The organism is Enterococcus sp. DIV1067f (genome assembly GCF_050543505.1).
GTDB classification, from domain to species: domain Bacteria; phylum Bacillota; class Bacilli; order Lactobacillales; family Enterococcaceae; genus Enterococcus_D; species Enterococcus_D entomosocium.
In genome coordinates this window covers 3,505,686-3,595,000 of the sequence record NZ_CP172940.1, presented here as the reverse complement: position 1 = coordinate 3,595,000, position 89,315 = coordinate 3,505,686, and the positions used below count along the sequence as shown (strand labels likewise).

General features: G+C 44.2%; 75 protein-coding genes, 5 tRNA genes and 1 riboswitch (2 of these 81 cut by a window edge). Of the genes, 66 read left to right on the top strand and 14 right to left on the bottom strand.

What is annotated here, in order from left to right:
- The 18 genes from IGJ42_RS16660 to IGJ42_RS16575 all read left to right on the top strand — a co-directional run.
- Positions 1-66: transfer RNA gene (locus IGJ42_RS16660), tRNA-Thr, on the top strand (it extends 7 nt beyond the left edge of the window).
- A gap of 10 nt (positions 67-76) precedes the next feature.
- Positions 77-148 (top strand) — tRNA-Gly (locus IGJ42_RS16655).
- An 18-nt stretch (positions 149-166) separates the two neighbouring features.
- A tRNA-Leu gene (locus IGJ42_RS16650) sits at positions 167-252 on the top strand.
- An 11-nt stretch (positions 253-263) separates the two neighbouring features.
- A tRNA-Arg gene (locus IGJ42_RS16645) sits at positions 264-337 on the top strand.
- Between the two features lie 30 nt (positions 338-367).
- A tRNA-Pro gene (locus IGJ42_RS16640) sits at positions 368-441 on the top strand.
- Between the two features lie 102 nt (positions 442-543).
- Positions 544-1,428 carry a ribosome small subunit-dependent GTPase A gene (rsgA, locus tag IGJ42_RS16635; protein ID WP_005232946.1) on the top strand — a complete coding sequence of 295 codons (885 nt, stop codon included), beginning with the start codon at positions 544-546 and terminating at the stop codon, positions 1,426-1,428.
- A 9-nt stretch (positions 1,429-1,437) separates the two neighbouring features.
- Entirely contained in the window at positions 1,438-2,091 is a 654-nt protein-coding gene (rpe, locus tag IGJ42_RS16630; protein WP_005232947.1) for a ribulose-phosphate 3-epimerase, read from the top strand.
- The gene (locus IGJ42_RS16625; RefSeq protein ID WP_430615832.1) at positions 2,092-2,724 is read left to right on the top strand and encodes a thiamine diphosphokinase; all 633 of its coding nucleotides are present in this window, start codon (positions 2,092-2,094) and stop codon (positions 2,722-2,724) included.
- A gap of 142 nt (positions 2,725-2,866) precedes the next feature.
- Positions 2,867-3,724 carry a rod shape-determining protein MreC gene (gene mreC / locus IGJ42_RS16620; protein ID WP_005232949.1) on the top strand — a complete coding sequence of 286 codons (858 nt, stop codon included), beginning with the start codon at positions 2,867-2,869 and terminating at the stop codon, positions 3,722-3,724.
- Between the two features lie 2 nt (positions 3,725-3,726).
- Positions 3,727-4,236, top strand: coding sequence for a rod shape-determining protein MreD (mreD, locus tag IGJ42_RS16615; protein WP_005232950.1), 510 nt, complete (start codon positions 3,727-3,729; stop codon positions 4,234-4,236).
- A 185-nt stretch (positions 4,237-4,421) separates the two neighbouring features.
- Positions 4,422-5,753: an NlpC/P60 family protein gene (locus IGJ42_RS16610; protein WP_430615830.1), complete on the top strand. Its 1,332-nt coding sequence runs from the start codon at positions 4,422-4,424 to the stop codon at positions 5,751-5,753.
- Between the two features lie 69 nt (positions 5,754-5,822).
- Entirely contained in the window at positions 5,823-7,571 is a 1,749-nt protein-coding gene (locus IGJ42_RS16605; protein WP_061053510.1) for a PTS sugar transporter, read from the top strand.
- Positions 7,552-9,582, top strand: coding sequence for a BglG family transcription antiterminator (locus IGJ42_RS16600; protein WP_061053509.1), 2,031 nt, complete (start codon positions 7,552-7,554; stop codon positions 9,580-9,582). Before IGJ42_RS16605 ends, IGJ42_RS16600 begins: the two co-directional genes overlap by 20 nt.
- Before the next feature lie 12 nt (positions 9,583-9,594).
- Positions 9,595-10,029, top strand: coding sequence for a PTS sugar transporter subunit IIA (locus IGJ42_RS16595; RefSeq protein ID WP_016612038.1), 435 nt, complete (start codon positions 9,595-9,597; stop codon positions 10,027-10,029).
- A gap of 315 nt (positions 10,030-10,344) precedes the next feature.
- On the top strand, positions 10,345-12,117 hold the full coding sequence (locus IGJ42_RS16590; protein ID WP_061053508.1) for a PTS mannitol transporter subunit IICBA: 1,773 nt from the start codon (positions 10,345-10,347) through the stop codon (positions 12,115-12,117).
- A 15-nt stretch (positions 12,118-12,132) separates the two neighbouring features.
- A complete protein-coding gene (locus IGJ42_RS16585; RefSeq protein WP_005230254.1) occupies positions 12,133-12,570 on the top strand; it encodes a PTS sugar transporter subunit IIA in 438 nt (145 codons plus the stop codon).
- Between the two features lie 22 nt (positions 12,571-12,592).
- Positions 12,593-13,741, top strand: coding sequence for a mannitol-1-phosphate 5-dehydrogenase (locus tag IGJ42_RS16580; RefSeq protein WP_008381686.1), 1,149 nt, complete (start codon positions 12,593-12,595; stop codon positions 13,739-13,741).
- A 175-nt stretch (positions 13,742-13,916) separates the two neighbouring features.
- Positions 13,917-14,216 (top strand): hypothetical protein, encoded by a 300-nt coding sequence (locus IGJ42_RS16575; RefSeq protein WP_005232957.1) that lies wholly within the window; start codon positions 13,917-13,919, stop codon positions 14,214-14,216.
- A gap of 135 nt (positions 14,217-14,351) precedes the next feature.
- Here the strand turns inward: IGJ42_RS16575 and IGJ42_RS16570 are convergent, their stop codons facing one another.
- On the bottom strand, positions 14,352-14,864 hold the full coding sequence (locus tag IGJ42_RS16570; RefSeq protein ID WP_008381689.1) for a type 1 glutamine amidotransferase domain-containing protein: 513 nt from the start codon (positions 14,862-14,864) through the stop codon (positions 14,352-14,354).
- A gap of 124 nt (positions 14,865-14,988) precedes the next feature.
- On the opposite strand from IGJ42_RS16570, the gene IGJ42_RS16565 reads away from it, so the two are divergent.
- The 3 genes from IGJ42_RS16565 to IGJ42_RS16555 all read left to right on the top strand — a co-directional run bounded on the left by IGJ42_RS16565 (position 14,989) and on the right by IGJ42_RS16555 (position 16,920).
- Entirely contained in the window at positions 14,989-15,540 is a 552-nt protein-coding gene (locus IGJ42_RS16565; protein ID WP_061053507.1) for a hypothetical protein, read from the top strand.
- 181 nt (positions 15,541-15,721) lie between these two features.
- Positions 15,722-16,156, top strand: coding sequence for a hypothetical protein (locus IGJ42_RS16560; protein ID WP_061053506.1), 435 nt, complete (start codon positions 15,722-15,724; stop codon positions 16,154-16,156).
- An 8-nt stretch (positions 16,157-16,164) separates the two neighbouring features.
- Positions 16,165-16,920, top strand: a complete 756-nt coding sequence (locus IGJ42_RS16555) for a DUF6681 family protein (protein ID WP_061053505.1) — start codon at positions 16,165-16,167, stop codon at positions 16,918-16,920.
- A 56-nt stretch (positions 16,921-16,976) separates the two neighbouring features.
- Here IGJ42_RS16555 and IGJ42_RS16550 read toward each other — a convergent pair whose 3' ends face one another.
- Positions 16,977-17,384 (bottom strand): Hsp20/alpha crystallin family protein, encoded by a 408-nt coding sequence (locus IGJ42_RS16550; RefSeq protein WP_034871953.1) that lies wholly within the window; start codon positions 17,382-17,384, stop codon positions 16,977-16,979.
- Between the two features lie 174 nt (positions 17,385-17,558).
- On the opposite strand from IGJ42_RS16550, the gene ispE reads away from it, so the two are divergent.
- Positions 17,559-18,410, top strand: coding sequence for a 4-(cytidine 5'-diphospho)-2-C-methyl-D-erythritol kinase (ispE, locus tag IGJ42_RS16545; protein WP_034878197.1), 852 nt, complete (start codon positions 17,559-17,561; stop codon positions 18,408-18,410).
- Between the two features lie 179 nt (positions 18,411-18,589).
- Here the strand turns inward: ispE and IGJ42_RS16540 are convergent, their stop codons facing one another.
- Positions 18,590-18,769 (bottom strand): hypothetical protein, encoded by a 180-nt coding sequence (locus IGJ42_RS16540; protein WP_005232965.1) that lies wholly within the window; start codon positions 18,767-18,769, stop codon positions 18,590-18,592.
- Between the two features lie 306 nt (positions 18,770-19,075).
- On the opposite strand from IGJ42_RS16540, the gene IGJ42_RS16535 reads away from it, so the two are divergent.
- The 7 genes from IGJ42_RS16535 to thiT all read left to right on the top strand — a co-directional run bounded on the left by IGJ42_RS16535 (position 19,076) and on the right by thiT (position 26,045).
- Positions 19,076-20,023, top strand: a complete 948-nt coding sequence (locus IGJ42_RS16535; RefSeq protein ID WP_034878800.1) for a metal ABC transporter substrate-binding protein — start codon at positions 19,076-19,078, stop codon at positions 20,021-20,023.
- A gap of 12 nt (positions 20,024-20,035) precedes the next feature.
- Positions 20,036-20,716, top strand: coding sequence for a metal ABC transporter ATP-binding protein (locus tag IGJ42_RS16530; protein ID WP_005232967.1), 681 nt, complete (start codon positions 20,036-20,038; stop codon positions 20,714-20,716).
- Entirely contained in the window at positions 20,689-21,519 is an 831-nt protein-coding gene (locus IGJ42_RS16525; RefSeq protein WP_061053504.1) for a metal ABC transporter permease, read from the top strand. Before IGJ42_RS16530 ends, IGJ42_RS16525 begins: the two co-directional genes overlap by 28 nt.
- Positions 21,520-21,670: 151 nt before the next feature.
- A complete protein-coding gene (gene purR, locus IGJ42_RS16520; RefSeq protein WP_008381701.1) occupies positions 21,671-22,495 on the top strand; it encodes a pur operon repressor in 825 nt (274 codons plus the stop codon).
- A gap of 177 nt (positions 22,496-22,672) precedes the next feature.
- Entirely contained in the window at positions 22,673-24,046 is a 1,374-nt protein-coding gene (gene glmU, locus IGJ42_RS16515; protein WP_034871957.1) for a bifunctional UDP-N-acetylglucosamine diphosphorylase/glucosamine-1-phosphate N-acetyltransferase GlmU, read from the top strand.
- A 116-nt stretch (positions 24,047-24,162) separates the two neighbouring features.
- Positions 24,163-25,137, top strand: a complete 975-nt coding sequence (locus IGJ42_RS16510) for a ribose-phosphate diphosphokinase (protein WP_008381705.1) — start codon at positions 24,163-24,165, stop codon at positions 25,135-25,137.
- A gap of 181 nt (positions 25,138-25,318) precedes the next feature.
- Positions 25,319-25,420, top strand: a riboswitch (TPP riboswitch).
- Positions 25,421-25,472: 52 nt separating this feature from the next.
- Entirely contained in the window at positions 25,473-26,045 is a 573-nt protein-coding gene (gene thiT, locus IGJ42_RS16505) for an energy-coupled thiamine transporter ThiT (protein ID WP_008381706.1), read from the top strand.
- A gap of 54 nt (positions 26,046-26,099) precedes the next feature.
- On the opposite strand, the gene IGJ42_RS16500 is transcribed toward thiT, so the two are convergent.
- Positions 26,100-26,888 (bottom strand): hypothetical protein, encoded by a 789-nt coding sequence (locus IGJ42_RS16500; RefSeq protein WP_005232973.1) that lies wholly within the window; start codon positions 26,886-26,888, stop codon positions 26,100-26,102.
- 231 nt (positions 26,889-27,119) lie between these two features.
- Between IGJ42_RS16500 and IGJ42_RS16495 the strand changes: the two genes are divergently transcribed.
- The 18 genes from IGJ42_RS16495 (at position 27,120) to gor (ending at position 47,185) form a co-directional block, all read left to right on the top strand.
- The gene (locus IGJ42_RS16495) at positions 27,120-27,836 is read left to right on the top strand and encodes a class A sortase (protein ID WP_005232974.1); all 717 of its coding nucleotides are present in this window, start codon (positions 27,120-27,122) and stop codon (positions 27,834-27,836) included.
- Between the two features lie 75 nt (positions 27,837-27,911).
- Positions 27,912-29,576: a patatin-like phospholipase family protein gene (locus IGJ42_RS16490; RefSeq protein WP_016612052.1), complete on the top strand. Its 1,665-nt coding sequence runs from the start codon at positions 27,912-27,914 to the stop codon at positions 29,574-29,576.
- Positions 29,569-29,784 carry a YdbC family protein gene (locus IGJ42_RS16485; RefSeq protein ID WP_005230288.1) on the top strand — a complete coding sequence of 72 codons (216 nt, stop codon included), beginning with the start codon at positions 29,569-29,571 and terminating at the stop codon, positions 29,782-29,784. Before IGJ42_RS16490 ends, IGJ42_RS16485 begins: the two co-directional genes overlap by 8 nt.
- A gap of 27 nt (positions 29,785-29,811) precedes the next feature.
- Entirely contained in the window at positions 29,812-30,696 is an 885-nt protein-coding gene (locus IGJ42_RS16480; RefSeq protein WP_061053501.1) for a YicC/YloC family endoribonuclease, read from the top strand.
- Between the two features lie 13 nt (positions 30,697-30,709).
- Complete coding sequence (locus tag IGJ42_RS16475) at positions 30,710-30,991, top strand: hypothetical protein (RefSeq protein ID WP_005230307.1); 282 nt, start codon at positions 30,710-30,712, stop codon at positions 30,989-30,991.
- A 124-nt stretch (positions 30,992-31,115) separates the two neighbouring features.
- On the top strand, positions 31,116-31,730 hold the full coding sequence (gene gmk / locus IGJ42_RS16470; protein WP_005230308.1) for a guanylate kinase: 615 nt from the start codon (positions 31,116-31,118) through the stop codon (positions 31,728-31,730).
- A 5-nt stretch (positions 31,731-31,735) separates the two neighbouring features.
- A complete protein-coding gene (rpoZ, locus tag IGJ42_RS16465) occupies positions 31,736-32,041 on the top strand; it encodes a DNA-directed RNA polymerase subunit omega (protein ID WP_005232977.1) in 306 nt (101 codons plus the stop codon).
- Positions 32,042-32,169: 128 nt separating this feature from the next.
- Complete coding sequence (gene priA / locus IGJ42_RS16460) at positions 32,170-34,572, top strand: primosomal protein N' (RefSeq protein ID WP_420658136.1); 2,403 nt, start codon at positions 32,170-32,172, stop codon at positions 34,570-34,572.
- A gap of 10 nt (positions 34,573-34,582) precedes the next feature.
- Positions 34,583-35,074, top strand: coding sequence for a peptide deformylase (gene def / locus IGJ42_RS16455; protein ID WP_005230314.1), 492 nt, complete (start codon positions 34,583-34,585; stop codon positions 35,072-35,074).
- Positions 35,067-36,020 (top strand): methionyl-tRNA formyltransferase, encoded by a 954-nt coding sequence (gene fmt / locus IGJ42_RS16450; RefSeq protein ID WP_096741976.1) that lies wholly within the window; start codon positions 35,067-35,069, stop codon positions 36,018-36,020. The genes def and fmt overlap by 8 nt, the downstream gene beginning before the upstream one ends.
- Entirely contained in the window at positions 36,010-37,368 is a 1,359-nt protein-coding gene (rsmB, locus tag IGJ42_RS16445; RefSeq protein WP_086332808.1) for a 16S rRNA (cytosine(967)-C(5))-methyltransferase RsmB, read from the top strand. The genes fmt and rsmB overlap by 11 nt, the downstream gene beginning before the upstream one ends.
- Positions 37,369-37,382: 14 nt before the next feature.
- The gene (locus IGJ42_RS16440; protein ID WP_005230317.1) at positions 37,383-38,123 is read left to right on the top strand and encodes a Stp1/IreP family PP2C-type Ser/Thr phosphatase; all 741 of its coding nucleotides are present in this window, start codon (positions 37,383-37,385) and stop codon (positions 38,121-38,123) included.
- Entirely contained in the window at positions 38,120-40,123 is a 2,004-nt protein-coding gene (gene pknB / locus IGJ42_RS16435) for a Stk1 family PASTA domain-containing Ser/Thr kinase (RefSeq protein WP_005232981.1), read from the top strand. The genes IGJ42_RS16440 and pknB overlap by 4 nt, the downstream gene beginning before the upstream one ends.
- A gap of 223 nt (positions 40,124-40,346) precedes the next feature.
- Positions 40,347-40,814, top strand: a complete 468-nt coding sequence (locus IGJ42_RS16430; protein WP_061053496.1) for a CtsR family transcriptional regulator — start codon at positions 40,347-40,349, stop codon at positions 40,812-40,814.
- A 5-nt stretch (positions 40,815-40,819) separates the two neighbouring features.
- The gene (locus IGJ42_RS16425) at positions 40,820-43,300 is read left to right on the top strand and encodes an ATP-dependent Clp protease ATP-binding subunit (RefSeq protein WP_008381720.1); all 2,481 of its coding nucleotides are present in this window, start codon (positions 40,820-40,822) and stop codon (positions 43,298-43,300) included.
- 269 nt (positions 43,301-43,569) lie between these two features.
- A complete protein-coding gene (locus IGJ42_RS16420) occupies positions 43,570-44,490 on the top strand; it encodes a peptidase U32 family protein (protein ID WP_430615829.1) in 921 nt (306 codons plus the stop codon).
- Between the two features lie 13 nt (positions 44,491-44,503).
- Positions 44,504-45,745, top strand: coding sequence for a peptidase U32 family protein (locus IGJ42_RS16415; RefSeq protein ID WP_008381725.1), 1,242 nt, complete (start codon positions 44,504-44,506; stop codon positions 45,743-45,745).
- Between the two features lie 93 nt (positions 45,746-45,838).
- Positions 45,839-47,185, top strand: coding sequence for a glutathione-disulfide reductase (gene gor, locus IGJ42_RS16410; RefSeq protein WP_061053495.1), 1,347 nt, complete (start codon positions 45,839-45,841; stop codon positions 47,183-47,185).
- Positions 47,186-47,348: 163 nt separating this feature from the next.
- Here gor and IGJ42_RS16405 read toward each other — a convergent pair whose 3' ends face one another.
- The 4 genes from IGJ42_RS16405 to IGJ42_RS16390 all read right to left on the bottom strand — a co-directional run bounded on the left by IGJ42_RS16405 (position 47,349) and on the right by IGJ42_RS16390 (position 51,472).
- Complete coding sequence (locus IGJ42_RS16405) at positions 47,349-48,335, bottom strand: polyprenyl synthetase family protein (protein WP_430615827.1); 987 nt, start codon at positions 48,333-48,335, stop codon at positions 47,349-47,351.
- A gap of 11 nt (positions 48,336-48,346) precedes the next feature.
- The gene (locus IGJ42_RS16400; protein ID WP_005232987.1) at positions 48,347-48,907 is read right to left on the bottom strand and encodes a Gx transporter family protein; all 561 of its coding nucleotides are present in this window, start codon (positions 48,905-48,907) and stop codon (positions 48,347-48,349) included.
- 10 nt (positions 48,908-48,917) lie between these two features.
- On the bottom strand, positions 48,918-49,325 hold the full coding sequence (locus IGJ42_RS16395) for a NusG domain II-containing protein (RefSeq protein WP_010748871.1): 408 nt from the start codon (positions 49,323-49,325) through the stop codon (positions 48,918-48,920).
- A gap of 206 nt (positions 49,326-49,531) precedes the next feature.
- Positions 49,532-51,472 (bottom strand): NAD(P)/FAD-dependent oxidoreductase, encoded by a 1,941-nt coding sequence (locus IGJ42_RS16390; RefSeq protein WP_005230327.1) that lies wholly within the window; start codon positions 51,470-51,472, stop codon positions 49,532-49,534.
- A 270-nt stretch (positions 51,473-51,742) separates the two neighbouring features.
- On the opposite strand from IGJ42_RS16390, the gene pplA reads away from it, so the two are divergent.
- The 3 genes from pplA (at position 51,743) to menA (ending at position 54,985) form a co-directional block, all read left to right on the top strand.
- Entirely contained in the window at positions 51,743-52,681 is a 939-nt protein-coding gene (pplA, locus tag IGJ42_RS16385; protein WP_061053492.1) for an extracellular electron transfer flavoprotein PplA, read from the top strand.
- Between the two features lie 261 nt (positions 52,682-52,942).
- Positions 52,943-54,019, top strand: coding sequence for an FAD:protein FMN transferase (locus IGJ42_RS16380; RefSeq protein ID WP_086332804.1), 1,077 nt, complete (start codon positions 52,943-52,945; stop codon positions 54,017-54,019).
- A gap of 12 nt (positions 54,020-54,031) precedes the next feature.
- On the top strand, positions 54,032-54,985 hold the full coding sequence (menA, locus tag IGJ42_RS16375) for a 1,4-dihydroxy-2-naphthoate polyprenyltransferase (RefSeq protein WP_429946921.1): 954 nt from the start codon (positions 54,032-54,034) through the stop codon (positions 54,983-54,985).
- A 276-nt stretch (positions 54,986-55,261) separates the two neighbouring features.
- Here the strand turns inward: menA and IGJ42_RS16370 are convergent, their stop codons facing one another.
- The gene (locus IGJ42_RS16370) at positions 55,262-56,224 is read right to left on the bottom strand and encodes a biotin--[acetyl-CoA-carboxylase] ligase (RefSeq protein ID WP_008381744.1); all 963 of its coding nucleotides are present in this window, start codon (positions 56,222-56,224) and stop codon (positions 55,262-55,264) included.
- A 433-nt stretch (positions 56,225-56,657) separates the two neighbouring features.
- On the opposite strand from IGJ42_RS16370, the gene rpoB reads away from it, so the two are divergent.
- The 8 genes from rpoB (at position 56,658) to IGJ42_RS16330 (ending at position 69,474) form a co-directional block, all read left to right on the top strand.
- Positions 56,658-60,275, top strand: a complete 3,618-nt coding sequence (gene rpoB / locus IGJ42_RS16365) for a DNA-directed RNA polymerase subunit beta (RefSeq protein WP_008381746.1) — start codon at positions 56,658-56,660, stop codon at positions 60,273-60,275.
- A gap of 87 nt (positions 60,276-60,362) precedes the next feature.
- Entirely contained in the window at positions 60,363-64,013 is a 3,651-nt protein-coding gene (gene rpoC / locus IGJ42_RS16360) for a DNA-directed RNA polymerase subunit beta' (RefSeq protein ID WP_034871965.1), read from the top strand.
- Between the two features lie 244 nt (positions 64,014-64,257).
- Positions 64,258-65,724, top strand: a complete 1,467-nt coding sequence (locus tag IGJ42_RS16355) for a BglG family transcription antiterminator (RefSeq protein WP_086332802.1) — start codon at positions 64,258-64,260, stop codon at positions 65,722-65,724.
- Positions 65,725-65,726: 2 nt separating this feature from the next.
- The gene (locus tag IGJ42_RS16350) at positions 65,727-66,224 is read left to right on the top strand and encodes a PTS sugar transporter subunit IIA (protein WP_086332801.1); all 498 of its coding nucleotides are present in this window, start codon (positions 65,727-65,729) and stop codon (positions 66,222-66,224) included.
- Between the two features lie 16 nt (positions 66,225-66,240).
- Complete coding sequence (locus IGJ42_RS16345; protein WP_005230357.1) at positions 66,241-66,555, top strand: PTS fructose transporter subunit IIB; 315 nt, start codon at positions 66,241-66,243, stop codon at positions 66,553-66,555.
- Positions 66,556-66,601: 46 nt separating this feature from the next.
- Positions 66,602-67,681 (top strand): PTS fructose transporter subunit IIC, encoded by a 1,080-nt coding sequence (locus tag IGJ42_RS16340; protein ID WP_430615826.1) that lies wholly within the window; start codon positions 66,602-66,604, stop codon positions 67,679-67,681.
- A gap of 17 nt (positions 67,682-67,698) precedes the next feature.
- Positions 67,699-68,553 (top strand): class II fructose-bisphosphate aldolase, encoded by an 855-nt coding sequence (locus IGJ42_RS16335; RefSeq protein WP_101699559.1) that lies wholly within the window; start codon positions 67,699-67,701, stop codon positions 68,551-68,553.
- A 21-nt stretch (positions 68,554-68,574) separates the two neighbouring features.
- On the top strand, positions 68,575-69,474 hold the full coding sequence (locus IGJ42_RS16330) for a ketose-bisphosphate aldolase (RefSeq protein ID WP_034871971.1): 900 nt from the start codon (positions 68,575-68,577) through the stop codon (positions 69,472-69,474).
- Between the two features lie 65 nt (positions 69,475-69,539).
- Here IGJ42_RS16330 and IGJ42_RS16325 read toward each other — a convergent pair whose 3' ends face one another.
- Positions 69,540-70,955 carry a helix-turn-helix domain-containing protein gene (locus IGJ42_RS16325; protein ID WP_373193371.1) on the bottom strand — a complete coding sequence of 472 codons (1,416 nt, stop codon included), beginning with the start codon at positions 70,953-70,955 and terminating at the stop codon, positions 69,540-69,542.
- Between the two features lie 295 nt (positions 70,956-71,250).
- Here IGJ42_RS16325 and IGJ42_RS16320 point away from each other — a divergent pair, with 295 nt between their 5' ends.
- Positions 71,251-77,109 carry a Spy0128 family protein gene (locus tag IGJ42_RS16320; RefSeq protein ID WP_430615824.1) on the top strand — a complete coding sequence of 1,953 codons (5,859 nt, stop codon included), beginning with the start codon at positions 71,251-71,253 and terminating at the stop codon, positions 77,107-77,109.
- 81 nt (positions 77,110-77,190) lie between these two features.
- On the opposite strand, the gene IGJ42_RS16315 is transcribed toward IGJ42_RS16320, so the two are convergent.
- Positions 77,191-77,862 carry a prepilin peptidase gene (locus IGJ42_RS16315; protein WP_430615822.1) on the bottom strand — a complete coding sequence of 224 codons (672 nt, stop codon included), beginning with the start codon at positions 77,860-77,862 and terminating at the stop codon, positions 77,191-77,193.
- A gap of 125 nt (positions 77,863-77,987) precedes the next feature.
- Here IGJ42_RS16315 and IGJ42_RS16310 point away from each other — a divergent pair, with 125 nt between their 5' ends.
- Positions 77,988-78,476, top strand: coding sequence for a Dps family protein (locus tag IGJ42_RS16310; RefSeq protein ID WP_005230382.1), 489 nt, complete (start codon positions 77,988-77,990; stop codon positions 78,474-78,476).
- Between the two features lie 41 nt (positions 78,477-78,517).
- Here IGJ42_RS16310 and argH read toward each other — a convergent pair whose 3' ends face one another.
- Both argH and IGJ42_RS16300 read right to left on the bottom strand, forming a co-directional pair.
- Positions 78,518-79,897 carry an argininosuccinate lyase gene (gene argH / locus IGJ42_RS16305; RefSeq protein ID WP_430615820.1) on the bottom strand — a complete coding sequence of 460 codons (1,380 nt, stop codon included), beginning with the start codon at positions 79,895-79,897 and terminating at the stop codon, positions 78,518-78,520.
- A gap of 54 nt (positions 79,898-79,951) precedes the next feature.
- On the bottom strand, positions 79,952-81,166 hold the full coding sequence (locus tag IGJ42_RS16300) for an argininosuccinate synthase (protein WP_005233014.1): 1,215 nt from the start codon (positions 81,164-81,166) through the stop codon (positions 79,952-79,954).
- A gap of 406 nt (positions 81,167-81,572) precedes the next feature.
- Between IGJ42_RS16300 and rplM the strand changes: the two genes are divergently transcribed.
- The 4 genes from rplM to IGJ42_RS16280 all read left to right on the top strand — a co-directional run bounded on the left by rplM (position 81,573) and on the right by IGJ42_RS16280 (position 84,302).
- Complete coding sequence (rplM, locus tag IGJ42_RS16295; RefSeq protein ID WP_318651954.1) at positions 81,573-82,019, top strand: 50S ribosomal protein L13; 447 nt, start codon at positions 81,573-81,575, stop codon at positions 82,017-82,019.
- A gap of 15 nt (positions 82,020-82,034) precedes the next feature.
- Complete coding sequence (rpsI, locus tag IGJ42_RS16290; protein WP_003128901.1) at positions 82,035-82,427, top strand: 30S ribosomal protein S9; 393 nt, start codon at positions 82,035-82,037, stop codon at positions 82,425-82,427.
- A gap of 361 nt (positions 82,428-82,788) precedes the next feature.
- A complete protein-coding gene (locus IGJ42_RS16285) occupies positions 82,789-83,028 on the top strand; it encodes a helix-turn-helix domain-containing protein (RefSeq protein WP_220426924.1) in 240 nt (79 codons plus the stop codon).
- Between the two features lie 29 nt (positions 83,029-83,057).
- Positions 83,058-84,302 (top strand): MvaI/BcnI family restriction endonuclease, encoded by a 1,245-nt coding sequence (locus IGJ42_RS16280; protein WP_430615819.1) that lies wholly within the window; start codon positions 83,058-83,060, stop codon positions 84,300-84,302.
- A gap of 36 nt (positions 84,303-84,338) precedes the next feature.
- On the opposite strand, the gene IGJ42_RS16275 is transcribed toward IGJ42_RS16280, so the two are convergent.
- Positions 84,339-85,892, bottom strand: coding sequence for a DNA cytosine methyltransferase (locus tag IGJ42_RS16275; protein WP_220426926.1), 1,554 nt, complete (start codon positions 85,890-85,892; stop codon positions 84,339-84,341).
- A gap of 192 nt (positions 85,893-86,084) precedes the next feature.
- Between IGJ42_RS16275 and IGJ42_RS16270 the strand changes: the two genes are divergently transcribed.
- Both IGJ42_RS16270 and IGJ42_RS16265 read left to right on the top strand, forming a co-directional pair.
- Entirely contained in the window at positions 86,085-86,837 is a 753-nt protein-coding gene (locus IGJ42_RS16270; protein ID WP_220426927.1) for a DUF3427 domain-containing protein, read from the top strand.
- 1,099 nt (positions 86,838-87,936) lie between these two features.
- Positions 87,937-89,315 carry the 5' portion of an alpha-glucuronidase gene (locus IGJ42_RS16265; RefSeq protein WP_430615818.1) on the top strand. It continues 580 nt past the right edge of the window, so 1,379 of the gene's 1,959 nt are visible here — the first part of the coding sequence; the start codon lies at positions 87,937-87,939; the stop codon falls past the right edge of the window.

Below are 89,315 nucleotides of genomic sequence, written 5' to 3'. Positions count from 1 at the left end.
TAGCTCAGTTGGTAGAGCATCTGATTTGTAATCAGAGGGTCGAGGGTTCAAGTCCTTTAGCCGGCATCAGGAATACGCGGAAATAGCTCAGTGGTAGAGCACCACCTTGCCAAGGTGGGGGTCGCGGGTTCGAACCCCGTTTTCCGCTTTGCCTTAGCAATTTTCAGCCGGGGTGGCGGAACTGGCAGACGCACAGGACTTAAAATCCTGCGGTGAGTGATCACCGTACCGGTTCGATTCCGGTCCTCGGCATTTCATAATATGCGCCCATAGCTCAATTGGATAGAGTGTTTGACTACGGATCAAAAGGTTAGGGGTTCGACTCCTCTTGGGCGCGTAGTCTTTTTATTTGTTTCATTTTTATTATCGGGAAGTAGCTCAGCTTGGTAGAGCACTTGGTTTGGGACCAAGGGGTCGCAGGTTCGAATCCTGTCTTCCCGATTTTTTGATGCCTGAAGCATTCGCTTCAGGCTTTTTTGTGTTTTCAGCCAGTGAGAAGTCCTGAAAATATGATACAATAGTAAAAAACGAGGAGGAAATTGTTTGAAGGGACAAATCATCAAAGCGCTAAGCGGATTTTATTATGTGGCATCAGAAGATGAAATCTTTCAAACCCGCGCTCGAGGAAATTTTCGAAATCGAAAAATCACTCCTTTGGTTGGGGATGAAGTGATTTTTGAAAGCAGCAATCAAACAGACGGCTATCTTTTAGAGATCTTGCCGCGGAAAAATGAGCTGGTTCGACCGCCAGTCGCAAATGTGGATCAAGGAGTGGTCGTGACAAGTCTAGTTGAGCCGAATTTCTCCTATAATCTATTGGATCGCTTTTTAGTGACCTTAGAGTATGAGGGGATCGAACCGATCATCTTTTTGACAAAAGCGGATCTTGTGAAAGATCTTGCCGCAATGAAAGCAATTGAGGAGACCTATCAAGCAATTGGCTACCACGTGATCACGTCAAAAGCAGAAGGCGAAGATCTATTGGAACTTCAACGGTACTTCCCTGAGCGGATCACCGTTTTTATGGGGCAATCTGGTGCTGGAAAGTCTACGCTATTGAATCGAATCGTCCCGGAATTAGCATTGGAAACAGGAGTGATCTCAGAATCTCTCGGACGGGGGAAACATACGACCCGTCATGTGGAGCTCTTGCCGATTTGTGATGGATTGGTTGCCGATACACCAGGATTTAGTTCGATCGATTTTCTGGAAATCGAAGCAGTAGAGTTACCAAAGCTCTTCCCTGATTTTTTAGCAGTAGCTTCCAACTGCCGCTTTAGGGAGTGTATGCACCTCAATGAACCTGATTGTGCAGTTAAACAGGGAGTTGCAGCAAATGAGATTGCTGAAACTCGTTACAAAAACTACGTGCAATTTTTAGAAGAGATTGAAAACCGACGTCCGGTTTATAAAAAGAAGAAAAAGTGAGGGAAAAGCATGATGAAACTAGCACCATCTATTTTAAGTGCCGATTTTGCAAATCTTCAAAGAGACATTGAGCTGGTAGAGCGCCATGGCGCAGATTACATTCACGTAGACGTGATGGACGGTCATTTCGTTCCTAATATTACCTTAGGCCCAAACATCGTTAAAGCGATTCGCCCAGTTACCAAGCTGCCGTTGGATGTTCATCTAATGATCACCGAGCCAGAAAAGTATATCCATGCCTTCGCGGAAGCTGGAGCAGATATCATTGGTATCCACGCGGAAGCAACGCCTCATATCCATCGTGCGATCCAAATGATTGTGGCAGAAAATGTCAAAGCAGAAATCGTCATCAACCCAGGTACACCAGTTTCAGCCATTGAACATGTTTTATCTATGTGTGATCAAGTGTTAGTTATGACGGTCAATCCAGGGTTTGGTGGGCAATCCTTTATTGAAGAATCACTGGAAAAAATTGCGGCGTTGGCTGCTTTAAAAGAAGAAAAAGGCTACCATTATGATATCGAAGTAGATGGCGGGATCGTTCCTGAGACAGCCAAACGCTGCCTGGAAGCAGGCGCAAATGTCTTTGTAGCAGGAAGCTATATTTACGATGCCGATGAACCTGCGGCGCAAATCAGAGCATTGAAAGAAGCTTTGCAATAAATGAAGATTTTGTTAGCGGCAGGTGGAAGTCCTGAAAATTGGCCACAGTTGATGGCGTATGATAAATACATTGGAATTGATCGTGGGGCCCTGTTTTTGCTTCAGCACCAACGGCCAGTCGATCTGGCAATCGGTGATTTCGACTCCCTGACCGCAGCAGAACTGCAAGCGGTCAAACAACAAGTTAAGACAGTGATCCAAGCCCCTGCTGAAAAAGATGATACAGATACTCAATTGGCATTGGTTGAGACGTTGCGTCTTTATTCAGAAGCGCAAATCGACGTGATTGGTGCAACGGGGGGACGCCTTGACCATCTTTTAGCCAATCTGTGGTTAGTTTTAGAAGATCGGTTTCGTCCATTTGCCCCAAATCTGCGTTTTTTAGATCGTCAAAATGTCGTTCAGTTCTTTTTACCAGGCACCTATCAATTGGAAAAAGAACCCGGGATGCAGTATTTGGCGTATTGCTGTTTGACGCCGGTAACAGATTTGACGTTAACAGGTAGCAAGTATTTATTAGAAAACGTCCAAGTACCGTACCCAACTTCTTATGCTAGCAATGAATTTCTGACACATACAGCAGGTTTTTCCTTTAGCAGCGGGATGATAGCAGTCATTCAAAGTTGTGATTAAGAGACGGAACGTCTCTTTTTTTTGTTGAAAATTTCAGAAACTTAATTACAAAAAAAACATTAAGACGGACAACTTAGCTTTTGTTTGCAGGGTATTAATGGTAAAATTGGAACTACAGTTTGGAATTATTTGAGGTGTCTTTGTGAAAAAGTTTAATCCTAATAAAAATATTATCATCACATTGATTATTGTGATTTTAGTTGTCACCGTATTAAGCGTGACGATCGCCCGCCGAGCAGCGGGAAACTCCACCAATGCCGTGCAATCTACGGTCAATGACTCCGTTGGCTTTATCGATAAAATGATTACCGCTCCTTTTCGTTGGATCGAAAATGGTGCCAATTCAGTCAAAAATTTGTTTGTGACCTATGAAGAAAATGAACGTTTAAAAGAGAAATTGGACAGTTTTGAGGAACTGGAACAAGCGAAGGACAATGCGCAAAGAGAAATCGATGCCTTGAAAGAAGAGCTAGAGCTGAATGCAACCTTGACGAATTATGAACGGATCTCCGCCAATGTCATCAATCGGTCACCTGATACTTGGCAAGATATGCTGATCGTGGACCGCGGCTCAAGAGATGGTGTTGAGGTCAACATGGCAGTTATGTCGCAAAAAGGCTTGATTGGTCGTGTCATTGAGGTCAATGCAGCTTCTTCTAAAATTGAACTTTTGACTTCTGAAAACCAGAATTCCAACCACTATCCGGTTCGGATCAGCGGCGAAGATGGGTCAAACTTTGGGATCCTAAGTAGTTACGATCAAAAAGAACGTTCCTTAGTCATTACCCAATTGACGGGGGACAATGAGCTGAAGGAAGGCGATGTCGTGCAGACCTCTGGATTAGGAGGAAACTCGCCCGCCGACTTAGCGATCGGAACAGTGATCCGTACCACCAAAGATGAGTTTGGTCTTGATACCCAAGTATTTGTAAAACCGTATGCCCAAATGTATGATATTCAAGCAGTAACGATTATCAAACGCTTGGCAGGTGAGGAATAGCCATGAAAAAGCATGACTACATCAAATACCTGGCAGCGGGCGTCTTCTTTTTGATGATGTTGGCAGATGGACAACTGACGCGTTTTTTGGAAAAATGGACCCAAGACAATTATATCGCCAGTGCGCATCTTTTATTGATCGCTCTTTTATGTGGCGCGAAGTATTTGCCGAAAAACTTTTTGATTACCACGGCGCTGGTGATCGGCTGTCTCTATGACGTGTATTATGTCGGTGTGATCGGCATCTACACGGTGGCGTTTCCCTTGATCGTATGGATCATGTATATTTTGAAAAATACGCTTTATCAAAATGTATTTACCATGTTTTTCGGAATGATCATCTTTGTTACAAGCTTAGAAGTTGTGACATTGGGGGTTCAATTGCTGTTTAAGATCGCATCAGTTAGCACGTCATTCTTTGTTTCCCGCTTTCTAGCACCAACGCTTTTATTGAACATCCTTTTGTTTATCCTTTTAGTCATTCCATTCATGAAGCTATTCAAAGACGAATAGCTTCATTTTTTTTGCGTTTGACTGTATAAAAATAACAGCGATTGAAATGTTTTTGTAATATTCCTTTTATCTCTCTGACATACGGCTGTGTTACAATCACACTATCGTGAAGGACTTTAGGTATTCTTAAGCATTTATACATAAAAAAACCATATTAGGGGAAGCAACAGCCGGAGGAATGAAGAGTGAAAAAGCGAATTTTATCTTTATTGTTAGTAAGTTCAATTGTTCTTACTTCTGCAGCAGCACCGACACTTGTCTTTGCATCAGATTTTGACAATAAAATTGAAGAAAAAAATCAAGAGATCTCTGACTTGCAAAACCAGCAAGCGAGCATCCAGTCACAAGTAGCAGCACTTGAAAGCGACGTGACTGCAATCAATGAAAAAGCCCAAACTTTGTTGCAACAACAAGGGGATTTGCGTGCGGATTCTGAAAAGTTGAAGCAAGAAATTGCCGATTTGAAAGTCAGAATCGAAAAGCGTGAAGAAGCGATCCAAAAACAAGCTCGTGATGTTCAAGTCAATGGACAAAGCACGAACTTTATTGATGCAGTATTAGAAGCTGACTCTTTAACAGATGCTATTGGCCGTGTGCAAGCAATGACGACGATCGTCAATGCTAACAAAGATCTTGTAGATCAACAAAAGGCAGACCAAGAAGCAGTTGAAGCGAAAAAAGCGGAAAACGACGATAAATTGGCAGAGATCGCAGCGAACCAATTTGAATTAGAAACACAATTAGGGGATCTACAAGCCAAACAAGCTGATTTGAATGTTTTGCAAGCGGAATTGGCTGTTCAACAAGCATCTAAAGAAGATGAAAAAGCTGATTTAGAAAAACAAAAAGAAGAATACGAAGCAGAACAAGCTCGCATCGCTGCAGAAGAAGCGGCGGCAGCAGCAGCTCGTGAACAAGCAGCACAAGAAGCAGCGGCTCAAGAAGCGACAGCAAGCGAATCTTCAACGTCGAATTCAACGACATCAAGCGCCACAACAAATTCTAGTACGACGACTGATACTACGCAAGGCAGTTCATCACAAGGCAGCGGTTCAGCAAATACGACCCCATCGACACCTGCCAATAATAACAATAGCAATAACAACCAAGGATCAAATAATAGCAGCAACGGTTCAAGCAGTACTCCTGCACCCGCACAAACGGTCAATGGTTCAGCAATCGTAGCAGAAGCAATGAAATACATTGGTACCCCTTATGTTTGGGGTGGTACGACACCAGACGGCTTTGACTGTTCTGGCTTTACACAATATGTATTTGCTAAAGTTGGGATCTCATTACCACGGGTAACTTACGCACAAGAATTTTCCGGTACGGTAATTTCGATCAACGAAGCAAAAGCCGGTGACTTGTTATTCTGGGGTAGCCGCGGAAGCACACACCACGTGGCGATCGCTATGGGTAACGGACAATACGTTCATGCACCAACACCTGGTCAAAATGTTTCTGTCAGCAGTTACTCTTATTACTCACCAGATTTCGCGGTGCGCGTAAACTAAATCAATTGAAGCTATTTCAAAAGCTGGCGTTTTACGTCAGCTTTTTTTGATTTCTGTTTTAAAAAACGTATGCTTTTTTTGTTTTCAGTCTTGCCAGAACATCTTATAATAGAGAAGAGAAAGGAAGCGGATAAAATGAACAAGACCTCGTCTTCCAGAGAAAAAATGATAACGGTTAAGTTTTATACGAATTATCTTTCTCGCATGATGATGCCGAATTTAAGTATTTTTATTGCGTGGATGCTGATTTCATTCCTGTTGCCTTTTTTCTCAGTCGATCAACAAGTGATCCAGCAAATGGAACAAGGGGTCTTGACTGTGTTGCTGCCCCTCATGATTGCTTATACAGGTGGGCAAATGTTGGCGCCTGAACGCGGTGGGGTCGTAGGAGCAGTGGCGGTCTTAGGGGCTATTCTCGCAACCGATATTCCCCAGGTCTTTGGGGCGATGCTGCTGGGACCGCTAGCGGGCTGGCTATTGTACTGCAGTGATTCGATCGTGAGCAAAGTCAAAAGTGGCTATGAGATGCTGGTGCGCAATTTTATTGCAGGTGCGTTTGGCGGACTCCTTTTTTTAGGCAGTTACTTTCTATTGGCGCCGCTTTTTAATTGGTTCAGTCTCGGCAGCTATCAGCTCGTTGATTATTTCGTTCGGCAAAACGTCGTGCCCTTTATTCATATCATTGTAGAACCATTGAAGGTTTTGTTTTTTAATAATATTGTCAACCATGGACTATTTACGCCGCTAGGAATCGAAGCCGCGGCAGTTAACGGTCAGTCGGTTTTATTTTTGATCGAGGCCAACCCCGGTCCGGGATTAGGGGTCTTAGCGGCGTATCTTTTCTTTGGTTCAAAGCGAAACCGAACGAATGCCGCAGCATCCATTTTTGTGCAGGCTATTGGTGGGATTCATGAAGTCTATTTCCCGTTTGTTCTGCTCGATCCTTGGGTGTTGCTCGGTCCGATCGTTGGTGGTTTCAGCGGTACACTGATCTTCCAATTTTTAGGAGTAGGCTTGAGAGCACCGGCGTCCCCGGGCTCGATTTTGGCGATTTTACTCAATACACCGGCTTCTATGATCCTTGGTGTCTTAACTGGGATTGTCGTCAGTACGGTCGTATCGTTTGCGATCGCTAGTGTGCTATTAAAACGGAAGACCAATACAGAAAATGAGGAGCGTAAGATGCCGAAAATGAAGAAAGTCACGGAGATCGTCGTGGCCTGTGACGCAGGGATGGGGTCCAGTGCGATTGGTGCCAGCATACTAAAAAAACAGTTGCAAGAAGCCCAGCTAACGTTTCCTGTCCGCTATCAGTCGATTTATCGTGTGACGGATGATCCCAAGCTGTTAGTGATCACCCAACGGGAATTAGCAGCTATTGCCCAAAAGCAGACACCACACGCACAGCATTATGTGCTAGATAATTTTTTGGCGGCAGATGAGTATGCTCCGCTGATCCAAGAATTACAAAGAAGAGAACAGGATCCGCAACAATCGTTACAAATCGAAGCAGCAAATTCGCTAGGGTTTTCAACGATCATCTTTTTGTATACTGGAAAAAAACGCGGTTCACAAACGATGGCAGTGGAGATACTAAGAAAAATGGCCCGCCAACAAGCGCTGTCTTTGACCATCAAAAAAATGGCATATGAAGGACAAGCTCTTGATCCTACGGCAGTCTATATCCTCCCGAAAGAACTTGCAAAAAAGTGCCCGATCCCAGATGTTTCTTTACTGGTGGTGGATGATTTATTGACGACAGATGCGTATCGTCAGTTACTGACAGAAGGAGTCGACTATGTTTTTGACCAATCGTGAAACACTTTTATTAACGGAATTGATGAATAGTACCGGTCCGGTTTCTTTAGATCGCATGATGCAAGTCTTAAAAGTCAGTAAACGAACGGTGTACCGTGAACTGGCTAATCTAGAAAAATCCTTAGAAACAGTAGATGCTACCTTAGAGAAGGTCGGTCGTGGTCATTTCCAAATTTTTGCATCAGAAACGAGCATTCGCCAATTACAAGAAGCCATTATGGCAGATACCGATCAAGAATTCGCGGCTAGTGAGCGGCAACACCGTATTTTGTTGCAACTGACTACCGCCACGAAGCCTGTATCCAGTCATTTTTTCTTGGAGCGTTACCAAATCAGCAATACGACGTTTTTTTCAGACATCAAACAGCTTGAAGAGAGTCTCGCACGGCTGCCGTTAAGGATCGTGCGCAATCAAGGGTATGAGATCGAAGGCTCCGAAAAGTATCGGCGGTTGCTCACAGCCAATACACTAGTGATGGAGATCAATGAATACCAATTTTTCCATTTACTGGAAACCGATGATGAAGCCCCGTTTATTTTTCAATTTCTGTCCCGCGACCATCTATTGCTAGCCCAGCGGTTGATTCGGGAAACCATCGAACCCCAATTCAAGGAACTTAGTGACCGCAAATTAGCCTTTATCGTCTTGATGCTGGCGCTAGCCATGGATCGGGTAGCTTTGGGCTATACGGTGGAAGAAGAGACGTACCCGAGTCAGATCAACAAAGACTTGCTGAAGGTGGCGAAAAAGATTTTTGCTCAGATCGCCGAAAAGACCAAACTGCTTTATTCCATCAACGAAATCGTCTTTTTTGCCGTGTTACTAGGTGATTTTGCCAATTCCTTTGACCGTGATTTTTTTGATGACAATTTTGATACCGACTTGGCTTATCGTGTAAAACGCTTGATCGAATTGGTCAGTGAGCAAACGGAAGTGGCGTTTTATGAAGACACGAACTTGTATAAAATGCTGCTGACCCATATCTCAGGAGTAATGACGCGGGCTATTTTAGAAGAAGATCATTTGAACAACCCTATCCTAGAAAAAATCATGAACCAGTATGTCGAGATTGCCAGCGGGATTCGCAATCATCTGCCGCAAGTCTTTCCGCAGCAGCAGTTCTCGGAAGAAGAAATTGCCTATATGGTCCTGCATTTTGCCAATTCGTTGGAAAAAAATCCGAAAGTGTTAGAAGTCAATATTGCAGGGATCTCTCCTAGCGGATTAGCCTCCATCAGTTTGTTAGAGATGCAGCTGCGGAAACATTTTCCCTTTATCAATCAAATCACCTTCTTTCGAGTGGGGGATGTCAAACGGGAAAATATCGAGGAGACCTATGACTTGGTGATCTCGACTTCATTGCTGCCAGGGTATCAAGGAGAGTACAAACTCGTTTCACCGATCCTGCTAGAAGAAGACATTCAAGAGTTGAAGAAGGCCTTCCAAGCCATTAGTCAGAAAAAACGTTCCGCCAAAAAAGCGCCCTCTGCTTTGGTCAAAGAGGAATCCTATGAAGCGGTCTTGGCTTTTATCGAAGCTATTAACCAGCTATTGGCGCTGTTTCAAGTGCAGGCGATTGATAACCCAGCGGACTTGGAAGAAACGTTGCAGCTGGTGCTGACGTCTTTTGATGCACATGTTGTTTTAGATCGTGAGAAAGTTGTTGATCGTCTCTTAAGGCGCTACTTCCAAGCGCCAGTGGGCATTCCTGACACCCACTTTGCCTTGTTTCACGCGGCGAGTTCGGCGATCCTGCAACCTGTTTTTCGTATTTTCGATTTGAAACAGCCGCTGCCACTTCTAGCGATGGATAAAAAAGAAATCGCTGTTACCCGTTTATTAGTCATGCTGGCGCCCTATCCTATCAATGAAACAAGCTCTCAGATGTTAGGGAAGATCAGTGGTTCGATCATTATGAATGATCTAAATACGGAGATTTTTAATTCCGGCAATGATTCGATTATTTATCAGTTACTCTCTTCGCTCTTGATTGAAGAAGTAAAACAATAGGAGGGATCAGCGATGTATATTCCACAGGAGCGGATTTTGTTGGATCAACACTTTACCGATGCCACAGAGGCTCTGACAAAAATTGGCGAGTACTTAGTCAACCAGGAGATCGTCTCTTTACCTTATGTCAAAAGCCTTTTGCGGCGCCATCAAAAAACAGGTGTTTACATCGGTAACTTTGTTGCATTGCCCCATGGGGAAGAAGAAGCCCAGCAATGGATCAAGGAAGAAGGGCTCTTTTTGATCCAAGTGCCGGATGGCGTCGACTTTGGCACGAAGGAGCAACCCAAAATCGCTACGATCCTTTTCGTAGTCGTCTTAAAAGAGCAGCAATTAGCTGTTTTGCAAGAAATCGCCTTTTTTTGTTCCGATATGCAAAATGTTCGGGCGCTTAGTGATGCCGAATCGGTTGAAGAGATCCAACAGATTTTGCTTGCAGAAGAATAAGCGGTCAGCAGCAGACTGGCTTGTAACAAGAGAAGCGAACGAAATGAGTGAATGAGCTGCCTCCGTGTGCTCGCTCTTTCTACCTTGTGTAGAAGGAGCGGGTACACGTTTTTTTTTGTGTTTTGGCAAAAACCAGATAGAAATGCTCCACGTGAAACATAACAAAAATAAGCGAGTGCAGGGGCTACTCGCCTTTTTTTGTTCTATCCGTTTGGCTACAAGTTTTGGCACAGTTTTTTGTGCCAAAGTACGACTTTCGACCGTTTTGGGAAGCGCCTACAATAAGGGTGTAAGCAGACGAGAGGAGAGAAAAAAATGGAACAGACACAAAAAGCAGCCAAATCATCAGTAAAAGCAAAAGTTCAAAAATTAGGCAGTACGTTGTCGAGTATGGTGATGCCAAATATCGGCGCATTGATTGCATGGGGTGTATTAACGGCATTATTTATTCCAGATGGGTATCTACCAAATGAAGCCTTTGCAACGATGGTCGGTCCAATGCTAACGTATTTGATCCCAATCTTGATCGGGTATACCGGCGGGAAAGTGATTGCTGGCGACCGCGGGGCCGTGGTTGGGGCGATCGCGACGATGGGGGTCATCGTCGGAACAGATATCCCAATGCTATTGGGTGCGATGATCATGGGTCCTTTAGGCGGTTGGGTCATCAAGAAATTTGACGAGATCTTCCAAGACAAAGTTCGCGCTGGCTTTGAAATGTTGGTCAACAACTTTTCATCAGGTTTGATTGGCTTTGCCTTAGCATTACTGGGCTTTGTAGCAATCGGGCCAGTTGTTAACACCTTGACACAAGCAATGGCAGCAGGGGTAGAAGTGATCGTCAATGCCCACTTGATTCCATTAGCCAATATTTTTATTGAACCAGCAAAAATCTTATTCTTAAACAATGCCATCAACCATGGAATTTTGACACCACTAGGTACTGAGCAAGTCAGCGAATTTGGGAAATCAATTCTTTACTTATTAGAAGCCAATCCTGGACCTGGTTTAGGAGTCTTGCTAGCCTTCACTTTCTTCGGAAAAGGAGCAGCGAAATCTTCGGCACCTGGAGCGATCATCATTCACTTTATCGGTGGGATCCATGAGATCTACTTCCCATACGTCATGATGAAACCATTGATGTTCTTAGCAGTGATTGCCGGCGGTGTATCAGGAAGCTTTACCTTCCAATTGTTAGGTGCAGGCTTACGGGCACCTGCTTCCCCAGGTTCGATCATTGCGATCTTAGCAATGACGCCATTCAACTCGGTGATGAGTGTTGTTTCTGTCTTAGCCGGAATTGCCGTAGGAGCAGGCGTATCCTTTATCGTCGCTGCCGCAATCTTGAAAGCGGATGCGAAGGACACGGTGGATAATTTTGAAGAAAAAGTACAACAAACGCAAGCAGCAAAACTCAGCGCCAAAGGTTTGGCGGCTCAACCAATGACTGGCATCAATCGCATCATCTTCGCATGTGATGCAGGCATGGGCTCCAGTGCTATGGGGGCATCGATCTTACGTAAAAAAGTCAAAGAAGCGGGTCTTCCACAAAATGTTTCGAATTCCGCCATCAACAATTTGACGGACGATGCCAATACATTGATCGTCACTCAAGAAGAATTGCAAGAGCGTGCCAAACAAAAAGCGCCAAATGCGACCTTCGTCGCGGTTGAGAATTTCCTGAACTCTCCACGGTACGATGAAATCGTAGCCACATTGTCAGGGACTAAGACAGCGGGGGAGTCAGCAAAAACGTCTGAAGCAGGCAACCAGGCAGATGTTCCTTCCGCCAATGACCTTAAGCAAGTCAGTGAAATCATTTTGGCCCACGATGACCGCAAAGGTTCGGCAACGATGGCTCAGAAAGTCTTCCAAGATCTTTTAGCCAAAGAAGCTCTGACGATGCCAATCAGAAAAAGCCATATCAATGATCTCCGTGCCAACGCCTCTTCATTGGTGATCACGAAAGAAGCCTTAACGCCGCAAGCGCAAACCTCAGCGCCAGAAGCGATCCATCTATCCGTTAATAATCTGATGGGAACGACGAACTATCAACGGATCGTGGCATCGATCAAAGCAGCGAATTAAGAAAGGATGAGCCGAATGCAAGTATTAGAAAAAGACATGATTGAATTGAACAAACAATTTGCGACCAAAGAAGAAGCCATTCGTTACTGCGGCGAAAAACTGCTGGCGGCAGGCTGTGTGGAAAAAGAATACGTCGAAGCCATGCTTGAGCGTGACGAGATGCTCTCAGTCTATATGGGGAACTTTATTGCGATTCCTCACGGTACGGATGAAGCCAAAAAATACGTCAAAAAATCAGGTATCTGTATCGTGCAAGTGCCTGATGGCGTGAATTTCGGTACAGCGGACGAAGAAAAAATCGTCACCGTCCTTTTTGGTATCGCGGGCAAAGGGGAAGATCATCTGCAATTGGTCCAACAAATCGCCCTCTTTTGCAGTGATATCGATAACGTCGTCGAATTGGCGGATGCTTTGGATAAAGAAGAAATCGCCCAAAGTTTGACCGTAGCATAAGGATTTAAGGAGGAGACAAGACATGAAGGCAGTTCACTTTGGTGCAGGTAATATTGGTCGCGGCTTTATCGGCGAGATATTGGCTGCCAACAACTTTGAAATCACATTTATTGATGTCAATGAAACGATCATTGACGCCTTGAAAGCAAGACAAGGGTATACCATCGAATTAGCCGATGAGACCCAAGAACAGATCCACATCGAGCATGTGACAGGATTGAACAATGCCAAAGAACCAGAAGCGGTGATCCAAGCGATCGCCGAGGCAGACATCCTTACGACCGCCATTGGTCCCAACATTTTGCCGCATATCGCTGAGCTGATCGCCAAAGGCTTAGAAGCACGTCAGCAACACCCAGACAAGCCAGCCATTGATGTGATCGCCTGTGAGAATATGATCGGCGGATCGACCTTTTTAAAAAGCGAAGTGCAAAAATACATTGCGGATTGGTCAGCGTTGGAAGCGACGGTTGGTTTTCCAGATGCAGCGGTGGATCGCATCGTACCGCTGCAGCACCATGAAGATCCCTTATTCGTTCAAGTAGAACCCTTCTGCGAATGGGTGATCCAAGAGTCAGGGATGAAATCCTCGATCCATCTGCAAGGGGTCCATTATGTGGCGGATCTGGAACCGTATATTGAACGGAAATTATTCAGTGTCAATACGGGTCATGCCACGGTAGCGTACACAGGCGCCCTCCAAGGCTATCAGACGATCGATGAAGCGATGCAGGATCATTTAGTGGTGATCCAATTAAAATCCGTTCTCGAAGAAACTGGCCGCCTTTTAATTGAGAAATGGGCCTTTGATCCTGAAGAACATGAACGGTATATCGAAAAAATCATCCAACGCTTTAAAAACAAGCACATTTCCGATGCCATCACTCGGGTGGCACGGACACCTGTTCGCAAATTAGGGACCGAAGAACGCTTTATCCGACCAGTCCTTGAGTTAGAAAAACGCAACATGCAGCCAGATCATCTCTATGAAACGATCGGCATGATCTTCAATTACAAAGACCCTGAAGATGAGCAAAGCCAACAGTTACAAGCACTTTTGGATGAAAAATCACTACCGGAAGTCATTGCAGAAATCACTGGCTTGCGTGATGAAGACATGATTGAAACGATCCGACAAAACATTGAAAAATATGCGTATGTTGCCGCATAAAAACGAGTAAAACACAGAACAAGCAGATAAATTGCCGCATCCGTAAAAGTTAGCCCAACAAGCGAGCTTTTGCGGATAGGTCAATTTCTTTCAACGCTTGTTCTGTGTTTTTTTGCTCACCGATTGACCTTTGCTGCCAACTTGACGATAATAAGAAAAGAAATGAGGGAGAGCAATGGAACGATGGTTTGAAGAAGCCCAGCTTCAAGTAATTGAGTTGCCGATCGAATGGCAGGAAAACCGCCCCGTCTATCGGGCTTTTATCCGTGAATTGCCGACGATCCAAGGGGAAGGAACATCGCGGCAAGCTGTTTACCGGCAGTTGGCAGAAGCCTACGCGGCTTACCTTGCCCAACTTCGAGAGGTCAATGAGGCGCAGGAAGAAATGACGTCTTCCTTATTATCGACGGAAGAATTATTGCGCTACTATGATGGCGAGACCTTCGATGGTTTTGAGTTGCCCTCTGACGAGTAACAGGAAAAAAGCCATTCACTGAAAACTGAAAAGCTACGCAAAAAAAAACCGCTCAGCTGCAGCTCGATCGATACGAAGGATCGAACGCTGCAACTGGCGGCTTTTTTTCTCTAAGAAACCAAGTCTTATTCGTGGTTAGTTCAATGCCTCGGTAATGGCTTGATTGAAGGCATCTAAGTCATCTGGGTTTCGGCTGGTGATCAACCGATAGGTTTCGTCGATCACGACGGGCTCATCTTTGACGGTGGCACCTGCGTAGGCTAAATCTGGTCGCACAGAATCATAAGCCGTCAAGGTCAAATCTTTCGTCAGTCCTGTTTGGATAAACAGTTGTGGGCCGTGGCAAATGGCAAAGACGGGACGATCAGATGTCAAAAAGTCTTTCGTCAATGACACATAGCGCTCATCGGTCCGTAATTGGTCAGGGGAGAAACCGCCTGGGATCAACAAAGCATCAAAACTGGCGGGATCGATCGTATCGATGGCCGCATCAACGGGAAACGTTCCACCTTGTTTGCCTTTTACGGTCTCGGCGCCTTCATTACTAATAACGACTACTTCATGTCCGGCCGCTTCCAGTGCTTCTTTTGGTGACGTCAATTCAACATCTTCAACTAGATCAGTGACAATAACAGCAACTTTACTCATTCGATCTCCTCCTTATTACTTGATGAACAATTTGTTCACCTGCTATTATTTATGCTAACGAAGATTTTCGCTGTTGACAAATCATCTGTTTGTCTGCAGCTTGAAAAAGAAAGAAGGCAACGCCATGGCAACGATCCAACTATTTATCTCTGATACCCCCCTTTGCTTTGAAAAAGCGGAATTCACTTTTATGGAAGAAACATTTGTCATCGAGAAACAGCAACTATTTGAAAAAGTCGATGCGGTGATGCATCAAGAGGTATCCTCGTCCTTGGTTTCATTGGTAGAAAAAGCCCTTTTGACGCTAGAAGCGATCGGGGAAGAAGAGGATTATTTCGACCTGCTTTATTTGACCTATGAGAATACCCGGCGTTCCCTCAGCGGACAGCAATTACTCGCACAGCCTTTTCCAGCTGTAGAGGCAGCCTTGCAGCCGGTCTTTGATGAGTTGGCAGAACCGATCGTAGAAAAGTTTTATGAAGAGCTGACCAATCAATTAGAAGAAATCACCGATGATGAGCTGTTTAGTTCCTACTATCTGGATGATGAGCAAGCGGTGATTCAAATCGATGCCCCGATCCAACATGAAGAAGTAATCGCATTGCCCGCCCTTTTACGGGATTACCATGGCACGTTGCACCTGACCTTTGAAAAGTTTTATGAATACCTTGTGTAGCGGCGGCAACTGTCGTCGTTATTTTTTGTGAAAACAGTTACATGTTTAGTTTTTTTTAAATCCTGCGACAGAAGCCTCGGGAATCTTGACCCTTTTGTCAGAAACGATTATAAAGGTAAGAAGAGGCTGAAGGAACCGAGACTGCCGATGGGCAGAATCGGGTAAGAAAAGGATGAGAATCATGCGAAAAGTCCCGCCTATTTTAAAACCAATTGCACTTTTAACGATATCAACGATCATTGCCACTGCCACCGGCGTGGTGAATTCAGGCAGTTACCGCCAACCAAGTCGTGCGACGGAAACGACAGAAACGACCGAACAAGCACCAAGTGAAAGCACACCGTCTTCGATAACGGAAGACAGTCAAAATCAAACACCTGCTAGCACGGACTCACAACCGACGAACGATGACCAGCAGAACACACCGTCATCCAGCAGTGAAGTAGTAACACCAGAAACGACCCCGTCTTCTTCGGTGCCGACAGAAACGACACCATCAAGCGATGAGAGTGTTTCACCGGCGACACCGGAAAACAATCAAGAAACGCCTTCTTCAAGTGAAGAAACCACGCCAGATCCACAAGGGATCATGGATGAGAATCAAGGAAATGAGTAGGTGAGAAAATGACGCTTATTTTAGATTTAATCAACGGCATCCACAAATTTTTGGGCTATCTTGACATCAGTCCCAAATACTTGAATCGCGCCTATACCATCCTCAGTATCATTCCAACGGCGTATATTTTGCGGATCATCTATGGAATGTTTGCGAACCAAAACTATTTTCAAGCGATCCTTTATACGATCGGCTTTTTGGTCTTAGTCTATTTCTGGGTACTGAATATCTTCTATTATTTCTTGAATAAAAACATGAAGTTCGATGTTACTCAGACCTTTGTCAAAGTCTTACCGGACGAAGTCTTCAATATTGAAGGGGAAACTATCAGCACCACCGACATTGATCGTTTGACGACTGAAAAAGCGGTGATCGATTTTGAAGAAGACTATCAGCTGGTATTGGCGAATCATTTGCAGACCTTGATCGCTCAAGAAGAATTGGCGATCAAACCTTCATCCAGCGGCTTTACGATCCCGAAAAATACCTTGTACCCTTACTATTTTGTCAAACAGCAAGGGAAAAACGAGTACGTATTGCAGATCGGGACCAGCTACACGGAGATGACGAAAGTCGGCACGATTCAATGGACCGGCAAGCAACCTTTAGAGCCAGTGGGCTTATTTATCACTGGCGGTGATTTTGTCAAAAATGATGTCAAATACCATGAACCCTACAGTTTGAAATTGTACGTCAAAAAAGAGGTCTCCGAAGAAGAACCACAGACCTCAAGACAGGCATATCGACGACAAGCACGCAAATAAGAAAAGGCAGTTCCCCCAGAGCGTTCTCTGAAGGGACTGCCTTTTTGGTATCTCGGTTATTCGATCGGAATGTTTTTTGCAGGTGCGTCTTTGTAGCTAGCTTTCGGTAAAGTCAGGGTCAAAACGCCGTCTTCAAACACTGCTTTGATGGACTCGTCATCAATGTCTGTGATGGTGAAGGTCCGTTGATAGGCACTGCTGGAGCGTTCTTTGCGCAAATAATGTCCGAAATCATCCTCGGTTTCAGTGGTTTCTGTTTGAGCAGCTGAAATCGTCAGCGTGTTGTTGACGTAACTGACGCGGATGTTTTCTTTCTTGATGCCGGGTAAATCTGCTTGAACGAGATACTTGTCTTCGTACTCTTTAATGTCCGTGTTCATTTGCCGTTCTTGCCAAAAACTGTTCATTAATTTGCCTAATAGTTCTTCGCCGCCTGCTAAATCTCTTGGAATCAAATTTGCCATGTGGTTCCCCCGCTTTCTTTTATCTATTGAGTTGGTACCTCTATTTTACGAGGAACCAAGCCAAAGGGCAACCAAAATGGCAACAATCATAAAAACAAGAGAAATCACTCAACTATCTTATAAGAATCTGCTATGATAGAACTAAATAACTATCAGATGATTGGATGAATGAAGATGGAGATTATTGAAAAAGCGCCAGCTAAGATCAACCTCGGTCTCGATGTGTTAGAGAAAAGAACAGACGGCTACCATGAGTTGGAAATGGTGATGTCTAGTGTTGATCTAGCCGACCGTCTGATAATGGAAGAGATAGCAGAAGATAAGATCATTGTAGAAACCAACAAAGCTTTTTTACCAATCGATAAACGCAATAATGTCTATCAGGCCGCCAGTATTTTAAAAAAACGCTATGGTATCAAAAAAGGCATTCGTATTCGCATCACCAAGAATATCCCGGTGGCAGCTGGGTTAGGTGGTGGCAGTACGGATTGTGCGGCAGCGCTGCGGGGGATGGTTCGCCTTTGGGACTTGGATCTCTCCATGGCAGAGCTGATCGATATTGGTATGGAAGTTGGCACTGATGTTCCCTATTGTCTGTATGGGACCACTGCTCATATTGCAGGAAAAGGGGAGCTGGTGACGCCGCTGCGGCCGATGCCGCAATGTTGGGTCATCTTAGTCAAACCTCGTCTGAGTGTTTCAACGGGGAAAATCTTTCAAGAAGTCGAGCTAGACCAACTGCACCATCCAGATATCGCAGCATTGTCTGCCGCCGTCTTAGCCGAAGACTACTCGGCTATGATCGCTGCCATGGGCAATAGCCTAGAAGCCATCACGATCCCGAAGTATCCGATCGTCCAACAGATCAAAGATCGCATGATGAAATATGGTGCCGATGTTGCCTTGATGACCGGCAGCGGACCGACTGTTTTTGCTCTTTGTCAAAAATATTCACGGGCACAGCGGGTCTACAATGCCTTAAAAGGGTTCTGCGACGAGGTTTATCTTGTACGTACATTGAAATGAATGAGTCAAGGACACAGGCTGGATTCGCCTGTGTTTTTTTGCATTCCTTCTATAAAATCCAGTTCAATAGTAAAGAATAAGGCAGCTGAGGTAGGGAGGAAGCATCTAGAAGCTGCCCTACACAAAAGTCCCCGACTAAAAAAAGACGTCGGGGTCTGATTCTTTACCTAAAGCAAAGGCTATTCTTTTTGGTGCTGCTTCTTTGCGGATTTTTTCTTTTTGTCTTCTTCGTACAATGGTTTGTCGATCGTTTTGCGGATTTCTTCGGTTTGCTGCGATGCAGGATCTTCCGGTAAATCGATTCGATTCAGCAGTTCGCTGTTGTTTACAGTTGGCGGCACAGTTACAAATTCGTTCATCTTCGTTTCCTCCAAGTGCTTTTAGATGATTATCCTACTTACTCTCTAATTTTTCAAGTTATCACAAAGGAATCGCATGGCCAACGGTGTAAAATAAGACGATGTTCCCGAGAGAAGAATCCGCTTCAAATGAACGTTTTCTCCTATGTTTTCCGATTTATCTCGAAATAAAAGTTTTAAATCGTAAAACGTACGATTTGTCTTGACGAACCGGAAATCATTTGATAGAGTAACTTTTGCTAACAAAACGGAGTTGTTCCGTTTTAAAATAAAAAGATGAGCCAGCAAATGGAAGGGGAAATCCCGATGAAAAAAATCTTACTTACTACAGCACTCCTTTTAGGGGGCGTGCTTCTTGGCGCTTGTGGGCAGCAAGAAGCGACAAGTCAATCGAGTGACGCAGAAAAGCTGTCGATCGTCACGACCTTTTACCCAATGTACGAATTTACGAAAGAAGTCGCAGGTGAGGCAGCGGATGTCTCCTTGCTGATCCCTGCAGGAACAGAACCTCATGACTATGAGCCAAGTGCCAAAGATATGACCAAAATTATGGATGCAGATGCCTTTGTCTACAATAGTCCTGAGCTAGAAACTTGGGTTGCTAGTTTGACGGATTCCGTCGATCCTGAGCAAACAGCAGTGATTGAAGCGGCCAAAAACATTCAGTTGGTGGAAGGCACAGAGGAAGAGCATGGTCACGAGGACGAAGACAGCCATGAAGGCCATGATCATACGTATGACCCTCATGTTTGGACCGACCCAGTCTTAGCGATCCAAGAAGTAGAAACGATCCGCGATGACTTGATTGCGAAGTTTCCTGAGCAAAAGGCAACCTTCACGGAAAATGCGGCTGCCTATATCGAAAAGCTTTCTGCTTTAGATGAAGCCTACCAAGCGGCATTAAAGGATGCGACCCAACGAACCTTCGTTACGCAGCACGCAGCCTTTGGCTATTTGGCACGGCAGTATGATTTAGTCGAAGAATCGATTTCGGGCATTTCACCCGATCAAGAACCAACGCCAAGTCGGTTGGCTGAGCTGAAAGAATATGTGGAAGAAAAACAAGTCAAAGTTATCTATTTTGAAGAAAATGCCTCATCGAAGGTGGCTGAGACCTTAGCCTCTGAAACGGGCGTGGAGTTAGCGGTCTTGAATCCATTAGAAAGCTTGACGCAAGAGCAGATGGATAACGGCGAAACATACCTGTCTGTAATGGAAGACAACTTGGCAGCATTACAAAAAAGTATTCACTAAGGAGGCGCCTGCGTGCGTTATATCGATGTAAAAGATTTGACCTTTTATTATGACGATGAGCCCGTCTTGGAAGACATTTCCTACTTTGTTGAAGACGGCGAATTCGTGATTTTGACCGGCGAAAATGGGGCGGCAAAATCTACTTTGATCAAAGCAACCCTTGGTTTGTTGAAACCTTCTAAAGGCGCAGTCACCTTGGCGACCAAGAATGCAGCTGGTGAAAAATTAAGCATCGGCTACATTCCTCAGCAGATTGCTTCCTTTAACGTCGGGTTCCCCAGCACCGTTTTGGAATTGGTCCAATCAGGCCGCTACCCAAGAGATCGTTGGTTCAAGCGACTGACGAAACGAGACCATGAACATGTCCGCCGTGCATTAGATGCCGTCGGGATGTGGGACGTGCGTCATAAACGGATCGGTGAGTTGTCCGGTGGCCAAAAACAGCGGATCAGCTTGGCACGGGTCTTTGCCACGGATCCTGATTTATTTATTTTAGATGAACCGACTACGGGGATGGATGAACAATCCCGCAATCTGTTTTATGAACTGCTGCGGCACAATGCTCATGACCACGGCAAGTCGATTTTGATGATCACTCATGATCACGAAGATATCAAAGAATATGCGGACCGTCAGATCCGTTTAGTGCGGAAGGAGGATTCACCATGGCGCTGCTTTCATATGAATTCATGAGAAGAGCTTTTCTTGCGGCGATTTTTATTGCTGGTATCGCACCAATGCTAGGGGTCTTTCTGGTGATTCGACGACAGTCATTGATGGCTGATACGCTGTCCCATGTCTCTTTAGCAGGGGTGGCACTAGGCTTCTTTCTAAATCTAAATCCGAGTTTGACGACGCTATTGATCGTAGTCATTGCCGCAATCATTTTGGAATACTTGCGAACACTGTACCGCAGTTATTCAGAGATTTCGATCGCCATTTTGATGTCCGGCGGTTTAGCGTTAGCCCTCGTCTTGATGAACCTTAGCGGTGGAAACTCCGCAACGAGTATCCAATCGTATTTGTTTGGGTCGATCGTTACGATCACACAAGAGCAAGTTTGGATCTTAGGCTTTTTGTTTTTAGTCGTTTTTGCTTTATTTTTCTTATTCAAACGGCCCATGTACATTTTGACCTTTGATGAAGATACCGCTCATGTCGATGGCTTGCCTGTGCGAGCGATGTCGATGCTCTTTAATGTCTTGACGGGGGTGGCAATCGCCATGATGATCCCGATTGCGGGTGCATTGCTGATCTCTGCGATCATGGTTTTACCTGCTGCCATCAGTATGCGTTTAGGCAAAAGCTTCAACGCGGTGATTTTGATCAGTGTCGTGATCGGCATGATTGGGATGATGTCTGGTTTGACCAGTTCCTTTTATTTGGACACACCACCGGGAGCGACGATCACGCTGGTTTTTATCGCTCTTTTCTTAGTAATCAATTTGATCAAACGCATCGTGATCCTCGTGCAACGAAAACAACGCCTCAAATAAAGGGCTTTATGAAAAAGAAACGAAGAATTTTCGTTTCTTTTTTTTAAACTATAATCAAAACCGAACGATATAAGCAATATTTCAGATAATGCTCGCATTTATCCCGAAAAAGCCTTATAATAAGGCGAATAAACTAAAGGAGTTGTCCGGTGTGAAAATACGTCGAAGTGAACGACTGATCGATATGACACATTACTTGTTGAATCATCCCCATGAATTGATTTCATTGTCCTTCTTTTCTAAACGATATGCCTCTGCAAAATCATCGATTAGCGAAGATTTATCTATTATCAAAAAGACCTTTAAAGAACGAGGAACAGGCATTCTTGATACCGTGCCAGGCGCTGCTGGCGGTGTTTTTTTTGTGCCTGAAATTTCTGAAGAAGAAGCATATGCGTACGTTGAAGGGCTGGCAAAACGCTTGTCTGAGCAAGACCGTTTGTTGCCTGGCGGCTATGTCTATCTATCTGACTTATTGGGCGAACCGGAATTGCTGCGCCAAGTCGGCCGCATCATCGCTTCCAAATATTTAGGCGAACAAATCGATGCGGTGATGACCGTTGCTACTAAAGGAGTGCCGATCGCTCAAGCAGTCTCTTACTACTTGAATGTTCCCTTCGTGATCGTGCGTCGTGATTCCAAGATCACTGAAGGCTCGACCGTGAGTGTCAATTATGTCTCTGGTTCTTCAGAGCGGATCGAAAAAATGGAATTATCCAAACGCAGCTTAAAGCGCGGCTCTAGAGTATTGGTGGTCGATGACTTTATGAAAGGCGGCGGCACGGTCAATGGAATGAAGAGCTTGATTGAAGAATTTGAGGCCGAATTAGTCGGTATTACGGTTTTTGCCGAAACGAAATTCAAAGGCAAGCGGGCCATCAGCGATTACAGCTCTCTGCTGTATGTTGAAGATGTCGATACCCAGACCAAAACGATCTCGGTAGTACCGGGAAATTATTTTGAGAAAAAAGCCTGATTTTTGTGGCTCTTAGACTGGCGCAAGCAGCTGTTTTTCGAACGGCGGCTGCCAGTCTTTTTTTGATTGGTCTAGGTGGGGATTCCTTAAATCGTTGAAATTTACAAGTACTTGGGCTAAACTGTTTATAGGAAATTCAATGAACAAAAATCGTTCAGATTGATAGGAGTGGAATACGTGGACGCACGTTTTGCAATAATTTTAGCGGCTGGAAAAGGCACGCGCATGAAATCGAAGTTATATAAAGTGTTACATCCGGTTTGCGGTAAGCCAATGGTGGAGCACATCATGAACCGAGTGGTGGAAACAAATCCTGAAGAGATCGTGACGATCGTTGGTCACGGGGCGGAAATGGTCAAGGAGCAACTGGGGGATCGCACCAATTACGCCTTACAAGCCGAACAATTAGGTACCGGTCACGCTGTCGTTCAAGCCGAATCATTTTTAAAGGGCAAAAAAGGCACGACCTTAGTAATTAGTGGGGATACGCCGTTATTGACGACGGAAACCTTGAATAACTTGTTCGATTACCATCAAGGGAAAAATGCATCGGCAACGATCTTGACGGCACAAGCGGCAGACCCAACGGGCTATGGCCGGATCGTACGGGATCATGTCGGCATCGTGGAAAAAATCGTCGAGCAAAAAGATGCGTCGACCGAAGAAGCACTGATCCAAGAAATTAATACAGGCACGTATTGCTTTGACAATGAATTGTTATTTGACGCCTTGGCAAAATTAGATACGGACAATGCTCAAGGGGAGTACTACTTGACTGATATTATCGAGATCTTAAAGGAAGACGGCAAAATCATCGCTGCTTATCAAACCGAAGATTTCCATGAATCTTTAGGAGTCAACGACCGCATCGCCTTAGCCGAAGCCAATCGCTTGATGCGCCAGCGGATCAACCGTCAACACATGCAAAACGGCGTGACCTTGATCGACCCGGCGACGACTTATATCGACGAAGGCGTTGTGATTGGTTCAGATACCTTGATCGAAGCCGGTGTGATCATCAAAGGGCAGACGACGATCGGAGAAGACTGTGTCATTACGGCAGCTTCTGAAATTGAAGACAGCAAGATCGGCAACCAAGTGACGATCAAGGCATCGACGATCGAGGAGAGCATCATTCATGATGGCGCCGATGTCGGTCCCAATGCCCACCTTCGCCCCAATGCGGAAATTTTGGCCCATGCCCATATCGGTAACTTTGTGGAAATCAAAAATGCGACGATTGGTGAAGGCACCAAAGTCGGACACTTGTCCTATGTCGGTGATGCAACCTTAGGCAAAAACATCAACGTCGGCTGCGGTGTAGTCTTTGTTAATTATGACGGCAAGAGCAAATTCAAAACGACTGTCGGGGACAATTGCTTTATCGGTTCCGGGTCCAATCTGGTTGCGCCCTTGACCATCGAAGAGGAAACGATGATCGCTGCTGGCTCAACGATCACCAAAGATGTTCCTAAACACAGTATGGCGATTGCCCGCGCCCGTCAGGAAAATAAAGCGGATTACGCGAAAAAGTTACCTTATCTAAATTAGAAATAGCGAAATGACTTGATTTCTTAAGGAAAAATGACTACTATTTATTAGGAAGAAGATTCTAGTAAAAAGGAGTCATTTTTTTCTAGATGAACGCAAAGAAAGTGGAGGTTCTCATGTCAAATCATTATTTTGATCCAAGATTGAAGATTTTTTCTCTGAACTCAAATCGTCCTTTGGCGGAAAAAATCGCAGCTGCAGTAGGTGTTGAATTAGGTAAGTGTTCAGTCAAACAATTTAGCGATGGTGAAATCCAAGTGAATATTGAAGAAAGTATTCGTGGTGCCCACGTCTACGTGATTCAATCAACCAGCAGCCCTGTAAACGATAACCTAATGGAATTGCTGATCATGATCGATGCTTTGAAGCGCGCCAGTGCGAAGACGATCAATGTAGTAATGCCTTATTATGGTTATGCAAGACAAGACCGCAAAGCGCGATCAAGAGAACCAATCACCGCAAAACTTGTAGCAAACATGATCGAAAAAGCCGGTGCGAACCGTATGGTTACACTGGATTTGCATGCTTCACAGATTCAAGGGTTCTTTGATATCCCAGTTGACCACTTGATGGGTGCACCATTGATCGCCAACTACTTCTTGGAAAGAGGCATTCAAGGCGATGACGTCGTCGTCGTTTCACCAGACCACGGTGGCGTGACTCGTGCCCGCAAATTAGCTGAGTTTCTTAAGTCACCAATCGCGATCATCGACAAACGTCGTCCGAAAGCCAACGTAGCGGAAGTCATGAATATCATTGGTCATGTTGAAGGCAAAACTTGTGTCTTGATCGACGATATGATCGATACTGCTGGTACCATCACATTGGCTGCAAATGCGTTGAAACAAGCAGGTGCCAAAAGTGTTTACGCCTCATGTACTCACCCTGTCTTGTCAGGACCTGCCTTGGAACGGATCGAAGATTCGGCCATTGAGCATCTAGTTGTGACAGATTCGATTTACTTGCCAGAAGACCGTAAGTCGAAAAAAATCGATGAGATCAGTGTTGGTGCCTTGATGGGCGAAGCGATCAAACGAATCCATGAGAACAAACCAGTAAGTCCACTGTTTGAATCAAAATTATCAATTTAATCGTGCCTCATAAGCATGAGAACAACAGCCAATGGTCGGTCTTTAACCGCTCATTGGTTGTTTTTTTCTGAGGAGTTTCAGAATGTTTTTAGAAAAAACGATCGCAGTCATGTTTCTTTTCATCAATTTATGGTATTCTTGAAAGTGACTTGCGAAACGCAAGCACAAAATAAAATAGAATCTAATCACAAAGGGGAGTCTGCAAAGGCTGAGAATGAGAGTACTCTAAACCCTTCGTACCTGTTTCGATCATGCGAACGTAGGAATTGTGACGAGTTGAAGTGTCTAACACTTCTCCTTTGTGAATTGTGATGATTCTAAAGGAGGAGTTTTTTTTGAAACGAAAAATGTCGCTGCAAGTGTGGACGGAAGGAACGATGATTGCTGCGATCGGGGTCGTCTTGTCGTATATCCCGATCCAGACAGCCAATTCCAGTATCGACTTGTCTCTAGGGCTCGTGCCCTTGGTCTTGTATTCGTATCGTCGCGGGGTGCTGCCGGGAATGACGGCGGGATTTATGTGGGGCTTGCTGAATATTTTGATTGGTAGCGCCATGCGTAACTTTATCACCGTTCCACAGATCATCTTTGAATATCCCTTTGCCTTTGCTTTTGGCGGGATGGGCGGCTTGTTTGCTAATAAAATCCAGCAAGCGATCCGTCAAAACAGCAAAACCGTTACGTGGTATGTCGTCTTAGGGGGCATCGTGGCGGTGATTAGCCGTTGGTTTTGGCATTATTGGGCAGGGGTTTTTGTCTGGGGAATGTACGCACCAGAAGGACAAAGCCCGTATCTGTATTCCTTGATCTTCAATGGAACATCGGTCATCATCAATATCGTTTATGTAGGGGTCGTCCTAGGTCTCTTAGTCAAGGCAGCCCCGAAATTATTTGTGCCGAAAGCTTAGTTTTAGAAATGAAATCATAAAAAATGTCTTGATGCTCTTTGAAAAAGAGAAGCATCAAGACATTTTTTTGTCGAAAAAGCCAAAAGCCAAATCTTCTTGATCAATTTCCAACGACCAGTTTTTTTTGCTGGCTGAGTAGCGCAAAACTGCAATTTGATCTAACTCTTTTTGATTGACCAATGTGCTTTTCAAGCCAGCATCTTCTGACAGATAGATCGGGATCGTATAAGTTTTATCGATCAGTTGTTCTTGTGTCAGACAGAAGACGATGCCTTCTTGCATGATTCCCCGCAACTCTTTCAGCAAATTAAAATCGAGTTTTTCCACCGGTGTTGCTTTTTTAAAAAAGGAGAGGCGATCATTGATTTTTTCTAAGACGATGCGGGTGATCCGATCCGCCAAGATCCGGTAATATTCATCTAAGTAACGATAATAAACGCGGGAACGTGCATCTTTTAAGTCAAAGAAAACAAAGTTATTTTGCAGTTTGTAAAAGAAAGGGGAGTGGAGGTGTGTCTTCATGTGGCCAAAATATAACAATTCGGAGATCTCTAAAGGCGTCAATTCTTTGACCATCTCGTAATCATTAAAATCGATCCACTTCATTTCTTCGGCAATGCGACCTTTGTTGATTTGCTGAAAAAACAGTTGGACATCTTCCATTCCGCGTATCACTTTTAAGCCCGTATGACCGTCGAATTCGCCGAAATCACTGGAAGGATCAAGCAAGAGCAAATTCTTGGGCTGATGGACGATGCTCTTGTTAAAATCTTGGGGGGCAAGCCCGCGGGTCAAGACGGCATTGCTGGTTGTATCAATATGTACGTAAATCGTGTTAGACATGCCGATCGATCCCTCCTATATACTAAGTTCATTCTACAACAAAGCGCTGAAAATTGCTTGTATCTTTTCGTTTAAAGTTATATTACAAAATAACAGAAAAAACAATTTTTAAGTTCTCTTTTTCGACAAAAAAAGGCAAATCTTGTCTTTTCGTAAAAAAACTGGCCAAAATTGGCGTCTTTATGAGGATTTTGGTATGATAAAAGAAGAAACTAATGGAGACGAGAACCTATGAGAAAAAAGAAAAGCAGACTTTCGAATTGGCTGAGCAATCTCTTTTTGCTTGTGCTGTTATTGATTGGTTTAGCATTGATTTTTAATAATCAAATCAAAAATTATTTTATTAAACAAACAGGTGAAGCATACGCAGTCGGCACCATTGATCGTAGTGAGGTCGAAAAAAATATGGAAGCGGAAGCGACCTTTGATTTTGATGCCGTGGAGCCGGCAAGTTCAGAAGCAGTCTTACGGGCGCAGCTGAGCAACAAAGCTTTGCCAGTGATCGGCGGCGTGGCGGTTCCCAGTGTTGGGATCAATCTGCCGATTTTTAAAGGCTTGGCCAACGAGGCCTTGCTGTATGGTGCTGGTACGTTAAGTCCCACCCAAAAAATGGGGGAAGGCAATTACGCGTTAGCTAGCCATCGCGCTCAATCGCCAGAGCTCCTGTTTACACCATTGGATGATGTCGCGATCGGGGCGGCTATCTATGTGACCGATCTGGAAAATATTTACACGTATACTGCGACTTCTTCTGTGCGGGTCGACCCGACCGATGTTTATTTGCTTGACGAAGTAGAAGGCCGCAAAATGATCACGCTGATCACCTGTGGGGAAATGGGCGGTGTCACCCGTCGTGTGATCCAAGGTGATCTGGAATCTGTAACGCCTGTCGACGAAGCAACGGATGAGATGTTGGCAGCATTCAACATGGCACAACGAACATTTTAATCAAAAGAATAGCTCGAGTGGTACGGCAGATGGCGTGTCATTCGTCTATTCTTTTTTGCATAAGGAGGCGTCTTGATGAAAGTGAAAAAACTGACTTCGATCGATTTTCTTGCACAAAGGGCAGGGTTTCAAGAAAGCCGACTGGTCTTTTCCTTTTTTGAGTCGCACTCAAAAGCGCGACGAGCATTTCTTGCCGACATGGCGCAGCAGGGCTGGCAGATCGACAGCCGTTATGGCCGCTTTTACCTTGCCGGGCAGTTTGATTTTGACCAAAAGACACTGACTATCACCAATCTGCTGGTGGAAGCGGCCGCCGAGTTTACTTGGAAACAACTGCTGGCCGTGACAGAAAGCTTCGCCCGCAGTCGCTTTGTAGCAGCCGTCTTGTGGCAGCTTCCTCATCGGCCCCCCTTGGCTGAGTGGTTTATCCAGCAAGGGTATCAGGTGGTCCCTCAAGGGTATCAAAGAGCGCTAGCTTATCAGACGGCGCTGGTTTTAGGCGGTGGCGGTGCTCATGGGGCGTATCAAATCGGGGTTTGGCAAGCGCTGCAAGAACGGGGCATCACCTTTGAATGGATCACGGGAACTTCCGTCGGTGCGTTGAATGGTGCCTTGATTTTAATGAACGATGTTGAAGCGGCCGTCGATTTATGGGCAAATATCTCCAGCGAGCAAGTATTGCACTATCCGCTTGCTTCGGTACGAGCCCAAACACTGCGGGATTTGATGAATCAAGCCAACTCGCTGGTCCGTGAAGCGGTCAAAAGCAACGGCGCCAGTACCGAACCCTTGGCAAAGCTTTTGCAAAAGACCTTTGATCAAGAAAAATTCAGCCAAACTGCTTGTCGTTTGCTGATCTGTACGACTCGTCTGCCAGATTTCAAGGAGACGGTTTATGCCTTTGATCCATCAGCAGTAGAAGAAAACCTGCATTGGTTATTGGCATCAGCCTCATTTTATCCAGCGATGCAGGCGCAAAAAATCAATGATGCCTATTATATCGATGGCGGCTATCGCAATAACCTGCCCATCGATGTCGCTCTACAGCAAGGGGCAACGGAATGTATCACCGTGGATGTCCAAGGACCCGGCATCAATAAAAGGACGGTTTTGACGGAAGAAACTGCGCAACTTTCGTTAGGGTCTCCTTGGTCCTTAGGCAGCTTTTTGGTTTTTGATGCCCAGCGTTCGCTGGATAATATGACCTTGGGCTATTTGGAAACCTTGAAAGTGTTCGGCAAATACCAAGGCCATTGGTATACCTTTGAAAAGACGGTTGATTTTCAGCCGTTATGGCGGGGCTTTTTGAAAGAGCTACGCCAGACAGACCCGTTGCTTTATCAGGAACTAAAGAAAAAAGAATTTTGGAAAAAAATGCGTAAATTCTATCAACAGGATGTGCCATTTGAGCAGTGGGGGCGTATACTGATAGAGTGTACCGCGAAAGTATTGTATCTAGCGCCTACGGTGATTTATGAGCAGGAAACGATTCTAACGGCTTTAGCTGAAAAAATTGCGCTAAAGGCAGTGGAAGAAGCCGATGCCTGGTCGATCACCGAGTGGCTGAGCTATTATCGCGACCGTTTTTTTGTCTTGTCCGAGCAAAACCGCTTTTTCTTTTTTTATCGGACGCAGCAATTGAATCTGCCCGCCCTTCAGCAGATTCGTCGGCGTTACCCGCTGACTGCTTTAATGGCAGCGTATAGTCACTATCTTTTGAAAGGAGCAGAAAATGGATAAATTTTCGTATGAAATCGTTGAAGAGATCGCCGTGCTTTCGGAAAATCAAAGAGGCTGGCGCAAAGAATTGAATTTGGTGAGCTGGAATGGGCGTCCGCCAAAATTTGATCTGAGAGATTGGGGCCCAGAGCACGAGAAGATGGGCAAAGGCGTGACCTTATCCAATGAAGAATTTGCAGAACTTAAAAAAGCCCTGCTTTCCATGTAAGAAAGCAAAACGGTGAGGAGTGATCAAATGAAAAGTATGACTGGTTTTGGCAAAGGCAGTGCAGAAACGCCAGATGTGCAGATCGAAATTGAGATCAAAAGTGTCAATCAGCGCTTTTTGGACCTGCAGCTGCGAATGCCCAAACAATTGAATCCTCTAGAAGGTGCTTTACGGCAGTCGATCAAGCAGACCCTCCAGCGGGGGCGAATCGAATTGTATGTGACGTTAAAAGAAAAAACCGCAAATACGAAACAGATCGAGATCCAATGGGACCTGCTGGAACGTTTCATGCAGGAGATCGATACCGAAGCCAACGCCCGTTTTGACCTGACAGAGCTGCCAAAAGCAGCATTGCTGGAACAATTCCTGCTCCATGAGGCTTTTCTAACGATCTCTGATCAAGAGCCAGAAGAAAGCACCTTAGCCGATGGCGTGATGGAAGCATTAGACCAAGCGTTGGCAGCGATCGACCAAAGCCGCTGGGTGGAAGGGCAAGGCATTCTGCAGATCTTACAAGAAAACCAGCGACAGCTGCAGGAAAAGCTGACAGAACTCAAACAATTCGTGGCCCTCTATGAGGCGGACTACCAAGAACGCTTTGAAAAGAAACTGACTGCTTATTTAGGGGAAGAAGTCGATCGCGATCGTTTACTGACAGAGTTGGCGATTTTATTAGAACGCGGCGATATCCACGAAGAACTGGATCGTTTAAGTATCCATTTAACGACGATGACGGAGCTGCTGGCAGCTGAGACGCCGATAGGTCGAGAGCTGGATTTCTTGATCCAAGAGATGAACCGAGAAGTCAATACGATTGGCTCAAAATCAAGTCCGATCCAAATCAAAAACAGTGTCGTCCAAATGAAGACGATCATTGAGAAAATCAGAGAACAAGTTCAAAACATCGAGTAGGAGGAATGAACCAATGAAATATTACGATATCACCTTTCACGAACTGAGCGGAAAAAATGTCATCAAGCGCAGTATTCCCTCTGATAAAGAGAATTTCTCTGCGTGGGAAGATGCCTGCGTAGCCATCGAGCCGGATTTTCTTCATCTACTAGTTGATGGCGTAGCTGTTTCTTTAAATCGTCGGTACATCGTACGTATCGATTGCCAAGAAGTGACGGATCCGACCGAAAAAGCGATCACTGCCAAAGACGAATTAGCAGGGGTCATCAATACCTTAAGCAACATGGGCTTTTAAGAAAGCAGCCGAAGTGTAGACTAGCAATTTCATGAAATTCCCATTATAATAAAGTAGTTCTTGAAAGTTGCTGAAAAAAAGTGCAAAATAGACGTTAAGCAAATGTCAGTGAAAGGACGTCATTATGTCAGAGCGAGGATTACTTATAGTTTTATCAGGACCTTCCGGAGTAGGGAAAGGGACCGTGCGCAAAGCAATTTTTGAGAGTGACGACAACGATTTTCAATATTCCGTTTCAATGACCACTCGTCAAAAACGCGAGGGGGAAGTGGAAGGGGTCGATTACTATTTCCGCACGCGGGAAGAATTTGAAGCCTTGATCGAAGCCGGTGAAATGCTGGAATACGCCGAATATGTCGGCAATTATTATGGCACCCCATTATCTTATGTCCAACAAACACTGGATCAAGGAAAAGATGTATTTTTAGAGATCGAAGTGCAAGGGGCAAAACAAGTAAAAGACAAAGTTCCCGATGGTGTGTTTATTTTTCTGACGCCACCTGATCTGGCAGAATTACGCTCTCGTATTACAGGAAGAGGAACCGACTCTGCCGAAGTGATCGATGAACGGATGCGTGTCGCCCGTGAAGAAATCGAAATGATGGCTTTGTATGATTATGCCGTTGTCAATGATGAAGTACCTAAGGCAGTCCAACGAATTCGCGAAATTATTTCGAGTGAACATTTTCGCGTTGACCGAGTGATCGGAACCTATATCAAAATGTTAGAGGAGCTGTAAGAAATATGATGTTAAAACCTTCAATCGATTCTTTGTTGGATCGTGTCAACTCAAAATATTCATTAGTGATCTTAGCAAGCAAACGGGCGCATGAACTTGATGCCGGTGCGCAAGCAACATTAGAAAACTTTGATTCAGTGAAAAGCGTGGGTCAAGCGCTTGAAGAAATCGAAGCGGAATTAGTCGTTAATGATCCGCATCCGGAAATCAAACGGGCCCGTTTGAAAATGGAACAAGAAGAGCGCAAAGCGCAAAAAGACCAAGAACAAAAAGAATTAGAAGCGCGTATCCGCGACGAACAAAAGCTATAGACAAAAGCAAGCTAGAGCACGCCTGTGTTCTGGCTTTTTCTTTTGAATGGCGATGGTTAAATTTTTGTAAGGGGTACAGACAAACCCCAGCCCATTTAGTAAAATAGAACCTAAAAGGAGGAGAAGAGATGGCGTACATAGCAGAAGTGATCGTGGATGTTCCCACGATGCAGACCGATCAGCCTTTTACTTATCTGATCCCATCAGAATTACAAGCCGCCATTGAGACAGGAATGCGGGTCGAAGTGCCATTTGGCAAAGGTGACCGTCATATCCAAGGGTTCGTCGTCGGGCTTTCAGAAGTTGCCGAACCGCAACAGACCTTAAAACCAATCGTTCGTTTGTTGGATTTGTCGCCTGTCGTCAATGAAGAACTTCTCCAATTAGCCGACTACATGAAGGAAACGACCTTTGCCTTTAAGATTACTTGTTTGCAGACGATGCTGCCTAGTGTGATGAAAGCCGAGTACCAAAAGCAGATCGTTTTGCTGGAAGGAAATCATCCCATCAAAAAATATTTTCCCGAAGACGGCATCCTCAGCTGGCAAGCCGCCGAAAGTGCAGGGCTGCTGCCGCAGTTGAAGCCTTTGCGGGAAGCCGCAGTAGTTGAACTGCAGTACCTCGTGAAAAATAAAAACAAAGCGAAAATGACCCGTTATATTGAACGCAAGATCGAGCCAGCAGAAATCCCCGCCGTCCAGCAACAGCTGCGCAAAGGGGCCAAACGCAAGCTGGAAATCTTACAGATTTTGACAGAGGAAGCCCGCTTGCCGGTTTCCTTTTTTACCGAACAAGGGATTTCCACCGCGGCTTTGAACCAAGCGCAAGAAGTTGGCTGGCTGACCTTTACGGAAGTTGAAGCCTACCGTGATCCTTACAAAGACCGTCAATTTCAAAAAACGGTCCCCCTTGAATTAAATGAAGAACAGGCAGCTGCAGTAGCGCAAATCACTGCTTGTGCGGATAACCAAGAGGCGCAGACTTTTTTACTGGAAGGGATCACCGGCAGTGGAAAAACAGAAGTCTATCTTCAAGCGATCGCCCAATTGCTGAAACAAGGCAAAACTGCGATCATGCTCGTACCGGAGATCGCTTTGACCCCGCAAATGGTCGAACGCTTTAAAAGCCGTCTCGGCGACGCAGTGGCTGTTTTACACAGCGGCTTGTCCCAAGGTGAAAAATACGATGAATGGCGTAAGATCGAACGTGGGGAGGCGCAGGTGGTGGTTGGCGCCCGCTCGGCGATTTTTGCTCCGTTGAAAAACATCGGGGTCATCATCGTCGATGAGGAGCACGAAGCTTCCTACAAGCAAGATGAAGCCCCTCGTTACCATGCGAGAGATTTAGCGATTTGGCGCAGCCAGTACCATCACTGTCCAGTGGTGTTAGGCAGTGCGACGCCGTCATTGGAGTCTCGTGCCCGGGCGCAAAAAGAAGTCTACCGCCTATTGAAATTGAATCAACGGGCAAAAACCAGTGCGCAATTACCGCAGATCGAAGTCGTGGATATGCGTACCGAATTTGCCAACAAAAAGTATCAAACCTTTTCTCGTCCGTTACAGGAAAAAATCACAGACCGCTTGGCCCGGAAAGAACAGATCGTCTTGCTACTGAATCGGCGCGGCTACTCTTCCTTCGTGATGTGCCGCGATTGTGGGTATGTTTTGCCTTGCCCAAATTGCGACATCTCCTTGACGCTCCATATGGATACCAAAACGATGCGCTGTCATTATTGCGGACATGAAGAACACATCCCCCATCGTTGCCCCAACTGTAATGCAGACAAGATTCGTTATTACGGAACGGGCACGCAAAAAGTGGAAGAAGAGTTGAAGGAACTGTTTCCCGAAGCGCGGGTTTTACGGATGGATGTCGATACCACCCGCAAAAAAGGCGCCCACGAAAAAATCTTGACCTTGTTTGGGGAGAAAAAAGCGGATATTTTGTTAGGGACTCAAATGATCGCCAAAGGCTTGGATTTTCCTGATATCACGCTGGTAGGGGTCTTGAATGCCGATACGGCCTTGAACTTGCCAGATTTTCGTTCGAGTGAACGGACGTTCCAGCTGCTGACTCAGGTCAGTGGTCGGGCAGGTCGGGCGGAAAAAACCGGCGAAGTGGTGATCCAAACATTCAACCCTGAGCACTATGCCATCCAGTTGGCGCAGTCGCAAGACTACGAAGATTTCTATCAAAAAGAGATGTGGATGCGGCACCAAAGCGGTTATCCACCGTATTATTTCACCGTCAAAATCACCTGCAGCCATCCCGAAGAGCAAGTCGCCGCTCAGAAGATGTTTGCGATCGCGCGGGATCTGCAGCAGGAGCTGTCACCGCGCAGTATTTTGTTGGGTCCGGCACCAAGTGCGATTTTGCGGGTGAAAAACCGTTATTACTACCAATTGATCATTAAATACAAAAATGAACCGCAGCTACCTGCTTTGTTGACCCGTCTGTTGGATCAAAGTCAAATCGATCAGCGCAAAGGATTGTACGTATCGATTGACCAAGAGCCGTTGAATTTTATTTAGAGGAGAAAATATGCGTTATCCTATTATTATCACCCCCGATGAACGTCTTCGTCGGCAAGCAAAACCCGTCAAAGTAATTACCGATGAACTCGTTCAGCTATTAGACGACCTTTATGAAACGATGGTCGCCCATGACGGGATCGGTATTGCCGCACCGCAAGTCGGCAAAAACCTGCAAGTGGCGATCGTGGAAGTCGAAGAAGACGATCGCTTTGAAATGATCAACCCTGAGATCATCGCTTCTTCTGGTGAATCCCTTGATGTGGAAGGCTGCTTGAGTATTCCCCACACCTTTGGGACCGTCAAACGAGCAGACGAGATCACTGTCCGCTATTTCGATCGAGAAGGAGAAGAAATGGAAGTGGAAGCATTCGGTTACTTGGCGCGTGCGATGCAGCATGAGATCGATCATTTAAATGGCGTGCTGTTTGTCGACAAGCTCGTCGAACGCATTCCTGAAGAAGACTTAGAAAAGTATATGGAGGAACATGAAAATGACTAAAATCGTCTTTATGGGTACCCCGGCGTTTTCCGTCCCAATTTTAGAAGGCTTGCTTGAAGCCGGCTATGAAGTGGCAGCAGTCGTGACACAGCCGGATCGTCCCGTCGGTCGCAAAAAAACCATCACTCCGACACCCGTCAAAGAAGCGGCGTTGAAGCATGGCTTGTTGGTTTTACAACCAGAAAAAATCAGTGGGTCACCAGAAATGGAGCAGATTCAAGCTTTAGCACCTGATCTGCTGATCACGGCAGCTTTCGGCCAATTTTTACCTAGTGCTTTACTAGAAGTACCGAAGTATGGCGCTATCAACGTTCATGCGTCCCTACTACCGAAATACCGGGGCGGAGCACCTGTGCATTATGCCATCATGGAAGGCGAGCAAGAAACGGGTGTAACTATCATGGAAATGATCAAAAAAATGGATGCTGGCGGTATTTTTGCTCAAGCTCGTTTGCCGATCACGGCCCAAGATGATGTGGGGACGATGTTTGATAAGTTGAGCCTATTAGGCAAAGACTTGCTGCTGGAAACTGTGCCGAAAATCTTGTCGGGAGAGCTGCAGCCTGTCCCGCAAGAAGAAGCAAAAGTCACCTTTTCACCAAATATCAGCCGTGAACAAGAAGCCATTGACTGGCAGAAAACGGCGGTGCAAATCGATGCCCAAGTCCGAGGCATGCGGCCATGGCCGATCGCCTTTACGACACAAAACGGCAACCGCTGGAAGCTTTGGCAAGTAACACCGCTGGAGCAAACGACGACAGCCCAGCCAGGAACGATCATTGAACGGACGAAAAAAACGTTGCTGATCGCTTGTGGGGAAGGCACGGTATTGGCTATCGATGAATTGCAGCCAGCTGGAAAAGGCCGACAAGACATTGCCGCATTCTTAAACGGCAGTGGACAACAGATTCAAAAAGGGGATCAGGTAGGTACCTATGAAGCGTAATCTTGGAGACATACAATATACAGTGCGTTTTGTGGCACTAGAAGCGTTGTTGCGAATCGAAAAAGGCGGTGCTTATTCCAATCTACTGCTGCGGGAATTGATGAATCAAGGGCGTTTAAATGACAAGGACGGTCGCTTACTGACTGAATTGGTGTACGGCACCATCAGTCGTCAGCTTTTATTGGATTATTATTTGGACCGGTTTATTAAAAATGCCCGCAAAGTCGACCCGTGGGTCAAAACGCTGCTGCGGCTTTCCTTGTATCAGATGCTGTATCTCGATAAAGTACCCGCCCATGCCATCATTCATGAAGCCGTGGATATTGCGAAAGCCAAAGGCAATCCGGGGACTGGTAAATTCGTCAATGGCGTGCTGCGCACGATCCAACGACAAGGAGTGCCAGACTTGGCATTGATTAAAGACCCAATGGAACGTTTAGCAACGGAAATCAGCCTGCCCTTATGGCTAACGAAGAAACTAGTCAAACAAATTGGGATCGAAGAAACCAGTGAGCTAGGCTATGCCCTATTTGAACCCAATCATGCCAGTGGTCGTATCGATCTGCAGCGCATCTCGCAAGCAGCAGCGATCGAACGGCTACAAGAAGAAGGCATTGACGCACGACCAAGTGAGCTTTCCCCTTATGGGGTTGTGGCTGATAAAGGCTTTATGGCGGGCTCTTCCCTCTACAAAGAAGGCTTACTGACGATCCAAGATGAAAGTTCGATGCTGGTTGCCCCCGTTTTACAAGTAGCCCGGGACCATCAAGTATTGGATGCGTGCGCCGCACCAGGAGGCAAAACGACCCATATCGCTGCCTTCTTGTCTGCCGCAGAGGGCGGCAAAGTGACAGCACTGGATATCCATGCCCATAAAGTTAAGCTGATTCAGCAAAATGCCCAACGTTTAGGCGTAGAAGCAGTTGTGGAAACCCGCGTGATGGATGCCCGAGAGACGGCTCAAACCTTTGCCCCCGAACAATTTGATCGCATCTTAGTGGATGCCCCTTGTTCTGGATTAGGGTTGATGCGCCGTAAGCCGGACATCAAATACAGCAAGACGGAGGCCGATTTCCAACGCTTGCCGCGGATTCAGCGAGAGATTTTGGAAAGTGCCGCCCCAACCTTGAAAAAATCGGGTATAATGGTCTACAGCACATGTACGATTCTAGAGGAAGAAAATCAACAAGTCGTGGCAGCGTTTCTCGCTGACCATCCTGAATTTGAGCAAATGCCTCTTGCGGTAGGACCGCTGGCAGCCGAAGCTGTTCAAGAGGATATGTTGACGATCTATCCGCAAGATTTTATGACAGATGGCTTTTTTATCAGTTGTCTACGCAAAAAGTAACGAGGTGAAAGAAATTGGAGATTCGTTTTCAAACAGATGTCGGCAAACGTCGCAACACAAACCAAGATTTTGCAGCAACCTATGTAAATAAAGCCAATGTGACATTGGCCTTGCTTGCCGATGGCATGGGGGGCCACCGGGCCGGAGATGTCGCTAGCCGTCAAGCAGTCAGTGAGATCGGCACCGCTTGGGAACAGACAGAGCTGACAGACAGTGAAAAAACTGCCCAATGGCTGATCCAAAAAATCCAAGCAGAAAGCCAAGTGATTTTCCAAAAAGGACAAGAACAAGAAGAACTTAGCGGCATGGGCACCACGATCATTGCTGTGGCCTTATTAGGCGACCAGTTTACGATTGCCAATGTCGGGGACAGCCGTGCCTATCTTTTACGCAATCAAGTGCTGACCCAAATCACAGAGGACCATTCACTGGTCAATGAATTGGTGAAGTCAGGACAAATCACAGCAGAAATGGCCTTGAATCATCCTCGCAAAAACGTTTTGACCCGATCGATCGGCATGCCAAGCGAAGTCGAAGTCGATGTGGCGATCCACTTTATTGCAGACGGGGATTATTTGCTGCTGTGTTCAGACGGATTGACCAACATGGTCTCAGATGAAGAGATCACAGCAACGATCCAAGAAACCCCAGTGCTGGAAGAAGCAGTGCAATCATTGATCGATCAAGCCAACGAACGCGGCGGTGTCGACAATATCACGGTATTATTGATTAAAGTTGGAGGAGAGCGCCCATGATCGAAATTGGGAAGAAGATAAACGGCCGATACAAAATCATCGGCAATATCGGCAGCGGCGGAATGGCAAATGTGTTTTTGGCGCATGACTTGATCTTAGACCGTGAAGTGGCAATCAAAGTGCTTCGTTTTGACTTCCAAAACGACCAAAGTGCGATTCGGCGCTTTCAACGAGAAGCATTGGCGGCGACTGAGCTGGTTCATCCCAACATCGTAACCGTTTATGATGTCGGCGAAGAAGACGGCATGCAGTTTTTGGTGATGGAATATGTCAAAGGGATGGATCTCAAGCGCTATATCCAAACGCACTATCCAGTACCTTATTTGCAGATCGTTGATATCATCCAACAAATCTTATCAGCGGTAGCGCTGGCCCATCAACACCGCATCATTCACCGGGACCTCAAGCCCCAGAATGTGCTGATCAATGAAGACGGCGTGGTGAAAATCACCGATTTTGGGATCGCGATCGCCCTATCAGAAACATCGATCACCCAAACTAACTCGATGCTAGGCTCGGTGCATTATCTTTCACCAGAACAAGCACGAGGCAGTATGGCGACCAATCAATCAGATATTTATGCGATTGGGATCATTCTCTATGAAATTTTAACCGGCAAAGTACCTTTTGATGGCGAATCAGCCGTAACGATCGCCTTGAAACATTTCCAAGATGAGATCCCTTCGATTCGGATCTATGACAAAAATGTTCCGCAATCGCTGGAAAACGTCGTATTGAAGGCGACCGCCAAAGAACCGGCGGATCGGTACAAAACTGCCGATGAAATGCGAGCGGATCTTGATACTGTATTGTCACCTGATCGACTCAATGAACCGAGATGGGAACCTCATGCCCTGATGGATGAAACGAGAGTGCTGACCCCTGTAGAAGCAGCCCAAGTTGAAACGCCGCCAGTGGAAGAACCCGTGGCAGAAACGGCTGCGGATCAAGCCGAAGAATCAGCGAAACCAAAAAAGAAAAAACGCAAACGCTGGCTGCTGCTGCCGGTCATTATGGTGATCGCACTGCTAGGCATAGGCAGTTACTTCCTATTCGGCGGTGGTCGGGGGGATGTAGCGATTCCTGAAGTCAACGGCCAGACAGAAGCGGCCGCTCGGGCCGAACTGGAAGCCGCTGGCTTACAAGTGGCAGACGAGGTAGAAGAAATCGAAGACGATGAAGTCGAAGCAGGCAATGTCGTCAAGACCGATCCGCCAGAAGGCAATGAAGTCAAAAAGAATTCCGTCGTGACCCTCTACATCAGTAGCGGAACCAAGAAAATCACCCTTGATGACTATGAAGGTCGCTCCTTTGATGATGTCAAAAAAGAGTTGATCGATTTGGGCTTTGATGAAGACAGAATCAAAGAAGAGCTAGAGTCGTCAGATGATGTCGATGAAGGGGATATTATCAGTCAATCACCAGCAGCAGGGCGGGAAGTTTCCCCAGCAGAAGACGAAATCACCTTTAAGGTCAGCTCCGGACCAGATAGCTTCGCAATGGACAACTATTATGGCATGACAGAGGCAGATGCACGAGCAGCATTGACTTCTCGTGGTGTCGACCGATCACAGATCGAAGTGAACTATCAATCTAGCAGTCAACCATCAGGCACGATCATCGCCCAAGCACCCGCAACAGGTGAAACGGTGGTGACTTCCCAAACGACCATCACTTTGACGGTCAGCAGTGGGCAGGAAATGGTCAATGTACCAAGAATCGTTGGGAAAAGCCAAGCCGATGCAGAAGCAGACTTGAATGAAGCGGGATTGGACTCAACTTTTGAGGAAGAGGACGGCTATAATGACTCGGTACCAGCTGGACATGTTGTCCGTGTCTCTCCAGGTGCCGGAACCTCCGTCGAAGTTGGCTCTACTGTAACGGTCACGATCTCTAGAGGACCTGAACCAGATGATTCGTCCTCATCGACGCCAAGCAGTAGTTCAGATGATTCCTCTGATTCAAGCGCTACGAGTGAAAGTAGCTCAGAAAGTGATTAGAAACTAGCTAAAACCAAATACTTTAACCAAGCAGCCTTCGGGGACCAAAGAATTCTCTTTTTGTTCCCCGTCCAGCTGCTTGTTTTTGTTTCTAAACCTTATAGTGAGGCACCGGTGTCTTTAAAATTTCCTTTAGTCCTGCCATTTGTGCAAGCGTACATCTTTCCAAGGATTCAAAAATTGGGTATAATGAAGGTCAGAATTAGTCAAGGGAGGGAATGAATTGAGTCATCACAATACTTCCGATTTGATTGAAGCATATTTGAAGAAAATTCTTGAAGATAGTGAAACCATTGAGATTCGTCGCGCGGAAATGGCAAATTTGTTCAACTGCGTGCCCTCACAAATAAACTACGTGATCAATACCCGCTTCACCGTTCAAAGAGGCTATGCGGTTGAAAGCAAACGCGGCGGGGGCGGCTATATTCGGATCGAAAAAGTCAAAATCACGGACAGCCACCACTACTTAAAAGAAATGAATCAACTATTCGATGAAACCATCTCGGAAAAAGATGCGTATGCAATAATCCAGAAACTTTATGAGGAAGGAATCCTGTCCAAGCGAGAAGGCAACTTATTATTGACCGTCATCTCGAAAGCAGTTCTAGGACGTTCTCCTTATGAAAATAGAACACGAGCTGATTTGCTCCATGCAATTCTAGAACGATTAAGTTACGAAGACAGGAAGTGAAAGAGATGGATGAATTATTCACCCAACGCGCGAAAGCCGTTTTGGCTATCGCCCAAGAAGAAGCAAAATACTTTAAGCACCAAGCGGTAGGTTCTGAACATATTCTATTGGCACTGGTCATTGAACAAAACGGGATCGCCGGCAAAACGTTACGGGAAATGAATATCACAGAAAACGATATTCGTGAAGAAATCGAACATTTAACAGGGTACGGCACCGTTCGTCAATACCCAGAAAATGCCTATCTCGCGTATTCACCACGAGCAAAACATACATTTGCTTATGCAGGGGATGAAGCCAAGCGTTTAGGGGCACCGCAGATTGGTACCGAACATCTATTATTAGGCTTATTAAGAGACGAAGACATTTTGGCTTCACGAATCATGCTGAATCTCGGCTTGAGTCTCGCGAAAATGCGTCAGCTTTTGAAGAAAAAAATGGGCTTCAATGAAAGCAAAACCAACGGAAGTGCTGGTCGTCGTCGTCCAGCCCAAGCCAAAGCGCAGCAAGGAACACCAACCTTGGATTCCTTAGCCCGTGATTTGACCAAATTAGCCCGTGAAAAACGGTTGGATCCTGTTGTCGGTCGTGCCAAAGAAGTCAAACGCCTGATCCAGATCCTTAGCCGTCGGACCAAAAACAACCCTGTTCTCGTGGGGGAACCTGGTGTTGGGAAAACCGCGATCGCCGAAGGCTTAGCCCAAAAAATCATCAATGGGGAAGTCCCAGAAGACATGCAAAACAAGCGTTTGATGATGCTGGACATGGGGGCTTTAGTTGCCGGAACGAAATACCGGGGCGAATTTGAAGACCGAATGAAAAAAATCATTGATGAGATCTATCAAGATGGTCAAATCATCTTATTCATTGATGAATTGCATACACTGATTGGGGCCGGCGGAGCAGAAGGGGCGATTGATGCCTCGAATATTCTGAAACCAGCCTTAGCCCGTGGGGAATTGCAAACCATCGGTGCCACGACACTAGATGAGTACCAAAAATACATTGAAAAAGATTCTGCATTAGAACGCCGTTTTGCCCGGGTGCAAGTTGACGAACCGACACCAGAAGAAGCGGAAGAAATTTTACGGGGCTTGCGTCCTCGTTATGAAGAACATCATGGGGTGGAAATTTCTGATGATGCGTTACACGCCGCTGTGCAACTGTCCGTGCGTTACATCAATTCGCGCCAATTACCAGATAAAGCCATCGATTTGATGGATGAATCAGCTGCCAAAGTGCGTTTAGACAAAACCGATGAAAGTTCAGAATTGGCAGATCTGCAAAACGAGATCGCCAACTTGATCGAAGAAAAAGAAGCCGCTATTCGTCAGCAAGATTTTGAAGCAGCAGCTCGTTTACGGATCAAGGAAAAGAAATTGACCCAACAGCTGACGGAAGTAGCGTTTATGGAAGTCAAAGAAGCATCAGGCTATGCCGATAGTGTTACTGCAGAAGATGTTGCCACGGTCGTTTCCCAATGGACCGGCGTACCTTTGCAGCAGATGGAGAAAAAAGAAAGCGAACGCTTGTTGGATCTTGAAAAGATCTTGCATCAACGGGTAGTTGGCCAAGAAGAAGCAGTCAAGGCAGTCGCTCGTTCGATCCGCCGCGCCCGCAGTGGGTTGAAAGATCCGAACCGTCCAATTGGTTCCTTCATGTTCTTAGGCCCGACCGGTGTCGGGAAAACCGAGCTTGCCAAAGCCTTAGCAGAAGCGATGTTTGGTAGTGAAGATGCCTTGGTTCGTGTCGATATGTCCGAATTTATGGAAAAATACAGCACGAGCCGTTTGATCGGTTCACCGCCAGGCTATGTCGGCTACGATGAAGGTGGGCAATTGACGGAAAAAATCCGTTCAAAACCATACTCCGTCATCTTATTGGACGAGGTGGAAAAAGCCCATCCCGATGTCTTCAATATCCTCTTGCAAGTGCTAGATGATGGTCATTTGACGGATGCCAAGGGTCGGAAGGTCGATTTCCGCAACACGATTTTGATCATGACCTCTAATATCGGTGCCCAACAAATCCGCGAAGAAAAAAGCGTTGGGTTTAATGTCACTGATTTAACGAAAGATCACCAAGCGATGCAAAAACGGATCTTAGAAGAGCTGAAAAAAGCCTTCCGTCCAGAGTTCTTGAACCGTGTGGATGAAACAGTGGTCTTCCAATCCTTAGGTGAAGGGGAGATCCACGAGATCGTGAAGATCATGAGCAAAGCGATCATCAAACGATTAGGCAACCAAGACATCCAATTGAAGATCACGCCATCTGCCATTGATGTGATCGGTAAAGCTGGTTTTGATCCAGAATATGGGGCACGGCCGATTCGTCGAGCCTTGCAAAAAGAAGTCGAAGACCGTTTAAGTGAAGCACTCCTATCAGGGCAAATTCATTTAGGTGACAAAGTGACGATCGGTGCTTCCAAAGGATCGATCACCCTCAATGTCAAAGAGGGACAAGCACGGGTCTTGCAACAAGTTTAAGTCGAGCCAATAACGGCAGTGGCGTTTCTATGGTCGAGCAATCGGCATCCATAGGAACGCCGCTTTTTTGTCTTGTTATGTCTAGTAGTGATCAAGAATTCTCCACTGATTATGATTGATGATTCACAAAAAAATATCCTTCTAAATAGCTTTATGACAACGATTGATTAATGAGAAAAGCGCTATTCGTGAAAAAAAGAGTAACGAGACCTCTTGGAAAGAATCCTGCTGTGTGATACTATGAATGAGTTGAAAAAAGGAGGAGTATTATGGTTGAGATTATCGCCACGGTGGAATCGATCGAGCAAGCACAGCAGCTGATCCCTTATGTTGATACATTGTTTTTTGGAGAAGAGACATTTGGGCTGCGCCTACCGGCCTCTTTTTCTCGTGAAGAGCAAATCAGACTGATCGACATGGCCCACGAAGCTGGAAAGAAAGTGACGATCGCGGTCAATGGCATCATGCACCCAGAAAAAATGAAGCTGATTCCAGAATACCTAGCATTTCTGAAGACCAATCAAGCCGATCAAATCGCTCTCGGAGATCCTGGGATCATTTACCGCATGAAGCAAAATCCAGAATGTGCCTTGCCATTTATCTATGCAGGGGAAACCTTAGTAGCAAGCGCTCGTCAAATCAATTTTTGGGGACAAAAAGGGGCAAGGGCAGCCGTTTTAGCGCGAGAAGTTCCTTTCGAGGAAATGAAAATCATGGCCCCGCAACTAAATATTCCTGTGGAAGTATTGGTTTATGGTGCGACCTGCATTCACCAATCGAAGCGTCCGCTTTTACAAAATTATTATAACTATACCCAACAATCGGAAGAAAAGAACCACGATCGTGGGTTGTTTTTATCCGAACCGAAAAAAGAAGAAACCCACTATTCCATTTATGAAGATAGCCACGGTACGCACATTTTTGCCAATAACGACATTAATTTGATGCTGCAGCTGGCGGAATTAGCCGAAACAGGCTTTCAAACCTGGAAGTTGGACGGAATCTATACACGAGGGGCAGCCTTTGTGGCAATTGCTAAACTGTTTGCCCAAGCCAAGACCCTTGTAGAAAGTGGGGAGTGGCAAGCAGAGCAAGCTGCTGTGCTCAGTGAACAAGTTGCCCAACTTCATCCGGCAGAACGTGGGTTAGACACTGGATTTTATGCCATCGATCCTGACGATATCAAGTAAGGAGCAAGAACAAATGACCGTTAAACAAGCATTGAAACGACCAGAAGTGTTAGCACCAGCTGGTACGTTAGAAAAATTAAAAACAGCGATCCACTATGGCGCTGACGCTGTCTATATCGGCGGCAATGCCTATGGCCTACGGAGTCGCGCGGGAAACTTTACCTATGAAGAAATGGCGGAAGGGGTAGCTTTTGCCAAAGCCCACAACGCAAAAGTCTATGTAGCAGCCAACATGGTGACTCATGAGGGCAATCAAGAAGGTGCAGGGGAGTTCTTTCGGGAATTGCGAGATGTCGGTATTTCGGCCGTGATTGTTTCTGATCCAGCTTTGATCCAGATCTGCGCAACAGAAGCGCCGGGTCTACCGATCCATTTGTCCACCCAAGCCAGTGCCACGAACTATGAAACGTTGGAATTTTGGCGAGAAGAAGGCCTAGAACGGGTCGTCCTCGCTCGGGAAGTGTCGATGGAGGAAGTCGCTGAGATCCGCAAAAATACCAGCGTGGAGATCGAAGCCTTTATTCATGGCGCCATGTGTATTTCGTATTCTGGCCGTTGTACTTTGTCCAATCATATGTCGATGCGAGACGCTAATCGCGGCGGCTGTTCGCAATCTTGCCGCTGGAAATATGATCTGTTTGACATGCCCTTTGCAACGGAACGAAACAGTTTGACCAAGAATGGGACAGTGGAAGAAGAATTCTCCATGAGTGCCGTGGATATGTCGATGATTGAACATATCCCTGATCTGATTGAAAACGGCGTGGATAGTTTCAAAATCGAAGGCCGCATGAAATCGATCCACTATGTTTCAACCGTGGCGAACGTTTATAAAGCAGCCGTGGACAGTTACATGGCCGATCCAGAGAACTATGTCTGCAAACAAGAATGGATCGATGAACTGTGGAAAGTTGCGCAGCGCGAGCTTGCGTCAGGCTTTTACTATGATACCCCGAGTGAAAATGAGCAGTTGTTTGGTCCACGTCGGAAAATTCCACAATACAAGTTTATTGGGGAAGTCATGGCATATGATCCGGCAACGAAAACAGCTACGATCCGGCAACGGAACCACTTTTCCGTCGGCGATGAAATCGAATTTTACGGTCCCGGATTCCATCACTTTCACCAAACCGTCGAAGTCATGTATAATGAAGACGGTGAATCCATCGATCGTGCACCAAATCCTATGATGCTGCTGACGATGCCGGTCAAAGAACCGGTGGAAGTCGGAGACATGATTCGGAAGAAAAAATAAGGTCGAGAGTTTCTCTCGGCTTTTTTTGTTGAATCAATCCAGCCAAAAAGGATCGATGAGAACATAGACAATCTTAAGGAGGAAACAACAAATATGGAAACATACGACTACATAGTAATTGGCGGCGGCAGCGGCGGGATCGCCTCAGCCAATCGAGCAGGAATGCACGGCGCCAAAGTATTATTGATCGAAGGCAATGAATTAGGCGGCACCTGTGTCAATGTCGGCTGTGTGCCGAAAAAAGTCATGTGGCAAGCCAGTGAGATGTTAGAAATGATCAAGCGGGACGCAACTAGCTACGGCATTTATCCACATGTGGATAAATTTAATTTTACTGAGCTTGTGGATAACCGTGAAAAATACATTGATTTTTTACACACAGCCTATCAAAAAGGCTTAGACAGTAACAATGTAGAAGTTATCCACGGTTATGCACAGTTTGTGGATAACCACACGGTTACCGTCAATGGGGAAAACTACCATGCAGCAAACATTTTGATTGCCACCGGTGGAAAACCTAGCGCGATGAATATTCCCGGCGGTGAGTACGCCATTGACTCGAATGGTTTTTTTGCGTTGCGAGAAGCACCAAAGCGTATGGTCGTCTTAGGGGCAGGCTACATCGCAGCCGAAATCAGCGGGGTCAGCCAACAGCTGGGCAGCCAAGTGGCTTGGGCGTACCGTAAAGAGCGGCCATTACGAACCTTTGACAAGATGCTTGCGGATAATCTTGTGGAGATGTACCAAGAATCAGGGATCGAAACTTATGCAGGCTACGTTGCCTCTCGTATCATTAAAGAAGGTGACGAGTATATCGTTCACTTTGAAAATGGTGAAACCTTGACCGGCGATTGCGTCCTTTTTGCTGGTGGTCGCGTGCCGAATACGGATAAGTTAGGCCTAGAAAACACCGATGTCCAATTGGATGAAAAAGGGTTTATCATTGTGGACAAATATCAAACTACTACGGCTGACACGATTTTTGCAGTGGGCGATGTCATTGGAAAATTGGATTTGACCCCGGTTGCGATCGCCGCCGGTCGTCGCTTGTCTGAGCGCTTGTTCAACGGTCAAAGCGATGCGTACTTGGATTATCACTTAGTACCGACGGTCATCTTTACGCATCCACCGATTGCCACGATTGGTTTATCCGAAGAAGCAGCCTTGGCAAAATATGGCCAAGAGCAGATAAAGGTGTATCGTTCGCGCTTTACACCGATGTACTTTGCTTTAAATGAGTATCGCCAAAAATGTGAGATGAAATTGGTGTGCTTAGGAGAAGAAGAAAAAATCATCGGTCTGCACGGCATCGGGATCGGTGTCGATGAAATGCTGCAAGGCTTCGCTGTAGCCATCAAAATGGGTGCTACGAAAGCAGACTTTGATCAAACCGTGGCCATTCATCCGACAGGGTCAGAAGAATTTGTGACGATGCGTTAAAAGAAAAAAACCCTCAACGGACAGATGATTTGTCCGTTGAGGCTTTTTTTGCATATAAAATTCTAGCTATCAACTAAAAAGTCCCCAAAAGTAGATCAGAAATCGAACCTTGGGGGCTTATTTCAGTATGATTCCAGCTGCTAGGCTTTTGCTAAATCCTTGATCAGTTCTGACGCCCAAGGATCTGAGCAGTGATCTGGTAAAGATACGTTTTGGTTTCATCTTTGGTCTCAGGTAATTTCTGGATCACCTGCAAAGCTTTTTTCGTATAGTCGGCAGCGAGCTTCTTGGCTTCCTCGATCCCAGCACTTTCTTGGACGATCCGATAGACTTCATGGGTATCCGCCTCAGTCATGGCAGCTTGTTTTTCCAGCAGTGGCAACAGTTGTTGGCGGTCACTTTTCAGTGCCATTAACAGCGGCAGGGAATAGACGCCTTGCCGAACATCTTCCAATACTGGTTTCCCTAAAGCAGCCGCATCTTGGCTGTAATCCAAGACGTCATCCATGATTTGAAAGGCAAGGCCAATGGCTTCGCCGATCTCACGGGCTTGATTGGCAAAGCGCAAAGAAGTACCGCTTTCGTAAGCCCCGATGAAGCAGCTTAAAGCAAACAACTCAGCGGTTTTGCCGCGAATGTTTTCTAAGTAATCCTCGATAGTGACGGACAAATCGTATCGTTTGCTCATTTGTCCTAATTCGCCGGCCAGGATTTTTTCCATACTACGGGAATTCATCTGCAAGCTTTTCATGGAGCTGGCATAATCCGCCATCAATTTGAAGCAGCAGACAAAGAGGTAATCACCAGCATAGACAGCGACATCGTTGCCAAATTCGGAACGAATGGTCGGCAGCTTGCGTCGGGTGTCCGCATGATCGACGATATCGTCGTGAATCAGCGAAGCAGTGTGGAGCATCTCGATCGAAGCCGCCAATGCGACGGCTTTTTCGCGATCTTTGTCACTGCCATAAGCAGAAAAGAGCAGCTGATAAGCAGGACGCAGCAGTTTCCCACCTGAATGGATCATGGACAGGATCGCTTGTTCGACCTCTTTGTTTTTTAGTTTTAATGATTTTTCCATCAATTGCAAGGAGGCAGATAAGTCAGCTTGCAGTGCTGGATACTCTTGCCACATGGAATGAAGTTTCATAATTAACTCCTTTATTCTGAATCCGAGCGCCATTTGACTTTGGTCTGGCGTTCATAATCAATTTGAAAACGGCGCAGTGTTTCAACACGACGCAGCAAGTAGTTGGCGGCGATCCCGATAGCGATCCCGGACAAGATCCCAAAGAAAGACAGGACCGGCAAGTAGAGCATCACGCTCCAGGATTGAGCGATCCATGAGGCGGTGATCAACTGTCCGACGTTGTGCAAGAAACCGCCAGCCGCACTAATGCCGATGATGCTGACACGCTTAGGCCCCAACTGTTTCACCAAAGACATCCCAAAGTAGCTCAGTAAGGAACCACTCATACTATATAAGAAGGTCGAAACCGTTCCTCCTAGTAACGTCGTTAAAATCAGTCTTAGCCAAATCAAGAGAAAGCTGTCTTTTTTCGGCATGGTGAACAAAGCAATAATGGTAATTAAATTTGCCAAACCTAGTTTCGCACCAGGCGCAAAGGCAAATGGATAAGGGATCATATTTTCAACTAAACCAATCACGACCCCTTGGGCGACCAGCAGTGAGATGAAAATTATTCGTTGTAATCGACTCATAAGCAAACGATCAATAGATTAGATCGTCGGTCTCACTCCCATCTGCGGCTTGGATTTCGATCACCAATTTATGAGGTAGACAGACGATGGTTTCCCCATTTTTACTGGCCCAGCCACGGCGCACACAAATCTGGTCGCCGCAATCAGCTTCCTTGATTCGGATCCGATCGCCTTCGATCTCCAGTAAATTGGTATCCCCGTCTTCATCTTCATAAAGATAGGTGTACGTTTTTTGACCTTCAACTAAGTCAAAACGTTTGATTTCTGTCCCATCGACCCGCAAGACGGCTTCTTTGTCAGCCGTTTGCGTCTGGCCAAAAATAAAAATCGGTAAAAAAGAGCTGAGGATCAAAACAAGTATGATGACGCCATCCCATGGTTTTAAATGGGCATCGCGGATAAATTCTTTTAGTTTCATCAAAAAAGACTCCTGTTCTTTCATGTGATGTGTCTCATTCTAGCATAAGAAGACAAGATTCTACTAGCTGAATCCTCAATAATCCACCGATTTCTGTGCAAGGACAATCAAGAAAAAGTTCTGTACTTGGAAAGAGACCAAGACACTGATTGAAAATCAGAATGTCTTAGTCTCATGAAGTCGTACAGGTATTCTATTTTGCTGGCTTATTTATTGCCATATAAGGAGCGAGGGGTACCGTACCACCATTTTCCAAGGGTACGTTGCAACCATGGGATTACCCAACGATCTAAACCGACTGCGCGTCCTGAACCGTTCATCAAGGCAAACGCAACTGGAATGAACCAGATGTTTACCCAGTAGAACATACCAGACATACAGAAAGTTAACACTAAAACGATGGTCGTTGCGTTCACTAACCAAGTGAAGAGACCAGCCATCAATGCAAGAGCTAAAGCAATTTCAAAGAAGACCATGAATTTTTGGAAGAACATTGCAACGTCGTTGTTTGGCATGATAAATTGCATAACTTTTGTGAACCAGTCAGGTGATTTTTCGATCACGATCATTGGTTGTTCACCGTAAGCATAGCTCAAACCAAAGTGTGCGGCTTGTGTCGCTGCATCGGCTGCTTCACCGGCGCCACTAGCGGCACTTGCTGCATCGGCTGCTTCACTAGCACCACTTGCTGCATCAGCGACTGTTTGATATTCCCAAGTCCAAGGGAATACGCTGTTGCCTTGGAACCAAGAACCTTCACCGAACCAAGTACCAGGTTTGAAGACTTCCCCATTCGTACCTAAAATTTTCTTGAAGGCTTCAACGAACCAGACAAGACCATAGAAAATACGAAGCGGAACACTCCACAAGACGTTACCGTAACGAGACGTGTGACCACGAGCGACTGTCCGGTCATCTTTGATGTGGAAGATTTCATGCATCAAGTATTGGAACATGTAGTAACCAGAACGAATATCAAAGAAGTATTTCAAGTTAACGATGTGCTTCATAATGATCGCTAAGAAACCGCTCAGGTGAATCTTATTGAATAAGTTCGCCACGCCCCATTTGGCACCGATCGAAACCATAAATCCTTGGTAGTTTCCTTTGAATTTATGTTTTTCGCCGCCTTTGATGGCTGAAACGATGTTCGTTGCTGCAGTGTGACCTGTTTGTTCAGCTGCTTGCACGATTTGTGGTGTTGGTGTATTCGGGAATTCTTCGAAGTAAACCAAGTCACCAATAATATAGATGTTTTTGTCTTCGTAGCCTTTTGCTTCCATGTACTCATTGGCAACTAGACGGAAACCACGGGCTGTTTCTAAACCGAAATCAGCAGCATCGCTAGTTCCTTTGACACCGGCAGTCCAGATCAATGTGTGGGTTGGGATCGTTGAACCATCTTTTAGTTTGATGTGGTCAGGTGCCACTTCAACGATTGGTGCATTCAAGACAAGATCAACATTGTTTTTCTTCAAGTAGCGTTCTGCTTTGGCTGCATCGTTACGATCAAGCATGTTCAAGATCGTTGGCATTGCTTCAACGACTTTCAAGCTGATTTCACTAGGGTCCAATTTATAATCGGAAGCTAAACGATCTTTCCAATCGATCAGTTCACCGATCATTTCGATCCCGGTAAATCCAGAACCACAAACGACAAAGGTCAACATTGCTTTGCGTAATGCTGCATCTGGTTCGATCGCTGCTTTTGCGACAGTTTTTTCAATGTGTTCGCGAATACGGACAGCATCGTCAAATGACCATAAAGTAAAGCCGTTTTCTTTAACACCAGGTGTACCAAAGTCGTTCGGTTCGCCACCCATCCCTAAAATCAAGTAGTCAAATGAATAGCTACCTAATTTTGTTTGGACGGTTTTATTTTCTTTATCGATCCCAGTTACTGTATCGGTTACTAAACGAACATTTTTCTTGCGTGAGAACAAGCGCTGCAAGTCATATTGAATTGCGGTAGGTTCTACACGTCCTCCAGCGACTTCATGCAGTTCAGTCATCATCGTATGATAAGAGTGACGGTCGATCAATGTTATCTCAACATCATTGTCTTTTTTCAATTTCTTTGCCATGTACTTCGTAGCAGAAACGCCTGCATAACCGGCACCGACAACGACAATGTTTTTCTTTGCCATTGCAAATCTCTCCTTAATAAAAATAATCTATGATAATAATTACACAATCGTTCCTATTATATAGACAAATGGTTCATTTGTCTAACGATTCTGATGAAAAAAACGCATATTTCCTGAAATTCGTGAAAACTTGCGAAAATCAAAAAATAAGTCCTTTTTCCGTAAAAAAGCGGAAAGGAAGCGGTTGACATATCGTAAATTTACTTTACAATGTTAGGTGTATCACAAACTTTTTTGTGGGGAAAATAAACAAGTAAAAGGTGGATAATTATGAAAGCAAAGAAATTGATTGTAGGTATGGCGGTATTTTCATTCTCAGCAATGTTGTTAGGGGGTTGCGGAGCAGATGACAATAACACAGCTTCTTCGTCAACTAGTGAAAGTACATCACAAACTTCTGCAAGCGATTCAGCATCAACAGAAAGCACGGAAGCAACCATTGTTGCGGGCGAGCCAATGCAAGATGGGACGTATCGTTTAGAAGAAAAGAACTATAAAAACGACTACCGTGTCACATTTGAGATCACAGTCAAAGACGGCAAAATCGTTGAATCAAAATATGACAACGTGAATGCTGATGGCGAATCAAAAACAGAAAACACTGAATACAATGAAACGATGAAAGAAAAAGCAGGCATCAGTCCAGAAGAATTTATTCCTAAATTCAATGAAGAATTAGTTGCCGCACAAAGCCCTTCTTCAATCGAAGTAGTTTCTGGCGCGACTCATTCCTTTGATTCCTTCCAAAACTATGCACAACAATTGATCCAAGCGGCGCAAGCAGGCAACACGGATACCATTGAAATCGACAACGGTGCAGACTTGCAAGACGGAACCTATACATTAGAAGAAAAGAACTACTCAAACGGTTACCGCGTGGTCTTCTCAATGACTGTGGCTGACGGCAAAATCTCTGAATCAAACTACGACTACCTAAACGAAGCCGGCGAGTCGAAAAAAGATGATACAGAATACAATGAAAACATGGAAGCAAAATCTGGTACTGGTCCAGAAGAATTCATTCCAAACTTCAATGAAGCTTTTGTTTCTGCAGTCAATGCTGAAGATGGTTCTGTGGCAGACATGGACGTCGTTTCTGGTGCAACCCACAGCTTCCACAGCTTTGTTATCTATGCACAACAATTGTTGAATGCAGCTGAAAAAGGTGACCAAACAACCATTGAAGTCGATAACTTCGTTACTGAATAATCACAACTTCTTTCCATTAAGAGGACAGCATTCGCTTTGAGTGCTGTCTTTTTTTCGTGGGCAGCCATGAGAGGGGAAAAGTTCGTGCAAAAAAAAGCAATCTGGTGAGTACTTTTTTTAAAAAGAAATGGGTTCTTTAATGATGGAAAGCATCGATTAAGGATTCCTAAAATACCTTGAGAAATCACGGAATGCCCCTTTTCATTCTGCCAAAAAAAGGCTATTATATGAAGGTTGAAGACAATAGAAAAGAGGAAAATCATGAAAAAGAAAGTAACGTTTTTTCTGATGTTTGTTTTTTTAGGCACAATGTTGGCAGCTTGTGGCAGTAATCAGGAAGCAACGACGCTGCGGGAAGAACCATATTTTCAAGAAGAATTTTTATTAGGCACTTATACTCGAATCCGCATTTATGATGAAGGCAAAGAGGACGCTATGAAGCCAGCCTTTGACCGCATCAGAGAATTAGGCGATAAAATCACCATCAACCAAGCAGGATCAGAGATCGATGAAATCAATGCGCAAGCTGGCATCAAACCAGTGAAGGTTTCGGATGATATTTATTATTTGCTAAAAGAAGCTTACGATTACAGTGTGAGATCAGATGGCGGCTTTAACATGGCCATCGGTGCCATCACCCAATTATGGCGAATCGGCTTTGATGATGCCCGCAAGCCAGAGCAATCTGAGATCGATGAAGCATTGAAACATATCAATTATGAACAAGTCGAGTTTAACGATGAAGATCAAACCGTTTATTTAAAAGACAAGGACATGATCCTTGACCTTGGGGCGATCGCTAAAGGCTATATCACGGACGAAGTCGTCAAAGTGTTGAAGGACAATGGCGTGACTTCCGCGATCGTCGATTTGGGCGGGAATGTCTATGTATTAGGTCATAGTAACCGCGGCACAGATGAGCCATGGAATGTCGGAATCCAAGACCCGAACAAATCTCGCGGCTCGATTATCGGTAGTATCAAAGAAACCAATAAAACAGTGGTTACTTCAGGGATCTACGAACGCTACTTAGAAGTAGACGGCAAAACGTATCACCATATTTTTGATTCTGAGACTGGCTATCCTTACGATAGCGATGTAGCAAGTGTGACTGTGATCACCGACAAATCCATCGATGGTGACGGGTTGACTACGGTGGCGTTTGATAAAGGGGTCAAAGAAGGCTTGGCTTATATCGAACAGCATACCGAAAAGGGGACCGATGCGATCTTTATCACAAAAGAAGATAAAGTGTACGTTACAGACGGCATCAAAGATACCTTTGAGCTTTCAGAGGAATCAGGCTACACGATGGGTGATCGTGCTGATTTAGAATAGGAGGAGTGAAAGATGTCTCTTTCAGTGTTTTTAGAAGTAGTGGAGATCCGTACCAAAGTGGCCAGTGTCTTCCCCTTCATTATGGGTGTGTTGTTCTCGTTGGTGTATTTTCATGAATTTCATCCTTTGAATACCGCAATCTTTTTTCTGGGGATGCTGCTGTTTGATTTGACGACGACGTCCATCAACAATTATATGGATTTCAAAAAAGCCAAATCAGAAACCTACAAATACCAGCACAATGTGATCGGGCGAGAAAACATCTCAGAAGCTACTGTTCGCAATCTGATTTTTGCGATGTTGGCAGGAACCTTGTTAATTGGTCTTTACTTGTCGTTTGTCACTGGCTGGTTGCTGCTAGTGATGGGGTTGGTCGTTTGCTTTATCGGAGTCTTTTATACCTTTGGCCCCATTCCGTTATCGCGGATGCCTTTAGGGGAGGTGTTCAGCGGCGTAACGATGGGATTAGGGATTTTTGCCATCACGATCTATATCAATACTATTGATCAAAAAGTGTTTTATCTGGCACTGGATTTTGCGAACGGGACCTTTGGCTTAGTGGGGAACCTCTGGGCTGTGTGTGCCATCGTGTTGGCATCTTTGCCATTGATTTTCACGATTGCTGACATCATGTTAGCCAATAACTTGCGGGATCTGGAAGCCGATATCGAAAATCACCGCTACACACTGGTGTACTACATCGGTCGTGAAGCAGGTATCCGTCTGTTTCAAGGAATGATGCTAGCTTCCTACGCCGCTATTTTATTGGGCTTCTTGTTTGGTCTCTTCCAATGGCCGATTTTGCTCGTGTTTCTGACACTACCGAAAATCCACCAAAATTTGAAAGAGCATCAAGCCAGCCTGCCCCACCCACGTAGTTTCGGCTATTCGATTAAGAACATGATTTTATTCAACAGCAGCTATGCCTTAGGCTTGCTTTTCTGTCTGTTGTGGCAATTGCTTTAAAAAAAAGATCGACCCGCTCTTGAAAGAGCAGGTCGATCTTTTTATGTGGGGAATGAAATAGCGCATAAAAACTGTAGAAAAGACATGATAAAAGAACGAGCATGATACTTATTATGAAAAGATGAGGCTCACTTTTTCCGCGAAATTGATCGTAGCAGTAAAGTTTGTTTGGGAGCTGCCTAGGTTGCTTTTTATTTAACCCCTCGGAATAAGCAGGTCTGTTTATGGAGTGTTTGTGTTTACGCTTGCTGTGACTGGTTATCTACGAAAGCAGCATCAATACCGTTCCAAACTGATTTCTCCAGAAGAAAGTACCTTGCGCTCCGTCGCTGTTTCCACCACTAATTCACCGGTGTTGGTAATGTCTTTGGCGATCCCTTCATAGGTCACACCTTGTTGCGTAAATTGAACGGTGCGGCCCAAAACGAAGGATTTCTGCCGATAGCGGGCCATATAATTCATGTCAGGCAGTTGCGCTAACAATTGGAAGAACCGACGCCAAATTTCTTGGATCAACGCGGCCCGAGAAAAGGTTGGATACTCTTCACCAGGAAAGAGTGAGGTCGCTTTTTCCCGAATCTCTGCTGGAAACTGCTGTTGCGGAATTGAAAAACTGATGCCGATACCGATCACAACCGAAGTAATACGGCCTGTCTCAAAGTCACTGGTTGCTTCAGACAAAATACCGCAGATTTTTTTTCCATCTAAGTACAGATCGTTGACCCACTTAATGGCCGTTTCCTTCATTAGAAGGGCATCGATGGCTTCGGCAACTGCTACCGCCGCCAGAACGGTATATTGCGGCAATTCTTGAAACGCTTGGTTTGGTTTTAAAAGCAAGCTCATATAGATCCCTTGTTTTTTCGGTGAGAAAAACGGTCGTTCGAAGCGGCCATGACCGCCTGTTTGCGTTTCGGTCAAAAAAAGGGCGGGGGTTGCCAGTCCACTATCCAAAGCGGCGATCTTGGCTTCTTTCATGGTGGATTCAACAGCTTCCTTGATTTGAATCGTGGGGATCATCGGCAAGGCGGCTGCAAGTGCTGCTTGATCGTAGCGATCATCCGAGACAAAGCGATAGCCGTTGGCCAAGTGCTCGAAATGATAGCCTTCTTTCTCAAGTTCTTTAATGGCTTTCCAGACTGCGGTGCGGGAGATCGACAAAGCTTGGGCCAGTTTCTCTCCAGATAGCACAGTATCTTCTTTTTGTAATAAGGTCAGTATTTTTTCTTTTGTCGTCATAAGGATATCCTTCCTAATGTTTCACGTGTAACGTTTTCGTTAGCATAGCAAGAAATCGGCAAAAAGCAAAGTAGTTTCTTACGAAAAACCGTCCACACCAGCCTTGTTTTTTTCTTTAGAAAATCTTAGGAAATGGGTGCGCCAGAAAAGCATTGGAACTTCCAATGAAAGCTTGACAGAGAAGTGCTTCATCTGTATAATAAGGAGTTGCAAAAACTATCTGAACGAAAAAAGCAGAAACGAAATATTGTCCGTTTCGGCTTAGGAATAAGGAAACAAAAGTAGAAAATGCCCAATGCATCCGTTCTATTTTTGGTTTTTTTTTGCCTAAAAGCCGCAAAAAATGCTTTCTGTAACCTATATTTAATATTTGTTACAGTTTTGTAAATAATCGGATAGCCTTTTTGAAAGACTTTATGAAGAGGTGAAGAGCTTGGCTGGACACGTAGTAAAATACGGAAAGCATCGCGAACGTAGAAGTTTCGCACGGATCAGTGAAGTATTAGAATTACCGAATTTGATTGAAATTCAAACCGACTCTTACCAATGGTTCCTAGATGAGGGCCTAAGAGAAATGTTTGAAGATATTTTGCCAATCGAAGGATTCAACGGTAACTTGTCCCTAGAATTTGTGGATTATGAATTGAAAGAACCAAAGTATACAGTAGAAGAAGCACGTGCCCATGATGCAAACTATTCGGCACCATTACATGTTACTTTGCGTTTGACGAACCGTGAAACTGGGGAAATCAAATCCCAAGAAGTATTCTTTGGTGATTTCCCATTAATGACTGAACAAGGAACCTTTATCATCAACGGGGCAGAACGGGTTATCGTTTCTCAGTTGGTCCGCTCTCCAGGTGTATATTTCCATGGAAAAGTCGATAAAAACGGCAAAGAAGGCTTTGGTTCAACTGTTATCCCTAACCGCGGTGCGTGGTTAGAAATGGAAACTGATGCCAAAGATATCTCTTACGTACGGATTGACCGTACCCGTAAAATTCCTTTGACGGTCTTAGTCCGTGCCCTAGGGTTTGGTTCTGATGACACGATCTTTGAAATTTTCGGCGACAGTGAATCATTGCGCAACACGATCGAAAAAGACTTGCATAAAAACGCAAGCGATTCTCGTACCGAAGAAGGATTGAAAGATGTTTACGAACGTCTTCGTCCAGGCGAGCCAAAAACAGCAGACAGCTCACGCAGCTTGCTGAACGCACGTTTCTTCGATCCAAAACGTTACGACTTAGCAAATGTTGGTCGTTACAAAGTAAACAAAAAATTAGACTTGAAAACACGTCTATTGAACTTGACCTTAGCAGAAACCTTGGTTGACCCTGAAACAGGCGAGATCATTGTTGAAAAAGGCACTGTTTTGACTCACCAAGTCATGGAAACACTAGGCGCATTTATCGATAATGGCCTAAACAGTGTAACGTACTATCCATCAGAAGATGGGGTCGTTACCGAACCAATGACCGTCCAAGTCATCAAAGTCTTTTCACCAAAAGATCCAGAACAAGAAGTCAACGTGATCGGTAATGGCTATCCAGATACTGCCACACGTACCGTTCGTCCAGCAGACATCATTGCTTCAATGAGCTACTTCTTCAACTTGATGGAAGGCATCGGCAATGTCGATGACATCGACCACTTAGGAAACCGTCGGATTCGTTCTGTTGGTGAATTATTGCAAAACCAATTCCGGATCGGGCTTGCTCGGATGGAACGTGTCGTTCGTGAACGGATGTCGATCCAAGACACCGAAACCTTGACACCACAACAATTGATCAATATTCGTCCGGTTGTCGCAAGTATCAAAGAATTCTTTGGTTCTTCTCAGTTGTCACAGTTCATGGACCAAACAAACCCACTGGGTGAGTTGACCCATAAACGTCGTCTATCTGCCTTAGGACCTGGTGGTTTGACCCGTGATCGTGCCGGCTATGAAGTCCGAGACGTTCACTATTCCCACTATGGCCGTATGTGTCCGATCGAAACGCCTGAGGGACCAAACATCGGGTTGATCAACAGCTTGGCCTCTTATGCCAAAGTCAACAAGTATGGCTTCATTGAAACCCCATACCGTCGAGTTGACCGTGAAACAGGCCGTGTTACAGACAAGATCGATTACTTGACTGCCGATACCGAAGACCACTACGTTGTGGCCCAAGCAAACAGCTTGTTAAATGAAGACGGCTCTTTCGTAAACGACGTTGTTATGGCGCGTGCTACTTCTGAAAACTTGGAAGTATCGATCGATAAAGTCGACTACATGGACGTATCACCAAAACAAGTAGTCGCAGTCGCAACCGCATGTATTCCTTTCTTGGAAAACGATGACTCCAACCGTGCCTTGATGGGTGCCAACATGCAGCGGCAAGCTGTACCATTGATCAATCCGAAAGCACCTTGGGTTGGTACTGGTATGGAATACAAATCAGCACATGACTCAGGAGCTGCTTTGTTATGTAAACATGATGGGATCGTAGAATACGTGGATGCAGCCGAAGTGCGCGTTCGTCGTGACAATGGCGCATTAGACGTTTATTCTGTTACCAAATTCCGTCGTTCAAACTCAGGAACCAGCTACAACCAACGTCCATTAGTGGCACTTGGTGAAAAAGTGGAAAAAGGCGACATCTTAGCAGATGGCCCATCTATGGAACAAGGTGAAATGGCATTAGGACAAAACGTCTTAGTCGCATTCATGACTTGGGAAGGGTACAACTATGAAGATGCCATCATCATGAGCCGTCGTTTGGTGAAAGATGATGTTTACACTTCTGTCCATATTGAAGAATATGAATCAGAAGCCCGCGACACAAAATTAGGACCTGAAGAAATCACTCGCGAAATCCCGAACGTAGGGGAAGACGCATTGAAAGATTTAGACGAAATGGGCATTATCCGCATTGGTGCGGAAGTCAAAGATGGCGATCTGCTTGTTGGGAAAGTCACGCCAAAAGGGGTAACGGAACTTTCAGCAGAAGAGCGTTTGTTGCACGCAATCTTTGGTGAAAAAGCCCGCGAAGTGCGTGACACTTCTCTACGCGTGCCTCACGGCGGCGGCGGAATCGTCCACGATGTCAAAATCTTTACCCGCGAAGCTGGCGATGAATTGTCACCAGGTGTGAACATGCTGGTTCGCGTTTATATCGTTCAAAAACGGAAAATCCATGAAGGGGATAAAATGGCCGGACGTCACGGAAACAAAGGGGTCGTTTCTCGCATTATGCCAGAAGAAGACATGCCTTTCTTACCAGATGGCACACCAGTCGATATCATGCTGAACCCATTAGGGGTACCTTCTCGGATGAACATTGGACAAGTATTAGAGTTACATTTAGGAATGGCTGCGCGTCAATTAGGCATTCACGTGGCAACACCAGTCTTTGATGGAGCCAGCGATGAAGATGTTTGGGCAACGGTTGCTGAAGCAGGAATGGCCAGCGATGCCAAAACAGTGCTTTACGACGGACGTACCGGCGAACCATTTGATGGCCGCATCTCCGTTGGTGTCATGTACATGATCAAATTGGCCCACATGGTCGATGATAAATTGCATGCCCGTTCCATTGGACCTTACTCATTGGTTACGCAACAACCATTGGGAGGAAAAGCCCAATTTGGTGGACAACGTTTCGGAGAGATGGAAGTTTGGGCACTGGAAGCATACGGTGCTGCTTACACCTTGCAAGAAATCTTGACCTACAAATCAGATGACGTGGTTGGTCGTGTGAAAACATACGAAGCGATCGTCAAAGGGGAACCAATTCCAAAACCAGGTGTACCAGAATCATTCCGCGTATTAGTAAAAGAATTGCAATCACTGGGTCTAGACATGCGTGTCCTAGATATCGATGATGCAGAGATCGAACTGCGTGATATGGATGATGACGATGATGATTTGATCACCGTTGATGCCTTAACAAAATTTGCGGAGCAACAAACAGCCCGTGAATTAGAACAAAAAGCACAAACAGAAGCTAAAAATGCCGCCGACGCGTTGAACCAACAAATCGAGACAGCAGAAGATCGCTTGCAATAATAGACGGCCCTCGCTATTTCCGCCACTAGCGGAAATAGCCCCCGTTCTATCGGATATGTCCATGAAATGAAATGGAGGGAACCTTTTTTGATCGATGTAAATAAATTCGAAAGTATGCAAATCGGTTTGGCTTCTCCTGAAAAAATCAGAAGCTGGTCTTATGGTGAAGTAAAAAAACCAGAAACCATTAACTACCGTACGTTAAAACCTGAACGCGAAGGGTTGTTTGACGAGCGTATTTTCGGTCCAACCAAAGACTGGGAATGTGCTTGCGGCAAATACAAACGGATCCGCTATAAAGGCATCGTTTGTGACCGTTGCGGCGTGGAAGTAACACGTTCAAAAGTGCGTCGTGAACGCATGGGACACATTGAACTAGCAGCACCAGTATCACACATTTGGTACTTCAAAGGCATTCCTTCACGGATGGGTCTTGTCTTAGACATGAGCCCACGTGCATTAGAAGAAATCATCTACTTTGCTTCATACGTAGTGATTGAACCAGGAAACACCAGCCTTGAGAAAAAACAACTATTGACTGAACGGGAATACCGTGAAAAGCGTGACCAATACGGTCAAGAATTTTCAGCAGCAATGGGTGCCGAAGCCATCAAACAATTATTAGATGGCGTTGATCTTGAAGGCGAAGTTGCTGAATTAAAAGAAGAATTGAAAAACGCGACTGGTCAAAAACGGACCCGTGCGATCCGCCGTTTGGATATCTTAGAAGCATTCCGTGCTTCAGGAAACAAACCAAGCTGGATGGTCATGGACGTTATCCCAGTTATCCCGCCTGATTTGCGTCCAATGGTGCAATTAGAAGGTGGACGTTTTGCCACAAGTGACTTGAACGACTTGTATCGTCGTGTAATCAACCGTAACAACCGTTTGAAACGCTTGTTAGATTTGAATGCACCAAACATCATCGTTCAAAATGAAAAACGGATGCTACAAGAAGCAGTCGATGCCTTGATCGATAACGGTCGTCGCGGCCGTCCAGTTGCAGGGCCAGGGAACCGCCCATTGAAATCTCTTTCTCACATGTTGAAAGGGAAACAAGGTCGTTTCCGTCAAAACTTGCTAGGAAAACGGGTCGACTACTCAGGTCGTTCAGTTATCGTCGTTGGTCCATTCCTTAAAATGTACCAATGTGGTCTGCCAAAAGAAATGGCGATCGAATTGTTCAAACCATTCGTGATGCGGGAACTTGTTTCTCGTGAAATCGCGTCAAACATCAAAAATGCCAAACGCAAAATCGAACGTCAAGAAGACGAAGTTTGGGATGTCTTAGAAGATGTCATCAGAGAACATCCAGTGCTATTGAACCGGGCACCTACGCTTCACAGATTAGGTATCCAAGCATTTGAACCCGTCTTAGTTGAAGGCCGTGCCATTCGTTTGCACCCACTTGTTTGTGAAGCCTACAATGCCGATTTCGATGGAGACCAAATGGCCGTTCACGTACCATTGAACGAAGAAGCGCAAGCAGAAGCACGTATGCTGATGTTAGCAGCCCAAAACATTTTGAATCCAAAAGACGGAAAACCAGTTGTAACACCATCTCAGGATATGGTCCTAGGGAACTACTACTTGACGATGGAAGAAGAAGGCCGTGAAGGGGAAGGCATGATCTTCCGTGACATGGACGAAGCAGTTACGGCATGGCGCAATGGCTACGTGCATTTACACACACGGATCGCCATCAATCCAAACACTTTAGGGGACAAACCATTCACGTCTGAACAAAAACAACGCTTGATGGTAACAACGGTGGGTAAAGTGATCTTTAACTCGATCATGCCACCAGAATTCCCATTCTTGAACGAACCGACAGACTACAACTTGACGGTTCAAACACCAGACAAGTACTTTATTGAAGCTGGTACAGATGTGCCTGCCTTCATCAAAGAACAAGAGCTTGTGGGCCCATTCAAGAAGAAAAACTTAGGAAACATCATTTCAGAAGTCTTCAAACGTTTCCGCATCACTGAAACGTCACGCATGCTTGACCGCATGAAAGACTTAGGATACAGCCACTCAACAATGGCGGGTATCACCGTTGGTATCGCTGATATCATGAACTTGCACGAAAAACATGAAATCATCGACAATGCCCACAAACAAGTTGAAACGATCACGAAACAATTCCGTCGTGGATTGATTACCGATGACGAGCGTTATGAACGAGTTATTGGTGTTTGGAATGCAGCCAAAGATGAAATTCAGTTAAAACTGATGGAATCATTGGAAGCGAAAAACCCAATCTTCATGATGTCTGATTCCGGTGCCCGTGGTAACATCTCCAACTTTACTCAGCTTGCTGGGATGCGTGGATTGATGGCCGCGCCTAACGGACGAATCATGGAGTTGCCGATCATCTCAAACTTCCGTGAAGGTCTATCTGTCTTGGAAATGTTTATCTCGACCCATGGTGCCCGTAAAGGGATGACCGATACCGCCTTGAAAACAGCCGATTCCGGTTACTTGACACGTCGTCTCGTTGACGTTGCCCAAGATGTCATCATCCGTGAAGACGATTGTGGTACTGACCGTGGTTTAGACATTCAAGCAATTCGCGAAGGAAACGAAATCATCGAATCCTTAGAAGAACGTTTGATTGGACGTTACACACGTAAATCAGTGATCCATCCTGAAACTGGCGAAGTCCTTCTAGGGGTCAATGAATTGATCACTGAAGATTTAGCTAAAGCCATCGTGGACGCTGGTATCGAAACAGTATCTATTCGCTCTGTCTTTACATGTAACACCAAACATGGTGTATGTAAACATTGTTATGGTCGCAACTTAGCCACTGGTTCTGAAGTTGAAGTTGGGGAAGCAGTCGGTACCATCGCTGCCCAATCAATCGGTGAACCTGGTACTCAGTTGACCATGCGTACCTTCCATACCGGCGGGGTTGCCGGAGACGATATCACGCAAGGTCTCCCTCGTGTCCAAGAAATCTTTGAAGCCCGTAATCCGAAAGGACAAGCGGTCATTACCGAAGTTACCGGAGAAGTCATCGATATCTCAGAAGACCCTTCAACTCGGACCAAAGAAGTGACCATCAAAGGGGAAACCGATACGCGTACGTATACCGTTCCTTATACTGCCCGGATGAAAGTAGCAGAAGGCGACTTTATCCATCGTGGTGCGCCATTGACGGAAGGTTCGATCGATCCAAAACAACTGTTACAAGTTCGCGATGTCTTGTCTGTTGAAAACTACCTATTACGGGAAGTTCAACGCGTTTACCGGATGCAAGGGGTAGAAATCGGCGACAAACATATCGAAGTAATGGTTCGTCAAATGCTGCGTAAAGTCCGCGTCATGGATCCAGGTGATTCAGGCATCTTGCCAGGAACATTGTTGGATATCGCCGACTTTAAAGACCGCAACTACGACACATTGGTAGCCGGCGGCGTTCCTGCAACTAGCCGTCCAGTCCTACTAGGGATCACGAAAGCATCTTTGGAAACCAACAGCTTCTTGTCTGCTGCGTCCTTCCAAGAAACCACTCGTGTGTTGACCGATGCAGCGATCCGCGGCAAGAAAGATCCACTTCTTGGATTGAAAGAAAATGTTATCATCGGTAAGATCATCCCAGCTGGTACTGGTATGCCTCGTTACCGTGAAATGGAACCAAAAGAAGTAACAGTTGCCAGCGAAAATGTCTACAGCATCTCAGACATCGAAGCACAAATGGCTGCTGAAGACGCATTGAATAGCCAAAACTAATCAATGCCCAGCACCTGATTGACTCAGTGTGACGGAAAAGCTTGTCATTCTTCGGAATGGCAAGCTTTTTTTGTTTAGCAAAAGGAAATATCACGAAAATGAATGCGCCCTTCTTTCATCCTAGAAAAGGGGCATTTGGGACGATTGATGAAAGCGTTATTTTTAAAATGTCCAAATCAGTGGACATCGATTAAGAATTACTAGAGACAAAGAAGGCTATAGTAAAGATACGGAGGGAGACAGTATGAAGCTGAGCAAGAGAGAAACACGTTTGATTGAGCAGTTTATGACACAAGGAATGAATTTGACCGCTAATGAACTAGCCACAGCTGCTAAGGTTTCAACAAAAACCATTTATCGGACGATCAAACGGATCAATGAGGCTGCTGGTTCAGAAATCATTCGGTCTGAAATCGGCAAAGGATTTTGTTTGGATTATGAAGCGTATCTCAAAGGCACGATTGAAAATCAAGAAACGGATCAAAATGATGAGCCGCTTGAGCGGCGTCATGCGATTGCACTGCATTTATTGTTTAAATCACCAAAGCGATTAATGATCAAAGAGCTGTTCGCCCCTTACTATTTGAGTGAAGCAGTGATAATTAGTGATATCAATCGTCTTTCGGAATATTTTCAGTACTTTGAACTCCAGTTGATCCGATCCGATAAGAGAATTGCAGTGATTGGTACCGAAAAAAATATCCGTCGCTGTGTCAATGATCTCTTTACGAAGACCCATGTGTGGAATGAAGAAATGGTTACGCAAAAATATCCCATCAATGCCTTTGATATCAACTTTATTACCTCAATTCTTGAATTTATTGAGCGAAAACTCGCGAACAGTATTGCGTATCCTTACAATATGAATATTTTCTCGCATCTGTATATTCTGATTTTACGAATGAGAGAAGGAGAAATTGACCGCGAAGAATTTATTGAGGGCTTAGATGAGGAAGAACAGCATTTGATTGACCAGCACCAAGAGTTTTATCAAATTGCCCAACAAGTGATTGAAAAAATCAATGCCTATCTCGTGACGGAGCTGCCAGAAAGTGAGGTATTTTATCTCTACCAGTATTTAGTGTCTTCCAGAGTGGAAAACAAACCCTTGGCAATGACCAATCTGACAAAAGAAGCCAGCGAAATCACGGAGTTTTTTACTAAGCAGATGGAAAAAGCACTGGGTATTCAATTGAACCAGCAAACAGACAAGACCGATCTACTTTGCCATATTCAGCCGATGCTCTATCGGCTAAAGAATAAAATTATCGTGAAAAATGGCCTGTTAAGTGACATCCAACTGGAGTACCCAAGGATTTTTGAGCAAGTGGCACAAGTCAGCAAGGAAGTGGAGCAAACCTATGGAACGAATCCCATATCGGAAGACGAGATTGGTTTCTTGGTGCTGTATTTTGTGAAATTTAAAGTCATTCGTCGGCGCAGACAGCGAGTCTTAATTATGTGCAGCAGCGGCGTAGGGACTTCTGAACTGCTGAAAGTCAAAGTCCAACGGGCATTTCCAGAGTTGGATATCGTGGATGTGCTTTCCGCTCGTATGTACCGAAAGCATGCGCAAGACTATCAGGATATCGATCTGATCTTAACCACCATTAATTTGCCAGTAGAAACGAAGGTGCCGACGATTTTAGTCAATTCGGTTTTTACCAAACAGGATGAAAAGCGAGTCAAACAACTATTAGGAGAGATGTAAAGATGAAAAATGAAAGCCAAACGATCCAAGCGTTCAGCATCGCAGATGTAATCAATCCCAATCTTATCAAGATGGAAATGGAAGCGAATTCAAAAGAAGAAGCGATCACTGAACTGTCTGAACTTTTATATGAAAACCAGATAATTACCGATTTAGCAGGGTTCACCCAAGATGTCTTTGCCCGAGAAGCAGAAGGAATGACCGGTATCGGACATGGCTTAGCAATCCCACATGGAAAGTCAGACTGTGTGAAAAAAACCTCTTTAGTGATCGGAAAAACCAAGCGTCCGCTTGAATGGGAGTCAATCGATGAAGCGCCCGTTCAAGTAATTATCTTGTTTGCAGTCAAAAATACCGATGCCAATACGATGCATATCAAGCTGCTGCAAAAGGTAGCGATGCTACTAGCGGATGAATCGTTTATTGATCGTCTCGTTGCGTCAGGGACCAAGGATCAAATGATGGCCTTGCTTGCAAAAGATCCAATGGCAGAAAACTAAGAAAGGGGGAGAAGAGATGAAAATCGTTGGTGTAGCTGCTTGTACTTCAGGAATCGCTCATACGTATATCGCTAAGCAAAAAATCGAAACAGCTGCGAAAGAACTTGGTCATGAAGTCCATATCGAAACCCAAGGAACCATCGGGACGGAAAGTGAATTGACGGAAGCCGCTATTCAAGCAGCCGATGTTGTCATTATTGCGGCAGATATCAAAATCGGCGGCAGAGACCGCTTTGAAGGCAAGCGAATAGTAGAAATTCCAACTAGTATGGTGATCAAAGCGCCTAAGCGTTTGCTTGAAACAATTGAAGAAAAATTAAATCAGGGATGAATCAATAAATGTTCTGACAATTCAAATTTAAAGGGGGATGAAACAAATGATGAAACAGCTGCAGTTGAAAAAACATGCCTTAACCGCCATCTCGTATATGCTGCCGGTCGTTGTAACAGCCGGACTTTTGATCGCTATCGGCAATCTTGCCAACGGCACGGTCATTGAAAATTACGATGCTGCCTATACGATCCCGGATGCACTGGTTTCGTTGGGCGTTTTAGGGATGGGGCTACTGGCGCCAGTGATCGCTGCCGCGATCGCCTATTCCATTGCTGATCGTCCAGGAATCGCTCCGGGTCTTTTTATGGGACTGATTGCCAATGCGATTGGCGCAGGCTTTTTAGGGGGAATGTTAGGAGGCTATCTCGCAGGTTATCTGGTCTTATTCTTAGTAAAAAACCTTAAAGTACCACGTTGGGCACAAGGTCTGATGCCAATGATGATCGTACCGGTCTTGTCGACACTGATCGTCGGTGCTTTGATGTTCTTCGTCATCGGTGTACCGATCGTGTGGGCTACGGAGGCGTTGACTACCTTCTTAACGAATCTGCAAGGCTCGGGAAATTTCTTATGTGGCGCGATTGTCGGTGGCATGGCTGCCTTTGATTTTGGCGGACCCGTCAACAAAGTCGCCTCGCTATTTGCTGATGGTCTATTACTGGAAGGCATTCAAGAACCCGAAGCCGTTAAAATTTTAGCCTCAATGGTGCCTCCCTTTGGTGTTACGATCTCTTGGGGCCTCTCTCGTCTCTTACGCCGGCCCAAATATTCTACGGAAGAAGAAGACAACATCAAGATCGCTTTTCCAATGGGCCTTTGCATGATTACAGAAGGAGTGATCCCGATCGCTGCCGTCGATCCGTTTCGCGTCATTTTTTCTTGTACGGTCGGAGCAGCCGTCGGCGGTGGTCTAAGCATGGTTTGGGGCGTCGGTTCACCAGTGCCATCTGGTGGGGTCTTCATCATTCCTGCCATGACGGATCCACTGAAATTTACCATCGCACTCCTGATTGGTTCTGCCATCACCGGTGTTTTGCTGTTTGCATTGAAAAAGGCGCCCGTGGAAACGCCGATCATGGAAGAGGAAGAAGACATTGACTTTTCGTCGATTGAAATTTCCTAAAAAAAGGAGCGAAGAAAATGTATGTATCAATGAAAGAGATGCTGCAAAAAGCCAATCGAGAAAACTATGCGGTTATGGCCATCAATTGTTTCAACCTGGAAACCGCTAAAGCAGTGATCGATGCCGCTGCAGAATCACATGCACCCATCATCGTGGATTTGCTGCAAGACCATTTAAAGACCCATCTAGATCATCGTTACTTAACCCAGCCGATCATTCGAATGGCGGAAAATGCCAATGTGGAGGTTGCCATCAATCTGGATCATGGACAGGATATCGCCTTCGTCAAACAATGTCTCCATGAAGGGTTCTCAAGCGTCATGATGGATGCCTCTATGCATCCTTTAGAAAAAAACATCGCCATCACCAAAGAGATCGTGCAATTTGCGCAAGCCTATAATGCCAGTGTCGAAGCAGAAGTTGGGGACATGGGAGCAGTGGCTGGGGATCAGTTTACCAGCGATGGGATGTATACCGATCCAGAGGAAGCCATCCATTTTATTCGAGCAACCGGGGTCGACTGCCTCGCCCTTTCTTACGGCTCCAGTCATGGGGATTATCCAGCAGGGTATCGCCCGGCATTTCGCTTTGACATCGTTCAAACAATCAAAGAAGCCACTGACCTACCGCTGGTTTTGCATGGCGGCTCGGGAGCCGGCAGAGAAAATATCTTGCGTTCCGTGGCATTAGGGATCAATAAGATCAATGTAGGGGCTGATTTTATGAAAGCCCAGAGAAATGCCCTGCACCAACAGCTGAATGCTTGTCCGGAAAGCGATTATCCGACCCTGATCCACCAAACCATCGAAGCAGGAAAAACAGTCGTCAAAGAGTATATCGAATTATCTGGATCAAAAAACAAATCACTTTAAAAAAGAATGGAGCACACTTATATGTTGATCAATATGAAACAATTACTGACCGTTGCCAAAGAAAATCAATTTGCCGTGGGTGCCTTTAACGTCGCAGACAGTAACTTCTTACGCGTCGTTATCGAAGCAGCGGAAGAAAACGATGCACCAGCCATCATTGCGGTCCACCCAACAGAATTGGCCTTTACAAAGGATGAATTTTTCCACTATGCAGTTTCCAGAGCGAAAAACAGTTCTGTGCCAATCGTGATCCATATGGATCATGGTGACAGTCTGGCGAGTATTATGCGGGCGATCCATTGCGGGTTCAGCTCAGTGATGATTGATGGGTCATTGCTGCCTTTTGAAGAAAATATTGCTCTAACAAAACAGATTACCGAGATTTGCCATCCGATTGGGGTATCTGTCGAAGGCGAGCTAGGAACGATCGGCAATACCGGAACCTCCGTTGAAGGGGGCGTCTCCGAAGTGATTTATACTCGTCCTGAAGATGCACAAGAGTTCATTGAGAAGACAGGCATTGACACACTAGCAGTTGCGATTGGAACTGCTCACGGTATTTATCCGAAAGATATCAAACCGGAATTAAAAATGGATGTCTTGCAAGAAATCAAAGATCGTGTCGATATCCCATTGGTGTTGCATGGTGGATCGGCCAATCCCGATGAAGAAATCGCTCAGGCAGTGGCAATCGGTATCCAAAAAGTAAATATCTCCTCTGATTATAAATACGCCTTTTACAAAAAATGCCGTCAAATTTTAGCTGAAACAGAATTATGGGATCCAAATGCTATTTACCCAGAATGCATTGAGGCAGCTAAAGCAGTGGTTACGCAAAAAATGACCCTCTTCAATGCAATTGGGAAAGCAGCTTTGTATCGCCAGCAAAATATCCAGCCATGGCGTAGTGAACAAAACTAAACAGCAAACAAATAATGGAAACACCCTCGAAAATCGCTAAATTGCGGCTTTTCAAGGGTGTTTTTTTATTGTGCATTCTTTTCTTGCAGCATACGAATCCCCTTTTCCTGAACCTGCCGAGCGATAAACGCCAAGTCATTCGAAGTCAGATTGATATCTGCATAATGAAACAAGTTTTTTCTGCAGGAGGGGGTCAGATTGCCGATGATCAAATCATACGTCTCGTCCAGTTTGGTCAGAGAGAACGAGTCCAGAGGATTTAAAATCGTGATTGTTAGCTGATAAGGAATAAACTGTTGGATTTTCGTTTGGATAAATTCCGTATGGTAACTATTCGTATCATAAAACAAAGCTAAGCGAAAGCCAGCATTGGCATCGATGATTTCTTTAGCGAAATTTGGGAAAGATATATGGAAAATATAAATCAGGTAATTGATCGTACTTGGTCGAATGATCGGTAAATTTGAATGGGTCAAAAGGTGAACGATGTCTTGATTGACTGCCTGTTGGACCAAATCACAGTTGTTGACAAAACGAGCAAAGCGATCATCCAAGATGCAGTAAGGAACGTGCAAGTTGATCCCAAGAAAATAAGAAAAGACCACAGCGTCGAGTTTCTCTTCAAAGTTGGTTTCATGATAGTTGTACTTTTTAAATATACGTTTGGTCATTTGATAAAACTCTTGTTTGGTCTTACGAAAGACGTTGGGGTCCTGACCAATATGGGTCGTGACATAACCGACCATTTTCTCGACGTAGGCCCGACTGTAGCCGGTAAATTCGCTCAAATCGATTTTCTCTAAGAAATATTCGACGTGGTTTCCATTGGGGTTGGAGGCGTATAGGCGATCGCGCTTCGTGTTGATATAGATCACAAAAGCGATTTTTTTGATGTCGGAAAAATAAAGCTTTAAGGGTGTCGCTGCTGCCATGATACGAGCGATTTTCAAAAAATCCTGTTCTTGGTTGATGTTGGCATCCACAAATTCATACTGGTACTTTTCTAAGAAGAAAATCAGAAAAAACTGGCGAATGTTGTGTTCATTTCCTTTTAACTGGATGGGTTTGGTCGCGATGAAGAAATCATATGGTGCCAGAACCATGTTGATCCTCTTGATCAAACGAATGATCGACGATTTGCTTAAATTTAATTCTAGAGCCAACATATCATAACTAGTGAAACTTGATGAGAAGAGTAGTTCCAATAATTGAAATGCAGAAGAGCGTGTCAAAAACTGGCTGTATACGTCTAGCCGAGTAGCAAAGGGATGCAGGTGGAGGCGAACAGCTGAATAATCGTCAAATTGTAAGTCCAGAAACGAAAATTCATTGTCGATTTCCGCGATATAGGTTTTCGCTGCAGACATTGAAATGGAAAATTTTACTGCCAAATCGTGAAGACTCGTTCCCTGATCGTCTAATAAATACTCAATCAGCTGTAGTTTCTTTTGTGTCGTAGATGATAACAATTTCCGTAACATGATTGCCCCTGAGCCCCCTTTTAAGTAAATAGTATCACGTTTTTACATGTATTCAAAAAAATTGCGTGTTGTATTTTTTTTGAATACATCCCACCCAAAAATTTTGGGAAAATAGAAGTGTGGAATAGTAGTAATACGTTTGATACAAGTAGCAAAGACCAAAATTTTTGAATCATGGGGAGGAGGCAAAAAGCAGTTGTTTGTTGGGATATCTTGCTCACTGTTGAACAATGTTATTCGTCGAGCGCTTCCGAGATCAATTGAAAAAATTTAATAAAAAAAGGAATGAACAATTATGAAAAAACAATTTTCTATCTATATATGTTTGCTAGTCTTGCTTGGCTCCATTTTTTGTGAACCAACGATCATACTAGCAGAAGCAATCAACGCAACTGATAGTACCGAAAGAACGGCTGAAACGCTGGAAAGTACCGAACCTGAGACCGGAACGATCGATACGGAAAAAGCACCTACGGATTCATCGACAGCGGGAGCAGTTCAGTCAGAAATGAGTCAAGCAGAAGAAGAACAAGCAACCGTCCCTAGTGAAAGTCAAGCAACCCAAGCATCTTCGACACTGAATCAAAACAGCATTCAACCCCGAGCACCAGATACTGAGGCGGAAACGGAAGCTTCTACTACCGCTGAGAATCTTAGTGCCAACCTAAACGAACGGGGAGTACAACTTTTTGACAATGTCCGAATTACTGACTTAAACGATCAACCCTTCACTGCCGAAAATCCACCGATGTATAACGGCAACATCAAAATTCATTTTGACTGGTCGTTAGCAGATACGGAAGAAATTCGCGCTGGCGATTATTATACGTATCAATTACCGGAATATTTTGCTATTCATAACACCGTTAGCGGCGAATTGACCCGTTCTGGTGGGCAATCGATCGGAACCTTTACCTTAGCACTCGATGGCACGTTGACTGTTACTTTTAACGAAGCGGCACAAACACTTTCCAACCGCTCAGGGACTATCGATCTAATTACGGAATTAAGTGTGAGCACTGTCACCGAAGAAGTGACGATTCATACTGGGATCTACGATGAAGATGGTCATGAGATCATCATTACATTGCCTATTTATGAAGTCGACATCATTAAGACTGGTAACGTGACTTCCAGCGGTTCAGTGGTTTGGGAAATTATTTTTAACCAAACCAGTCGTGAATTGCATGATGTGGTGATCACCGATAAAATGCCTCAAGGTTTGTCTTATAGTACTTCGACAGGCTACTTGTACGATAAAGCCACCGAGGAGTGGGTTCGTACCGATGGCTTATATACTTTTAACAGCGTCAACAACACGTTTACCTTCAATCAAACGGTTAATCAACCGGTTCGAATCGTCATCAATAGTGCAGTCACCGATCCAACGGCTTCTTCTTTCAAAAACACGGCAACAATCAACGGCAGCGATTTTACAGAAAAAACTGCAGAAGCAACGGTTACTTACGATGAGCAATCGGAATACAAACGGTTCAAAGGCTATGATCAAGAAACGAAACGAGCATCATGGGAAATTTCCGTCACATTGGACAAAGACCAAGCCAGAGTTTTGGATCAGACCTATTCAGGAACGGATCCTGAAAAAGCCCTACATTTTTTTGTTCCAGAGACTTTGGTGATCACGGACAAAGATGGTAACTCGATCCCAGCAGAAGATTGGTCCTTTGATGGGACGTACCAGCTGGATAAAGAGGGGGAAATCGTCCGCTTTGGCATCACGTTTGCCAAAGCTGGTTACTACAAGATCCAATACGATACCCAGTTGTATGAATCTGTTCTAGCTGATACTCGTATTTACAACTACGCTTCGATCCGCGACAATCAAAATACCTCATTGACGGGCAGTGGGACAGTGACGCCAACCAAAACGATCGGTGTCGTGAAAACAGCTGGCACCAAAGACTATGAAACGAAGACTGTCGCATGGAAAATTGATGCCAATACCAATCAGCAAAAAGTCAGTGACCTAATCATCGAAGACCGCTATCAATTGATCTCTGGCGCAAACAGCAGCGCACTGGCCTTGTTGGCGGATACGCTGGTAGTGACGGCAAGCGGAGTGACCGAGCCTTTAGAGCTCAATACCGACTATACGCTAGAGCTAATCACAGAAACGAAAACGCTAGCCGATGGCTCAACGAAGGAACTTGAGACTGGTTTTCGGATCAAGCTGCAAGGGGCGTACCAAACGACCTCGACAACGATCACGGTTAATTTCAAAACTAGCTTCGATGTTTCACAGCAGATCGCATTAGGAAGTTCTAGCAGTCGTTTTAGTAATGCAGCGTTTGTCCATTATAAAGACGAAGCCGGCAATACGTTCACGGAAGCCTCTGAATCCAATACTTGGATGGATACCAACTGGTTAAAAAATGCCTTGAAATACGGCCTATTTATTGGTGAAGGGGAAGATGTCGCCAAAGCGATTACTGCCGTATTAGGTCGGAACTTAGGAACTATTTTTGATGAGCAGACCGCCTCTAGCGATCAAGTCTATTGGATGGGGCTATTCAATACGTACAAAGAAAAAATCAACAAAGATGCAATCATCACGGACCAGCTGCAAGAAGGCCAAACCTTGAAAGACTTGGCGCTTTACACGGTCACAGTAACTGGGTATACGACGCAAGTCAGAGCACTGAAAGAGCAATTGGTGCTAAACGAGGATTACAGTTACACTTATGACCCTGACACGAAAAAAGTTACGATCACCTTGCTGAAAGAAACGTCAGAAACACTGGCGGTCTTCTTGGCAACGGAAGCAGCGGAAGATGTATTTACCTACAAAAATACCATCACGTTGACAGACAACGATACAACGTTGACCGCGGATGGCCAAGCCGATAAGTCGGCGAAAACGGACTGGTTGATGAAAAACGGTAGTCAGAATGCCGAAAACAATCGGTTGATCGATTGGGAAGTCATGATCAATGCTGACAGCCGCAAAATCCACAATGCGGTAGTGACCGATACCATCAACTACAATCAACACACCTTTTTACGAGATGCCGACGATGCCGTGATCGTAGATGTGTATGAAGCGGTCTTAAACAATGGTACGTGGGAAAAAGGAGAAAAAGTCACCTTCACCAACGAAGACAATCCGAAAATCACCTCGGATGTGGTAGCAGGGACGCAATCGTTAGTGATCGCTTTTGAAGAAATGATTGATAAACCATACTTTATTGTTTATCAAACACAGCTTGATCCCGGGATTTTGAACAATGAACGGGTGGCCAACAGTGTCAATTTGACGGGTAGTGAGATCGAGATTCACACAGTGACCAAAGAAATCACCATCAAATCGACAGATGGCAGCGGAACGTCTTCTGGGACGAACGGCTCTTTAACGATCATGAAATACGATGCAGACGGCACCAAAGAACGAGGGATCGATAAAGAAGCGGTTTTCCAATTAAGCCGCAAAAATGCGCAAAATACCTATGAAGTCATCTTATCGAATCTGGTGGTGAAAAACAATCAGATCATGGAAAACGGCAACGCCATTGATCGGATCGACAATCTGCGTTACGGCGATTATATGATCCAAGAAATCACCGCACCGGAAGGATACGAACGAGATGCGACTCAGTACACCTTCACTATTTCTGATAAGCAAGTCAATTATGTCTTTGAACTAGCCAACAAGCGGGAAATCAAAGAAACGACCCACGCCTTGAATGTTCAGAAGCTGCTTGATGGGCGCGAGCTAAAAGACGGCGAATTTACGTTCCAACTAGTGGATGAAACTGGCTCTGTGATTTTAACACAAACTAATGATGGCAACGGTCAAGTTGCCTTTGACGCCATCACTTACAATGAGCCTGGCGAATACCATTACACGATTCGGGAAAAAGCCGGCGATGATCCAACCATCACCTATAGCGACAAAGAACTAAAGGTAACTGTGACCGTCACGGAAGAAGATAGCCAGTTGATTGCGAAAGCAGTCTATGAAGGCAATCAAGTCTTCGAAAATGACTATACGCCAAAAGCCGGTAGTGTCGTTTTGAATGCTGGGAAAGTGCTGATCGGTCGTGATTTGAAAGCAGAAGAATTTGACTTCGAATTAGTCAATGAAGCAGGAACTGTTCTTCAAACAAAAGCCAATGATGCCACTGGCAAGATCTACTTTGACGCTCTCGCATATGATGAAGCAGGCGAATACCACTACACCATTCGCGAGAAAGCAGGAACTGACGGCACCATCACTTACGATGCAAAAGAACTAGCGGTAGTTGTGACCGTGACGGATGAAGATGGACAGTTGACCGCAGTTGCGGAATATGAAGGCAACCAAGTCTTTGAAAATGACTATACGCCAAAAGACGGCGGAGTGGTGCTGAATGCTGAGAAAGTATTGACCGGTCGCACGCTGGAAGCCAACGAGTTTTCCTTTGAGCTAGTCGGTGAAGCAGGTAACGTGTTGCAGACGAAAACCAATGACGCAACCGGACAAATCTACTTCGATGAATTAACGTATGACGAAGTCGGCGAATACCGCTACACGATTCGAGAAAAAGCTGACGCAGATAGTACCATTACCTATGACATGAAAGAAATTGGCGTTGTCGTGAAAGTAACCGATGAAGACGGGCAACTGGTGGCAAAAGCAACATATGATGGCAATGCGATCTTTGAAAACGACTATCAACCAAAAGCTGGTAGTGTCGTACTGAGTGCCGAGAAAGTCTTGACCGGACGCACCTTACAAGCTGACGAATTTGCCTTTGAACTGGTAGATGAAGAAGGAACTGTTCTTCAAACAAAAGCCAATGATGCAACCGGACAAATCTACTTTGACGCTCTCGCCTATGAGGAAGCTGGCGAATACCGCTATACCATCCGTGAGCAAGCAGGAAACGATGGCACCATCACTTACGATACGAGAGAACTGGCAGTAGTCGTTACCGTCACTGATGAAGACGGACAATTGACTGCAGTGGCAGAATACGAAGGCAACCAAGTCTTTGAAAACAGCTATCAACCAAAAGCTGGCAGTGTCGTATTGAGTGCCGAGAAAGTCTTAACCGGCCGCACATTACAAGCAAATGAGTTTAATTTTGAACTAGTGGATGAAGACGGAACTGTACTTCAAACAAAAGCCAATGATGCCACTGGCAAGATCTACTTTGACGCGCTCCCTTACGAAGAAACAGGTGAGTACCACTACACCATTCGTGAGAAAATAGACAGCGATGGCACTATCACGTACGATACAAAAGAACTAGCGGTAGTCGTGACCGTGACGGATGAAGATGGACAGTTGACCGCAGTTGCCGAATACGAAGGCAACCAAGTCTTTGAAAACAGCTATCAACCAAAAGCTGGCAGTGTCGTATTGAGTGCCGAGAAAGTCTTAACCGGCCGCACATTACAAGCAAATGAGTTTAATTTTGAACTAGTGGATGAAGACGGAACTGTACTTCAAACAAAAGCCAACGACGCCACTGGCAAGATCTACTTTGATGCTCTTTCTTACGAGGAGACAGGTGAGTACCACTACACTATTCGTGAGAAAGCAGGAACTGACGGTACCATCACCTACGATGCGAAAGAACTGGCAGTAGTCGTAACGGTCACCGATGAAGCCGGACAGTTGACTGCAGTGGCGGAATATGAAGACAATCAAGTCTTCGAAAACAGCTACCAACCAAAAGCTGGCAGTGTCGTACTAAGTGCGAAGAAAGTCTTGACGGGTAGAGACTTGCAAGCCAACGAATTCGCATTTGAATTAGTGGATGAAGCTGGAAAGGTTCTGCAAACCCAACGCAATGACGCAAACGGAACGATTACTTTTGATGCATTGACATATGACGATGCTGGGGAACATCGTTACACGATTCGTGAAAAAGCTGGCAATGACGCAACGATCATCTATGATGAAACCACCTATCAAGTGACGGTCACAGTCAAAGATCAAGCCGGAAAATTAGTGGCTGAAGCGGAACAAACGGCAGACATGGTATTCAACAACCGTGTCAAAGAAGGCAAAACAACGAAGCCGGGCACTGGCAACTTACCGAAAACCAATGACACCACGACCGCTGGTTGGGTCGTCTTGGGACTGTTGTTAGTAGTGATCGCAGTAGGCATCTACCTTGATCGCAAAAAACGGACGCCGTTATCATAGGCAGGGGAAGCAACAGAGCAGAAAGAGAAAGCGGGATGAGGCCAACTTGTCCCGCTTTTTCCTGCCCCGTTTTTCTTCACTTCAAAGAAAAAAAGCGTCAAAAGTATGAAACGCTAGGAAGCGAACAATCAGCAAACCAAGACTCAAGAAGGGAACGAAGGGCAACTGCGCCAATCGTTTCTTCCAGATGCCTTGATAGCTAAAAAAAGCGAGGAGCCCAAGACTACTGGCTACCAGTAAGAGGGCCAAAAGGGTCGTCGGCGTTAGCCAAATACTCCAGCCTGATAGCACTAATAGATCGCCGCCGCCCATTTTTTCCTGCCAGACAAAAAAGATCAGTGGAACCAGCAAGCCTAAAGACAGCCATTGAAAAGAAGCGCCGCTTCTAAGCTGTGCCAGCGCGAGAAGTAGGTGGCCGGGGTACAGCAGTTGCGGGTAGACGCTATAGTCTATCAAGTCGGTCAAGCTGAGTAAAAAGGCACTGGTCAGCCAGACAAAAGTCAAGAAGCTTTCTGAATCATGAACGGCAACCACGCAAAGTCCGCCATAGCACAAGCAGGTGAAGGCCCAATAAAGTAGGGATGAAAGCCATATTGTAGGAAGGCGAAAAAACCAATGGTTATCCGAAACTTTGTTCACCTTCTGGTAATGAGAACGAGAATCACTTTTTGACGGATTCCAAAACAGGGTTTGTAAGAGCAAAAGCCAAAAGAAGCCGAGTAAAGCGCCTAAAAAAAACACGAAAATCGTCATTTTTCGATCCTCCTTATAAAGAAATACGTAAGAGAGTGAGAAATTTTCTCAAATAGATGATTTTGTTGTACTTTTTATTTGTTTCGTATTATCCTTAAAATAGATAATTTAGAGGAGGAATCGTTATGAAATTTGAACAAACAAAAGAAGTATTAAACCAACTTGTTGCTGATTTAAGCCAAATGGCTATGGTCGTTCACCAAACACACTGGTACATGCGTGGACCTGGCTTTTTGACATTGCATCCAATGATGGACGAATTCATGGATGATCTAAATGAGCAATTGGATGAAGTTTCTGAACGCTTGATTACATTAGACGGTTCACCATATTCAACTTTGCGTGAAATGGCAGAACACACTCAAATCCCTGATGAAGTCGGCAACTGGGACCGCACGATTCCAGAACGCTTAGCTACATTGGTGGAAGGCTACCGTTATTTAGCGGACTTATACCAAAAAGGGATCGAAGTATCTGGTGAAGAAGGCGACGATCCAACCCAAGATATCTTCATCGGCTTCAAAACAGCCATCGAAAAACGTATTTGGATGATCCAAGCGCACTTAGGCGAAGCGCCATTGATCGATCCAGCGAAATCTCGCGTACGTCATTAATCCACAAAAAAACCAGCGAAGAATTTTCTTCGCTGGTTTTTTTACTTGCTTGCTAATAACGTTTTGGCGGCTTCAATTTGCTGTGCCACTTGATCAAAACCGGTGCCGCCATAAGAATGACGATTTTTGACGGCGGTATAGGAATCAAGTTTTTCAAAAATATCGCTGTCGATGGCAGGATGGATCGCTTGGTAGTCTTCCAAGGAAACATCTTGCAGATAGATGCCTTTGCTCAAACACTCGCTGACGAGTTTGCCGACGATCTCATGGGCTTGTCTGAAAGGCACGCCTTTGCCAGCTAAGTAATCCGCTAATTCTGTTGCGTTGGAAAAATCCTTTTCAGTGGATTCTTGCATCCGTGCCTGATTGACTATCATCGTTGCGATCATGCCCGTCATGATCTGCAAGCTTTTCGTGATGGTTTCGGCGCTGTCAAACATGCCTTCTTTGTCTTCTTGGAAATCTTTGTTGTACGCCAGCGGCAAGCCCTTCATGACCGTCAAAAGGCCAAAGAGGTTCCCATAGACACGTCCTGTTTTTCCACGGATCAGCTCCGCCATGTCAGGGTTTTTCTTTTGAGGCATGATGGAACTGCCAGTTGAGAAGGTATCGGTCAGTTCCACAAATTGGTACTCGTGGCTGCACCAAAGAATCAGCTCTTCACAAAAACGAGACAGATGCATCATCAATAAAGATGCGTTGCTTAAAAATTCCAAGATAAAATCACGATCGCTGACCGCATCTAGGCTGTTGCTGTAAATATTGCTGAACCCTAACTCTTGAGCAGTGAAGGCACGATCGATAGGGAAGGTAGTTCCTGCCAAAGCAGCACTGCCTAAAGGCATCACATCGATGCGACTCAAACTCTCACTGAAACGCTCTTGGTCACGCGTCAGCATACTGTAATAGGCTAAGAGGTGATGGGCAAAAGAAATCGGCTGTGCATGCTGCAGATGGGTATAACCGGGCATGATGGTGTAGATGTTGGCTTCGGCTTGTAAAACCAGCGCTTCTCGCAATTCAGCGATCAAAGTGATCACGTCTTGCACGACTTCTTTCAAATACAAATGCATATCGGTTGCCACTTGGTCATTACGACTACGGGCAGTATGCAATTTGCCTGCCACTGGTCCAATCAATTCATGCAAGAATGTCTCGATGTTTAAATGGATGTCCTCATTTTCAATCGTGAAGGTCAATTCGCCAGCGGCTAATTGCTGTTGAATCGTGGTCAAGCCGTCAATGATCGCTTCGCCATCGGTTTGACTGATGATGCCCGTATGGACCAGCATTTTGACATGTGCCAAACTGCCAAGAATGTCTTGCTTTGCTAACTTTTGATCAAACGTGATGGAAGCCCCAAAAGCATCGATCCATGCTTCATTTTTTCCATCGAAACGTCCGCCCCATAATTTTGCCATATTCTCACCTCAAAAAAAGATTACGGCTGAAGCGGCAGCTTCAGCCGTGCATACTTAAATCAATGTTTCTGTTAGTTGCTGTTGTGCTTGGATCTCAGCGTGCACTTTGCTTGGCAGTCCCCATAATTTGATGAAGCCGATGGCCGCATGCTGATCAAAGGTATCTGCAGAAGTATACGTTGCTAAGTTTTCATCGTACAGGCTGTTTTCAGATTTCCGTCCTTCACAGATGACGTTGCCTTTGAATAATTTCAAACGCACGATTCCGTTGACGTAGACTTGTGTGCTTTTCAGGAAGGTAATCAAGGCTTCCGTCAATGGATTGAACCAAAGACCATCATAGATGACTTGCGCTAATTGCTGCTCGATGATTGGTTTGAAATGCGCCAATTCCCGTACAAAGACCAAATCTTCCAATTCTTTATGAGCCGTCATCAAAGCGATCGCTCCTGGACATTCATAAACTTCCCGTGATTTGATCCCCACCAGACGATTTTCAATATGGTCGATCCGACCAACGCCATGTTCGCCAGCCATCCGGTTCAATTTCATGATCAATTCTGCTAGATTCATCGTTTCACCATCAATGGCGGTCGGTACCCCTTGATCAAAGGTGATCTCAACGATCGTCGGTACGTCAGGCGTATCTTCTAATTCTTGCGTGATGGCGTAGGCTCCTTTTGGCGGTGTTGCCCAAGGATCTTCTAAGACGCCGCACTCACAGGCACGTCCCCACAAGTTTTGGTCGATGGAATATGGATTGTCCAAGTCAGCGGGAATCGGCACTCCTTTTTCAGCCGCATAGGCAATCTCTTCTTCTCGCGACCATTTCCATTCCCGAACCGGTGCGATGACTTTCAAGTGAGGCGCTAAAGCGGCGATCGCTACTTCAAACCGAACTTGGTCGTTGCCCTTACCAGTACAGCCGTGGGCGACGGTCGTTGCGCCAGTCGCTAATGCCAACTCCACCAATTTCTTGGCGATCAATGGACGAGACAAAGCGGAAACAAGAGGATAAGAATTTTCATAAAAAGTATTGCCTTGTAAAGCGATCAAAGCAAAATCTTGGGCGAATTCTTCGCGGGCATCGATGGCATAAGATTCAATCGCGCCAACTGCCAAAGCTTTGTCTTTAATGGATTGGGTGTCGCGACCTTCACCGATGTCTAGGCAGCAAGCCACCACATCATATCCTTGGTCCGTTAACCATTTAATTGAAACGGAGGTATCTAATCCTCCAGAATAGGCCAATATTACTTTTTCTTTCATACTTATTAACTCCTTTTCCGCGTGTTTTCAAGTGATTGAAGCTATCTTATCAGAATAAAAATAATAAATCAAGGGTAAAATTAAATATTTATACATAAAAGTGGCGATTATCAGGTTTTTATACTATTATCGATGGTTAAGGAAAAGAAGTGGATGCTCACTTCGTGGATGAAAGTTTATACATAATATTCATAAATCTATTCAGTTTTAGCAGCCTGCAACAACAAGTTTCGTTTTTCAGAGAAAATGGCAGAAAATGAATGGAGAAAATTTTCAAAAAGAGGCGGAATTACGTTGACATTAGGCTTTATAGAAGGTATTATGTTATATGGTATTGTTTGCCCCACAAGAGCCCCGGAAACTCAAGTGTATGTCAAACATTCGTGAAATTGAATTGGAGGAAAAAATTGTGCGTACAACATATATGGCCAAATCAGGCGAAGTAGAACGTAAATGGTACGTAGTAGATGCAACAGATGTTCCTATGGGTCGTCTTTCAGCAGTAGTAGCATCTGTCTTACGTGGTAAAAATAAACCAACATTCACACCTCATGTGGATACAGGCGATTTCGTAATCGTCATTAATGCAGAAAAAATCAAATTAACAGGTAACAAAGCAAGCGATAAAATTTATTACCGTCACTCAAACTTCCCAGGAGGATTGAAATCAGTCTCTGCTGGAGAATTACGTGCTAAAAATTCTCGTCGTTTGATCGAAACTTCTGTAAAAGGCATGCTTCCTAAAAACACTTTAGGCCGTAAACAAGGAATGAAACTTCATGTTTATGCTGGCGCTGAACACCCACATGCTGCACAACAACCAGAAGTATTGGACATCACAAACTTAATCTAATAGGAGGGAATTTCATTGGCACAAGCTCAATATATCGGCACTGGCCGTCGTAAAAATGCAGTAGCCCGCGTACGTTTAGTACCAGGTACTGGTAAAATTACTGTTAACAAAAAAGATGTTGAAGAATACATCCCACACGCAGACTTGCGTGAAGTAATCAACCAACCATTCGGCGTTACAGAAACTAAAGGTTCATACGATGTTTTTGTAAACGTAAATGGTGGTGGATACGCTGGACAATCAGGTGCAATCCGTCACGGTATCGCACGCGCATTGTTACAAGTTGATCCTGATTTCCGTTTAGCTCTTAAACGTGCTGGCTTACTTACTCGTGACGCACGTATGGTTGAACGTAAAAAACCAGGTCTTAAGAAAGCTCGTAAAGCTTCACAGTTTTCAAAACGTTAATCTTTTTATCGAAGATTCGAGACACTTTCCTTTTTGGGGAAGTGTCTTTTTTTTCGTATCTAAAGGTAATTTTGAATAATCTTTCTTTATTAATTGGTTCTTTTTCACAATCGAATAATTTGGGTAATACTTCTAGTATTGCTGACCATGATTGAAGTTGCTCATGTGTTACTTCTAGCGCATTGATATCTTGTTGAGTAATAGCTTTAATTGGGTGAATCTTATCTGTCAGTAATTCTATTTTCCTGTTTTCATAATAGGTCCCTTCTTCAATCGTACAAGACCCATGTCTATACGAACAACAATCTGAAATCAATATATTATAACATGTTTATATAGACAACATGAGGAGGAAGTGTAAATGAACGAAAATGAAGGTGGTAGAAAAGTGGAAGTGCTGATCAACGATTTATTAGCGGAACGTCAAATGTCTTTAAGAGAACTCGCAAGATTGTCGGGAATTGAGCCATCAAATTTAAGCAATTTGGCAAATGGAAAAAGGAAAAAAATTTATTTAGAACACATTGAGAGGATCGCGGATGCTTTAGAAATTGATGATGTGTCAAGGATTTTGAGATTAACTAAGGATTCATTTAATTAAAAATATTTTTACATTAGAAAGGGAATAAGATGATTTTTGAACCTAATTCAAATGAATTGTACAATATTAATGAAATACATAAATTTAATGAATCTGAGTATGTATTAATAAGGCTTACAGAAACTATGATAAAAAAAAATAATATTGATGCTAATGCTCTGCTCAGGGATTTGTTGAAAAGCAGTGACGTAGTCGATTATAGTAGTTTAAAAAATGGCGGAAAAAATGGAATAAGACCAGAAGTAGAATTAGTATTAAATGAAACTTCTGAAAAAATTATCATGAACTTTTATAAAGTTAAAGGGAAAAGAAGTGACCCCAGATTTTCGATTTATGGTATAAAAAGAATGTTTGAACAAGGTAAGTTAAACACGGGGGATTTATTATATGTCACAGTTGTCAAACTTCATAAGGAACCAAAAATAGTTATATTAAACTTAACAAGTAATATGGCTTCTCGTACAAATTTACTATCTGTATTTGGTATAGATGAGATTGAAGAAGCGTTAAATAGATTGATCCCTGAAATAAGAAAGATATCAAAGGCAGGATTCCATAAAAATTCTAAAGGAAAAGGACAAGTCTCTCCCAAGGATGTGGGGGATACTTTAGAATATTTGTTAGGTATTAAGGTAAACAATAGTCAAAAAGCTGATTTTGAAGGGAAAATCGAGATAAAAGCTAAGTCTGGAAAAACTATGGATACTTTGTTTACTCTAAGACCCAGATTTGAGGGGACAAGTATTGAGAAAAAAGAGAAAATAGATCGTTTTAGAGTATCTGCATTTACTCGATTATACGGATACGAATCCGAAAAACACAAGGGCTATAAAACTTTGTATATTACCATCGGCGTAAAGGAAGCACCGCAGAACAAAATTGGTTTTTTTCTTGAAATAAATGAGGAAAATAGACAAATCGAGTTGAGAAAGTGGATCGACAAGGATTTACATGAATTAACAGCTTTTTGGACTTTTGATACTTTAAAAAAAGAGTTGCATTTAAAGCATCCTGCTACTTTATGGGTAAATGCTGAACAGCAAGTGGTAAATGATACTGTGGAATTTAATTATTTTGAAGCAGAGCTCTCTAGAGAGCCGCAGTTTACAACTTTTTTGGCTTTAGTAAAAACAGGGGGTATAACTTATGATTGGAGAGGATATACAACGCCTGAAGGTAAATATAAAGGGAAAAATCATGGGAATGCTTGGAGAATAAAGAAAAAATATAGAAAGTTACTTTTTGGGAGTATGGAGAAAATTGAATTAGTATAAAAAAGAGAGAAAGCGAAACTTGCTTTCTCTTTTTGCTTATTTTGCAGAGCATATAGCTTTAAGGACCTCCTCAGCTATTGCTTTTGCTAGTAGGGGTGGAACAGCATTTCCAACTTGAGTAAATTGTGGTGTTTCTAAAGCTCGTTTACTTCCACCTGTGGTTCTTTTTCCAAGAAACTCAAAGCTATCATCAAAAGATTGTAGTCTAGCCATTTCTCTAACAGTTAGTATTCTATTAAAATATGGATGGATATAATCATCTGGTAAAGTAACCATAGTAGGTGCAACTTTTTTTGAGTTTAAACGAGTGCGAATACCTTTTTTTGTAAAAAGAGCATTCGCTAATTCGGAATCAATATCTCCATCTAGAAGTCGCTTTTGAAGCTCTTTTTTAGAAATATTTTTATTTAATAAAGGTTTTATTTTATTCAGAAATTCTAAAGTTGTTTCATACTCTAAATGTATTCTACGTGATAAGGCTAGGATAGAATCTTTTAATAATTTTCTTGAGTCAATATTTTTTTCATATTTAAGAATTAAAGATAGTTGTTTGTTGGTATTATTAAGCCAACGATCAGAAAAATTTATTTGTGCTCCTGAATCATATAATTTGAGTGTCTCTTGGATTACTTTAGAATTATGAGTGCTATTTATTTGAAATAATGTCTCATAAAATAAATCTGGAGTCTCTTCTAGTAAATCAATTCCTTCAAATTTGATCCTGTCTAAAGCTTTCTTTCGATTTTCTCCTTCCTTATAAAGCGAAAATCTTTCTGTTACGGTTATATCATGTTTAGATATTTCCATATTTGTAATTTTTTCTCGTTTTATAGTACTATTTAGATTTTTCATAGGAGTTCTTCCATGCATGCTTTTTATAGAATAGTCGGTCGAGTACATATACTCATAATAAAGGTCACCTAAAGCATCGTAAACTGTAACATTTGTATCAATAGAAGTTGGATAATTAATTGGGGGAACGTCGTTTCTATAAGCAAGAAAGATAGCACGGTTCCTTTGTTGAGGTACGCCGAAATTAGCAGCATTCAATACTTTCATTTCCAATACAGTATAGTCGAGTTTCTCTAGTTCATTTTGCAAAATATAAGGTACAAGGTGTTGGCCGTTATAGACTTGGCCAATGACACTTGGGAAATCCAGCATTTGCATATCCAAAATTCCAGTTACGTTTTCCATAACTACATATTTTGGACGTATATCTCTTATTAGTCTTAGGTATTCATGAAAAAGCATATTCCTTGGATCGCTAGAATCCCTCTTCCCTAAACGACTAAATCCTTGACAAGGGGGACCTCCAAACATGGCATCTATAGTTTTCGGTGCAAAAATATTTCCGTATTTCAAAGAGTTGATAGTTCTGAAAATATAATCAGAAGTCACATCTTTAATATCAGCTAGCTCAAAATGGGTATCTACCCCTTCTATTAATCCGAGTTGTCTATGGCGATTAGTGTATGTTTCTTGTACCATTGGGCTTTTATCACTTGAAAAAATTATGTCAAACCCTGCTTGTAGTATTCCTTCGCTAAATCCCCCGGCACCACAGAATAGGTCTATTGCATAAGGCATTAATTCGCCACCTCCTGAGTTATTGTTGACAGTATATCAAAAAAAAGCAAGTAAGTCCAGGGAAATATCCAATAACTTTTAAAGTAAACATTAAAATCTTCTAAATCATTAAAATTAATTTCACTCAATTTTGATAAAAAGATGATGTATAATTATTGTTAGTGCTAAAAAACTTAATTGCGAGGATTATTAATGTTTACAATAGATAAAGCATATACAAGAAAAGAGATTCGTAAAATATTAGGTATACCTAATCCGAACAACATCGGTGGAATATGGTCAACTGGTTATGTTCAATATCAAGATAAATTTTATATATTTGCGACAATTACTGATGCAGGTAGAACGGGTCATAATTATGGGAATATTATGAAGAATGATGTTTTATATTGGTATACAAAAAATACAGATCATTTTTACGTTCCAACTATCCAAAAAATGACGAGTGGGAGATATCCTGTTCACATTTTTACAAGATATGATAGTAAAAAACCTGATTTTTTCTATCAAGGAAAAGGTATTTTGAGAGACTATGAAGATGGAAAACCTGCGTTTATTTCTTGGAAAATTCAGGGGAGAAATTCCAGAGTAGAGACGTCAGAATTATTAAATCTAAATAGAAAAAAATTTATTGAAGGAAAAAAAATCTCTAGGTCTGTAAATATATATGAGAGAGATTTGAATGCAAGAAAATTATGTTTAAAACATTATGGATTTAAATGTATAGTATGTGGTTTTGATTTTGAATCTAATTATGGAGAAATAGGAAAAAAATTTATTCACGTACACCATGAGAAGGAATTAAGTTTGATCAGTCAAGATTATGAAATTGATCCAATTAGTGATATGAAACCAGTATGTCCCAATTGTCATTCAATGCTGCATAGAAGGAGACCAGCTTATTCAATAAAAGAACTAAAAGAGATGTTAACCAATAAAACTTAATTTAGAAATAAAAATTAAGTTTTATGTGTAATAAAAAAATCTTGTTCTGATCTTCATGGGTTTTTGATTGCGGTATTAGGTATGGAGATAGAAAAATATGTTGAAATCATTTCCTATTGATTGCCTATCAAGTTGTTTTCATAGATAGTAAGTTACCTTTCTTTGATTTCACTTTCAGGGAAATTACTGATCGATGTATTTTGTTATTAAAAATTTTGGATATTTCTGGTCTTTCTTATTCTTATTAATAATATTGTCTATTTTCAACAAAAATTTATTAAAAGGAAGTCAGTAATAGTAAAAGCATTCAAGTAAAAAATTTTATTGCTTAAAAGTTGATTCATAATGTAATCTTTCTTAAAAAGCTTTAAAATAAGTCATATTTTCTACAGGATTAATATTAGAGGCATAGCGAGCCTGTTCTGTGTAATCCGATATCTCCTCACATGTTTCAATCTAATAAATAAAAGCTTATTCTGTGTATTTTAATGCAAAAATCTAAGAGTAACTTTAAAAAAGAAACTCAAAGAGTTACGCTACAAAAAGAAATACGCAAAATATATCCTAAAACCATCAAAAGCACACAAATCTTTTCTGTTATTAAATCATTTCCCTCAGATTTGGTCTTGCTTTCCAAAACGGGTTTCTATACAATAGAGGGGAATAGAAACCGAATAAAAAAAGGCACCCCGTATCAGAGTTGGCGCTCCAATACGAGGCCTTGAAAAGTCACGCGAACTGACTAATCAAGTTGCCATAGTCAATACCCTAAGGTATCGACCTGTTTATTGTACCTAATATTCTGTTCTTTTTCTAGTAGGAAAAGCAGATTTTCTGGGATTTTATGCAGGATGCCTTATGCTTATTTCGCTATGTCAAAAGGATTGGACAGTCGTCCAATCCTTTTTTTGTGTTTCAAATGGGGAAGTTAAAATAACAGGTATTGACACATTTCATTTATAAAATAAAGTGTCGGCAAGCCTCGGTTTCTATTCGTCTATCAAATAATCAAAAAGTTCTGAGGAGGGATTCACATAGAAAGTGAAGTTGCTTGGAAACTGCCGGAAGGGATTCTTTAGATAAAAGAGGGGATGAAGCAATGAGAAAGAAAGACGAGTGTTGGCTAAAAAAGCGTGTAGCAACTGATGTAGTTTCGACATATAGTTTCGAGCAGTCGGACCAATTGACGGATACGATCAAACGAGAGATGCAGACATTATTTCCAATGTGCCGCTGTGTGGAAGAGGCAAATGCAGAGTTATATTTCAAAAAGGCAACGGATGCGCTGCTTGGGGATGAAGGATTTGAGATCAGTTATGAGCACAATCAGACAGTCGTTTATGCGAATGCTAGTAAAGGCTGGTTATATGGCTTCTTTGAACTTTACAAGCATGTGATTCGAACCACTGAGTTGCCAGAAAATCTGAGGTCGATTCCCAATCAAGCCATTCGTATGGTCAATCATTGGGATAATTTTGATGGGACGATTGAACGTGGGTACGCTGGAGAATCGATTTTCTTTTCAAACAATCAGTTTCGGCAAGACCATGAAACGGTACGCGACTATGCGCGTTTCTTAGCTTCCATCGGAATGAATGCGGTTTCTATCAATAACGTGAATGTTCGCGGAGATGCCAAATGGTTTATTACGGAACCGTATTTGATCGAGATTAAAAAGATCGCAGATACATTCGCTGCCTATGGGATTCGGACGTTTTTAAGTATCAACTTTGCGGCACCTTTATCCGTTGGAGGACTAACGACCGCCGACCCGTTAGCTGAGGAAGTTATTGCATTTTGGCAAAAAACAGCAGATACAATCTATCAGGTGATGCCGAATTTTGGTGGGTTTGTAGTCAAAGCTGATTCTGAAGGGGAACCGGGACCGTTTGTTTACGGGCGTGACCATAATGATGGTGCCAATATGCTGGCACGGGCGTTGCAACCCTATGGAGGGCTACTGATATGGCGCTGCTTTGTTTATGACTGTTTACAGGATTGGCGAGATCGTTCAATTGATCGTGCCAAAGCTGCCTACGACCACTTTATGAAATTAGACGGTACGTTTGAGGAAAATGTTATTTTACAGATCAAAAATGGACCGATTGATTTTCAAGTACGAGAACCCGTGACGCCGCTTTTTGGCGCGTTAAAATACACCAATCAAATGTTGGAATTCCAAGTGACGCAAGAGTATACCGGACAACAAAAGCACATTTGCTGCTTACTACCGATGTGGAAAGATGTGCTAGATTTTAATACGAAGCATCCACTTGAACACGCTACATTAAAGAAGATTCTACCAGAGCAAAGTCCAAATCCTAAATACTCTGGCGTGGCAGCAGTCGTCAATATCGGCATGGATGATAATTGGACCGGACACAAGCTAGCGCAAGCGAACCTTTTTGGCTATGGCAGATTGATTTGGAACAATGAATTAAGCACGGAAGCTATCCTTTGCGAATGGATCGATTTGTC

Excerpts from the sequence above, each read along its gene's own strand:
- rsmB (WP_086332808.1), top strand. The coding sequence starts at position 36,010 with ATGAAGCGTAATCTTGGAGACATACAATATACAGTGCGTTTTGTGGCA.
- pplA (WP_061053492.1), top strand. The coding sequence starts at position 51,743 with ATGAAAGCAAAGAAATTGATTGTAGGTATGGCGGTATTTTCATTCTCA.
- IGJ42_RS16390 (WP_005230327.1), bottom strand. The coding sequence starts at position 51,472 with ATGGCAAAGAAAAACATTGTCGTTGTCGGTGCCGGTTATGCAGGCGTT.
- IGJ42_RS16550 (WP_034871953.1), bottom strand. The coding sequence starts at position 17,384 with ATGGCAAATTTGATTCCAAGAGATTTAGCAGGCGGCGAAGAACTATTA.
- IGJ42_RS16555 (WP_061053505.1), top strand. The coding sequence starts at position 16,165 with ATGACGCTTATTTTAGATTTAATCAACGGCATCCACAAATTTTTGGGC.
- gor (WP_061053495.1), top strand. The coding sequence starts at position 45,839 with ATGGAAACATACGACTACATAGTAATTGGCGGCGGCAGCGGCGGGATC.
- IGJ42_RS16320 (WP_430615824.1), top strand. The coding sequence starts at position 71,251 with ATGAAAAAACAATTTTCTATCTATATATGTTTGCTAGTCTTGCTTGGC.
- IGJ42_RS16285 (WP_220426924.1), top strand. The coding sequence starts at position 82,789 with ATGAACGAAAATGAAGGTGGTAGAAAAGTGGAAGTGCTGATCAACGAT.
- rpoZ (WP_005232977.1), top strand. The coding sequence starts at position 31,736 with ATGATGTTAAAACCTTCAATCGATTCTTTGTTGGATCGTGTCAACTCA.
- IGJ42_RS16575 (WP_005232957.1), top strand. The coding sequence starts at position 13,917 with ATGGAACGATGGTTTGAAGAAGCCCAGCTTCAAGTAATTGAGTTGCCG.
- IGJ42_RS16405 (WP_430615827.1), bottom strand. The coding sequence starts at position 48,335 with ATGAAACTTCATTCCATGTGGCAAGAGTATCCAGCACTGCAAGCTGAC.
- IGJ42_RS16480 (WP_061053501.1), top strand. The coding sequence starts at position 29,812 with ATGAAAAGTATGACTGGTTTTGGCAAAGGCAGTGCAGAAACGCCAGAT.
- IGJ42_RS16560 (WP_061053506.1), top strand. The coding sequence starts at position 15,722 with ATGCGAAAAGTCCCGCCTATTTTAAAACCAATTGCACTTTTAACGATA.
- IGJ42_RS16490 (WP_016612052.1), top strand. The coding sequence starts at position 27,912 with ATGAAAGTGAAAAAACTGACTTCGATCGATTTTCTTGCACAAAGGGCA.
- IGJ42_RS16345 (WP_005230357.1), top strand. The coding sequence starts at position 66,241 with ATGAAAATCGTTGGTGTAGCTGCTTGTACTTCAGGAATCGCTCATACG.
- IGJ42_RS16535 (WP_034878800.1), top strand. The coding sequence starts at position 19,076 with ATGAAAAAAATCTTACTTACTACAGCACTCCTTTTAGGGGGCGTGCTT.
- IGJ42_RS16325 (WP_373193371.1), bottom strand. The coding sequence starts at position 70,955 with ATGTTACGGAAATTGTTATCATCTACGACACAAAAGAAACTACAGCTG.
- IGJ42_RS16300 (WP_005233014.1), bottom strand. The coding sequence starts at position 81,166 with ATGAAAGAAAAAGTAATATTGGCCTATTCTGGAGGATTAGATACCTCC.
- gmk (WP_005230308.1), top strand. The coding sequence starts at position 31,116 with ATGTCAGAGCGAGGATTACTTATAGTTTTATCAGGACCTTCCGGAGTA.
- IGJ42_RS16340 (WP_430615826.1), top strand. The coding sequence starts at position 66,602 with ATGATGAAACAGCTGCAGTTGAAAAAACATGCCTTAACCGCCATCTCG.
- IGJ42_RS16415 (WP_008381725.1), top strand. The coding sequence starts at position 44,504 with ATGACCGTTAAACAAGCATTGAAACGACCAGAAGTGTTAGCACCAGCT.
- IGJ42_RS16540 (WP_005232965.1), bottom strand. The coding sequence starts at position 18,769 with ATGAACGAATTTGTAACTGTGCCGCCAACTGTAAACAACAGCGAACTG.
- rpe (WP_005232947.1), top strand. The coding sequence starts at position 1,438 with ATGATGAAACTAGCACCATCTATTTTAAGTGCCGATTTTGCAAATCTT.
- IGJ42_RS16475 (WP_005230307.1), top strand. The coding sequence starts at position 30,710 with ATGAAATATTACGATATCACCTTTCACGAACTGAGCGGAAAAAATGTC.
- priA (WP_420658136.1), top strand. The coding sequence starts at position 32,170 with ATGGCGTACATAGCAGAAGTGATCGTGGATGTTCCCACGATGCAGACC.
- IGJ42_RS16570 (WP_008381689.1), bottom strand. The coding sequence starts at position 14,864 with ATGAGTAAAGTTGCTGTTATTGTCACTGATCTAGTTGAAGATGTTGAA.
- IGJ42_RS16605 (WP_061053510.1), top strand. The coding sequence starts at position 5,823 with ATGCTTTTTTTGTTTTCAGTCTTGCCAGAACATCTTATAATAGAGAAG.
- IGJ42_RS16580 (WP_008381686.1), top strand. The coding sequence starts at position 12,593 with ATGAAGGCAGTTCACTTTGGTGCAGGTAATATTGGTCGCGGCTTTATC.
- IGJ42_RS16625 (WP_430615832.1), top strand. The coding sequence starts at position 2,092 with ATGAAGATTTTGTTAGCGGCAGGTGGAAGTCCTGAAAATTGGCCACAG.
- IGJ42_RS16335 (WP_101699559.1), top strand. The coding sequence starts at position 67,699 with ATGTATGTATCAATGAAAGAGATGCTGCAAAAAGCCAATCGAGAAAAC.
- IGJ42_RS16400 (WP_005232987.1), bottom strand. The coding sequence starts at position 48,907 with ATGAGTCGATTACAACGAATAATTTTCATCTCACTGCTGGTCGCCCAA.
- IGJ42_RS16380 (WP_086332804.1), top strand. The coding sequence starts at position 52,943 with ATGAAAAAGAAAGTAACGTTTTTTCTGATGTTTGTTTTTTTAGGCACA.
- pknB (WP_005232981.1), top strand. The coding sequence starts at position 38,120 with ATGATCGAAATTGGGAAGAAGATAAACGGCCGATACAAAATCATCGGC.
- IGJ42_RS16370 (WP_008381744.1), bottom strand. The coding sequence starts at position 56,224 with ATGACGACAAAAGAAAAAATACTGACCTTATTACAAAAAGAAGATACT.
- mreD (WP_005232950.1), top strand. The coding sequence starts at position 3,727 with ATGAAAAAGCATGACTACATCAAATACCTGGCAGCGGGCGTCTTCTTT.
- IGJ42_RS16275 (WP_220426926.1), bottom strand. The coding sequence starts at position 85,892 with ATGCCTTATGCAATAGACCTATTCTGTGGTGCCGGGGGATTTAGCGAA.
- IGJ42_RS16350 (WP_086332801.1), top strand. The coding sequence starts at position 65,727 with ATGAAAAATGAAAGCCAAACGATCCAAGCGTTCAGCATCGCAGATGTA.
- IGJ42_RS16510 (WP_008381705.1), top strand. The coding sequence starts at position 24,163 with ATGTCAAATCATTATTTTGATCCAAGATTGAAGATTTTTTCTCTGAAC.
- IGJ42_RS16330 (WP_034871971.1), top strand. The coding sequence starts at position 68,575 with ATGTTGATCAATATGAAACAATTACTGACCGTTGCCAAAGAAAATCAA.
- def (WP_005230314.1), top strand. The coding sequence starts at position 34,583 with ATGCGTTATCCTATTATTATCACCCCCGATGAACGTCTTCGTCGGCAA.
- IGJ42_RS16355 (WP_086332802.1), top strand. The coding sequence starts at position 64,258 with ATGAAGCTGAGCAAGAGAGAAACACGTTTGATTGAGCAGTTTATGACA.
- IGJ42_RS16310 (WP_005230382.1), top strand. The coding sequence starts at position 77,988 with ATGAAATTTGAACAAACAAAAGAAGTATTAAACCAACTTGTTGCTGAT.
- IGJ42_RS16525 (WP_061053504.1), top strand. The coding sequence starts at position 20,689 with ATGGCGCTGCTTTCATATGAATTCATGAGAAGAGCTTTTCTTGCGGCG.
- IGJ42_RS16280 (WP_430615819.1), top strand. The coding sequence starts at position 83,058 with ATGATTTTTGAACCTAATTCAAATGAATTGTACAATATTAATGAAATA.
- IGJ42_RS16495 (WP_005232974.1), top strand. The coding sequence starts at position 27,120 with ATGAGAAAAAAGAAAAGCAGACTTTCGAATTGGCTGAGCAATCTCTTT.
- IGJ42_RS16420 (WP_430615829.1), top strand. The coding sequence starts at position 43,570 with ATGGTTGAGATTATCGCCACGGTGGAATCGATCGAGCAAGCACAGCAG.
- ispE (WP_034878197.1), top strand. The coding sequence starts at position 17,559 with ATGGAGATTATTGAAAAAGCGCCAGCTAAGATCAACCTCGGTCTCGAT.
- IGJ42_RS16595 (WP_016612038.1), top strand. The coding sequence starts at position 9,595 with ATGTATATTCCACAGGAGCGGATTTTGTTGGATCAACACTTTACCGAT.
- IGJ42_RS16270 (WP_220426927.1), top strand. The coding sequence starts at position 86,085 with ATGTTTACAATAGATAAAGCATATACAAGAAAAGAGATTCGTAAAATA.
- IGJ42_RS16425 (WP_008381720.1), top strand. The coding sequence starts at position 40,820 with ATGGATGAATTATTCACCCAACGCGCGAAAGCCGTTTTGGCTATCGCC.
- IGJ42_RS16565 (WP_061053507.1), top strand. The coding sequence starts at position 14,989 with ATGGCAACGATCCAACTATTTATCTCTGATACCCCCCTTTGCTTTGAA.
- IGJ42_RS16315 (WP_430615822.1), bottom strand. The coding sequence starts at position 77,862 with ATGACGATTTTCGTGTTTTTTTTAGGCGCTTTACTCGGCTTCTTTTGG.
- fmt (WP_096741976.1), top strand. The coding sequence starts at position 35,067 with ATGACTAAAATCGTCTTTATGGGTACCCCGGCGTTTTCCGTCCCAATT.
- IGJ42_RS16590 (WP_061053508.1), top strand. The coding sequence starts at position 10,345 with ATGGAACAGACACAAAAAGCAGCCAAATCATCAGTAAAAGCAAAAGTT.
- menA (WP_429946921.1), top strand. The coding sequence starts at position 54,032 with ATGTCTCTTTCAGTGTTTTTAGAAGTAGTGGAGATCCGTACCAAAGTG.
- IGJ42_RS16600 (WP_061053509.1), top strand. The coding sequence starts at position 7,552 with ATGTTTTTGACCAATCGTGAAACACTTTTATTAACGGAATTGATGAAT.
- IGJ42_RS16395 (WP_010748871.1), bottom strand. The coding sequence starts at position 49,325 with ATGAAACTAAAAGAATTTATCCGCGATGCCCATTTAAAACCATGGGAT.
- IGJ42_RS16585 (WP_005230254.1), top strand. The coding sequence starts at position 12,133 with ATGCAAGTATTAGAAAAAGACATGATTGAATTGAACAAACAATTTGCG.
- argH (WP_430615820.1), bottom strand. The coding sequence starts at position 79,897 with ATGGCAAAATTATGGGGCGGACGTTTCGATGGAAAAAATGAAGCATGG.
- IGJ42_RS16485 (WP_005230288.1), top strand. The coding sequence starts at position 29,569 with ATGGATAAATTTTCGTATGAAATCGTTGAAGAGATCGCCGTGCTTTCG.
- IGJ42_RS16500 (WP_005232973.1), bottom strand. The coding sequence starts at position 26,888 with ATGTCTAACACGATTTACGTACATATTGATACAACCAGCAATGCCGTC.